General features: G+C 43.3%; 83 protein-coding genes and 1 pseudogene (1 of these 84 only partly in view). 19 read left to right on the top strand and 65 right to left on the bottom strand.

Features of this window, described 5'->3' with window-relative positions; all coding sequences use genetic code 11:
* Positions 1-660: 660 nt before the first annotated feature.
* The 16 genes from DW917_RS00920 to DW917_RS00845 form a co-directional block, all read right to left on the bottom strand.
* On the bottom strand, positions 661-2169 hold the full coding sequence (locus DW917_RS00920) for a zincin-like metallopeptidase domain-containing protein (protein ID WP_199545452.1): 1509 nt from the start codon (positions 2167-2169) through the stop codon (positions 661-663).
* 9 nt (positions 2170-2178) lie between these two features.
* Positions 2179-2793: a hypothetical protein gene (locus tag DW917_RS00915; protein WP_118115587.1), complete on the bottom strand. Its 615-nt coding sequence runs from the start codon at positions 2791-2793 to the stop codon at positions 2179-2181.
* A gap of 28 nt (positions 2794-2821) precedes the next feature.
* Positions 2822-4414, bottom strand: coding sequence for a glucosaminidase domain-containing protein (locus DW917_RS00910; RefSeq protein WP_118115586.1), 1593 nt, complete (start codon positions 4412-4414; stop codon positions 2822-2824).
* Between the two features lie 12 nt (positions 4415-4426).
* On the bottom strand, positions 4427-6874 hold the full coding sequence (locus DW917_RS00905) for a zincin-like metallopeptidase domain-containing protein (RefSeq protein WP_118115585.1): 2448 nt from the start codon (positions 6872-6874) through the stop codon (positions 4427-4429).
* Positions 6875-6893: 19 nt separating this feature from the next.
* On the bottom strand, positions 6894-7334 hold the full coding sequence (locus DW917_RS00900; RefSeq protein ID WP_117695423.1) for a DUF4494 domain-containing protein: 441 nt from the start codon (positions 7332-7334) through the stop codon (positions 6894-6896).
* A 12-nt stretch (positions 7335-7346) separates the two neighbouring features.
* Complete coding sequence (locus tag DW917_RS00895) at positions 7347-8738, bottom strand: hypothetical protein (RefSeq protein ID WP_118115584.1); 1392 nt, start codon at positions 8736-8738, stop codon at positions 7347-7349.
* A gap of 10 nt (positions 8739-8748) precedes the next feature.
* Complete coding sequence (locus DW917_RS00890; protein ID WP_094880505.1) at positions 8749-9030, bottom strand: hypothetical protein; 282 nt, start codon at positions 9028-9030, stop codon at positions 8749-8751.
* A gap of 23 nt (positions 9031-9053) precedes the next feature.
* Positions 9054-9884, bottom strand: coding sequence for a M23 family metallopeptidase (locus DW917_RS00885; protein ID WP_118115583.1), 831 nt, complete (start codon positions 9882-9884; stop codon positions 9054-9056).
* 26 nt (positions 9885-9910) lie between these two features.
* Positions 9911-10588 (bottom strand): hypothetical protein, encoded by a 678-nt coding sequence (locus DW917_RS00880; protein ID WP_118115582.1) that lies wholly within the window; start codon positions 10586-10588, stop codon positions 9911-9913.
* Between the two features lie 63 nt (positions 10589-10651).
* Positions 10652-11350 (bottom strand): hypothetical protein, encoded by a 699-nt coding sequence (locus DW917_RS00875; protein ID WP_118115581.1) that lies wholly within the window; start codon positions 11348-11350, stop codon positions 10652-10654.
* Between the two features lie 25 nt (positions 11351-11375).
* Positions 11376-12029, bottom strand: coding sequence for a hypothetical protein (locus DW917_RS00870; protein ID WP_370453498.1), 654 nt, complete (start codon positions 12027-12029; stop codon positions 11376-11378).
* A gap of 40 nt (positions 12030-12069) precedes the next feature.
* Positions 12070-12561 (bottom strand): PH domain-containing protein, encoded by a 492-nt coding sequence (locus DW917_RS00865; RefSeq protein WP_118115612.1) that lies wholly within the window; start codon positions 12559-12561, stop codon positions 12070-12072.
* Positions 12562-12566: 5 nt separating this feature from the next.
* Positions 12567-14039 carry a toprim domain-containing protein gene (locus tag DW917_RS00860; RefSeq protein WP_118115577.1) on the bottom strand — a complete coding sequence of 491 codons (1473 nt, stop codon included), beginning with the start codon at positions 14037-14039 and terminating at the stop codon, positions 12567-12569.
* A gap of 21 nt (positions 14040-14060) precedes the next feature.
* Positions 14061-15698: a hypothetical protein gene (locus DW917_RS00855; protein ID WP_118115575.1), complete on the bottom strand. Its 1638-nt coding sequence runs from the start codon at positions 15696-15698 to the stop codon at positions 14061-14063.
* A 35-nt stretch (positions 15699-15733) separates the two neighbouring features.
* A complete protein-coding gene (locus DW917_RS00850; RefSeq protein ID WP_117695413.1) occupies positions 15734-15943 on the bottom strand; it encodes a hypothetical protein in 210 nt (69 codons plus the stop codon).
* 31 nt (positions 15944-15974) lie between these two features.
* On the bottom strand, positions 15975-16727 hold the full coding sequence (locus DW917_RS00845; RefSeq protein ID WP_118115573.1) for a DUF4099 domain-containing protein: 753 nt from the start codon (positions 16725-16727) through the stop codon (positions 15975-15977).
* A gap of 271 nt (positions 16728-16998) precedes the next feature.
* Here DW917_RS00845 and DW917_RS00840 point away from each other — a divergent pair, with 271 nt between their 5' ends.
* Complete coding sequence (locus DW917_RS00840) at positions 16999-17610, top strand: M23 family metallopeptidase (protein WP_118115571.1); 612 nt, start codon at positions 16999-17001, stop codon at positions 17608-17610.
* Positions 17611-17623: 13 nt separating this feature from the next.
* Here DW917_RS00840 and DW917_RS00835 read toward each other — a convergent pair whose 3' ends face one another.
* From DW917_RS00835 to DW917_RS00760, 16 genes are all read right to left on the bottom strand, one after another.
* Positions 17624-18019, bottom strand: a complete 396-nt coding sequence (locus DW917_RS00835) for a lipocalin family protein (RefSeq protein ID WP_118115569.1) — start codon at positions 18017-18019, stop codon at positions 17624-17626.
* Positions 18020-18040: 21 nt separating this feature from the next.
* Complete coding sequence (locus tag DW917_RS00830; protein WP_118115567.1) at positions 18041-18724, bottom strand: DUF4468 domain-containing protein; 684 nt, start codon at positions 18722-18724, stop codon at positions 18041-18043.
* A gap of 31 nt (positions 18725-18755) precedes the next feature.
* The gene (locus DW917_RS00825) at positions 18756-19331 is read right to left on the bottom strand and encodes a hypothetical protein (RefSeq protein ID WP_118115565.1); all 576 of its coding nucleotides are present in this window, start codon (positions 19329-19331) and stop codon (positions 18756-18758) included.
* 45 nt (positions 19332-19376) lie between these two features.
* A complete protein-coding gene (locus tag DW917_RS00820; protein WP_118115563.1) occupies positions 19377-19622 on the bottom strand; it encodes a hypothetical protein in 246 nt (81 codons plus the stop codon).
* Positions 19623-19784: 162 nt separating this feature from the next.
* Positions 19785-21122: a group II intron reverse transcriptase/maturase gene (gene ltrA, locus DW917_RS00815; RefSeq protein ID WP_118115561.1), complete on the bottom strand. Its 1338-nt coding sequence runs from the start codon at positions 21120-21122 to the stop codon at positions 19785-19787.
* 567 nt (positions 21123-21689) lie between these two features.
* Positions 21690-23018 (bottom strand): McrC family protein, encoded by a 1329-nt coding sequence (locus tag DW917_RS00810; RefSeq protein WP_118115559.1) that lies wholly within the window; start codon positions 23016-23018, stop codon positions 21690-21692.
* Positions 23008-23151, bottom strand: a complete 144-nt coding sequence (locus DW917_RS17640) for a hypothetical protein (RefSeq protein ID WP_233524584.1) — start codon at positions 23149-23151, stop codon at positions 23008-23010. The genes DW917_RS00810 and DW917_RS17640 overlap by 11 nt, the downstream gene beginning before the upstream one ends.
* Positions 23152-23257: 106 nt before the next feature.
* Positions 23258-27025 (bottom strand): DEAD/DEAH box helicase, encoded by a 3768-nt coding sequence (locus DW917_RS00800; protein ID WP_233524583.1) that lies wholly within the window; start codon positions 27023-27025, stop codon positions 23258-23260.
* A gap of 20 nt (positions 27026-27045) precedes the next feature.
* Positions 27046-29634, bottom strand: a complete 2589-nt coding sequence (locus tag DW917_RS00795) for a hypothetical protein (RefSeq protein ID WP_118115557.1) — start codon at positions 29632-29634, stop codon at positions 27046-27048.
* Positions 29619-30368 (bottom strand): HNH endonuclease, encoded by a 750-nt coding sequence (locus DW917_RS00790; protein ID WP_158570048.1) that lies wholly within the window; start codon positions 30366-30368, stop codon positions 29619-29621. The genes DW917_RS00795 and DW917_RS00790 overlap by 16 nt, the downstream gene beginning before the upstream one ends.
* Before the next feature lie 10 nt (positions 30369-30378).
* Positions 30379-32241: an RNA-binding domain-containing protein gene (locus tag DW917_RS00785; RefSeq protein ID WP_118115553.1), complete on the bottom strand. Its 1863-nt coding sequence runs from the start codon at positions 32239-32241 to the stop codon at positions 30379-30381.
* 173 nt (positions 32242-32414) lie between these two features.
* Positions 32415-32852 carry a DUF6078 family protein gene (locus tag DW917_RS00780; protein WP_199545450.1) on the bottom strand — a complete coding sequence of 146 codons (438 nt, stop codon included), beginning with the start codon at positions 32850-32852 and terminating at the stop codon, positions 32415-32417.
* A gap of 50 nt (positions 32853-32902) precedes the next feature.
* Positions 32903-36844 carry an Eco57I restriction-modification methylase domain-containing protein gene (locus tag DW917_RS00775; RefSeq protein WP_118115551.1) on the bottom strand — a complete coding sequence of 1314 codons (3942 nt, stop codon included), beginning with the start codon at positions 36842-36844 and terminating at the stop codon, positions 32903-32905.
* Positions 36845-36865: 21 nt separating this feature from the next.
* Positions 36866-38050 carry a restriction endonuclease subunit M gene (locus DW917_RS00770; RefSeq protein ID WP_118115549.1) on the bottom strand — a complete coding sequence of 395 codons (1185 nt, stop codon included), beginning with the start codon at positions 38048-38050 and terminating at the stop codon, positions 36866-36868.
* Between the two features lie 25 nt (positions 38051-38075).
* On the bottom strand, positions 38076-39110 hold the full coding sequence (locus DW917_RS00765; RefSeq protein ID WP_118115547.1) for a YafY family protein: 1035 nt from the start codon (positions 39108-39110) through the stop codon (positions 38076-38078).
* A 20-nt stretch (positions 39111-39130) separates the two neighbouring features.
* Entirely contained in the window at positions 39131-39361 is a 231-nt protein-coding gene (locus tag DW917_RS00760; protein WP_118115545.1) for a helix-turn-helix transcriptional regulator, read from the bottom strand.
* A gap of 326 nt (positions 39362-39687) precedes the next feature.
* On the opposite strand from DW917_RS00760, the gene DW917_RS00755 reads away from it, so the two are divergent.
* The 6 genes from DW917_RS00755 (at position 39688) to DW917_RS00730 (ending at position 44266) form a co-directional block, all read left to right on the top strand.
* Positions 39688-40074 carry a hypothetical protein gene (locus DW917_RS00755; protein WP_370453497.1) on the top strand — a complete coding sequence of 129 codons (387 nt, stop codon included), beginning with the start codon at positions 39688-39690 and terminating at the stop codon, positions 40072-40074.
* Positions 40075-40121: 47 nt separating this feature from the next.
* Positions 40122-41114: a hypothetical protein gene (locus DW917_RS00750; RefSeq protein WP_118115543.1), complete on the top strand. Its 993-nt coding sequence runs from the start codon at positions 40122-40124 to the stop codon at positions 41112-41114.
* A gap of 150 nt (positions 41115-41264) precedes the next feature.
* Positions 41265-41603 carry a hypothetical protein gene (locus tag DW917_RS00745; RefSeq protein ID WP_118115540.1) on the top strand — a complete coding sequence of 113 codons (339 nt, stop codon included), beginning with the start codon at positions 41265-41267 and terminating at the stop codon, positions 41601-41603.
* Positions 41604-41663: 60 nt separating this feature from the next.
* Entirely contained in the window at positions 41664-42638 is a 975-nt protein-coding gene (locus tag DW917_RS00740; protein WP_118115538.1) for a DUF6578 domain-containing protein, read from the top strand.
* Between the two features lie 58 nt (positions 42639-42696).
* Positions 42697-43551, top strand: coding sequence for a hypothetical protein (locus tag DW917_RS00735; RefSeq protein WP_158570047.1), 855 nt, complete (start codon positions 42697-42699; stop codon positions 43549-43551).
* 142 nt (positions 43552-43693) lie between these two features.
* Entirely contained in the window at positions 43694-44266 is a 573-nt protein-coding gene (locus tag DW917_RS00730; RefSeq protein WP_147344095.1) for a hypothetical protein, read from the top strand.
* Between the two features lie 270 nt (positions 44267-44536).
* Here the strand turns inward: DW917_RS00730 and DW917_RS00720 are convergent, their stop codons facing one another.
* The 28 genes and pseudogenes from DW917_RS00720 to DW917_RS00585 form a co-directional block, all read right to left on the bottom strand.
* Positions 44537-45058: a hypothetical protein gene (locus DW917_RS00720; protein ID WP_118115530.1), complete on the bottom strand. Its 522-nt coding sequence runs from the start codon at positions 45056-45058 to the stop codon at positions 44537-44539.
* Positions 45055-45588: a lysozyme gene (locus tag DW917_RS00715; protein ID WP_118115528.1), complete on the bottom strand. Its 534-nt coding sequence runs from the start codon at positions 45586-45588 to the stop codon at positions 45055-45057. The genes DW917_RS00720 and DW917_RS00715 overlap by 4 nt, the downstream gene beginning before the upstream one ends.
* Complete coding sequence (locus tag DW917_RS00710; RefSeq protein WP_118115526.1) at positions 45585-47771, bottom strand: type IV secretory system conjugative DNA transfer family protein; 2187 nt, start codon at positions 47769-47771, stop codon at positions 45585-45587. The genes DW917_RS00715 and DW917_RS00710 overlap by 4 nt, the downstream gene beginning before the upstream one ends.
* 36 nt (positions 47772-47807) lie before the next feature.
* The gene (locus DW917_RS00705; protein WP_118115524.1) at positions 47808-48455 is read right to left on the bottom strand and encodes a DUF1566 domain-containing protein; all 648 of its coding nucleotides are present in this window, start codon (positions 48453-48455) and stop codon (positions 47808-47810) included.
* A 5-nt stretch (positions 48456-48460) separates the two neighbouring features.
* Entirely contained in the window at positions 48461-48976 is a 516-nt protein-coding gene (locus tag DW917_RS00700) for a hypothetical protein (RefSeq protein ID WP_118115522.1), read from the bottom strand.
* Between the two features lie 4 nt (positions 48977-48980).
* Positions 48981-49832 carry a conjugative transposon protein TraN gene (gene traN / locus DW917_RS00695; RefSeq protein ID WP_118115520.1) on the bottom strand — a complete coding sequence of 284 codons (852 nt, stop codon included), beginning with the start codon at positions 49830-49832 and terminating at the stop codon, positions 48981-48983.
* A 15-nt stretch (positions 49833-49847) separates the two neighbouring features.
* A complete protein-coding gene (traM, locus tag DW917_RS00690; RefSeq protein ID WP_118115518.1) occupies positions 49848-51047 on the bottom strand; it encodes a conjugative transposon protein TraM in 1200 nt (399 codons plus the stop codon).
* Positions 51025-51447 carry a hypothetical protein gene (locus DW917_RS00685; protein ID WP_118115516.1) on the bottom strand — a complete coding sequence of 141 codons (423 nt, stop codon included), beginning with the start codon at positions 51445-51447 and terminating at the stop codon, positions 51025-51027. Before DW917_RS00685 ends, traM begins: the two co-directional genes overlap by 23 nt.
* 1 nt (position 51448) lies before the next feature.
* Positions 51449-52063 (bottom strand): conjugative transposon protein TraK, encoded by a 615-nt coding sequence (gene traK, locus DW917_RS00680; protein ID WP_118115514.1) that lies wholly within the window; start codon positions 52061-52063, stop codon positions 51449-51451.
* Between the two features lie 28 nt (positions 52064-52091).
* A complete protein-coding gene (locus DW917_RS00675; protein WP_118115512.1) occupies positions 52092-53222 on the bottom strand; it encodes a hypothetical protein in 1131 nt (376 codons plus the stop codon).
* Positions 53223-53225: 3 nt separating this feature from the next.
* Positions 53226-54005 (bottom strand): DUF5045 domain-containing protein, encoded by a 780-nt coding sequence (locus DW917_RS00670; RefSeq protein ID WP_118115605.1) that lies wholly within the window; start codon positions 54003-54005, stop codon positions 53226-53228.
* Between the two features lie 25 nt (positions 54006-54030).
* Positions 54031-54774, bottom strand: coding sequence for a hypothetical protein (locus DW917_RS00665; protein WP_118115510.1), 744 nt, complete (start codon positions 54772-54774; stop codon positions 54031-54033).
* Positions 54752-57313, bottom strand: coding sequence for a hypothetical protein (locus DW917_RS00660; protein ID WP_118115508.1), 2562 nt, complete (start codon positions 57311-57313; stop codon positions 54752-54754). Before DW917_RS00660 ends, DW917_RS00665 begins: the two co-directional genes overlap by 23 nt.
* Positions 57314-57340: 27 nt before the next feature.
* A pseudogene (locus DW917_RS00655) lies at positions 57341-59881 on the bottom strand (TraG family conjugative transposon ATPase); the annotation flags it as partial.
* A gap of 151 nt (positions 59882-60032) precedes the next feature.
* Positions 60033-60335: a DUF4133 domain-containing protein gene (locus DW917_RS00650; RefSeq protein ID WP_233524582.1), complete on the bottom strand. Its 303-nt coding sequence runs from the start codon at positions 60333-60335 to the stop codon at positions 60033-60035.
* 29 nt (positions 60336-60364) lie between these two features.
* Positions 60365-60721: a DUF4134 domain-containing protein gene (locus tag DW917_RS00645; RefSeq protein ID WP_117694246.1), complete on the bottom strand. Its 357-nt coding sequence runs from the start codon at positions 60719-60721 to the stop codon at positions 60365-60367.
* A gap of 86 nt (positions 60722-60807) precedes the next feature.
* Positions 60808-61119, bottom strand: a complete 312-nt coding sequence (locus DW917_RS00640) for a DUF4134 domain-containing protein (RefSeq protein ID WP_118115504.1) — start codon at positions 61117-61119, stop codon at positions 60808-60810.
* A 22-nt stretch (positions 61120-61141) separates the two neighbouring features.
* Positions 61142-61555 (bottom strand): hypothetical protein, encoded by a 414-nt coding sequence (locus DW917_RS00635; RefSeq protein WP_233524581.1) that lies wholly within the window; start codon positions 61553-61555, stop codon positions 61142-61144.
* 344 nt (positions 61556-61899) lie between these two features.
* The gene (locus DW917_RS00630; protein ID WP_118115500.1) at positions 61900-62850 is read right to left on the bottom strand and encodes a toprim domain-containing protein; all 951 of its coding nucleotides are present in this window, start codon (positions 62848-62850) and stop codon (positions 61900-61902) included.
* A 70-nt stretch (positions 62851-62920) separates the two neighbouring features.
* The gene (locus tag DW917_RS00625) at positions 62921-64039 is read right to left on the bottom strand and encodes an AAA family ATPase (protein ID WP_118115498.1); all 1119 of its coding nucleotides are present in this window, start codon (positions 64037-64039) and stop codon (positions 62921-62923) included.
* 130 nt (positions 64040-64169) lie between these two features.
* Positions 64170-64508: a helix-turn-helix domain-containing protein gene (locus DW917_RS00620; RefSeq protein WP_094881200.1), complete on the bottom strand. Its 339-nt coding sequence runs from the start codon at positions 64506-64508 to the stop codon at positions 64170-64172.
* Between the two features lie 173 nt (positions 64509-64681).
* The gene (locus tag DW917_RS00615; protein WP_118115496.1) at positions 64682-65407 is read right to left on the bottom strand and encodes a hypothetical protein; all 726 of its coding nucleotides are present in this window, start codon (positions 65405-65407) and stop codon (positions 64682-64684) included.
* Between the two features lie 287 nt (positions 65408-65694).
* A complete protein-coding gene (locus tag DW917_RS00610; RefSeq protein WP_118115494.1) occupies positions 65695-66072 on the bottom strand; it encodes a helix-turn-helix domain-containing protein in 378 nt (125 codons plus the stop codon).
* A gap of 14 nt (positions 66073-66086) precedes the next feature.
* Positions 66087-66785, bottom strand: coding sequence for a hypothetical protein (locus DW917_RS00605; RefSeq protein ID WP_118115492.1), 699 nt, complete (start codon positions 66783-66785; stop codon positions 66087-66089).
* 166 nt (positions 66786-66951) lie between these two features.
* A complete protein-coding gene (locus tag DW917_RS00600) occupies positions 66952-68133 on the bottom strand; it encodes a site-specific integrase (RefSeq protein ID WP_118115490.1) in 1182 nt (393 codons plus the stop codon).
* Between the two features lie 89 nt (positions 68134-68222).
* Complete coding sequence (locus tag DW917_RS00595) at positions 68223-69731, bottom strand: helix-turn-helix domain-containing protein (RefSeq protein ID WP_118115488.1); 1509 nt, start codon at positions 69729-69731, stop codon at positions 68223-68225.
* A gap of 510 nt (positions 69732-70241) precedes the next feature.
* Positions 70242-71657: a tRNA uridine-5-carboxymethylaminomethyl(34) synthesis GTPase MnmE gene (mnmE, locus tag DW917_RS00590; protein ID WP_118115486.1), complete on the bottom strand. Its 1416-nt coding sequence runs from the start codon at positions 71655-71657 to the stop codon at positions 70242-70244.
* A 97-nt stretch (positions 71658-71754) separates the two neighbouring features.
* On the bottom strand, positions 71755-72627 hold the full coding sequence (locus tag DW917_RS00585; RefSeq protein WP_022110746.1) for a nucleoside phosphorylase: 873 nt from the start codon (positions 72625-72627) through the stop codon (positions 71755-71757).
* Between the two features lie 233 nt (positions 72628-72860).
* On the opposite strand from DW917_RS00585, the gene galE reads away from it, so the two are divergent.
* The 11 genes from galE (at position 72861) to DW917_RS00530 (ending at position 83149) form a co-directional block, all read left to right on the top strand.
* Positions 72861-73898: a UDP-glucose 4-epimerase GalE gene (galE, locus tag DW917_RS00580; protein ID WP_118115484.1), complete on the top strand. Its 1038-nt coding sequence runs from the start codon at positions 72861-72863 to the stop codon at positions 73896-73898.
* A 104-nt stretch (positions 73899-74002) separates the two neighbouring features.
* Entirely contained in the window at positions 74003-74314 is a 312-nt protein-coding gene (locus DW917_RS00575) for a T9SS type A sorting domain-containing protein (RefSeq protein WP_118115482.1), read from the top strand.
* A 115-nt stretch (positions 74315-74429) separates the two neighbouring features.
* Entirely contained in the window at positions 74430-75875 is a 1446-nt protein-coding gene (locus tag DW917_RS00570; protein ID WP_233524579.1) for a L,D-transpeptidase family protein, read from the top strand.
* Positions 75876-76424 (top strand): RNA polymerase sigma factor, encoded by a 549-nt coding sequence (locus tag DW917_RS00565; RefSeq protein ID WP_118115480.1) that lies wholly within the window; start codon positions 75876-75878, stop codon positions 76422-76424.
* Positions 76425-76470: 46 nt separating this feature from the next.
* Positions 76471-76860, top strand: a complete 390-nt coding sequence (locus DW917_RS00560) for a hypothetical protein (protein WP_118115478.1) — start codon at positions 76471-76473, stop codon at positions 76858-76860.
* A 15-nt stretch (positions 76861-76875) separates the two neighbouring features.
* A complete protein-coding gene (locus DW917_RS00555; RefSeq protein ID WP_233524578.1) occupies positions 76876-77337 on the top strand; it encodes a hypothetical protein in 462 nt (153 codons plus the stop codon).
* Positions 77338-77533: 196 nt separating this feature from the next.
* Complete coding sequence (gene aspS / locus DW917_RS00550; RefSeq protein WP_118115476.1) at positions 77534-79291, top strand: aspartate--tRNA ligase; 1758 nt, start codon at positions 77534-77536, stop codon at positions 79289-79291.
* Between the two features lie 228 nt (positions 79292-79519).
* On the top strand, positions 79520-79843 hold the full coding sequence (locus tag DW917_RS00545) for a winged helix-turn-helix domain-containing protein (protein WP_118115474.1): 324 nt from the start codon (positions 79520-79522) through the stop codon (positions 79841-79843).
* A gap of 83 nt (positions 79844-79926) precedes the next feature.
* Positions 79927-80280 carry a hypothetical protein gene (locus DW917_RS00540; RefSeq protein ID WP_118115472.1) on the top strand — a complete coding sequence of 118 codons (354 nt, stop codon included), beginning with the start codon at positions 79927-79929 and terminating at the stop codon, positions 80278-80280.
* Positions 80281-80459: 179 nt separating this feature from the next.
* A complete protein-coding gene (locus DW917_RS00535; RefSeq protein ID WP_118115470.1) occupies positions 80460-81950 on the top strand; it encodes a xylulokinase in 1491 nt (496 codons plus the stop codon).
* Positions 81951-82081: 131 nt separating this feature from the next.
* Complete coding sequence (locus tag DW917_RS00530; RefSeq protein ID WP_118115468.1) at positions 82082-83149, top strand: mannose-1-phosphate guanylyltransferase; 1068 nt, start codon at positions 82082-82084, stop codon at positions 83147-83149.
* Between the two features lie 95 nt (positions 83150-83244).
* Here the strand turns inward: DW917_RS00530 and DW917_RS00525 are convergent, their stop codons facing one another.
* From DW917_RS00525 to mltG, 3 genes are all read right to left on the bottom strand, one after another.
* A complete protein-coding gene (locus DW917_RS00525) occupies positions 83245-83889 on the bottom strand; it encodes a DedA family protein (RefSeq protein WP_118115466.1) in 645 nt (214 codons plus the stop codon).
* Between the two features lie 117 nt (positions 83890-84006).
* Positions 84007-85725 carry a glutamine--tRNA ligase/YqeY domain fusion protein gene (locus DW917_RS00520; protein WP_118115464.1) on the bottom strand — a complete coding sequence of 573 codons (1719 nt, stop codon included), beginning with the start codon at positions 85723-85725 and terminating at the stop codon, positions 84007-84009.
* A 107-nt stretch (positions 85726-85832) separates the two neighbouring features.
* Positions 85833-86879, bottom strand: a complete 1047-nt coding sequence (gene mltG, locus DW917_RS00515) for an endolytic transglycosylase MltG (protein WP_118115462.1) — start codon at positions 86877-86879, stop codon at positions 85833-85835.
* A gap of 307 nt (positions 86880-87186) precedes the next feature.
* Between mltG and DW917_RS00510 the strand changes: the two genes are divergently transcribed.
* Complete coding sequence (locus tag DW917_RS00510; RefSeq protein WP_118115460.1) at positions 87187-87858, top strand: HAD family hydrolase; 672 nt, start codon at positions 87187-87189, stop codon at positions 87856-87858.
* A gap of 393 nt (positions 87859-88251) precedes the next feature.
* Here the strand turns inward: DW917_RS00510 and DW917_RS00505 are convergent, their stop codons facing one another.
* Complete coding sequence (locus tag DW917_RS00505) at positions 88252-88962, bottom strand: LytTR family DNA-binding domain-containing protein (protein ID WP_118115458.1); 711 nt, start codon at positions 88960-88962, stop codon at positions 88252-88254.
* A 148-nt stretch (positions 88963-89110) separates the two neighbouring features.
* A protein-coding gene (locus tag DW917_RS00500; RefSeq protein WP_118115456.1) for an ABC transporter permease crosses the window boundary here: on the bottom strand, positions 89111-89397 show its 3' portion. 952 nt of this gene lie beyond the right edge of the window; the window shows 287 of its 1239 coding nt (coding positions 953-1239); its start codon lies beyond the right edge, outside the window; it ends in the stop codon at positions 89111-89113.

Genomic DNA, 89397 nt, shown 5'->3' with positions numbered 1-89397 from the left:
ACCAATTCGTTTAAACTTGTTTCCAGGTGCAAAGGTAAAAGAATGACAAGCTCAAACGTACCTATTTACGAATAGTCAAAGAACGAATTCAGAGATTCAATCGTAAATCAGAATGAGAAATATTTTGGTAAGGAGAGGTGTCTATCCATGGACAATCTCCCCTGAGCCAAGAAAAGATTTAGGAAGCCCTACAGAGAATTACGTCCGCACTGCGGACGCTATTGAGTCAAGATCATTATATGTTGGTCATATCTGTCTAAAACGTGTTATTGGGTGACATCTTGGGTGACATTTGAGGGACATTTATCTCTGACAGTTGTCTTTTTCTGTTTGCAGATTTTGTTTTAAAAATGAGACTGCAAACAGAAATACAAACGATACTGATAGGATTGTTTTCTTTATTTATCAGAATTTCAGATAGTTAGTACAGTTGTCTTCTGTTTGCAAAAGTGTTTTGATTAAAGCAATTTCTTAATTAAAACCTTGGGGGATATTTGAGGGACATCTTGGGTGACATTGAGTGACATTTTTATAGATTCGGTTAGAGTGCATTCGTTTTTAATGCTGTTCTTACAATACTGCTTGAAAAGTAATTCCCCATATTTATTGCATCAAAAAAAACAGCCAACAAAGTGACTGTCTTTAATTGAATGGGATGAATTATCGTCCTCGATGGTAGTGTTGCTCTTCTTCCTGAGCAACAACTTCTTCTTTTTCCATTTGCTTGGCAACTTCCTTTACGTCGTCCGTTGCATCTTCTGGGAGACCATAGCGGATGATGTTATCCTTGATTTCCTCTGCGCTTACCTTGCGCATCACATCGTATGTGCCTCCAACAGTCGGATTATATACTACAGCATAATGCTCATCCTCAACAAGGAGATCATCGCCACGGTATTTAGTTGGAGAGAGATTGATTTTGGAGAGGTCAGGAGCATCACCTTGGTCGTATTCCTTAGCCTCAGTAAGGAGTGCATCGTAGTTGCCGTCATTTTTGAACTTGTCGAGACGGTCTATAGCATCGGTAGTCTGGAGATACGCCACTGAAGCGTAATACATCGTTGGAGCTATCTCTTGCTTCTGCTCAGCCTCTTGACTTTGCTCCTGGTCTATTTTCAGCTGCATGGCATCGATATGCTGGTTGATCATGTGAGAAGCTTTCTTCACATCGGTAAGCGTAGTCTTGATAAACTCAGGTGATTCCTTCAAACTGTCCAACCAGTTTTTCAGATAGCTGGCACTGTCTTCCTTTAGGTGCTTGGTCATACCGAAACGCTGGGCTACCAGGGCTGCACTCAGTTCAGCAACAAGTTCCTCACGGGCGTATTCTGCGCTTCCGAAAGATGCAGGCTTCAATCTGCCCAAATGGTTTTCTGAACCCGTAGAGTGAGCCATCTCATGTCCGAGATTGGTGTAGAAGGACTCTCCATCCTTGAACTGGCGTTTCTCTGGAATGACAATCTCATTCTTCGAAATGCTGTAGTAGGCATTGTCTCCATAGACAGGCTTGATAGGACAGATCCATCCGTTTTCCTTGATCATCTTATCCATGGCAGGGAAAGAGAAGTCATCACCATGATTCAATGGTCGGTTTACTCCTGCAGCTGCCTCCAGCTTTTTGTAGAGTTCCGGACGAGCTTCCTGCAAGTTGGTCTGCGCCACATTAAACACATTGTAAACCTGCAATTTAGGATATACATTATACTCCTTGCGTCGCTCATCGGACATCAAGCGGTAGTCATCGTATTTGATTTTCTCCCTTGTCTCTTTGTTCACAACGGTGAAAGTCGTGATGAAAACCGGGAAACTCTTCTCGCCTTTGAGGATTGTTACCTGAGGCAAAGCTTCACCATTGTTGTCCTTAACCTGCTGTCTTTTTCCTTGCTTGTCTTTATTGAAGTTCAGACCGGCAACTCTGTCGAAGGTACAGAACACCGGCAACTTATATCCCTGCTTCTCACAGTGCATCATGAGCATCAGGGCATTCATGCCGTTATACTCACGCCCAGATAGGTTCTTAGGCCATGTCAGGGAACCTTCAGTGAACCAAGGCTTCTTCCAGTCGTTCTGCAAGGTGTTGATCTTCTCAATCATCATCTCGGCAAACTTGTCCAAAGCCCGGTCTTCACTGCTACGGCCATCTGTATTATATTTCTTGTAATCAGCCATAATCATTCCTTATTGGTTGGTGGATGCTGCTTTCTTCTCCCATGGAGTAAGCTCGTTGATACGGCAAGTAAGGTCGAGGCGGTCGTTGTAGGCTCCCACCTGCAAATCACCCTTGGCGTTGATGCCTGCCTTAGCCTGTACCCAGTCTGCCTTTGTGGTGTCAAACTGCATGAAACGAATCCAAGTGTAGGCATAGTTATCACCATCCTTCTCGCTGCTGTAGGCAGAGAATAGAGTATAAGGCTTGCCCTTCTTGTCGGTCTTCACTTCAACCTGCTTGCCGATGGTTCCTCGGAACTCGATGGTGCCGGTAATTGCGTCCTGGCTTCCTGCATTAAAGGTATTCACTCCCGAAGCCGAGAGATTGAGGTAAAGCGCATCGCCTTTCTTATGGAATTGGAGAACTCCTGCCACCTCGATACGGGAACCTACGGGATAGTTGACCAGTTCAGCCTGGTTGTCACCATCCTTGGCTACGCTGATTTCTACAGTCTTGTTGATACCGGTCTTGGCTTGAACCACTACGCTGATTCCGAAAGAGATAAACTGCTTACCTTCCTTGTTGGCACGCATCTGTGCCTGGCGACATACCGTGCCGCATACGGTTACATTACATTTAATCATAATAAACTTGGTTTATTGTTTTACTTCATTATTTGATTTGAACAGATTCCTGTCTGTCTTGCTGATTGTCAACGCCTTTCTGGTAGTTCTGTGACATCTGCTGAGATACGGTTGCAGCCTGTATGATAGAGGCAACACCTCTTCGCTTGTCTTCATCGCTCAGATTGGCATTGCCGAGCGTCTGCTGGAGCTTTGTCATTTCTGCCTGGGTCATTTCTCTTGTAAACTGGACGGTTCCGTTATTTACATGGAGATAAGGCTTACCATCCTGAACGTTCACGGAACAGGCTTTATAAGAGGGAAGGAGCGAGGAGAGGTCGATGCTCTTGCTGACAACCGAGTCGGTCACAGTCTGCATTTTCTCTTCTTCGCTCTTGTTGTCTATCTGCAGGGCAAGTGCCATGAGAGAGGTGAACATGGTCATAGCCATCTCAATGACAGGGTCATCGCCTGACATTTTCACTCCGCTGTCCTCTGATGACAGAAGTTTCTTCATCCAGTCTTCAGGACTTTGTGCCGTGTCAGTCACTTCGCCTTGTGAAGAAGGATTGCTAACCTTATACTGAGCGGTGATGTCCTTGCCGTTGTGGAGAGTCTGCAACTGGATGTTTCCCTTTTGTGAGATTTCAGCAAGATATGCAGCAGGGTCTATATCCCGTGCCTTGCCATCCGCAGAGATGCTTTTCACTCCAAAATGCAGATGCTCACCAGTGGTTCTGGTTCCCGTATTGCCAGTCACGCCCAATAGCTGACCGGCATTGACGTTATCTCCAGCCTTGACGGCAATGCTGCTCAGGTGCATGTAGGTACATTGATACTTGCTGCCGTCATTTCTGTTGTATTCTACAGTTACAGACAGTCCACCTGCAGTATTCGGATTGTTATTGACCCGAGTGACCTTGCCCTTATCTTCCGTAGCCAGTACATTGTCATGCTTAGCTTGAATGTCGATGCCCTTGTGCATTTGCGTGTTGGCTGGATTGAGCGGATCTTTCCTCATTCCGAAGGGTGATGTGACGAGCATAAACTCGTTTCTCTTCAAGGGATAGGAATACTTTTCACTCTCCGCAGGCTTTGAAACACTCGTTTTCTGGCTGCTTTGTTCTCCTTGCTGACGAGGATTGGTTTCGGTACCGAAGGATTTGCCTTGCGATTTCATCTCCTTCATGACCATCTGGTCATACTTCTGCAGGTTGTTCTTCTCGATGATGCTCTGAAGACTTGAAGCGTACTTCTTGTTGGAGGCATAGCCGGAGTTCTGCAGTCCGTTTGTCCATCCCTTGTAGTCATCAGGGGATAGCTTGAAGAGCGAGCTGTATCTCTTGTTTCCTTTCAGAAACTGAGAATGATGTTCGTATGAGTCGCCAACAGAAGCATATTGACAGAACTTCTCGTTGGGACGGTCATCGGTATATACGAGGTACTTGCCACCGTTCTGAACCCAACCGGAAGTAGCCTTGATGCCGAAATGATTGTTTCCCTTTCGGGATAACTCGCTCTGTCCGCTTGCACTCTCGCAGATGCCTTGTGCAAGGGTGACAGAAGCAGGTATGCCATATCGTCGCATCTGCTCCATGGCATACTCTGCATATTGTTCTACATATTCTTGATTCCTTGACATGATGATTACATGTTATCTGTGTATTCCTGATGAATTGTTCTGTTCCTGCTGAGGACTCTCTACCTTGGAGGGAGAAATTTCCTCAGTGGCACGTTTGGGGGCTTCCAACTGGTCGCAGATGGCAACCCGTTCTCCTGCACGGATGAGTTTCGGCAGATAGGTGTCGAGAGCATGATATGGGAAACCAGCCATGGCCAGAGGCTTACCGTCAGCATCCTTGGTATGGGAACTCTTGGTGAGTGTGATGCCCAGGATTTTTGAAGCTTTCTCTGCATCCTGGCTATAGGTCTCGTAGAAGTCTCCACAACGGAAAAGTAACACAGCATCAGGATGTTTACCTTTTAGCTCGTAGAATTGCTTTAACATCGGAGTCATTGCTACAACGGCAGCCTTTGTCTCAGCCTTCGTCTTCTCTTCCTTTGCCTTTTCTTCCTTCTGCTTCTGCTCTTTCTTTTCTGGAGTTTCCTCTTTCTGTTCCTCCGTAGCCTTTTCTTCCTCTTGCTGAGCGGTGTTCTGCTTTACCTCATTACTCTGGGCTTCCTGCTCCGATTTTTCAGTGCCTACAGCTACCGCATCGGTCCGGTCTTTGCGTAGTACATCGGCAAAAAGACTGGCAGCAAGGTGTTTCTTGTAATCCTGCATGTTCTCGGCGAGCCACATACGTTGCCACTGGGATGGTGAGATCTCACGAGGTTTGAGCTTTTCACCATTCACTGTAGGCATACAGAGGATGACACTCGGCTGATTGTCCGTCTCTTTGGTCTTGAAGATGTTGACACGTTGGATTTTGTCCACTTCTTCGGCAGGAACGTTGCTCTTGAAGAGGTCAACCTTCATTTCCGGCTTATTGGAAGCTTCCATGTAGTATTTCTGTGCCATGTCCTGACGCATAGTGTCTGAAAGCTCCTCGTCTCCTTGCTTTACTGTGGTGAAGAACAGGTTGACATCGGCCTTGTCTGGATATACGCTGAAAGCCTTTTCATTCTCAGGTTTCAGATAGAGTGCCCACTTTCCTTCATCGTCACGCAGCATCAGGATCTTGTCGAAGTCCACGGCTCCTGAGCGTTTTACGGCATCCGAAACATCGAGCAGGGTGATGGTCTCCAGGCTCCAGTTGTTGAGTCTGGCAACAGAGACTGCCTTACCGTCAAAGAAACTGTCGTCAGGACGGTAGCCCATGGAACCATCAACATTGTAGAAGGTGACAGTTTCATATCCTTCCTTCTGTAGGGCATGCTCGATACGTCCTTTCTTCATGCCAGGGATGTCGTTATCCATACCTAAGGATGCACCTTCCGGAAGGACTACGTCAGCCATCTTACCTTCTGCGTCCTTTACGAGGACAAACTCCTTGGTGGACTTGTTGGGAAGGGTCTTGATCTCGTCAGCCACATAGTAGTGCTTTGGAAGGATGCTCTTGATGGCATCTGCCTGATTTCTGGTTGTCTTGCTGTTCAATTCAACCTTTTCGCCACGTTCTGCCTTGTGGAGCATATCCACGGCATTGTTGACATCCCTCTCCAGTATATCAATGAGACAAGGGTTCTCTTTCAGTTCTCTTGACCAATAGTCAGTTATCGCCATGCTTTCCGGGGAGAGCTTGGCTGAGATTCCCAATTCCTGGAGTTTTACGGCGGTGGCAACCTCTGTGACCAGACGCTCCTGCTTCATGGCATCCTCTGCAGAGACCTTTCCGTTCTTCGTTACCATACCTTCACGAGCCAGTCGCTGCCCATGGCCAGTGGCTGTAACAAGTAGCGATACTGCATCACGGGCATAATCCTCATAGTGTTCGTAGGAAGATGCTTTGGGCAGGAAGACAATGTCTTTCTTGCTGTCGTAATGTGCTACACCGGTAGAGTCACTGCGGATTTCGACCATGTTCTCACGTGCTTTTTCCAGAAGCTCTTCTACACCTTTGCGAATGGCAGTGGAGGCTGACTCTACATCCTTTCGGTCGTTCAACCTGCCATATTCCTGGACTGTAGCTTCAAAGGCGGTCTTGTCAACCATGGGTAGGGTAGTCTGCTCAATATTGAACAGGGCTCTGACTTCACGGCTTCTGATACCTTTATAGTCAGCTTGCTTGTCTGAAGGGAGAGCCTGGTAGTCTGCACGGCTGATTTTGTCCTCAGGGTTGTGCTTGTTGACATACTCGTTCCAGTTGTACCAGAGGAACGGTACTCCTTTCTCTTTTGATTGAACAGACTCACCACGTTTCTTCGCTTCCGAAAAAAGCGTATATTGGTTGGTCTTGTAGCCGTTTTGTGCGGCGTGCATTCCTAAGATGATGGCATTGAAGGCTGATACCTGCAAATGCTTCTGGTAGAGTCCAGGAGCCTTGCGACCGTTGTTGTCCAGCCAAATGCCATTATCTTCCTTGGCTTTCCCGAACGCCTTGGTGAACAGTTCCACCTGACGTTCTGCAGCCATCTTTTCTTGCTGATTCTTTTCTGTCATGGATATGATGTTTTTGTGATCATTGCTTATAGCCAAGAACACCAAGAACCTTGGTCTCGGCTATGGATTTGATTTCCCACTCTGTCACACTGCTGCTCATGTGCTGACGTAGCATGTGGTCTGCTTCCTTTGTCGAAGGAGCATTGACGTAGATGGTCTGTGGTGAGAACTTCTTTACGCCAGTTTCTTCATCCTCAGTGACAAGGGAGACGACGGTCTTGTACCAGTGGTTGCCTTCTTTCTCATCTTCTTTCAGGATCTCCGTGATAGGTTCACGTGAGATGGCTGTGATGTCGAAGTCTCTGGTTCCGATAAGCTCAGTAGCAGCTTTGGTGGCACGTTTCTCTGTCTCGGTGAAGCTCTCGGCATCTACCAGGTATTCTTCACTGACTTTTTTGTTCTTTCCTGTGTCAAGGGCTTTGCCGTATTTGACACGGAATTTATACCAGTATCTTTTCATCTTTGTTCTATGTTATCTTTGAGCAAGTGGTCTCTCGATGACTGTCTGTCGTTCGCCAGCCTCGTATTTCTCGGATGCTATCTGTCGCATCTGGTCATTCTTTGCCAGCACAGCATTGGCAAGGGTGTTGAGAGGCAGCGCTCCTTGACGGTAGGCATCCACAACTTTTTCTGGAAGGGCTATGGTACATGGCACTCTGTCAATGGTTGCGATCAGGCAGTTGGCTCTTATCTCCGGATTCTGGATGCGTGCATTCAGAGGCTCTTCGGGATAGATGCGATAGTTGACTCTGCCACCAGCTTGTTGCGGATGATCCTGTGTCTTGAAGTTGTCCAAGGCTTCATGTCCTGCCTTATTGAGAAGATTCATGCCTCCCATGCCTATGAGCACCATTTTGAGAATCGGGTTCTTGACAAACATACCTGCAACAATGCTTGCAATAGGCATCATGTTATCCTTGATATTGATGGACTTGGTCTTACCGGTGAACATGCCGACGAGCATATCTGGAAGCATGGCCAATACATAACCAAGATTATGGCCTATATCGCTGATACCGTTGAGGCCGAATGACGTGAGAAGCCCTTGCCAACCGTTCATGTTAGTCTGTTCGGGCTGCGTATTGTTGGCTTCACCTTCAGATTGGTTCCCTTCTTCTGATGGTTCAGTCTGCCGTGCTCCTTCCTCAGATTGTGGCTTGTTCTGCGGTTTTTGCTCCGCTTGTTTCTTCTTTTCCTGCTGCGTTCGTCTGTATTCATCCTCCTTTCCCGGTGCAATGATCATGGGAACATCGGAACGGTCATTGAGTTTGTCACCAACATGAGTGACGAGCATGTCGCTTCCTATCCAGGTGGCAGCAGTCTTCAAGCCACCTCCCAATCCTCCCATACAGGCAAGGTCGGTTACAGAGCCAAGGGCTATACCAGCGTTCTTTTCCCAGACCGATGGCTTATACCGCTTCTCTGCCTCTGAGTCTATCTTGTGCTCCAATGGCGATTTTACGACTTCCTGCGGTAGATAGAAGATGGTACTGGTGGCAGCCTTTCGCATGATGTAGTCGATGGATGATTTCGGTATTTTGTCCTTTATCATCTTGTCGATCATCTTCTGTTCCATGGAGGCATTGACCGTGATATGCTGTCGCTTCAACTCTTTCTTGACCATCGAAATATAGTCTTCCGTGGTCTTGGATGTCCATTTGCCTGTGTATTTGAGGGTGTCATTTTGCGCCTGCATGGATGCCATACCACCGTCAGGTCCAGCTGCTGCTGCCATCAGACCTGCAAACGAATTGGAGTTTGACCGCAACTCGTCTGCAAGCTTGTTCTGTAGGTCATTCCGAACTTTATTCATAATCGGTATGACCTTAGTATTGAATATTTTATCCTGTTTTGACTCTACCATAGCTTTATGTTTACAAGTTTAATTGGTTGAGGATTTGCTCCCTGGTCTGTTCGATGGCATTGTGATAGACTTCCATCTGTTTCGGGAAATATTCCTCCAGCCATTCGTCCTTCTCGATGTTGTCGTTGATGAACTTGATGGCCAGATTTCTTTCTATCTCAATGGCAGCTTCGCCTTTCTCGCTGTTGTTGAACCAAGCCTTAGTCCACCATCTGATTCCCGACTTGTCGGGATAGACGCTCACCAGGCGTGGAATGTCAAAGCTTTGAACATCGATGTCCAGTTCTGCCAGTGGGTCAACTATTCCGCTTGTCGCTATTGCCCGGTCTTGTGCTTTTTTTTTTCGATGGCGCTCATGCTTGACAGAAAGATCTGATGGCGCAAGGCGAGATAGTTGAGGAAATCTCCAATGAGGAGGTTCTGTACTCGCTCGGCTATTGGAATGCTTCTTGTTCCCATTCCCAATGGATTCGCCATGGAAGGCAGGGTTTCATAGAAGTAATTCTTCATGGCCGACATGGTGAAGATGTTGCGAAGTGCCAGTTCCGTATGCTCTGGTAGGGCATAGATGCCTTGACTCATGTCGCTCATGTAGTCGGGGAAGAAGCGCATCATGAGGTCTTCAATCTCCTTCTGGTCTTTGTCATACATGGTATGAACATCCATATCAAGAGTGACGAACTGAGGTGCTGCGCCTGGCTTGCCGTTCTGTTCCATCACTTTCAGATTGCTATAGATCATGGTGAGGAACTCCAGTGGATTGAGTTCTTCCCCCTTGTATTTGACTTCTACATGGAGGGAGTCGGCACTGACAGCGATGACTTGCCCTGCCTTTACCTCTTTGCCGTAGTTGGCAAACACGTTGCTCAGGTGGGCATAGGTCACTTCATAGTCACCATATCTCGTAATCTGGTAGATGCCGTGAATAGCATCGTTGCCCAGTCCTGTCACCTTGCCGGTAGCTACTGCAGACAGCAGGTAGTTCTTGACCTTGAAGTCAACTCCATGATGGAAAAATGACTCTCCAGTGTGCGGATGTTTCTGTTTGCCGTAGCCCAGGGACATGGTCACTTCTCCGTTTCTTTCCTCGAATGGCATGCAATAGCCACTGTCGGAATGTAGTATCATTTCTTGTGTATAGTGCATTGTATAATACTTTGTTGTAGTGTTTGTTATCTTCGTCTGCTTACAGTATTGGTTTGCTCTGTTTCTTGCTGCTTTTCTTCTTCCTTGTGGTTGCTTGCCTTACGGTCACTGTTGCCACCAAGTAGGCTGCTTAGATTGGCATTATTGCCTATCATCATCATTCCGAGAACGGCTCCAGCGATCTTGCCTAACCATCCGAAGCGACCGAAGACGAGGAGGGCAGAGACAACAAGTCCTACAAGGTTGAGACCTGAAACGTTACCTTTGCCTATATTGCTGAAGAAGTTTCCGAACATGTCACCGCCATGACCAGAGAACATGGCTCTGAGGAAGCCAGACATACCGCTCCACTTGGAATCCACGCTGCTGATAGCCCCATTTACGTTGTCTGAAAGTCCTGTAACTGAGTCTTTCAAGTCTTTCACGCCATCGCCAATCCCTGATACGGTGTCGCCAATCTTCTTGGTGGTGTCTTCTCCTATGACGGCATCGCTGATTATGCCAACAACGCTTTTGTCCGTGGTGAGTTTCTCCCAACCAATGTAACCAAGACTTCCTCCGACAACTGCGCTTTTAGTGGCAGAACCTACGCCTTTCAAGGTCTGCTGAGGATGAAGCACAGCACTGCCCACTGAGTGTGCAGTTGCACTGGTCATCCTTCCTCCCAATCGGAGAGTTGCTTTCAAAAATGAACCCCAACCCATAATGCTATGTATTTCTAAATTATTGTACTGTTATTTGTTATCTGATTATATTGAACCTTTACTTCAACGTCTTGCATTCCTTCGCCATCGTTCTTTACATCGCTGTACAATGGTAGGTTTGTCCACTTCACTCCTGGCTCCATAGTCTATCTCTGCCCATACGTCTGACAGTCTGGTGTACTTCACTGCCCGTATCAACCGTTTGAGTTTCTGGTTCATCAGTTTGAGTTTCGGTCGTATGCCAAAGACTATCTCCAGTCGCTGCTTCTCTGTCATCTTGTTATTAGAGAGACATACCTGCCTAACGTCATTGACTATCTCGACACTGCTCATGACAAGTTCCCGATAGAGTTTGTTGCGATTGGAGGACAGAGCCACGGCAAGAGCATTGGTTGTCTGATGGCTGAGCTGGTGGCTGTAGGTGCCAAGCTGTCCAACGAGTCGGTCTATCTCGTGATAGAAACCATAGATCTGAGCTGCATAGCTGATGATGCTGTTGAAATGGTCAAGATAGTTATTGAACTCCTTCTGTAGGTTGGTTGTACCTTCCACCTCTTCCTTGATCCATATATGACCTGTAGATACAAGTTGCATCATCTGTTCCTGCTGCTTCAACTCTTTCTTGGCCTTGTCGGTATATTGGAATATCATACCTGCCAGAACAGGGTCATTGCCCTGGGCACGGAGAAAACTCCCATCCTGCCCATCAAAGGGAAGGATGAGAGAAAAGAGAAGTAATATGAGAGCATAGAGACGTTTCATAAATGTTATCCTCAAATAATCTTTCTTATGGTGTTACAACTCTGGCGCATCTGCGCCATCTGCCAAGGGCTTGACTGGCTATTTCGGCATTGCTCCGGTCGAGCATTCCTGCCGTGACATTGTTCCAGACATCGGCCATGGTGTAGTATCTGATGCTTAGACATAGCCTTGACAGCTTCTTGTTGAACTGTGCCAGACGGTCGTTCAGTTCCCAGAGGGTTTTGCTTCGTTCTGCACCAGTGAGCATATTCTCATTGCCACCTTTGGCTATGGCATCCTTTAAAGTGGTATATACCGTGACGAGCTCTGTGGCCGTCTCGATATAGAGATTGTTCATGCTCGCTGTCGCCACAATGCCCTGTGGGTTGCTTGCTATGGCCTTCTTCAGATTGCACAAGTTGATGAAGATTCTCACACCGTCGTCATAGAGCGAGGTGCAGGCTTTCAACGTGGAAGCATAACCCGATGCCGTTTTCAGATAGCTGTTGTACTTCTTTTCCCATTTGTGAATCTGCGAGAACTCGGCTGCGATGGTGTTCTGCAGGAATGCAGTCTTCTGCTGGTCTTCTATCTGGTTCTTGATCTGACCATTGATAAGTTCGTTTCCCTCAGCCAAGGCAACATACTCCAATGGATTGCTGGAGGCAACCTGAGCATGAGCTATAGTAGGCAGCAGCATTAACGCCAAGGCAATGGCTGCAACAACCTTGCTTCTTCTGTTATCTGTTGGTAATTTCATATATGCCTTTTCTCTTTTTGTTGTATTCTACACGTTCACGGATGATTCTCACCACGTCCAACCTTTCTTTCACACCGTAGATGTCCAGTTTGGGATTGGAGCGGTCTCCGCTGAATATCCATACTGTCTTCAAGCCGAACAACTGTTCCAGAATGTCACGGTTCTCGCTGAAATCCACCACTCGGTACAGCTCGATGTAGTCACTGGTTCTGGTCAGTACTCCATGCTGGATGATGAGCTGCTCAGAGGTGATGATGTATCTGAGTTTGTAGAGATATAAGCATCTATAGAGCATGATGCAGGTCATCACACCTCCAAGTACCACGAAAGGCATCTTGTGGGTGATGCTGTCATGACCGGCAACAAGGAAAAGGGCACAGCTGATGATGAACGACATCCCTTGCGAGATGATATACTGCGCCCAATGAGGGCGTAGGGTGATGATGTTGTATCGTCTGATTGGGTCTGCCATATTCATTATCGTTTAAATCCATGATGTTTGGTTTCCTCATTCTCTTCTTGCCGTTCAATGGTTAAGTCCACACCGTTCTCGTCAAATGCGGTCTCTACTACGTCGGTCATAGAGAACTGTTTCTTATCAAGTAGCTCATCGTTGAAGTCCTTGTAGCCTTCCGATGGCTCTTCCCGTATAATCTTCACGGGAACGAGGTCTTGGTCTTCGTGCAGGTTGAGCTTCTGTAGCAGTGCATCCTTGAAGTCCTTGAATGCTTTGTTCATCTTGTTAGCAGCTTCCTGTTTGTCTTCTTTACACAAGAAGGGAGAGTAGTGATACTCCAATGCCTCTTCTTTTGCAGAATCGTAAACCCGGTAGAGCTGTTTGAGCTCATGGGGAAGTAAGCTGTAGTTCTCATCATTGAAACTTAGCAGTTCCTTGATGGTTCTCGGCTGTTTGTCGAAGCTTTCCATGAACTCCCTCATCTCAGCAGGTACATTTCCTGGAGCTACAGGACTCTGTTTGCTTGCTATATCCTCGAAGTTTGCCACAAACTGCTTTCCTGCCACATCCTTGTCAAAGCCAAGGTGGAAGGTGGCTTGGGGTGCAGCTTTCAGCAATCCCTGTATCTGCCCATAGCTTGGGTTACCTCCAGTAGAGACATAGACTCCGGCTTTCAGATCCTGCCGTCCACGCTGGTCCAATCCTGATTTCTTGCGCATCTGCAGCTGGTAAAATGCCATGGCATCGTATGCGCTTTCAAAGACAAGTACGATACGGGCATCCTGGAGTGCCGTATTCTTGGGACTTGCCATCCATAATCCTTCGCTGGCGTTGGTGCCGGTAGCCATGCCTTTTCGGGCAGAACCGTCCTTTCGTGGATACCCTCTTTCCTCTAAGCCTACACATTTGTCATGTTGCCCAGGGATGTGCATGGGGAAGGAGAGATTCTTATAGGTGCTGCCATCTTTTGCTGTTTTCGATGCGAGGAAGAAGCTATGATGGAAGGCACAACGGGTGGCGAAATCAATTCCTCTTGACTTGAAGAAGGCGTAGAACGGCTTCTGTGACTCGAAGTCTTTGGGATTGAAACGGTCAATCTTGTAGTCATTGATATCAAATGGCTTGCTGCTGACAGTTGGATTATGCACGTCCTGACTCCGATGTTCTACCGGGATGTTAAGCAGGCGTTGGCAGACCTTATGGACAAGGGCTGATTCCTTCATGCCATACTTGTACTCCTTGAAAAGGTCTGGATGTTCCCAGATGAAGGAGGTAACAGAGTAGAGCTTGATGGTTGGCGGCTGGAAACAGCAGTTCTTGTTGGGCATGACAATGTACTTGTCTCCACTGATTCTTTTTCCGTCGCTGCCCAGGCGTACATACGCAGGATAGCGCAAGCCATCACGCTTGTAAAACGTGTAGCCTGCGTCCTCCAATACGTCCTTGATGTTAAGACGGCTTCTGTAGTCTGCAAATGTCTGTTCGTCTGTCATCTTTTGAATGTGAATTGTTGTTTATCTGCCATGACCTAAGCCTACACCATGTTCTCCTGCATTGAGTCCTGCATCGAAGGCTCGTGAAGCAAGGTCTTGCGGTGAATCTACGCTGCCCTTGAAATAGACATGTGGCCCATGGGCATGGTCATGATGGTGTTCTACGAATACTGCCGGTGCAGGACGGTCTCTGCCCAGTTCACTCATCACGGCAAGTCCTGCAAGGAGTGCTCCTCCAATCTGAGCCCCGATATTTTTGCCTTCTCCAGGGATGGTTTTCATATCCACCTCCTTGAAGATGTGGGAGAAGAGTTTCATGCGGTGGTAGTCATCGATAGCCATGAACTTGTCATACTGCTTTTGGGTAATCTCATGGCTGATGCTCTCTCCGTTGATGACGGCCGTCATGCGAAACTTGGCGTTGCCTTTCTCATCCTTCTGGATTTCTCCCTGCTCATTACGTACTGGCTCAACCTTGATGTCATCAACCTGAACCTCTCTGCCATGCTTGCCTTCACGGAACCATCCCTTGCTTTCGTTCTGCTCATACAGGCTATTGCCATCTACATGAGCAACACTGCGGTCTTCTGGCTCGATAGTAATCTGGTCGCCATTAGATGGTAGAGACTGGTCAATCACCATCTGCTGGCGGTTGTTGAGTTCTGCCTCTATCTCTGGTCTGAGCTTCAAGCTGATCTGCTCTTTGGAATTGAGCATATCCATCGTCAGTTTGTCCTGGAAATCGTTTCTGATGGCATTGTTGATGATGTCGATGCGGTTCTGGACTGGGACTTGCTTGATGGAATTGTTGGTCAGCTTCTTCACCTCATCCTCAGTGAGATCATAGACAAAGTCCTGCTTGGTGGCTGTGGACTGGATGGTCAGTGTCTTGTTGGCTGCATCTACGATGATGCCGTGAGACGAAAGACACTCCTGCCATTTGTCATTGCTGAAATAGACCTTCGAGGTGATAAGCTCGTTGTATGGTTTGGCTGGTTCCTTGGGACGTGGACGAACCACTACAGGGGTAATGACTGATTGCAGGTCTGCCAACACATCCTGCGATGGTTGCTGTACCATGTTTTGCTGACCACCTTTATAATAGAAGCCATAACCGCCATTCTGCAACTCGCCCGGCTTCATTCTGCCATCAGGACGTTCTGGTACGATTGGAGCACCCTGCATGAACATGGCTCCTCCAACTCTGCGCATGTGGAATCCTTCCTGACAACGTGGAGTCCAACCGAGGAATCTTCCGTGATATGGATCCATCATCATGTGGGCATGTCGTTTGTTCCAGGGGAGTCTGCCGTATTCGCCAACGCCTATGCGGTAGCCGTGGAGTCCCATGGCAACACGGCCATTGGCATTTCTGGCATGAACGAAGTCACGTGGCATGTAGAAATCATTCTTCACGAGTTCTGCCACGGTGTTATAGGCTTGCTTGTTGGCTGAGTTTGCTCCCCAGTCAACCAAGGCTCTGTGCTGTTGTGCGGTGATGGCGTAGGTCAGCAGAGGGGAATCGTGACCTTGAACGGCCAATTGATAACCTTCTCCTTGTCTGATGATATGTGCTTGCATACCATTCTTTCTGAGAATCTCCTGAAGCTCTGGTGCCAGGTCTCTGCCTACTGGTAATGCATTTGATCTGATTGACATATTCTAATGCTGTTTATTGATTCTGTACTGTGTGATTATTCGCCAGCTTCAATCTGCTCGCCCTTCCAATCGACAAATTCCTCTGCCGATTCCTCATTGACAATGAGATCCTTCTCTTTGCAGAAGGCTGTGTATTCCTCTTGCCATTCAGGTGAGTGGTGGTTGATGTAGTCAAGCCAGCCATATTCTCCGCTCTGGACTTTTTCCACGAGCACGTCTTCTGGATAGTACTTTACATTTGCCATGAAATCTTGTTTTATGGGTTAATACTTTGGGTTATCGCTGCATCATGCGCATTCCCAGTTTCTTCTGTTCATTCCACATCTCTTCGGTGTAGTTCTCTTCTGGGATGTAGTCGAGATTACCGTCTTCATCCATAGCCCAACAGCCGAAGATGCCGAAGTTGAACTTATCCCAGTCACGCTTGGCTTCTCGCTTCCAGACAAGTTCGTTGCCTGCTGCGAAACGGATGCCGGTGTTGGAGTTGAGGTCGATACCAATGGACTGTTCCTCGTCATCCTCTACGACGGTAAGGATGTCTCCATTCTGCAACTTCTGCATCTCTGCGCCAGTAAGGTGATAGCGGTCTGCTACATACTGGATGTTTCTGCCTATGACCGGGGTTGGAACACTGAGCACCTGCTTGCTTTCAGGATCAAGTTGGAAGAAACACTTACTGCCGAGTTCCTTACCAACCTCGTTGCTCTCCAAATGACCGATGATAGGCTTTCCTGCAACAAGGTTCTTCTCCTGCTGCTCGTTGAAGAGTTTCAAGTCTAACTCATCGAGCTGTGGATAGAAAAGCACGTCAACGCCACCTTCGGCTGTTCTTACCAGGCTGAACCTGGTTCGTGCTTTGACTTCCTCACCATCATCGGCTGTGATGTGAACTGGCAGGACTGGCGACTTGCGACCATTGTAGATGTTCTGGAGGACATCGGTGGGTAAGTCGTCAATCATTGTCTGGGTGAGTCCGAAACGTTCAAGGATGCCATAAGGCATCTCGTTCTCATCGAAATTGTAATTCATTTGCTTCTGTTTTATTCGTTTTTTATTTGGTGGCTGACCTATGACAGGTCTTATTCAGACTGCGCCTAAAGCCAAACCGACAACAAAGTTACATTGTAGATATAGAAGAAGATAAATATGTATGTTAGTATCATCAAAGTTTTATAGATAGTTATGAAAGTAGTATGATTATTCTTCAATTATCATACTATAAACATAAATAAAGTTAGATATAATAGGGAAGAGGTAACTTCTTTCGTGTTGTTGAGCTGAGTCTGATTACCTTTGCAACATGAAAGCAATAAAGACACTCATATTGATACTGACAATGATGCTTACAAAGATTCCTTCACATGCCCAATTCAATACGATTGGGTATGTGAAGAAGCATAGTATATCTAAAAAGAAGAGTCCACAAGAAACAACTCATGTTGCTTCTGTGGACTCTGTGATGAAGGCTGATTCTCTGCCTCCGGATTCTTCCCGAGATGTTCTTCCTTATCTTCGGGCTTCGTTTCCGTTGAAAAGTATTCAGATCAATTCAAGGTTTGGAATGCGTAATCACCCGGTGAAGCACAAGACCATCATGCACAATGGCGTGGATCTGGCAGCTCATTACGAGAAAGTGTTTTCCATGTTTCCTGGGGAAGTGACTGGCGTTGGCCATGACAATCGCTCAGGTAAGTATGTCACAGTCAGAACAGCTGGCTATACCATCAGCTATTGCCATCTTTCTGCTTTCTGGGTCTCAAAGGGGATGTTTGTCAATGCAGGAGAGGTGCTTGGGGTATCTGGAAGTTCCGGCATGTCAACTGGCCCCCATCTGCACTTGACAACAAAAAAGGATGGCAAGGTGTTTGACCCTGTCATCCTTCTGAAGTATGTTCAATGCATTACAAAGTAGTGCTTGATTGGTATTATTGCTTCTTGCATTTTACCCAAATAGATTCGTCACCAATAGACATTTTCATTTCTGATACTGTAGAAGTCGCAGTAATGATGGTATAAGAAGCAAATAGTTCACCTTCAACATATGTATTCAGTGTGTTTCCTTTCAAAGACCATGTTCCTCGACCTGTTCCGAAATATCCGGAGCCGTAATATGAACCGTCTGCATTGAATGTGGCGTAAGTCTTTCTGAAAGGCCAGTCAACATACGTACCAGACTCCGATGTCTTTACTGCAGTCATCTCCCAGGTTCCCACAATCATAGACTTGTCATAGTCTCCATTGTCATCATCGTCACTGCTGCATGATATGAATGCAAAAGATGCTACCACGAGGGTAAGAAGGAAAAATAAATACTTTTTCATAATGTTCTTGTTATTTTGAATTTACCAATTGTCGTTTTCATTACCAGATAAGCCATTCTTGATGCACTCCTCAATCTTGTCCATTACAACATTAGAGTAGGCATGAGCCATGACAAGTGCTTTGCAGGAAGTCTTCTTGTGAGAGTCCTTCTTGGCAAAAGGATAACATTTATCAAGTGGCCAATTCTGATCAGAACGGGTAGGGATAGTACCTCCCATTGCACCCATCCAACCGCCACCAACGGCAACATTGACAGAATAGAATGGTACTGTGTAGGTAACACGAACCTTATTGTCCTTTATATCACATTTGATAACAGGGCGTAAATTAACGTTGTAAGCGTTAGTACCACCTGCATGTTGTGCAATACTCTCTACAAAACCCTGTGCGATGATTGTTCCCAATTCCTTGTCATTCAATTTGATGACGGAGTTCGCATCATTGAAAGTTGCGGTGAACCAATAGTTAAGCAACACATAAAGCTGATCTTTGGTCTTGCCTTCAGCAGGGATAACCTGAGTATAGGTGATGGCATTGTTCTTATCCAATGTCAACTGGGTACCGAGATTGGTTGCTGCATCAACCCATTTCTCTCCATACTTTTCTTTTGCGTACTTTTCCAACTCTTCTGCTCGCAGAATTTGAGCATCTACCGCACTGCATACAAATAATGCAGCAAGTGTAACTAAAATAAACTTTTTCATCTTCTATATTGTTTTGATAGACATTATTCTTTTAAAAATCAAATCCAAGTTTGACGCTAACTGACTCTGTGTCATATGTCGCAGGCTTGCGAGTATAACTCATATCATATCTGCCATTGAAACGTTCAAATGTTTCAAATTCAAGTTTCTCAGCAGCATATCCTACAGATAAGCTAAGTCCCTGTTTGCTATTCAGAGCATATCTTACACCCAATGAAGCCACCACGTATAGACCACCATTATTGGTAACAAACGTTCCTCCTTTGATGTCAAAGAAAGGCGAAATCTTGCCTTTCGTGAAATTGCTGCGGAAGTTTGCGAAAACCGGAATATCTACTTTACTGTCTCTTACATCAAGTGGTATTTCCATATCACCAGTTTTGTAAGATGACATAAAATGCAAGCCAGTACCAGCACCAAGGAAGATATAAGGATTCACTTGATAGCCATGGGTTGTGTTGACTTCAAAACGACCAAAGTCATAGTCACCGATACCAACAGAATAACCTGCTTCAACATGGCCTTTATAGCCAGATTGCATACTTTGCGCATTGCTATTGATGGCGAAAGCCATTGTAGCTGCTAAAAGAATTGCTATTTTCTTCATAACCTTATAATATAATAATGTGAAAAATCCATTTTCAGAAGGTAACTACCAACCGCAATTATCGTCATAGCACTCATCATTCTCGATGCCTTCATACTCATCACGATCACAATAACTACTATCATGATAGTCTTCATAAGAACAATCATGGTCGCAGCAGCAATCGTCATAACCATCTTCATAGCCACGAGCATAGTTTTCATGGCCTGAGGTATTATTACCAGCGTTGCGATGCGCTTTCTTTTGGCTGTTTGAAACGCCGCTTGAAAATAAGAAATCGAATAGTCCCATACCTTTTCCTATTAATGTTTAACTTCTGCTGCAAAGGTATGAATTGATTGTGCAGTCTATCTGCACAATCAAAAGAATGTGCAAAAATGATAATAGAGTAGATGTGGGGAGTTACCCCCAGCACCTCTCATTGCACCGTACGTACGGGTCTCGTATACGGCGCTACATACATATAGGAGAACGCAAACTCTGATACAAGTCATAAGGGTCGACCAAGCCAGGTCGGCCCTTGCTTTTATCAGTCCTGTTAACTCTCGGTAACCCTAATACTTGGGGGCTGAGGAGGAAGTTTATGGTGGATAGCCCGCACTGTCGGTACCAACCCAACCTTGTCATTGAAGCTTGATAAATTGCATCGTCCGTGATTCTACTCTTGATGATTGACTTTATCTTCAGCAGATTCTTGTGGATAGTACTGCATTTCTTCCATTGCTTTACAATGACCACTCTAACCTTGTGGCGTAACCAAGGACCAAATACATCTCGGAGATAAGTCGCCATACTACCTATGTGGTAATAGTTAACCCATCCTCTTATGACTTGATTTAATTTTGTGAAGATGTAAGACATTGGTTGAGCAGTTGCTCTCTTGCGAACTAAAACTTGCTTCACCTTGGTTTCCAACTTCTCCTTGGCTGCATCTGTAGGTCGGCATTCCCAACCTCTCGTGCTTTTCCAAAATGTAAAACCCAAGAATACACTCTTTGTGGGTCTGACCACCTTGGTCTTCGTTGCACTTACCTTGAGCCTTAGTTTTGATTCGAGCCAACGACTCACTGATGCCATTACCCTATCCGCTGACCTTTCGCTCTTGACAAATATGTCGAAGTCATCCGCATAACGGACAAAACGTAACTCTCGACTTTCGAGTTCCTTGTCGAGCTTGTCAAGGTAAATATTGGACAGAATTGGGGATATGCAACCACCTTGGGGAACTCCCTCTGTGGTTGCACTGACAAAACCTCCCTCCATTACACCCGATTTTAGGAACGAGCGAATTAGATGGAGAGTGGCAGAATCATTGACCTGCTCACGTAGGATTGAAATTAGCTTGTCGTGATTGACCGTGTCAAAGTACTTTTCTATATCAAAGTCCACTACCCACTCATACCCTGCATTCAAGTAGTCCAATGCTTGGTTGATTGCCTGATGGCAACTGCGATTCGGTCTGAAACCATAGCTATGCTCACTAAACAATGGTTCATAGATGCGGTTTAGCACTTGGGCGGTCGCCTGCTGCACCACACGGTCTACTACTGTAGGGATGCCCAAGGGACGTTGCTTTCCATTGGGCTTGGGGATAAATACACGTCTTACGGGGGATGGCTTGTATTGCTTTCGGCATATGGATTGCTTTATCTCATCCATATGCAGAGGCATATACACGTCAAGTACATCTACCGACATATTATCTATGCCGGAAGCACCTTTGTTGCGCCTGACAGACATCCAGGCTTCCCAGAAGTTTCTTGCTTCTACAATCTCGTTTACTAATTCCATTTGCTGCTTTTCGTTCTGCTTGTAAATTTACGTTGAAACATTCTCGTTACTTCCGACCTTGAAAGATTACGGTTCTTTCACATACGTCATACCTCACATCCGAACTATCAACGCATTGCTTACAGCGATTTGCACTATACATACATTAGTCCCTTCGGTACTGGTGAGGCACCTACTATGGACTCAGCTGACTCCCACCCATAAGCTTTTTATCGCACGTGAGCTGACACGCTGGATGGGCCTCTCGGGGTAAGGCACTAACCTGCCGACTTCACAACCTCTCAGTTTACTGTTTTGGGGGATACGTTTACCATTCGGACTTCAACTTGTTTCGCAGTCTTATCCTTTCCCATTTAGCCTTATACCAAGTTCCTGTTCGTAGGCTCGATAGTCTCGCTATTGGCTTCCTTCATCCTTGACATTACTGTCAACGACTTGCCATTCGCTTCGCTTGGCGGTAAATACCTGCGACTGGATTTGAACCAGTTAGGTTAGTGTCATGCCCGACACACGAAAAAAAGCAGAAAGAACTGTTTCTTCCTGCTTTAATATATGTAATTTGACCAATTATAATTGTCTTAATGTATCTACAAAGAATGCTTCTTTTGCTTTCATCTTTTCACAGAAGTCTGCATAAGAAGTGGAGGTGTGACAAATCTCAATACCTAATATATATAGTGATGCAGATGAGTCCTTCAACCGTGATTTTGGAATTTTCTGCTGTCTCTCAGGCAAAGGAGCTATAAAAACTCCTTTCGATGCCTGTAAGTTAGTGATGTATGTGATTAACTGATGAAGGTCATCACGATTAACTTTTGAAACCTTTTCATAACTTTCAAGCTTCTTGTATTTTGCATCGAGAACAATATCATCTTTATAGAAATCTGGATAACGGATTCCACTATGATCTTCAAACAAATAGATGCCACCTTTATGTTTCTTGTTTTCAGGATGCTTGAAGCCCTCTTTTTGTAGAATGGTATTCAGATACTCTTCCCAAAGCCAGGCTCCATCAAACAGAATACCGCAAATCTCCTCATCTGTTTCTCCGTACTTTACTTCTTCCATTCTTAGAATTTGTAAGCAAAGGCATTGCAGGGGCTGGTATTCCGTATAGTAAGGATGACTCTTATGTCTTAGGTTCTTACCAATAATTGCACTTCGCTCATTTTTGTTATATGAAGGAGTTAGTGAAATTATAGATTTTACATTATCTATAGTTTCCTGATCTAAACCTAATACGGATTGACCATATCTCTTTGACTTCATAAACTCAATTGTATGACGGATTAACTCAGTCATGTCATTGTCATAGGTATATTCACGAGTGGAGTATGCCACATTTCCTGCAAACGGAATGTTTTGGGCAATATGGCGTTTCCAGTCAATAGTACCTTTTAATTTTGCGTCATTATGTTTGAAGTTCTGATACTCTCTGTATATGCCCTGACGCATTGCGTTCTTTAGCAAGTGAGGGAACATAAACATAATAAAGTCAAATACATCCTCTTTTTCGTTGTTGTGATTAAGGTCAAAGAGATTGAATGAAAAGACCTTTTGAAGCATGTAATGTAAGAGATAGTCGTCGCGTCCTTCGTCAAAGCGGGATTTAATTTTTATCTGCAGGTTTCCAACACCGATAAACCCCATCACATTTCCTGTGGTAATACGTACCTTTTCAGAGTCACTTGTATTTAGAATGGTCATAACAGAAGCTTCACCGACTTTATCGTCAGAATCCTCTATACTATAGGGAAATATTAGCAGATTCTCATTTTCATGACATAATTGAGCTATTGTCTTGTCGGCAATAGGGAATAAAGCTGAGACATCTTTACGAAGAAATATCCCAGCTTTCACCTGTCCAATATTATTATCTGTTAAGTTAATTCTCATCGACCAATTCGTTATCATTAATATTTGAGTTGCTTTCTTTGGTATCGAAGTAAGCATTTCTCAACTTCTCCATGATTTCTTCTGATTTGCGGAAACCACGGATATATTCTCGAAGCAATGGTTCGATATTCATATTCCACAGCTTTTCAAAGTTTCCACCATTATCACCCAACTTTAAGAAGTATGATGGTCCAACCTGGTAGGCAGGTCCAAGCCCTTCAATCTTGGATATCTCATTATTAATTGTCCTTCACAAACTCAATCTTGCCGTTGATTACCTTCACTTCAAATGGGGTATAATAGTCTGCTACCTTTTGTGTTAGGCGTCCACCATTAGCTCCTTCGGTAAACACACCAAAGGCACGTACAAGGAATGAGTTTACATGACGCTGAATCACCTGAGGACTCTTCAAATCTACAGATGGCACTCTTACTGGTCGGCTGATTATTTTATCTATAGGATTACACAATGTTCTGAGACCTATCACGTCTGAACCACAAAGAGTTATGCATGCACTGCGAACTTTATTGTTACGTCCGCTTCGACCAGCACGCTGCTTATAGTTGGCTGGCAGAGGAGGAACACTCGACAGCAATACTACCTCCAGGTTACCCAAGTCTACACCCATCTCCATAGTTGTAGAACAGGCAAGAATATTGATGGTATGATCCTTGAACTTCGACTGCAATCCACGAGCCACACTCTTATCAACCTGAGCAGTATGCTCCTGCTGTACAAAGAGATTTGGGAAGACATGAATATCCTCCAGACGGTCTGAGAATACACCATCTGTTCCCCAAATGTTATTGTTCCAAAGTAAGGCTCTATGCGTCTTAGCCCAGGATTCTATAGTCTTTTTGTCTCCTTCCTTTGCTGAACCCTTATAGTATGGGAAAGCCTCCCATTGCTCATGCAAATCCTCACGTAATTCTACAGGTGTAGTACCTTCCAAATATGGAGAGAAACGCTTGAAATTGTTTCCGATAGGGCGCAGGCAGACTGCATGGCGATTACCGTCTGCTTTGGTATCGCATAGATAAACGTCATCATAGAGCTTGAAGCAGAGGTCATTCAGATTGAAACGAGGCGCATTGTCTTTTTCATTGACAAAGTGTCCTGTATCATCCAGACGCTGACCCACCTGCAATATCTTATACTCATCGCCAGTCAGAGTTTCCCAAAGAGAATCTATTACAGCAGAAATCTCATGGAAATACTGACGCTGAGCATCGTTCATGGTCAATGTGTTGTCATCACGTGCTATCAGCGCACAGAGATAACGCACAATACGGGCTGTTGAAACCTTACCTTCTTCCAGTTTAGGTTTGTTAAATGGACGACGGCGAGGCTTCTCTGTAGCAAAACGTACCGTTGAGAAGATGTCTATCTTGTCATTTCCAGGAATGCGAAGATAGAAAGACTGGTTGCTTCGTACCGTATAGTCGAGATAAACCTGTATCAGGTTTCTCCAGTCCTCTTCTGTAATCTGGTTAGCTGGGTTGTCCAGTAAATCATTGAAGTCCTCTACGGCCTTTGGCAACTTGATTTTCTTCAGTTGAGGATAACATGTCTCAAACAGGCCCAAAGTTTCTGGAGATGCTGCAGATGCAGGACGATGTGCCAGATACATCACCATAATACTCTGGATATACTTGTCAATGATTTCATCTGATGGAAGTCCGTCTTCCACCTCATCGCTATCACCCGAACGCTTCACGAATACGGATGCAAACACCGGACAGTATGGATCATTTTTCAGAAGTTCTGCTATCTCTGACCAGGTCATATACTTGCACGACATCTCGTCCAGCTGCTTCTGAACCACCTTAGGGTCAGGCGACTGGAGATTAGCCATCATTGGCGTATATTTCATCATAGACATAGGATCTGCTTGAACTGCAGCTAAGATTTGTGCCATAGCAGCCTCCTTGGTCAGTCCATTTGCCTTCCTGCGACACAGTTCATGGTATATGATACTGTTGAACCACATACGTTCCTGTTCCAGATTCTGTTTCAAGGTTGCCTTTGCTGCAGCCTGACGGCTATCCACAAAACTGATATATTGCTGACCGTCATGAAGTACGATGCCGCCTGTCTTTGAATCGCCTTTATCCAACTGGTCAAGGATGCTTGGAGCCATCATGCGTGAGATGAAGTCGGCTGAGAGACGGAACTTCTGCAGGCGGTTGTCTTCCATATTACCGTTTGCATCACCTTCCACATCCTGGTCTGTATTGTGGTTCTTGGTCTGTTTGGCATTGCAGTAAGGACAGCATCCCTGGATGTTGCCAACAACATGCCAACTTCCTGTTTCTTTTTCATCGGCAGGTGTCAATGGTTGAAGTTTGCCTCCTGGAACCAAACGGAATTTCACGTTACCGTCTCCCTTCATGTTCTTTTCATTAGAGAGTCCGAAGATGGCATACTTCTTCGTTGAGTTGTCATTACTTTCTGCCATGTCGAGGTCGAACATATCGCTATCATCAGTTGCGATGGCCTCATAAGTCCAATCCTCAGTATTGACAGAAGCCAGTGCTACATATTCTCCGCAATGCTTGCATCGGCTGAGTTCCAGCAGCGGAGCTTCCTCGATAGGAGTCAATGACAGAGCATCTTCACCTATCTTCTTTCCGATAGCGTTTTCTGTATATATCTTGAAAGAACCATCAGCAAACTCATTCAAGCGGACAAAAAGTCCGTTGTTAGGGACACGATAGAAGTAGTGTACCTTCAATTTGCATACAGGCATCTTAAGACCTTCTGCCTTGCAGCGGTCTTCTTCTCGCTGACACATCTCGTCGAGCCATTGCAGTTTCTGGCTGATAGATGCATTCTCTGGATATAGTTCATCCAGAGAGATATAGTCAGCCTTGAATATCTTTCTCCAACGCTCTTCGTCTTCACCCTTCGGAATTTCTGTTTCTCCGATACGCTTACCTCCAATAGCTTCCACCTGGTCAGCTCTTACGCCAGTGATACCGGCAATAAACTCTTTCAGTTCTCTTTCATCCTTCTCTTCGTCCTCACCATTTCCGAAGGTAGCAGATGATGTTGCAAAACGCACATTCTGTGCATCCACCTTGAAGGCGAGAAGCACTCGGCGAAGAAGCATCGCAAGTTCTGCTGCTCCAGCTCCTGTATAAGAGTGGGTCTCATCGATGGCAACCCAACGAAGACTATGCTTTCCTGCTACAATCAACTTTGCATCGGCTCCTCTCAATAAGATGTATTCCAGCATGGTTGGGTTGGTCAATACGATATGAGGAGGGTTGTTGCGAACAGCTTTACGTGTATAGACCATGTGAGGATATTTCGAGTTCTTCAGCTCGTAATGTCCTTGCCCGTCAGGATCCTCCTTTACCCATTCATATTTGCCTCCAGTCACATGCTCTATGCGATGGCGCATTTTCTCTGCATCATCCGACTTGTCAGTATTCTTTGGTTCCATTTCTGGCAGATCACCATTATATACAGTATAGGTCAGGCGAGTGCCGGTAGAAGATTCGGCAACCGTCAGAAGTTCTTCCAGACGTTCCTTCTGATCTTCCATCAAGGCGTTGAGAGGATAGAGAAAGAGAGCCTGTATCTCATTTGGCAGTGCGTTTTGTGAGAGGTCATAAATCAATGGCATCATAAAGCACTCCGTCTTACCAGAACCAGTACCCGTGGTCACGACTATCGACTTTGGCTTATCGTCTGCCGTTCTTTGTCTGAGCAATACATCCCAGCATTTATACTGATGCTCGTATGGAGAATATTTAAAGTTCCACAGTTTGCCCACCAAAGCCTTGGCTTCCTCAGCTTTCTCAGGCGCAACTGGGATATATGAGTTCATGCATTGAACTACAGGCACGGCATTCTCAGGCGCAAATAGATTGCCGATAAGAGTCTTCATCTGCTTGATGTACGAGCGTTGACTGTCGTTGTTCGACTCACCACACCACATCGCAACGAGGGCTCTTTCCACCGCTGTTCTATTGTTGTTATATAGTTCAGAGAAGTTCATAATCTTGTTATATTTCTTGTCTATATTTCGTTATCTATGTGTATATTAAACTCTTGCCAGTCAAATCCAGACTCTTCGGAAAAGCGGAGCAGTCCTTGTTTGTCTTCTGGCGTTAATGTGCCGTTTCTCTTTTCGAGTAAAGGCTCATATATTTCCGATACGACCTTGTCCCTTTCCATATTTCTCAATGGTTTCATCAGGAAGAAGTATGTGCCATAATGATTTGCCACTTCGAAACATTTCAGGAGGGATTCAGTAACTGATTCATCAATGTCCTCCCATGCCCATGGATCATTGTCGATATCCGTTCCCAGGTTGCATTGCAGATTTTCTGTCGTACTGATGTCTTGAAATATCACACCTGTACTCTTTGAGTCTGCATCTTCATCCGGATTGATAGGCTCAGGTTCAGTCTTCTCGTCATAGTTCCAGTATAGAGCTTGTTCATCTTTCCATGAACTGTGCTCCTGGTCATTGCCGAAACATACTACCAGACTTTCAGGAGTCATGGCATCGAGTAGCTTCCCTACATAGTGATTGTCATTTCGCCAGGCGTTTAAGGCAGCTTCACCTACCGATGGATTACCGGAGATATTGATGAAGTCCTGCGAATAAATACTACTCAGATTTCTGCATTCGTATGCCTGATAACCTTTCTCGCTGAAGTCATTCAGCTGAACCCTGTCTTTGAAGATGTAAGGAAGATTGAGCTTTTCCTCATCATTCAGATACTCGATAATCTTGCCATCAAGCATGACCTCTTTCAATAGGGTTGGTCGATAGACATCTACTTCATAGTAGCTTTCATCTTCTCCGTACCTGACAGGTAGTGTAGGGGAGAGAGGATTTCCATCCATCGGGATTTCATCTTGAAGTTCTGCCTCTGTTCCATCTACATTCTTGTATCTGATGAGCGTTGACTCGAAGTCTCGTTTAATAGGAGAAGCTTTATCCATTCTTGGCAGATAAACTACGGTAAACAATAACGGCTTTCCTTTTATTGTTACCCTTAATGTCACCTCACCATACGGAGGCTCATCCATCTTTGTCCATTCTGCATATCTGCCGTTCTCTTGCTTGAATTCTATCATTTCTGCCTCGGTTTCCTCCTCTGGCTGAGCATGGAGAATATCATCCTTTGTAGCAAAATGGCGAACGATCACATCTTCCCATCCAAATATCAGTGGCAGTTCATCTACCTCATATTCATCGCTGATGTCTGGGTCGTCTATATAGTAATGCTTCACCTTTCCGCCACCCACATATCTAATGGTGTCGGTATAAAGCCTTGTGGTTACCTGGTCATAGCCTATGCGGTTATACAGGTTAATTTCCTTGCCTTGCTCATCCAGGAAGCTGACGCAATCATAGATGTAAATCCAGTTCCATGTATCGGTTGTACCAAACTTCTGGTCACGGAATCGCTTGCGATATACTTCTTCGGAAAAGGTCTCATCCTTCAAGTTGCAGCGGTTTGAAAACAGCACTGCCGTTTCCTTCTGCGTGTTCTGGGTAGAAGTCCATGCCTCCCCATAGTCTCCCTGTCGCCAGAGTTGGATGTATTCTGTTGTATTCTGTGTTTGAGCCAGATATTCATTACCTTCATCATCCTTCACCACGATTTCTATCTTATCAAATCGTGATGTAGGGATGTTTTTGATCTGTACTCCTTTTTCTACGCCAAAGGCAACGAAGTCGTTCACGCTGTGGTTGAGATAGGTGATGATAGGATTATCCATGGTCGATGGTTCTATCACCTCATCGCCTCTTTTGAACCTTATATATATAAATAGGTGTAATTGTTTCTCTGGGTTAGGCACGCCCCAGAGATGCACACGATCGTAACGCAGATACTGGTGCAGACCTCCACCTACTTCCTCTGGTTTCAGCCAAAGGTTGAGTCGGCGTGTCATATAAGTATAGTCTGGCGAGAATATTACTTGCCATTCGAAACGGAATTTTATCTTCAATATTTCATCGTTGGCAGCCTTGATGGTTGCCACGAATCGGTTCACGTCAGATGCTGCATCCTTCAGATCGTCTTCATGGAAGGGCATTTCTCCGTTCAGAATCTCCTTTATGTATTCATAAAGGGAATGCTGGCGCTTGATACTCTCTCTGAATGCTGCAGCTCTTGATGCTTCATCCAGATTTTCTAATGTATAGTTCTCGCCATGATAGATACGGCAAAGTCCTTTCAGGAACTTCATCTTGTCATGACGGTTCAGCTCATGCTGTATGGCAAGACCACCAAGCACATAGATGGAGTAGAGCCATCGCTTCTGTCCGCTATCATCCTGATACAGATAACGTTTCTTGCTGATGCCTGAGTTGGACCAGAGTGTTTCTAAATCCAGATTCTCTATCAGTTGGTTCCTGTTGCCACTTTGGTATTTGCGCTTATACCATTCTGCCATATAGACAATGGTTGTCGTGGCATTTTCAGGCTTTGCCAATGCTGCTACTCCACAATCAGACACAATAGCGCTTAGGCAGACTTCAAGTTCATTGAAATCTGCCTCCGACAATCTCAGCTTCCATACGTATGGATGGCTGGTGTCTAACGATGCTATTTTGTCTGCAAGCTTCTTGCTTAGTCTTGTTTCCATATTTTAATTTCTTTCTTGATGCCTCGGTATGCTTCACGCAAGTCCCTTAACGGTTGTTCCGAATCCTTGATATGATGAATCATACTGTGGCAGTTGCTGCATAGCGGTACCAGATTCTCCAGAAAGTCCTTGGGTACGCCATCGGTCTCGTATGTGGAAATCATCCTTAGATGATGCACTTCCATGAAGTTGGCACCCAGTTCTCTGCCGTATGTTTCCTCAAAATCCATTCCACAGCATTGGCATTGGTAGCCATACTTGTCAAGGCACATCTGGCGGAGCTGAGGATTGCGCCTTATCACATCCATCTCTTTCAGAATATGTTTCCGTTCGCCTTCGGTTTCTTCCCGGAATGATGGAGTAGAAGGTGCTGATGGTTCCGCATCAGATGACAAATCCTCTATGGCAATCTTTGTTTTGAATAGATTGCGGAATGCTTTTGATTCCAGAAACCCTGACCATGTTTTCAGATGTAAGGAATACCTGTTGTCAGCAGCATTGTCTTCTGTTCTCATCTGTCCGTCTATTGCCATGTCATGGCGTACTCGATCATAGTAGTTATGGTCGAGCTGTGTATAGATGCTTTCAAAGTTTGGTGACTCATGCTTTCGTATGAAGTCAGCCAGTTCCGATTCGGTGAATCGGGCGAACTCCTCTGCATCGGGCCTGCGTTTCAGATATTCTTCCACGTAAGCCTTGCGGATGGATGCTGGTGTAGGTATCACTTGTTTCATTGCCCTCATTCTATTTTTCGAAACTCTCACTATTATTTACTACCCAATAACCAAATACTCTACCACCTTTTCTATGGATAAGATTCTTTTGTCTCAGGTGTTTAAGTATTTTGTAAACAGAGGTTTCACCTAAAGCCAATGTTTCACCTATTTCAGCATACGTAATATGAGCATTTTGTTTGATAAGGTTCAATACGTCATTTTCTGAGTTTGCAAGAGTCCTTTTTCCACTCTTAACCTCACATTCCTCATTCTTAACCTCACATTCCTCATTCTTAACCTCACTTTTCCCATTCTTAACCTCACATTCCTCATTCTTAACCTCACTTTTCCCATTCTTAACCTCACTCTTTACCTCACATCCGTTTTCAGGAGTGATTTCTTTATTTATATTATATGTGGTCCAGCGGTTTTTGCTTTCTTGGTTAAGCAGGTTTTTATCAACCATATTGTGCAGTAACTTGCCTATTTCCAAAGAGTTCATTCCAAGCATTTGCTGCAGCTCCATATTGCTTACACTATCACCATTCCAAACGTATGCCATTACTTGTTGCTCATTGGCAGTAAAGCTATTGTATGTTTCTTCGCCATAATAAGCTTTCATTTCTGCTAAAGTTGATGCAGGAAGAAGACTTACCATAGGCAATGTGAGATCTACCTGACGCAATTCTGTTCGATCTATCAAGATCGGTTTGCGCCAGTTTTGTTCCTTCCATGTCTTTAATATAGTTGGATAGCCACTACCGATGTTTTCGCCATAGCCAATCATACGTAGCATATTTTGTATTCGTGGATTTCTTGCTTTAGAATTACCACCATGCATGATGTCCTCCATTGGCAGTTTTAGCGAGCCTGGATTAGAGAAGAGAAATTCTTTCTCGTACTTCTCTATTTTCAGTACTCCAGTGATGAGTAGATCAGCGTGGATAATCATGTTGGTCAGAGCTTCACGTACAGCTTTATGTATAGGCGTGTCATCGATACGCTCCATACCTTCGAGTTTGAATGGACGTTTCAAATCTTGTGTGAGCTTGGCAATAACTCGCATAAAGAAGTTGAAAAGGTTGTTTTCCCATGTACCATCATATGTCAATCGGTCGCTCCAACGGCTATCTGTTTCTAAGTTGGTCTTGTCTATATAATCCATACGTATGTTGTCGAAGCGGTCACGCACAGGAAGTCCTTTGCCGAACATCATGAGTCCGGCAACGGTTAATCCCTCGCGATGCGTGTTTCTATCAAAAACATATCCTCCCATATTTCTCAGAAACTCTTTGTCGTCAAGTTGGTTGAAAGCATGATCCACATTTCTCACTTCAAAGCGGTTACGATAGGCATGTAGGGTAGGCATGTCTATGTCATTTAAGTCATAATTTTCTACCAATGTACCATCGTTGCCATTTTCATTGGCATCACGCAACATTGATTTAACTTCTTCATCTGTGCAATGATAGTCTCCTTCAAAGTTGCGCTTATACGAACCTCCTATCAGGTTCTTATTGATGTAGATAGGACGCATGGTATAGTTTGCCATTGGTACGTGTATGGCTATAATGTTTTTGCCATTATAGTCAATACATTCCACATTGTCCTCCATGAGAATATTACGACTTACCTTATCACTATTAATAGTGTCCCAAAATGATTTTAGGATTTTGTCGGTATCGTTAACTCCTGTCACTTCAAAACGTCCTTGCTCAATTGTATGGTTTCGGCGTTCCTTGATACCAAGTATAATAGTTCCGCCAATAGTGTTGGCAAAGGAAGAATAGGTTTCCCATACCGACTTTGGAAGCTCGTTTGTAGCTTCCTTATATTCTATGTTTATGCGCTCACCATAGAGCATCATATCGTTTATATCGTTTGATGTCATATTGTCTTATTTATGTTATGGTTTAACTTTTTTCCTCTTTCAATTACGCTTAGTACCGTTTTTCGTACCGCTTAACTGGTACTGGAGTTTATCTTAGGTGGTACTGGAGTATCAGGTAACTGACACCGTAGTAACACTTATGTGGTACTGACAAGGTACTTTGAAGGCATGAATCAGGCACTCCAATTGATGTGTTCCTCGTATTTATCGAAGTCCATTTTGGAGTCTGCTCCTACCTTTTCAAGCATCAGTCTTATCACTTCTTGCTCCTCAGGTGGAAGAAGAATGTCACCACGTCTGCGCTTAAAATATTGGTTGCGTCCGAAGTGGAGTATGAGTGTAGTCATGAACTGGTCATACTGCTGTGGGTACATACGCTTTTGGAAGTTGGTGAATCCTTTGGCGAATATCACAGGCTTTTTATCCCGATAGTATGTACATGCCTCGTCCTTGCTGCATCTGGTGGGATTGATCAGACGCACATACTCTTCATTCTGTTCCAGCAACATAGAGTAGGCTACCTGATGCAAGCAGGTAGCTGCCATAGGGCAGTTGCTATGCTCACATACAGGATAGTTTATCGGTAAAGACGTATATTCTTTCTTTGGCATAATCTACTTTTTTTAATACCGTTGTTCTTGAAGAATCACTCGAGAGGGAATTAGTCCATCGGCTTAATCAACGACTCGATGTACTCTCGTTCAAAGAGGTCCAAGCCATATTTCTCGTATAAGTCCTCATCTGTCCAGGTTTTGCTAAAATCTAATAAAGGTACAAATTGGTAAACTGCCGCTGTCGCATGATGTCCTGATTTTGATAGACTTATTAAAAATCTAACAAATTTTGTTTGTAGGTAGCCTATGAGATTTTGACATTCTGTTTTTGTCAAGTTTAAATCGGCTCCTATTACAAGATATGTCTCAGTACAAATACTATTAGGTTCAGAGATAAAAGCATTGAGATTATCATCATTTAACTCAGTTCCTATATTGTTGGCATATGGAGTAATGACCTTATATTTGTCTATCCATCCATTGTTCTTCTTTATTAGTTTTCTTTCAACATATCCTATACAATGTCCTTTTCCATAACACAAGAGAGGATTTGTAAGTTCATCTGAAGACTGTTTATATTGACTGTTTTTGATAAAATCTGTAGGTAAGTCGAATGGTTTACGAGCTGACACAATTGATTTTATACTTGAAAAGTCTTTATTCCTTATTTTTTCTATTATAGAAATAGCTTCATAACTACGAATAAATGTATCAATATTGTCTAATTTAAGAAAGCGCATTTTATCACAGATTACGCCATTATTTCCATGACTAATAACTCGAGTCTTTTTTTCTTGAGAATCATACATAATATCCCATAGAAAATAGCAAATACCTCCTCGTATATTAGTATGAGGAAAAACGTTTTCAGGATTTGTAAAATCATCAAGTCGCTTTATATGCTTATCTTCTAACATACTTACTCTAAACTCATCTAAGCCTTTTCCTCCGCTATACCAACGGGCTGGCATAATTATAGATATATAATTAGGAAGCATTTTTTTTGCTAAATTGACAAATAAATTATAAACAGGCGTTGCACTTGCTTGTGCGCCACCATCCATAATCTGATACGGTGGATTTCCCACCACAGCATTAAATTTCATTTCTTGCTTACTTGAATTGCCCTTCCAGAAACCAACAGACTTCAGTTCTTTTACGAGTCCTTCCTGGTCCTTAGAAGCACGTTCGATTAATTGTACGTTTTTGATATTCGCTTTTTGGTCAACCTGACGGAAACCAAAGAGGGTGCGGCGAGTGATACCCACAGCCATAGGAGTATTGCAGATAACATACATGTTATCCTTTACAATATCATCCCATACCACTTGTTCTTCCTGCACGCTGACCGTCTCTTTGTCGATGCATTCCGCCTTGATGTATTCATCCAAGCGACGACGGAAGAGAGAGTAGGTGACATAAAGAGGGTAGAGACCAGTCTTCGAATTGATTTCCAATATCCTTGTCTGAACTTCTCCTGCAAGGTCAACATTGTCAAACAGTTGACGGGTTACAACGCCCTGGTCAACATAACGAGGTGTGTCGAGTACTCCTGTCTTTTCGTCAAAAGTTTCGTCGTACCAGCACCAACCGCCAATCGTGTCACTCATGTGCATATTTACTACACGCCAAGGAGTAAGCACCGTCTCTTTATCAGGATTGCGAAAATAAGAGAAAATCTCCGTAATCTGACGGATGCGTTCATCGATATGCATGAAGTCTGCCTCACGAGTAAGGGCACGGTATTTCTTACCCGCTTCCTCGAAACGGGTAGCATTGAAGCATTTACGAATTTTGTTGAAATCTTCCTTCGAGATTCCCTTCGGCATGAACTCAGTCCACGACTCATCCTTAATCTTTCGGGTGAAGTTGTCAACAGTCAGTTCGTCCTTAGGGTCTCCTGCATCAGCACCGCCATACATCAGCAACGGAATACGGAGCGCAATACCACGGATATTGGTCATACGCTTTTTAAACTCCTCACGCTCTTCCTTTGCCTTCTCACGTCGGGCAATACGCTCAGCTTCTTCCTTCAGCCACTGCTCACGCTCTTCATCAGACATAGCTTCCCATTTTGCCTTGAACTCCTCGTCCTTCTTCAGCTTTTCTTCAGCTTTTTTCTTGGCTTCTGCTTTCTTCTGGCGAATCTTTTCCTCCCATTCGGCACGCTGTTCATCGGTCATGTGGCTCAGATCAACGGTATCTTTCGCATCCTTGCGCTTTTCGTCAGGAGCCTTGCCTCCATGCTCACCAATATGATTGATGATTTCAGGATTCACCTTGTTCAGTTCGTCCTGGTTGTAGAGGCATGGGTCGTCAAAGCCTTTACGTACCAGTCGGTCGATAAACACATTCTCCAACTGCTTGTAGATGTCATTGACATCCATTGCGCTCATCTTGCCTCCATCCATAGAAAGAACAGGACAAAGCTCGATAAATTCACGAACAGTCTCCTTGTCGCGCATTTCCTGCGTCTTCTCTTCATCGCCTTCCTGCGTCTTCTTCTCCTTAGCTGTAGCCATAGAAGAGAACTTTGCAGTTTCAGCCACAATTTTCAAGGTGCGGTCGGGCGCAAAGTCGAATACATAACATTCTTTCTTAATCTTACCTTCATGAGTCTTGTATGGAGACTGCACACGGAAGATGGTCTGCATGTAAGTGGCAGCACGGTCGCCACCTTTCAGATAGAACACGGCAGTCCAAGGCGCTACAGTAACGCCTGTAGTCAGACGGCCACAGGATATGGTAATGGTAGAAGTCTTCTCTGGATTGTCGCCAATCGCTTTAAGCACTTTGTCGAGCGCATTCTCATTCTGTTCGTCAGTATCGCTTCTACCTGCTACATTCACAACATCGAAGTGACGGAAAATCTTATGCTCTTTCAGAAGTTGCTCCAAAGCTGCCGCTTCGTTGACATGAGATACTACCCAAAGTGTATGACGGAACATCTGGCGATATTCAGGTTTTGAGAACGGAAAATTATTCTCGTCATCCTTTATGCTGAGTAAATTCAAGAACTCAGATACTTCCGGCTCATGCACAAAACGGCCTTTAGCACCCTCTGGCATAGATGCTTTGTCGGCTTTAGGATTACCAGTCCATGTACGGAAGAATTCAGGGAACGAGAATACGCCAGTCTGGTCCAGGATATTATCGATATTCTTGGTAATGTCGTAGGTGAAGATATTCATCTTCGGCAGTTCAGCGTACGGATTCTTCTCCTTGGGATGTTCCAAGTCCCAGTTATGCTTGGCTGTTTGCTCGGCAATATAGTCCCAGGTGTAGATTTCATCCTCTTTGAAATCCTCATAGAGATTGAAAGGAGTTCCAGAGAGATAGAGCATCTTGGTTTTCTCTTTCTTCAGAAAGTCCCGGATGACACCTTTGCCCAATGAGGTAAGAGTTCCCTCGTGAGCCTCGTCAATAATAATTAAATCCCAGTCGGTTTTCAGAATGTCAGCTTTCAGCTTCTCGTTCGATGCGGAAGTTGTGTTGCCAACACCTGCATTTTTTGCCTGAGTCTTACTATTAACAAGTTCCGAGAGACGAATATATTGCATGGAAACGAAGAAGGCATAATGATTGCCTGGAGTCTCGACAAAGCTTTCTAAATCATAGTAGTTACCTACAGTCTCACTCTCATCATCCGAACGCATACCGAAACCATAGGTTTTGTGGATGTCGCTGTTGCCTTTTACCTTAGGCTCAGAACTTTTGCTGCCCACAACCTGTTTGAAGGCTTGGAGCCAACTTTCTCCTACTACAGGGCGGTGGGTGATGATAAGGGTGCGCTTCACATCCAGTTCGCGCATAAGCTGCATGGCACAGATGGTCTTGCCGAAACGCATCTTGGCATTCCAGAGGAACTGTCGATATTCTGGAAGAACTTCATACTGGTATTCACCACGTCTTCCACTTCTTTTACAGAAACGCTCCTTCGCTTGGTCGATTGCGTCCCTTTGCTCAGAACGAAGAGTGATAAGGTCGTCGGCAAACAGGTCATCCTGCATGCCGGTCTTTATTTCTTCAAGGGTTGAGTACGTTGCCATAATTATGTTTGTTATTTGTTATTATTCGTTGTTTACTAACGACTCGAAGGTCTGTTTGATAGCCGACTTGTCGTGAAAGTCTATATTTCTCAGCGTTGACTTCTGAAGGTTGATACCTTTAATGAAGTCTTTTATTCGGCAGAACCGCTCAAAGGATGGATATTCTTTGTGGATTAATCCATCTCTCTCAGCATCCAATTTTTTCTCGGCTTCTGGAGTTCTGAATATTCCCAAATCAGACTTTTTCTTTTCAAAGTCTTGAATAATCCGTATTTTCTCTTCTGAAGACAACTCCTTAGGCGTATGCCCTGGAAGTCCGTATGTCAATCCATCCATCTGCCACACGTTCCAGGAGATAATGTAAGCAGCACCTGGCATCATACGCATCTTATTTTGGTTGAACTTCTTTTCACCAAACCGAGCGATATAATGCTCTTCGAATGTAAAGAAGAGAGCTTCTCTGGCAAGTAGAAGGTTATCGCCTTGCCATTCGAAACCGTAAGTTGCACGGAGAGCGATCTTAGCCCAAAGAATCCAATCCTTGGAGTCCTTCGTATTCTCGGAAACGATTCGGAGTTTACGGTCAAGCATTCCTATGCGATATTTCACATTTTCGTTATACTCACCGGTAACGGCATCATATCTGTTACAGAGGTATGGAGCTTCACCACAGGTAATTTCCAGACGGGTATCTGCCACATAGTCTTTCCAGGTCTTACCTTCAGGAAACTCAATTTTCTCCTCATTGTTAATCCACTTCTGAGGGTTCTCTGGGTCGGGCGAATTGAAGAGTCCTTCTTTTCTGCCGAACCATTCTTCATCTATGAGATTGTTCTGTGCATTGCAAATCCATGCAGGAGTAAATACTTCTGCCTTATCCTTGGCACGTTGCGTCTGTTCTTCTTTCGACTTCACGGCACGTGGTCGGATAATCTCCTGGTAATTGCCTTTCTCTTCAGGATTTTTTTTGACCAACTCATTGTATTGCTCCTTCGTAATCACCTTGCCTTCTTTCGAGGCATAGGATGTAATCTTGTCGAGCGTGATAGGTGCAAAGAAAGTAAAATCCTCTCCGTAGTCAGCATACGAATCTGTTGCCCAGTAGATATTCTGCTGAGTGGTATGATCTTTCAGAAGATTCATACAAACCTTCTCTCCGTAGCTGTGGAGGAGTTGGTTCTCACTTATGTCTGCGTCATTTATCATTGTTTATAATATAATTGCAAAATTATCATTCTATGTTGCAGTCTTTCTGCACTGTTGAATATTTTTTCAATAAATTCTCAATTTTCTCAGCAATTTGCCGCCTCAACCACTCAGGTTTGAGTACTTCAACCTGATTTCCGTATGAAAAGATGCGTGCTTCAAGTTCCTTGTTGGGACGAACCATGAGTTTGATAATGTGCTGTTCTTCGTCTTCAATCTCCTGTGAAGGATGGATTGGCTTATTCACCACGTAAGGGAAACGCGCTTCGTCAAACTTCAACAGTACTTCCTCTGCCACTGGATGGTCTTCGGGTAATGTTACTCCAACGATGTCCTTGAAATACTCATTGAAGTCTATTCCCGTATTGGGAATAAACGGCACATTGGCACGTGAAAACTTCACGATACGGTCAAGGGCTTTATTGGTGATGTAATTGCCATGACTACCTTCCTGCAATCCGATGAGGAACCAGCGGTTATTGAATTGCTTGATATGGTAAGGATGGAGGATGGCTGTTCTTTCATTGCCAGCGAAAGTGCGATAGAGCAAATTCAAAGGCTGATGATTCAATGCGGATTCTATCAGTTCTCCCAAGAATTCTGTTCCCTTCAGCAGATCATTGTGGTCAAATGACACGATATTCTCTGTATTGGGCTTGACACCAAAACGGAATTCGAGATTTGAGATAACATCTTCCAACCATGCGTTACTCGGCACACCACGGAAACGACTTAGTATGTCGATAGTGGAGCGAAGAGACTTTATTTCTTCGGCTGTCAACTCATTATTAAAGATGGAGAAGCTTGGGTCTGAATAACGGTAGTAACTTTTCCTCCCATCGAAGGGATATGTTTCGATAGGGGCATTGTAGGTGACTCTATCTCTCATATACTTGATGTCTTCACGAATCTGACGGATGCTGACCTGGGAGCCATAGAGATCCATGAGGGACTCATTGACCGTGTCAAGGAGGTCCTCAATACTATATGTTCTATGAAAGTCGCTAAAGCATCTGTCCAGTATCCGGTAGCGCAGTTGTGCATTCTTGTTTGTTGGCATAGAGTCTTTCCTTAATTAGTTCATTTATCTGTTTTTATAGTAACGACATTGTCCAGTCTGACAAGGTCGTTCATGTCGCATTTGAGACAGCGAGCTATCTCAATCAAATTCTCTAAAGTTGGTTGTGATGTATTGGTGACCCACTTTGATATTGTAGCAGGATCTTTACCGAGCATCTCAGCCAGTTGCTTGTTGGTTAGCATGCGTTCAGCAAGCATCACCTTAATACGATTTAGAGGTTGTTTCTCCATATTTCTTGTTTTTATATATTATCAATATGCAAAAATAAGGTTTTTTCTTCGAAAAACAGACATTTTTCATAAAAATAACACTCCTAAAGCAAATAAATTGATATTTTCGTCATGTTATTCGAAAAAATATTGTATTTTTGCATTTGAAGGGCGTCTTTTTTCTGAGAGTGCAGATAGATTGCATAATGGCTTTCTACTTTTGCATCCAGATTGTAACAGTTAGACCTTTAGGTCTTAATATTAACAAAATCATAAGAACGATGGAAAAGACGAACATCTACACAGATGAAGAGCGTTATTGGATGACTGGAGGTAATACAGGAACATTGCCTACACGTATCATCCCATCTGTGATTTACAGCTTGGCACCAAACGAGATCTTCGTGTTTGGAAGCAATGCGCTGGGTATGCACCATGCTGGTGCTGCTCGTGTGGCCTACAATGAGTTTGGTGCAGAATGGGGGAATGGTGAAGGATTGCAAGGTCAGTCGTACTCGATTCCCACGATGGAGGGTGAGCATAATACAAAGCTTGCCATCATGAGATTTACGCAATATGCCAGGGAGCATCCAGAACTAAAGTTTCTAGTAACTCCTGTTGGCTGCGGTATCGCTGGATATACTCCAGAAGAGATTGCTCCTATGTTTGTGGATGCAGCTTACTTGGAGAATGTGTATTTACCCATCAGCTTTTGGAAGGTGCTGATGAAATGATATGATGTCATTATCATATAAGTTAAATTTTAAGTTTGGATGGAACAATGGAACTTGTAGTTATTATATATGGAATAGCATGGATCATAGTGCTATTATACCTTCTATATATTCATTTCACGGAGAAAGATAAATTATTTCGCCGCGATAACTGGAAGCTCAGTCTTTTTGTAATTACTTTTGCCCCAATCTTATTTTTGGTTATGCTTTTGTGCATTCCCATTTCTTGCATTTGGGATAGGAAAGGAAAGACAGATGCATTAAAGAAAGAGGAACGAGAACGGGAAATGGAAAAAGAGCAAGTAAAGAAAAAACAGGCTGTTGAAAATTTCAAAGAATGCCATGATTCTTTGGTGGATGCAACTGTAATCGAGCAGATTGGCAGAAATTTGCTGAGTATAAATTTTGACAAGCATAGAATTCCGGAAGAATTGCAAATGATGGTTGTTGGTAAAAGAATCCCTACTGACCAAGAAAAGATATTTGGTGTGTTAGACAAAATAAAATTATTGGAAGGCTATAGTTTGGAACTCGAGTATCCTGATGGTAGCGGAATTGGTGGACGTACTTACATCAATATCAAGGAACCAAATGGAAACTTAAGCAAAAAGTTTTTGGATTTCATGATTGTTGATGACTCACTATTGGGGGCTTTACAGGTGTATTTAATAAGTAAGCTGTGGCACTATCTTCCAATGCATTGGCATGGGTATTATGATCGGAGGTTCTGTGTTTTCTCCAAAGATGATCTTTTAAATATCAAAATCCGAGCGAGAAGAACAAGTCGTGAACGTCCTCCTAAACCGACCAATGAATTTGCTGACGTTAATGGCCTTCCCGAGGAAGCCTTGGCTTGTGATGTGACTCCTAAAGTTACTCGATATGAGGATAAGTATTATGTCAGTTGCTGTTACTGGTCTGAGTTTGGAGGTCTGATCCGTGAACTTGTTGAAATCAAGATTGAAAACAACAAGGTTGCAGAATTTCTGGATGCAAACCGAGAAGCCCTTTATAGATACCATTGTGGTATTAGGTATTAATTGGTTTGGCATAAGTCGAAATGATTATCCATTTAAGAGACAAGGAATAATTCATAGGCATACTTTGAAATTATGGGAGGTTTTAAACAGAAGCTATCCCTGAAGGTATCAGTATTGATAATGTCTTTGTGGAATTAAACGTTGATTACAATGAAGAAGTGTAAATTTGATATAGAAGCGTTTTTTGGAATACCTTTTGATTATGAAAATTGGTATGAAAGTATGATAGTGGAATTAACTGATGAACAGTTTGACCGTTATTGTGAAGCTTTGCGTCGATGGAAGGCAACTGATGAGTGGAAAAACTGGAACGACGAAAATGGTCATGACTACTTCATAAAGAGGGATTTACCTGATATTTGGCAGTTACTTCAGGAGCAGTTAGCTAAAGTAGCACCAGTTATTTGGGATGAACGTATTATTGGTTACTTAGATCAGATTAACGTTTATACAGCAGATGAAATATATGAAAGTATCAGGGATATTTGATGCTTTTTCTATTTCTAATTGAGAAATTTATATGGAATTTTTAAAGAAAGTAATAAAAATATGAGTAAGTTTAAAATACATGTTCAGCATATATCCTATGGTTGGTGTGGCTTGGAATTGGTAATAGGTGACAAGCTTATCAAATGCAATGCTGGATACAGTGGGCCTAATCCGTTGGCCTCTTTGATTGAAATTTGCTTGGATTTTTTAACTTCCCAAAAAGAAGGTTATGAAAACAAGGGTTACATCGAAGAGACAAGAACTACCTGGCAAGAAGAGCCTGGTGATATTATTCTGGAGTTAAAACTATCCAAAAACAATAAGGTTTTGATGGATATAATAAAGCGAGACGATGATGAGAATGTTCTCGAAGAATGGCATGAGATTGTTTCTTTTGAAGATTTCAAAGTTGCTATTGTCTCGGAGGGTTTTCGTGTATTAAATGCTTTTGGACTTTTGGGCTACTATGCTGCATGGGCAAATCATGCAGATTTCCCTTTGGCCGCACTGCTTCGTCTTACAGGTAAACTTAAGTTGGATTGGAATGGAGACTATTGCTCAACAGATTTGTCAAAGGAAATAGAATGTCTCTCCAGTTATATCGAGAACATTCAAATCAAGGAAGAGACCCATTTCGATGAGTGCAAGATATACTACGAATCATGGCAGCTACAATGTTGTGGCGATCCATTTGCGGTAAATGATAAGGTGGATTGGACATGTATTATGCCTACGGAGTATAAAAATGCTCATGGTATAATTCTTGATTTTGAAGAAGAACATCATGGCTTCGCTACACATTCAATTAGCGGAACAGTTACTCAAATCATAGCTGAACGTAGTGAATTTCCTAAAGGAAAACGAGTCGTATATTATTCTCTTGCAGAAACCATTCAAGAGGAAATTTATGAGGCGAATGGTTATGAAAAAGAATTTAGCAGTGACGAAGAAACGGATAGAACATTTTGGGGGTATATTGTTACTCTCAAAGATGCAGTAGTTAAACCTTTATCAGAAACAGAAATCAAAACTTAATTGGTGTATAATTATGAGCAAAAGAACATATATTCGCATATCACCAGATATAGATGTTTTGTGCATAAATAGTGATAGCTGCTGTGCTAGTGCTTATGGCGACGAGATTTGTAACGATAGTCCTTGGCTGGGCCCTCGTTTCAGTATCGTCGTACCAGGAATAGAGGAATGGGTAAAGCGATATGAGTATGCAACAGACTTTGCTGAAACAACAACAGAACCTTCCTTTGACTGGATTTCATGGCATTATGAGGGATTATGTTTCGCTAAAGCAATCTGGGAGCAAATGCCAAGGTGTTACACGTTGTACTATGAACCACCATTCGAAGATCATAGTGGTACCTTAGGCGAAGTGATAATCGACGAGCATGTTGATAGTTTGATTGATCGTCTGCGTCCATTGGCAAAAAGAACAGCTTCGCCACTTTCAAGAAAGGACAATGTTGAATATAAGCTAGAACGAAAAGACCGTTGTATAGAAATTACATTCCGTATCAATAACTTGGTCTTTAACATACCTCTTTCTTTCAAATGTTTGACAGGCATTAAGCAATGGCTGAAAGAAATCATTGATACAAAGGATGGGGTGTGTACTATACAGTTATCTGGATATGATCTCCATTATGCACATCAAACCGTAGGCTCTCATCCAGAGATGGGTAGATTTTGGATATCTAAGAATTACCCGTACAATGACGAGTTTTGTGCTTACGTGGACACTATAGAATTCGTGAGAGGACTCTACCTTTCTTTGATGACAGAACTCGGTTTTGGACTATACGAGAATATTGACAACTATCCGGAAGGGGAAGAACGAAATCTTATATGGAAACCGTACAACGACCTTAAGTCTTACAAAATTGAGACTTATATTAGTGGTAATGAAATTTGCGAGGACGGCATTCAATCCTAAGTGTCCAGATAAAATTATTGATTATTAAGCAGTATTGCCTAGGATAATCGTTCCGCAGGAATAAATTGTTATTATGTTCACATTGAATATTCTTTCTTTGTTGCAAAGCTGTATTTATATAAAACATTAAACAGAATAAATTATGAAACAATTTTTATTGACTTTATTGCTGACATTTGCAGTCGGCATCGGATATGCCCAAACTGAGCATATGAAATTCAAAGGGATTCCTATGGAAGGAACTCTCCAAACATTTACAACAAAGTTGAAAACTAAGGGCTTTACACCAATTGGCATTCAGGATGGAGTATCTATGCTAACTGGTGAATTTGCGGGTTATAAAAATTGTACCATTGGTGCAATCGCTGATAAAAGTGGTATGATTTGCAAAGTGACAGTCATTTTTCCGAGTATGGATCAGTGGGGTGAGTTGGATAAATGTTATTCCGGGTATAAATCCATGCTGACGGAAAAGTATGGTGAACCGATAAAATGCGAGGAGTATTTCGATAAGCTTTATGATCGTGATGCTTCTTCCAAGATGTATGGAATAAAGTTCGATAATTATAAGTACTATTCAGTTTTTACCTGTGAACAAGGAGATATTCAACTTGAAATAGCTCATAATGATGTTTCGTCATGTTATGTGATGTTGAGTTATTTCGATAATGCGAATCAGGAGAAACTTAGAAAACAAATTATGGATGACCTATAATTTGTCGAAATGAAGAGCAGACTATTACATAGAACACTCTTCTTTCAGTCGTTTCACGAAATGCTCACATTGTGGGTCATTAAGGAATATACAATAGCGGCCACCTTCCTGTTTGTGTGGGCAACGACACAAGATAAGGTGGCCGTCTAAAGCTTTGCTATGCCAATCGTAACTCTTAGCACAATCCTTACAATGGTAGATTGTTGCAGTTGCGATTGGCTTTATTTGTTTCTTTCTTGGTTTGGGCATCAATCAATCTTTATAATTGTGTTATCGATGAAGACTTCTGGTTTCTTCTCTTTGTAGAAGAGTGTCGCTCATTGCAAATGAAGCAACAGTTCCACAGCCAAGTGCTCTGACAGCTGCCTTAGCGGTATTGCCTGTATCTACTACATTATCAATGAGATAAGGAGTACGGTTTGAAGGCAAGACTTTATGTCTGTAGAACCCCATATCTTCGGCAGAAAGCGTCTGGCCTCTTTTCTTGGCATCATATTGTGAGCCTCGCTCTATGCCACGGAGGGCTTCAACGATAGGGAGGTGAGTATATGACGAGATAGCCTTTGCCAACTGCATGGTCTGTTCGGCTTTGCCATGATGTCCTGGGATTGGAACGAGAACCGCATTTTGTGGTAACAGCTTTGCTATCTGTCGTGCAGCATAGTCTATGGCATCATTGTCTCCATCTTTCAGTTTATGAGCTACCCACCGGTTGATACCATCATAATATCTACCAGTGGATAGGAATGTAATACCATCTGAAACAGTTTTGATTGGTTCGCTTTCTGTCATGGAGTAAATAATAACATGAGTTCTGCATATCGTCTGCGCTCAATGGAAGGGATTCGTTTCCCTCGCCAATGGCAATGATTCACATAATCGTCTCTGATGTTCCGGTTACCAACTTCGAGTTTCTTTAAAACAGAACTTTTTGGGTATTTGCCCTTATATCCTGTCACCTTGTATGGCCCGATGTTATAGGATAAAGCGGCAAGGAGTAGGGAGTCCCGACCATAGGAACGAAACATAGCACATAGCTCTCTGAGGTCTTTACGAAGAAGCTGCTCTGCTTCACATGTTGACATATTAGCAGAGTAACGCTCTCCAGGTCTGAGCTTATGCCCATAACCAACATAAGGATAGTCCTTAGCTCGGTGCATGCCTTCGTAGAACCTAATGCAGCATACTGCACGCTCGAAAGGTGGCAACTCAAAAATGGAAGCCGACGTTGATGCCGGTCGCTCTGTCGGCATTCGAGCCTGGACATTCACAACCAGGCTCAGTGATATAAGCAGGAATAATATTATCTTTCTGAAAGTCATTTTATCTTGAATTTGTTTATCTCGTCAATCATATTCTTGACATCGAGGTTTACACTCACGAAATTCTGATATAGGATTCGTTCCTTGGCATCCTTGGATGGGAAGGTGTAGAACTTCGGTATCTTATAGTTCGCATAGTCAGCTTCTTCCTCTGCAATCTTCTTCATGTCGAAGTCTGTCTTGCAGTAGAACTTAGAAGTTTGGAACTCTGCTGATTCCTGGATATTCATGCTGTCACCTCGTCCGGTCTTGGTCTTAATGAAGTCACGAGCTGACTGACCGCATATCCAACCTGTAGGCATGTCTGAGATTTTACTGGCAGGAACAAGGCTGTCCATGTTCTCATTGAGATTGATGGAAGTCTTGTCACGGTCGATGGTCACACCTTTCTTTAACTGAACCACCTTTCCGAAGATGTCATTAGAGAGCCATTCCAAAGTCTCTTTTGCTCTTGCTGAACCACTCACCACGTTACCTACAGTTGTGATAACCTTCTGCATACCCACCTTTCCGTAGTCAGATTCAAGCTGTGGCAACTCCTGAAAACCCAGAGCCACGCTAACTTTGTTGCTTCGGGCAGTACCGATAAGTCGGTCAATCTTGTGGAAGTAGAGCGTAGGCAACTCGTCCACGATGATGCTGACAGGGATATTCTTACCCTGGCCAGTGTTGACACGGGTGACGAGGCGGTTCAGAATCAAAGCATTCAACGCACCAATAATACTTTCCATCTCTGGGTCGTTAGCGATGAGTAGATATGACGGATTCTTCGGATCTGACACCTTCAAGTCAAAATCATCACCATCCTTGTGGAATATCCAATAAGACTCCTTGGTAGCCAATCGGGAGGTATAGACACGGAGTGTACCAATCATACCTTCCAACTGTTCCATAGCCTTATTCTTCATGGCAGTCTGGAATGGGCCAAGGAGAGGAGCAACCTCTGGATCTGTTTCCAAAACCTCAAAGATAGTCTGGTAATCGAGATTGAGGAAAGAAAGGATATGTGGCATGTCACTGTACTTCCCAAGCCAATACTCTGGTTCCACCTCTCTGCCGGTATGGTCGAAGACTCTGCCAGTAGGTTTCGGACGATGAGTCTTTGGCTCTGTTGTCATCTCTGCAATAAGAGGATTGCCGTTTTTGTCGTATGGCACCTTCTTGTAGTTGACAAAGAAATAGATGCAAGCTGCCAGGAAGTTGACCGCTGATGTCTGGAAGAACTGGTCGCTACCGCCACCACCTTCCTTCTTACCTTTTTGCAGAGACTCCAAAAGGGTTTCTGCCGTTTCACTGGCTGCAGCAAGATTGCCGATGTATTTCTGCTGAATAGGATTCACACGTCTGGAGTATTCCACATCCACAAAGTTGATGATATTGAACTTGCATCCTTGTGGCACCTTCCCGGCTTTCAGGTTTATCTTGTAGTGATAATACAGCTTCTGCGCAAGAGTCGGGAACTTGTAATCATAGACAACCATAGCAAAGCCCTTTGCACTGTGCTGGCGGATGAACGGCTCAATGATGGAGAAAGTCTTACCGGAACCAGGAGTACCAACTACCCATGTTCCTCGGAAAGGATTCACGATATTCACCCAACCTTTGCGGAACTTGCCCTTGTAGTAATAGCGCATCGGGATGTTTACGCTATACTTGTTCTCCTGCAGTTCCTGGCATTGCTCAAAAGACTCGTTCTCGAAGTTGAAACGGTCTTTGAGCAATCCTTCCTTCAGGAACTTGGAGATATTGTCGAGGGCAACATGGATGCAGATGGTACCAAGAATGGAGACAGCCATGTAGAGCCAGATGTTAAGACTGATGGTATAGAACCTCATGTCCATACGATGACCGAAAAGCCATATAGACAGTATGGTAACGAACAGTCCACCCACCAACGGATAGAACACTTGACGACGAGCATCAAACTCCAAATGTTTCTTGTTTCGGGTGCCAATGCAAGTGATACAGATAAGCACGATGGTAGCAATCTTGCTCCATACGAGGTTGCCATCCATATAGATAAACCACCTCTTTACACGGCTATGAATGTCACAAACAATGCCACCCCAATAGTCAAGCAACGCTGGGTCTATAGCATACTCAAAGAACTCCACTATCAATGATAAGTATATCAGACAGCGGAATATCTTATACATGGTCTGTAATTCTTTTGTTTCCTCCATGAGACCTTATTCTTGTGTTATAGTGAATATTTAATACTAATTATATAAAGTGATGATAGGTCGGACTTTATGTACTTGCGTCTTTGGTGTTTCTTGAAGTGCCCCTGAAGCTAACGAGTATAGCCAGGCTTTGGTAGTTTCCTGGTCTTTAACCTCTGTCGATGTCCAATACCAACACTCATCCGGATTGTCTGGAATCACATCGCCTCCGCACTTGCGAATATACGTATTAACCGCACTGCGTGCTTGATACAAGAGTTTGATCTGAGCAACGGAAGGGATGTAGGCACTCTGACCATATTGCCACAGGTCGAAGACTGCTGAAGCTGCAGGCGAAGTGCCAGTAGAATACATGGCATGCGTATTTCCATTGCCATCGAATGCTGCAATATCAGCTGATGTGTTATGCTTCAATCCGAGAGAGTCTGAGTATGCAAACGGCTCAATGTCCTTTAGATAGACAGCATAGCCTGTGCCTTGGATGTCATCGTTCTGATTCACATAGAATACCACGGCTATAGGAGTCTTATTTTGGGACTTAACTTCCTCAAATCTTACGACTTTGCCATCTGTACAGAGAATGTCGCAGGTCTTCATTGCCGTATCAGGAAAGTCTCGATGCTCATCGCATGAGGCAAATGCTACTGCCATGAGAGTAGCACAAATGATATGTAGTATCTTCATTGTTGCTATTTCTTTAATGTGGGTATCTTGAATCCTATCACGATGCCAGTGCGAAACAAGTCTTCCCGTTTGGGAAGAGTGAGATCACATTTGGCTTGAACAAACAATCCCCACCCATGACGTAGGGCAAAATTATGCTCGTAACCGACATGCAAGCCACCGACAAACTTGTCAGTGTCACTGCCAGCACTTGCGCCAATTCGGAGGTTTCCGTAGTTGTTCCTGCCTCTTGCCACACAGGGTTTGTAGGCAGCGCCTATTCCCCATGTACGGTAGTTATTCCAAAAAGACTCAGGACAGACGTGTCCACATGATGCGCATTCATCCCATTTGATGTAACCGTTGATGAAGTACTCCCAAGCGTTGTGGTAGCGTGTTTCATGTTCCCATGAGATTGTGGCATCCAAGCCTCTCTGATATAAGGCTCCTGCACCAACGGATATTCGGTCGCTATGGCTCTGGGCGAATGATGAGACTGAAACGCACAGTCCCATCATCAATGACAAAATGTATTTCTTCATCGTCTTATTCCTCCATCATTAAGTATGAGTTGAATGAGTCGGCATACAGAACATCTTCATAGTCTATATCCAAACTGATGGTTCTTCCACTAATCTGCTTCTCAGAAATCTCAATAGTTAGCACCTTGTCGTTAGGGAATGTCATCTTTTTTAGGACGAGAACGTTTCTATAACCATATTTGAAGGTCTTGGACTGGTCAAGCACCATAGCTGGCGTAAGTTCAATCATCTGGGCATTAGTTGCCTTGGAAACCTTCTTGTCATTCAGCTTGATACGCATCTCGTCGATGTCAAAGCGGATATTGGTGCGGTTCTCGATGCTGAAATCAATGAAGAAGTATTCTCCTACAGAGTAGATGTTGTTCAACCTCATGGTCATTCTGTGTTGCTTGGTGCTCACATTTCGTATTCTTGCCGGTGAGTTCCATATCTTTCGGGCATATCTGGTCATATCCTCAGTACTCATAGATACAGAAGGATTATGGTATGGAATCTTCTCCGAAGCAAGAATCTGTTTGTCTGTGACTGCTTCCTGCATTCGTGTAGTGTATATCAGAGCGTACTGGGTTCTGTAACGCTCTGTAACTATCGTCACAATAGCAAGGATGTCACCATCTGCATGAACAGTAGCACCTTCCTTGGGTTTCAGACGGATGGTATTGTTGATTGGCTGGTCACCGACCACGGCATCCGTAGAAATGTCAACGAAACGGACTGGCTCTGAGGCGGTAATGACTGTTGTGACATTCTCATTAATGGTAAGCTGCTCCATTTCCAGATACGTCTGTTGTGCCATGGATGGGAGGGAGGCTAATGCGCATACTGCCAATGCGCAGATTTTCTTGATAGTCTTCATATTCGTATATGTTTATTATTTATCTTTCTGGTTTGAACGTGAATTGATGAGATACACAAAGGTTCCATATTTCAGCTTGGCAGAGTTCTTCTTGATGGCCTTACTGATGGCGTTGCTTGTCTTCTGAACGGCATTGGTAACGGCTTGTGCTCCCCAGGATGCCAGATTGCCACCTCCAGTAGATGTGCTGTTGGTAAGGGTTGAAGTGTTGCTCAAAGCACCGCTACCAACATCTTTTGTGGTCTCTCTGAACTGGCTGCTTGGTACATATAATCCTTCAAGTCCGTCGGTATCATAGAGCGAAAGGTTTACCTTGACGATGTCATCATCTACCATGATACTCTTGACTGTGCCCTTGACACGCTGTGAACCGAAGCCGCTCATGGTGGCATAGATGTAGGAACCTTTATGAATGACCGTTTCATTGATGACAATATCATCGAGCAGACGAAGTCGTACTCTTGATCCATCCACCGCCTTGATGTTCTCGTCTATGATAGCCTTGATAAGTCCAGCTTCCTTGTCATTGTCACACAGGGTGTTGAAGTAGTCGGAAGTAACCTTGACCTTCTTGACGACCTCATGCGGTTCATCATCGGTCTTCTTCTTTTCCGGAATTTCAACCTTTCCTTCCTTGGCATCGCCCGTTTTGGCAGTTACTTCGGCCTGCATGGATGGGGTAGAGACCTGCTGAGCCTGCATCCTTGCCTGGGCAATGGCTCGATTGAGTTCTTCCATCGCCTCCTGCTCACGCTGTTTGCCACGAGCTAAGCGATCATTTTCTGCAGAATTGTTGCCTTTGGCGATTTCCTGGCCTTTCTGTGCGCTCTCCTGTAGCTGCCTTTGCATCTCAGAGAGTTTCTCGGCTTCCTGGGCTTCCACCTGTTTACGTTCTTCATCTGAGTACTTTGTATCATACTCTTCCTTGGTATCTTCTTCATTGCGTTCAATGTTTCCTACTGCTGAATAATCGTCTATCTTACCGTATGATTTGAGCATACTCTCATACTTGTTACCAATACCGTCTCCCTTCATTTTGGCATCAGGCAGGTCTGGATTAAGATACTCGGTCGTAGTGAGACCATCAGGAACCTCTGCCTTCTCCGTATGAAAGAGGTCAATGACGAAGTAGCCGACAAACAACAGAGGAAAGTAAATGATAAGCGGTATCATATACTTGGGCTGTTTCCAGTTAATCTTTTTCAATGCGTCCATCGTTTTCTATCTTTTCGTTATTATTCTTTTGATTATCTCTATTCATGGCAGGATGCGTGGTGTAGGCATTTTCAACAGCTTTCCAGACTTTGCTGTGTCGCAGACGCAACATCTGCTCTTGCCTTTCCGTAGCACTTTGTCTTGACTGTTGATGACTATACACCACTACCAACCTGTAGATGTTCAGACCAAAACAGAAGATTATGAAACCAAATACAAGGTAGAGGAACAACCGTTTATGGTCATTAGCAAACAGTTGTACCTTGGCTGCAAGCACATCAAGCTTCATAGTCTTGGCAAACTTGCGTCCTGCCTGCACCTCAGTCTCATATCTCTGACGATATTGAGGATCATCTTTGTCTGGCATCTTTTCACCGATAAACATTTTCTTCCATCCCATATCAATATGTCAGTTTGGTCTTTTGTTCTATATCCTTATTGAGAAGGGTTCTCCAGTTGGTGATGAGCAAACCATGTGGGTTATTGTCAGTTCGGGGAACTCGCTTCAAATGACCTGCCGTCACAAGTTCTCTGGTAAGAATGCTTGTGCGTCGCTCAATACGCTGTCTGCCATAGTAGGTGAACTCCATCTTCTCCTTGTCGAACTTTATACTGTCACAGAAGATGCTGAACACGGCACTCGTACCCATGATGTTTGAGTAGAAGCCTTTCTCCTTCAACGTATTGTACTGCGCAAGACCCGTTTCATCGACCAGATACATGGCTTTATTCATTGTATATTTGATGTACTTGTCATCTGGCGCAAGAGTGAAGAAGTAATGGTGGAACATCTCCACATGGCTCTTTGCTTCCACATCGAGTGTTTCTTCCATGGTGCTGCGCTGAACGAGAATAGGAACATTGCCATCCAGCACATACACTTTCTGATGAGCATCCGAAACCATTTGCTTGGCTGTCCAAATGCTGGAGATACAGATGATGATGCAGCCCACAAGGAAGAGTGAGCAGATGATCATCACCAACTTGATTTTATTTTCGAGATTCTTTATTACCATACCTTATTATATATGTATTATTTGCTGTTTACATCACTTTGCTAATCATGCCTTGGGTTGAAATCTTGGCTTGCTGTGCCACACCTTCACCGAAGTTTCGGGTAGAGAAAGCTGTATCTCCTTCTGGAATCATCCATGCTGCAAGGTCTGCAACGAGGTTCAGACATTTCAATGCCACAATGCTTGCTGCCATCAGATAACCGGCAGAGAAGAACGAGTTCTGCAGGTATGCTGCCATCGTCTGCTCACTTTCGGTAATGGCAGTAAGGTTCTCCACCTGAATACAGAGCACTATATCAAATAGTAACAGAACATAAAAGCCCACGAAGTATAGCATTGCTCCATAGAAATGTACCGTGAGATAACGTATCAGCCACTTTGACCAGACTCCTTCCCATTTCGGCAAGAGAGAAAATGCCCATTGTATCGGACCGAATATCGTCAGCATACCCAGGAGTATCTGTTGGCAATAGATGGTTGCCCACCAGCCTATGCGGAAGACTATCAATGCGATGAGCATGATTACCTTGTCTATGCCTACCACTGCACCAGCTGTGAGTGACGTGAACCAGAGCTTTGAAGCATCAGTTTCCATGTTCGTCACTTCATCCACACCTGCCTGTTCCATGGTGGACTCTATCAGGTTTGGATCCGATGTGCCGGAATGGGCTACGTCTGCCTGAGCCTGTAATGAGTTATAAAGAGTGTCTCGTGTATAGATGAGTTCCTGGACTTCTTCAAACTTATCCTCAATCTGTGCAGACTCTGCTTCATACAAGTCGTGGGTGTATGAACCTATGCAGTTAGGGATATAGGAGAGAAAGTCAAGTACACACCAGCTGCTGCCGCTGTTTGTTATGCCGGTATCTGCAGGTGGGTACCACCAACAGAGAATGACACTGACCACAAGAGGCTTGAACAGCTTCATGATGTCTATCGGCTCATGCTTTACCATCATCTTGTAGGCCATACTGCCAGCTACGACTATCGAGAACAGCGCAGCCAGAGCCATACACATCTGCAATATCCACCAAAATGGACCTTGGGAGCCTGTGAACGTGGCATCACAAAGGAACTCGTTGGTCTGGAATATCACATCATCAATCTCCTGTTCGAGGATCTTGATACCGAAATCGGAAAGGATGTTTGAATCTGCCATGTTTTATTGTCTTACTATGTTATTGTCTTGGGAGTCATCAGTTCCTGAGCCTCCAGAGTTATTTCCTATATTCTTTTTGCCTGCTTCACGCCATCTGCTGATTGCTGATGATGCGTGGCTGGCTACATTGTTTCTTCTTTCAAGTCGTGCAGCAAGCAAGGAGGAGGTCTTTCTCTTGTTGCTTAGTTGGACTAAAAAGGAGATAAGTGTCTCATTCTGCTTGGTAATGTCATCATAGATGGCAAGAAACTGCTGTTTGCGCTGGGCATTGGGCATATAGGCTTCCTGCATCTCCTTGATGGCAGTCTTGTACATCTTGTAGTATTCTGTCCATCGTGTCTTGTCTGAAACAGAACCACCAGCGCTTACTATTCGGTCAATATTCGCCTGAAAGTCCGAGAGCTTGGAGTTGATCTTGGTTCCTTCTGCAAGCCAGGCAATGTCAATCTGCCGGTCTGCAATGTTGAGTGCTTCTATTTCTGCTCGTTGGGTAAGAGATGCTTTGATACTGTCAGCAACATCCACCTGCTGATATGCAGAGACTCCTGCCATGGTTCTGAAAAACTGCTTGTTCTTTTTTGCTGAAGTCTTCTGATAGCTGTTGTGTAAGGCATCATAATAGAATGCAGGAGTGAGACCACCAGAACCAATCTCCTGAACCGTAATCTGATTCATCTTGGCTGCATCATGGTTGTAACTCACATATCCTTGGGCTGATGCGTTAAAGCATAACGTCAAGCCACATAAGCAAAGTGCTGTCCGTGAAGATATTAAATGTTTCATATTCATTGATTTTTTATTTATTATCCTAATAGCCTAAATATCCAGCGCCTCTCCATCTTCCAAAGGCATCACTTATGATTTCCTCTTTGCTCTTGGCACGGTACACGTGCTTTTTCCAATAGCCGATTCTCACTTGGATATATCTCCATGTTTCGAAGTATGCCTTGTTGAGATGCTTGTTGATGTTGTCGAGCGAGTTGTTGATGCTCGTAATGATGAGAAGCAAATCTGACGTTGAACATGCCGCAGCTCCAGTAGCATATAGCAGCAAATCACTGACTGACCTATAGAGATTGTCGCCTTCATCTGCAATCTTAGCCAAAGCCTTGGTGTTGATGGTGATAATCAGCGTATCGGTACTCATGATGTTTCCTCTTTCCAGGCATTTCTTCCTGAAATCATTGAGCATCTTTCTATAGTCACCGACTTTGTCACTCACATTCTCATAGGTGCTGTACACATTGAGACTGGTACGGAGTGACTGATACAGAATGTCAATCACATCAAATGCCCTGGTGTACTTATCCAGTTCCTTGTTGATGTCCCTGAATCCAATGTTGGCATCGCCGCTGTAGTCATGCAGCAGTTTATTGCTTGCCTCCAAGGTGGAACGCACAAGCAGCAGACTGCGCTGTTGCTTGTGGTCTTTGATATAGGCCTCGATAGAAACTGCATCAAAGCCTACCTGAGCCTTTGCTGCTGAAGGCAAAAGAGTCAACAGACAAATGAGTATTGTCAGTATCTTGCTATTCACTGTTGTCTTCTTCATCGTCATCATATTTTCCGTTATAACTATCTGAATGTCCACTATCGGCTGCATGTCGCAACCATCGTTTCCTGCATTGTTCAATGAGAGTCTGTCTTCTGCCTTGCTCGTCATTCAGTGGGGGAGCGACACTTCTTAAAATGTCTATGATGGAATGCTTGTAGTGCATCATCTTCTCCAATGACACCAAATCGGCAAATATCTTGGTGAGACGGCTGTCTATCTGGCGTGCAATCTCCAGACGGTCACTTGACCAGAGCAAATGATAGGTATCATCCGTATTGTCTGATTCTACAGGGCTACTCTTGGCATATTCAACCGTTGGATCACAGTCTGGATATTCACGGGCAATTTCTGCAAGTTTGGCATTCACTTCGGCTGCTTTCTCTTCATCGGTCTTAGCCGGGTCGAGGTTTACTACAGCCACAACTTGCGTATCGCTATATTCCGTGGTCAGAGTCCATGAAATCTGCACAATGGCACGGTGTATCTTGATGCCCATGAAGTACTTAGGCTTTCTTGCTATAGAGACTGCTGCCTTGAAGGTGATGACACCATTGATATTAGGCATGGAAGCAGTACGAACGAAAGTATTACCTTCCCAAGCCCCCGACCCATTCCAACTGAGATTATAGGCAGTCTTGCAATCCTGCATGATGGCCGGTATGCGGTAATAATCATCTGTCACTGCATTTTCTCCATCAATGGCCTCTTGCTTTGCCTTTTGGTACTGGGCAAGTTCTGATTCGGCAGTGCTTTTATCAGACTTCAATGCTGTGATGCGGTCTTTGTTGGCATTGTACTGTTGACGATACCTCGCAGCATCATTCACATTTGAATTCTTGATTTTTCTCAGAAGTTCCGAATTTTCTACCTCCAAGTTTGTGATTTCTGACTGAAGAGAAGCTATTTTCCTCTCTGTCTCCGCAATCTTGGAATCAATCTCTGAGGTGTTGACACTTTCATGAGTGACACTTGTGACCATAGCACACTGCTTGGTGTGACCATTTACGCTACTTCCACAACTCGAACACTTGTATTGGGTTGACGCTTCACCAAGTTTGGTACCGCCATGGCAGGTAACACTGATGGTTGCTGTTTCACATCCTGCAATCTTCTTGGCATCGGTTGTCTGATAGTATCTCTTTGCATCACTTGAAAGATAGTAGGTGTAACCTTCCTCGTTATCATTGAGTTCTTTCAGTCGTGCATTCAATCCGGCTTTGAACGTGTTCATGTCCATTGTGTAGGAATCAAAGACATCCTCATAGGCAACTTCCTTTTTATACCAGCTCTTTGAAACATGAATCTCGTAAGCATAGGCTTTAGCATATTGACCACTTTTCTTCTTGCTGAGAATATAGCCTGACATATAGTAGGTTATGCTATAATTGTAGCCGTCATTCGAGTTGTTATGCTGCTGAACATCACTTCGACTCCATCCTGCATGGCTTTCAGAGTTTCTCAATGCAGCTTCTCTTTCTGCCGATGTTGGAGTATAGTTTTTGTCCTTTGTGCTGATACGATACCAGTGATCACCTTTGATGATGGCATCATTGTCTGTAGGTGGATAGTAATCGCACAGCTTCACATTACCGGCATCAACTCTATAGATATACCATCGCTGGGTGTAGTATTGTCCCATTCCTTCACGGGCATAGTCTGTTACCCAAGAGGTCAGATTGTAGTTCGATAAAGAGAAGAGATTTGCAATGCTGTCCCTTCCTCCAACAAACTGCAAGAGCGTATTGCCTGCATTTGCAGACAGACTGTTGTAGAGTCCATACACATTTTCTGCAATCTCAATGACGCTGCTTGTCTTATCCATCATCGTACCACTGAAACTACTGTTGCCAAGGATTGAGCCTACAGCATTACCAGCTCCAGCAGAGGCAAGGTTGACTCCCATGGCATACAGGTTGTCTATGTCTTCCTTCAGATTCTCCTTCGTAAAGTTGGAACCGAACCCGGAAAAGTTGTCAAACATCGCTTCCCAATCTACGTTACCCAACTCCGAGAGTTTCAGAATAGCCGCCAATTCCTGGTTGATCTCCAGAAATGCAATATCCTTGAACGAGAGGGTGCTGTTGGTGACGATTGACTCAAACTGATAGCAGAGAGTCTTGGTCTCTTCACATACCTTATATAAATAGCTTCCCCAGTAGAGAGCATTCTGTGGACTTTTGAGCATCATTCCAGCTACAGTCCATATCTTCGGCATGATCTTGGCCGACACCATGTTGTAGATACGGCGGTAATAGTAGTTCTCCGTCGAACTTGTCCATAGTCCCAGATGGGTGAGGGCTTTACGGTCAAGGAACTTTGAAGTAAAGATTCCTGCCGCAGCCACCTCTGCCGCCTGATAGTGTTCACGTATCTTAGCTACCTGTTCGGCATAATACGCCTCAGTAGCTGCCTCTGTTGCAAAAGCGGCTGTCATTGCTTCTACAGTGCGTTTGTCATAGTTTACACTGTAGTACTGTGCCATCGTCGGTACTACGGCACAGAGATAGAGAGTAAGTATTATCAGATAGCGTTTCATTGTTTGAATATTATCGTTTATGACTTGTTACATATACTCATCAAATTTCCTCTTGGGTTTGAGGTTCAGCACATGGCCAGTCTGGTTCACCTTCTGGGCAAATGGTAGGGATTTGGTGATTCCTGACAGTTCCCAGTCTCGGCAATAGGCTTCGATGGCATGTTGATGGTCGCATTGCAACTCTTTCTTGTAGAGTTTCAGCGCTTCCTTTTCTGCTCGCTCGGTGGTATAGGTCATATAGCACTCGTGAGGTTCCTCAACTCCAAACACGCCTCCGACACTTCCTCTTCGGATAAAGACTTCTCGGAAGAAGCTTCTGCCTTCCTTATTTTCAAGTCGGTTGATGGTGAAGATCTTCTTGCAGTCCACATCTGTCAAGCCAAGGATTGCCTTGATCTCGTCGAAACGTTCACGGAACTTGCTTTGGTCAAGCAGCATCACCACATCAGAGTTGTTGATGATGGCTTCCTTCACGATAGGACTTCCCACAATGTCCTGGATCTCCTGAGTAACCACACCCACCGATGCCCAGAACTTACGGGCTGTCTTGTAGAGGTACTTGATATATTCTGCCATCATTGGCGAAGCTATGGCTTTCCATGCCTCTTCAATGACAAGCACCTTGCGGTTCTTTTTGATACGCATCTTCTGGATGAAAACGTCCATGATGATAAGTGTAACAAGAGGGAAGAGGAGAGGGTCATCCTTGATGGAGTCAATCTCAAAGACGATGAAGGTCTCATCAAACAGCTTTGTGTCGAGGTTCTCATTGAGTGTAAGCTCATGACTACCGCCCTTGTAGAAGTCCTTCAGCAGATAGTTGTAGGATGCCAAGTCAATTCCTGCCAGGTTGTTCTCCTTTATAATCTGAGGAATACGGACTTTACTGTACTCGTAGAAAGTGTTGAACGACAGGTTCTCTATTTGTTTCTTCATGAAGTATTCATCGAAGTATTCCGTGATAACCTGCTCTATGAGACGGTCTTCCGTCTTGGTGACTTCACCTTGGGTTCCTTTCCAGATGAGCATGACCAGATTTTTCAGGAAGCCTATCTTCTCGATGTTCAACTCCTCACGCTTGATGGCAAAAGGATTCATCGTGATAGGATGCTCGTCTGTGTAGCTGATATACTTGCCACCAACATATTCGCAGAGTCCTTCATATGAATTACCGGTATCAACCATCACAACGTCGGTGTTCTGTTCCCACATCTGACGGACTACACTATTCATGTGGAAGGACTTACCACTTCCAGACGGACCGAGGCAGAAGAAATTGGAGTTGTCCGTTATCTTGTTCTTTCCTTCCTTTCCGCTGATGTCGATGGCCACAGGCACACCTTGGCGGTCTGTATAGTAAATCTTCAAAGGCGTTTCCTCACTATGCTGAATGCGCTCTTTGTACATGAGGCAGGCTGCTGCATCACTGAGAGTCAGGAATCGGTCATACTCTGGGTTGGTGGAGTAGCAATTACCAGGGAATGAGTTGACAAATAGTTCCAACTGGTTGTAGGCTCTTTTGCTGATATGAATGCCCAATCGACCAAAGGAGTTCTCCAGATGGTTGGTACATTTCTGAATATCAGCATCTATAGGTACTCCAACGACAAGGTTGAAGTGGGCATATACCAACTGCTTGTTTTCTCTTGCTATCACATCCTGCACCTTCTTGATGTCCTCCACGGCTATCTGGTTGCTTGGATTTGGCATACTGGCATGACGATTTTTCTTCTTGTCGAGTAGGGAGAGTTCTCTTTTCTGGTTAGGAATGAAGAACATCTGGTTATACACAACTACATCGGCAGAAGGAATGCTGTCAACCAATGATACCATATCCACTGGCATGGAAACATTGTTCACCTCAATGTTGGTGAAAGGACGGACTATAGATGGTGTGCTGACACAATCAACATCAACAAGACTATACACCTTGCATCGTTTGTTGCCCATGCTGATAGACTCTTCATCGACTTTGAAGTTGGTCATAGACACAACCTTGTCGTTGAAGTTCATGGAGAAATAGCGGTCAACATATTCACGAGCTGTATTTCCGTCCAGGTAGGAGGCTTCCACGCCAGAGTCCTTCAACTGGTCTTTGACTTTTCGGATCTTCACCACAAAGTCACGCCATTTCTTGCTGTCAAAAGAGAAGATACGGCTTTTCTTATTCTCCTGGGTGATAATCAGATAAGTCTGGCTGTCGGTATAGGAACGTCCATTGAAATACTTGAAGTAAGACTCTGACAAGAACTCATGGTTGTCGTTACTCTCATCCTGGAACTGCTTACGCACGAAGACATCCTGCTTATGAATGGCATAGCCTTCACCGAGGGTCTGGGCAAGTGCGGTGACAAGATGATTGAACTCATAGTAGCTGTCTATGTTTGCAGAATACTTCTGCACTGGGTTCTCCATCTTCAAAATGGCTGAGTATTCGCCAGTCTTGGTATAGAGCACGCCAATGCCATCCACATCTTCAACAGAGAAGTAGATGTCCTGAAAGATCTTCTTGCGCTTTCCTCCGGTTCCAAAGGCAGAGACTGAGATAGCCATGCCTATGAGTATTGCTACAAATGCTATGATTACATATATGATCATTGTTATTTGCTCTTTTATCAAATGAAGATAGGCTCATCCTTGCGAGAGGGTGAGCCTACCGATTTACACTATTCAGATTTCAACACACTTGCTCATTTGTTTACGTTTGAATTTTGTTTGATTACATTCTATGCGAACAAGCATAGATGAACACACCATGCTCTTCCTTCTTGGTATGCAACCCTTTCTTCTGTTTGAAGAAGATGAGAGCAGCTCCCGAACAGAGGGAAACAGCAAGAACCACAAGACCAACCACAAAGCCAAGGATGCAATATGCTATGATAAAGCCGAGGATGGCTCCACCAATGGCACAGGCTGCCCAGGTGATGTAGCGTCCCTGGAACCCCATAAATTCAAGGGGCTTCTGGAGACCCTTGAACATGGGATAGCTTACGTACTGATTTTCGTTTACTTCTCCTGACATGATGTATTCTTTAATGCTTGAACGATAGATTAGAGGCCGAAGAACAAAGGCAGAGCCTGGGCTGCAGCAACGAGGAAGATACATGCGCCAACAACCATCATGATCTTCTTCTTGACATCCTGCTCCTCATTGTTCATAGCGATGTAAACGCTGATAGCACCTACAACGGCAACTACACCGGCAATGGCATAGCAGAGCTTAACCACAAAAGGTACATACTTGGCAATCTCCTCCGTCACAGTAGCGAGGGCATCTGTTCCGGCTGTGTAATCACCAGCTGCGTTCTGTGCATAGGTCGCCAATGTTCCACAGAAAAGGAGCATGGCGAGCGTCTTCATACGCTTGGCACTGAAAAGTTTTTTTGCGAAATTCTTGATTTTCTTCATTTGATTTCTTTTGATGTTACTTAAAAAAATTACACTCATTTATCTCTCCTGCAGGTTGAGATGTTTTGTTATCCTATCTTTTTACCTTATACTATATTATAACCGAAGAATGCAGGGAACAGGATAGTTGCACCTATCATGAAAAGGCAGGCTCCAATCAGCATCATGATGGATTTGGTTACGTCACCTTCGCCCGTATTCATCTTTATATAGATTTGCAAAGCTCCTATGATGGCTACGATGGCAGCTATGGCATACACCAGATAGACTACATAGAGCATCATTGTTACCGTAAAGTCATGAGCATTGCTCAGTGCGTCTGCTCCCCAGCTATAATCGACACCTCCGCATTTGGCTGATGCCAACATTGGCTGGAAGAGCATGACACCTATTAACATTATGGCAAACAAAAGATTGTGTTTACAGCTTATCTCTGGCATTCTTCTTTTCTATTTTTCGGGTGTTGTGCTTATTGTTGAGATTCTGCATAAACTCATCTGAGAGGTAACTGCATTGTGGCACTGGATCTATGTGCTCCAAAATCTCATGGTTCTTCTCGTTGAGTTCGTCACTGGTCACGGTATGTGACTGTGGCTGCTGCGATTGCTCTTCATCTGAAGGAGGTTGCGGATATGGCACGTTTCCTGTCGGGTTGACAACTCTGAGTCCATCATCCATGATTTGCTCCGTGAAGGTCATGTCACCCTCGTCAGGACCCTCGTTGCGTTCTTCGATTGCAACTGGCTGTTCCTCATTGGTCAAATCACCTACATCATAGGTCTCTTCTTCTGTTTTCTTTTCATCCTTCTTTCCATGTAGGTCTAATGTGATCATTACTGCAAAGTACACTACATACACAAAAGTGAGGACGAGCGCAAAAATTACGAATCCTGACATTTTCAATCTGAATTTTATTTGTTATTTTTATTGTTATCATACTCGGAACTTACATCCGACGAGTCGGCGTATTTCCCAAAAACAGTGCAAAGGAACATATATTTGTGCGATAAATGAAAAAACAAAGCTAAAACTGTTTCAGTCTTAACACAGATTATAAAAGAAGTATGATAATATTTTAATAATCATACTATAGAATAACGAAAGGGCGTATAAAACAAAAAAAGGAGACCCTCTCGAAAGAGAACCTCCTGATTGGTTAGTGTCATGGCAGTTTCACACTATTTGGGTGGTTTGATGATACCATTGATTACATCATTAACATCTTTGTAGTTGACATATCGATGGGATTCATCTACCACCTTATCCTGATAAGCAGCTTTTATCTTCTCTACAGTCTTTGCACCTGCATCATCGTTATCAAAATAACAATGTATCACGGAGTATTCCTGCAGGTATGGCATCAGAACCTTGATGTTACTGACAGAGTTGAGAACGAGATAGTCGCATTCATGTGGCAAGCAAAGCTCATTTCCTGTTATCCATTTCTTGATACTGGCGTATGTCAGCATATCAAAGAAACCTTCAAAGATGCAGCATTCTTTATGTGGCTCGTTGTTTGGTCTGATGATTGAAATCGACTTTTTGCCGATGCTTCGTTTGCTGTATTTGTTTCTGGCTTCCATTCCGCCCTCGATATTCTCGAAGGCTATGCCATAGTAACTCTTGTCATAGATACGATAATGTACTTCCTTGCAATACTCCTTGGCTATGTCATAGTCTATTCGTCTCTGCAAAATGTAGTCTCTGAGATAAGGGTGACTGAGCCCAACAATACGCTCAATGATGGTGCTGGCTTCTTTTGCCTTCTCTCGCTGGGCAGCTTGGTCTTGCTTCCAGGCTTCCTTTCTCTCATCTTCCTTCCTTTGGGCTTCATAATCCTCTGAATACTGAAGATGGTGTTCCTTTATCTTCTGTTCCAGATAGGTCAGAACTTCATGGTTGTTCCAGGAAGGATTCATTTTCTGAACCAGATTGATGAGGTTGCCACCTTCGCCTGCTCCAAAGTCATTCCATAGATTCTTCTTGGGACTGACATTGAATGAAGGCGATGCCTCAGTCCTAAAAGGAGACAGATACCAATAGTTCTCCTTTAATATATAGACATGATGATAGCCCTGTGATTCCAGGAACTGCACAATGCTGACTGATTTGATTTCTTCTATAGTCATGCTGTTACATATTTTATGGGCACATATTAGTTTAATATATATATACCCGGTTAAACTTAAACTCGTAAACTCACTTGGACGGAAACAGGGTAGGGTGATAATGGTAGCCGTCTTTTTCTTTTGTTATCAGCTTTCGTTCATTGAAAATCTTTAGCATCTCCTTCACTGCATTATCACCACGCTTGTAGCCTTCTTCGGCGTAAGCTTCACCCAGAGCCTTTACCAGATCGACGTATCTCTGTGGAGTACTCTTGGAGAATATCTTTTGAAGTACCATCGTATGAACATCGTCTGGCAGAGAAGTGAGCGGCTTGTCTTTGGGCTTGACAACAGTGACGTGATAACCGACATCAAGTACAGGCAGAGAGTTGTCGTCAATGTGGAAAGCCCAGCTCGAAAACTCTTTGTCTCGCATGTGCATGGGTCTTACCTCACTGATATTGGCATCCTGCTTGTTCTTGCTGATAATCAACACCGTTTCTGCCTTATTCTCCAGCTCTGTACCAATATGACCACGAGTATTGTTGTCATTCTTGTTAAGGTGGAGCACGCAATGGATATGCAGATCATACTTGCTCGTCCATGCCATTAGCATCGTCATTACGTCTGTGGACTCCTTGGCATTGTTGATGTCATACATGAGATCTCGCAAGCCATCGATAACGACAAGTCCCACACCATCAAATGTTCTTAGCGCATAATCTATGAGGGCAATGCGGAGAGTAGGAGTGAACTCCCTTAAACCATAGAATTTGATGCGCTTGTCTTCCTTGTTAAGGCTGAGTCCTGCCAGTCGGTAGATTCGCTCAACAACGTTGTGGCAATGATAGCGACTCTGCTCGGTATCGAAATAGAGAATTTGTCTCTTTCCTTCTGGAAAACTTGCCCGGTAGTTGAGTACCGTGGAATTGGTTAACGCAGCTGCTACCATCGCCGTGATGTTGAACGTCTTTTTGCTCTTTGCCTTACCTGTTGATGCACTGAAATTTCCGAAAGTGGCAATGGTACAGTCACCGACCCATAACACCTGGGGTGGTACGGGCGGTTTTTCTGAAGCTTTTATCTCTCCTTGTCTGAGATAGCTTTCCAGTTCACTGTCGTTGAAAGCACTCTTGCACAGCATGCCTACTTCCAGGGAACCTGCTGCAGACTCTTCTTTTTCACTTTTACTGTTTCTTCCTCTTGCCATTGCTTCTTTCATTTTGATTTCTACACTTTGAGGGGTCAATCACTATCTCAGACTTTTCCAAGAGAGCCGTCAGTTGGACATCAGAATAAACTCTGGTCTTGTTTTTCTTTCTGTCTTTCATAACGCTTCTCTATTTATTGGCACTGTCCTTTCGTGCCGGGGTGATATGGTTGTTGCGCATCCATTTCAAAAGCTCCTTCTTGTCGAAATAGATGGTTTTCCCCTGTGGCTTGTAGTGAGGAATCTCCATGTTCATGGTGAGCTTGTATATCTGAGACTGAGAAACGCCAAGATATTCCGCAACCTCGGTGGTGGTGAGCATCTCTTTATTTGAGAAATATCTTTCCTCAATCTTTGAAAGTCGCTCGTTAAGTGCCTCAGGTTCTACCGAAGTGAGTTCCTTTACTCTCATCTCCAAAAGTTCAACTCTCTTGGCAAGTATGTTCATGTCAATTTTACTATTTCCCATTTTCTTAATACATTTAATGTTAGACAATAAGGGGGCTACCCCCGAAACTGAATCGATTCGGGGGCAAAATTACCCCAATAAAATCTAATACAACTGACCTTACTCCTGACACTCGGAAGTGTCAGGGGGGATGTAAGGAGATTTTTCTTTTCAGTTGTTTAACTTACTTTACTTCATCGCATTTCTTTCAGTTGTTTTGCAAAATCCAGAAACTCCCCACTTGGGAACTTTGCAGATGAAGCCTTCAGTTCACTGAGTCGGCTGCTGATAGCACCTCGCTTGGATGCCTTTCCCGTACTCTTAGGGGTGAGCAGCTGATTGTCCGCAATAAGTGATACCCAGTTGTGGGGAATCATCTTCTCGATAGACAAAGCATACAGCAATTGAAGTACCTGTCGCATGTTGACTACAACCAGAGATTCATCCAACGCACATTTGAAGAATCCGTCCATCGTTTCTTCATCGATACCATCTACAAAGAAATTCGACTCATTGGCGAATTTCGTAATGAGTCGAATCTGTTCTGGAGTGAATGAAGCCAGAATGCGAGGGCTTTCAACCACAACTTCAATGTGGTTGAATTCATAAACCATAGTCTCAAAGTCTCCTTTCTCAAATGAGGACTTGGTGAAGTACTTGATGACAAGGTCTTTTCTGGTGGTAAGCAACTCATACAAGCTGAATACATGCTTGAAATGGTTGCGGATGATCAGCTCCTCGGAAGAGAAGACCGGCAGGTGATAGCTAACAAAGTCGTTGACATATCTGTCATACAACTTGCCATCGTTAAGGATTTCCAACTTGTACTGCTCGTAAGCAGCACGATAGAGTGTCCAAAGCTCATCTTTGGAAAGCTCAATCTCTTGTTTTGGACAATGATCTGAGCATTGTAAACACAAAAAGAGAGAGCACAGAGGAATTGTTCTTCTGACTCATATTACTTTTTGTTAATGAATAAATTTGAAATACGCCTACTTAATGAAGCAGGCGGAAATGTGTATTTAACTTGACGTTTATTTGCTATGTAAGTCATCATTTCAGTGCAAAGATACACCAAAATTGTGCAGTCTATCTGCATTCAGTATAAAAAATAACATCAGTATGATTATTTAGACTATTATCAAAAGAAAAGCCTACATTAGGGAATATCCAATGTAGGCTTCTGAATTTTAGGCACTTATCTGTCCTATAAAGTTCTTTGTCTTGGCCTTTTGCTGAGTATCTGATTAATCTCCATAGTGCTGATTGGAGCCTCTATCTTGCAGCCAGATTCTAACCATTTGATAAGGTCATCCCTAAAGAAGGTGTATTTCTTACCCTTCTGATTGACAGGGATTTCTCCGTTCTGTATGTAAGTGTACATAGTGGATTTCTTGATTTTAAGAAATTCACAAGCTTCCTTCACATCCATTGGAATATGATCTGACACGGAAGGTCTTTTAGTCCTGCGTACTTCTTCTCGAATCAGTTCCATAGACTGGTCAAGAAGATCGAATCTTTTCAGTATCTCTGACAATACTTCTGGTATGTCATTGAATGTTATTTGTCTTTCTTCGTTCTGCATATTACAAACTTTCTTTATTTCTGATGATGAAATTGATAATCATTGTAATCGGGTACATCTATCTCAATTACGCATTTGCCCTTCTGTCTCAATGTACGTCTCATGCTTTCCACTTCAACATCCTGGAGTTCGGTAGGAAAACATAGCTTTATGAAGGTAGCTCGTTTCTGACCGCTCCAGCCAAGGCGTTCTCCAATATTCCAGGAGTAATGCCTGATGTCGAGAGTATTCAAGGTTCCATTTGTTTTCACAGGAACAATACATGATTCAGGGATGTCGTACAGTTTGATGTTCTGACACAGTATCTCCAAGTACTCATCTGTCATATATGGAGAAAGAATTGAGTAAGTGTAGTCTTTGACCGCATCATATTTAGAACTTTCAAGACTATACTGCCTGTTGCGATAGCGTTCACGCATTTCTTCCGCTTTCTCTACATCCGATATGGATGATTCGCTTGAAGAAACAGTATTGTTTATCACGATGTCTCTCACCGCTTGCGGCTTACGTAAGCAAATGAAGGCGCAGACGATGATGGCAAATGATATATAGTAGAATATCATCGGCAAAGAGAAACCGAAATCAGAGTCCGGAACCGTCACCATCAGGTTAGCAATCGCTCCATGTATTCTTGGAGCGACCACTACCATAATGATGGTGAGCATATTTGAAATGAGGAGAATCAAGAAGTTCTCTTTTAACTTTTTAATCATTGCAATTGTTACTTTTTGGAGTTTTTGTGACTGCAAAGATATAGAGAATCTTGCTATTTTCTACTATTTCGTATCAACAAAATGCGTCTCTTAAACACTATTTATTATTCTGTGTTTCAATGCTTTAAACGATATTTTATTTTCTCTTATTTGCCGTATTATAATCTTATTTTCTCTTATTTGCTTTTGGGCACATCTTGCTTTCTGTTGGCTTCGCATCGTCTTTCACGTTCGTTAACGTAATTCTGCCTGCTGCCTCACGTGTTTTTGGATTTGCGTGAGAAGCGTAGATCTGCGTTGTGCTGACATTCTTATGGTTGAGCAGATGCTGAACGGTATAGATGTCTGTACCAAGTTCGAGCTGCAACGAGGCATACGTATGACGGAAGCAATGGAAGGTGATATGCTTTTCGATACCGCATTCTTTTAGCCAGTTCTGCATCACACCATACGTCATAGTACGTTTGAAACCTTGGAAGATATATGTTCTGTTGGTTTTTGGATGGATTAGAGCATATGCATCATCACCAATTGGAACCTGGGTTTGGCATTTTGTCTTCACGCAAATGAAATCCAGATAATATCCACCATCAGCATAGCTACGGATGTTTTCCCATTTCAATCTCAGGATGTCGCTGATACGGAGACCAGTCAGACAAGAGAACAAAGCTGCCTTTCGAACCACCGGAATAGAACATTCTGTGTTGTACATTCTTCTAACTTCCTCCAATGTAAGACTTTGCTTTACTGGCGTTGTACATGAAATGTTTTCCAAAAGGCTGGCAAGATCATCTGTCAGCCTTCGCTCACGGTATGCCTTTGTCAAAACCTGCTTGAACACATTCCAATAGGCTGATGCCGTATTTCTGGAAATAGACTTCTTGATAACATGTCCACCTCTTGATGAAACTTTGGTGTCAAGGAGATATTCCATGTACTTGTTGCAATAAAGTACATCAAGCATCTCAAATGTACATTTACCTTTACTGAACTTCTCGAAATGCTTGTAGGCTGCATCACACTTCACATAGTTGCGATTGACCATATTTCTGAAATATTCGAGAAAGTCCTCCTTCAATCTGTCACGGTTGAAGAAATCGTATTTCTCATCGAGAACATCAATGTACACCTTACAACGAATAGCTTCTGCCTTGGCGAGAATCTTCTCATTGTAGAGCTTCTCCTGCTTGTTGGCAGGATCGGCATAAATGTACATGCCAAGTGAGCGACGGCGTATCAACTCCATCGTCTCCGGGTCTCTATATCCTGGCCAGAAGTCCAGGAAAAGTGACTTTGTTCCGTTGCGTCTGTCACGCATACGGAGCTTAACGGTTTTACATACTTGCATAATATATCTGATTTTTGTATTAATAAAATTCGGTTGCAAAATTCTTAAATGATACTACATTGACAGCAGTAAAGAGAAAGTAAATCATACTATTCAGTATAATCTGTTTTCAAATCATCATTTTTGAAACGTTTTTCCATGAGTCTGTCGAATTCTTCTTTTCTAAAGAACATGAATTGCCCCTTCTTTACTTTAGTGACTTTGTAATGCTTGACGTAATAATGAACAATATCCTTTGTCATTCCATACTTCTTCATTGCTTCTTCTACGGAATAGTAGCGTTCTCTTCCTTCGAAATATCCAGTCTTCAGCGCCTGGATGTGCTGCTTTGAATAGTAGGTTACTCCATATTCAACTTTTGAAGGTATCTTATGCCTGTGGATGAATGAACGTACTGCATCATGCGTCATCTTGTAGGTATCTCTCATCTCTTCAGGAGTGATCCAGTCATTTATATCCGCATACTTATGCTTCTGATTATACAGGATGTCAATGGCCTTCTTCTCATAGAAGTTGAAATTTTTAAGAGCTATTTTAGGAGTTTTGTTCTCTCTTGTCATCACACCGACATGCTTGATGGTAATCTTGAACATTTCTGCCACTTCCTCAGTAGAGTAATATCCTTCTGGAGTAGGAGGACATGCTCTCTCCTGTGCCTTTGCTTGGAAGATGACACGTTCTGTTCCATCCAGGTTCTCCACTTTCTTGGTGTTGCCCATTCGCTGTTGAGTAATCTTGTCGAAGTCGGTTCTATAGATCATCGTGAACTTACCTCGCTTCTCTGTCCTTACATCATAATTCTTAAGAGTGTAGCTAATTTGATCCTTTGTTAAGCCATACTTTTCTGAAATCTCTTCGTAAGTGTACCAGTCCGGATCTACCTCATTACCTTTTTGCTTGATACTATCGATATGTATCTTTGAGTAATAGGCTTTACCATTTCTGTTTACCCTTGGTACCTTGTGATAGGTTACAAAACTCATAGCGTTAGTTCGAGTCATACCATACATCTCCATCACCTGATCCATTGTATAGTAGTTGTCGAGATCGATTTCTTCAAGAAGGTCTGCAAACTTTGCATCAACTGCCTTTTTACTGAAGAAGGTGTTACGTCCTACATAGACTTTTGGAATACCCAAACGGTCACAGCGTCCCCATACGGCCTTGCGACCGATATTATATTTCTCCATGATTTCACGCAAAGTATAATACTCCTGGTCATCTTTGCGTTTATAGCTTTTCTTCTTGTATGCACCAGCTTCCTCAAAGTACTTATCAAGATCTTCACGACGAACATATGTCTTACGTCGTAGTCTGACAGCTTTGAGTGTTCCAGAGTAAAAGCATCGATACACAGTAGTAACACTAACACCAAGAAGAAATGCAACATCTGAAGGTGTCAAGAAAGGTCGAGAAGCGATTTCCAGACTTTGCAAATTCTGAGCATCGTCCTTCTTACTTTCTCTTGCTTTTTTCTTTTTCTCAGCTTCTTTCTTCCGATGTACAACACGAGCACATCTCTTGGAGCAATACTTATTTGTGATTTTGGTAGCAATGAACTCTTCACCGCATACCTCACATTTTCTTAAAATTCTCATTTTTGCTTGCTATTTAGTACCCTATGAGACCCCCTAATTCTTTTGCAGCAATTTTCACGTTTTTGCAGCAATTTTCATGATGGTGTCCAACATGAGAAATGTCGGTCACTGGAAAGGTTTGCAGATTTTGCAATTAGTGTCCAAAAATAGAATTTTGGCTTTCCATTTGATCACAGAATTGAGGGCCACGAATGAAATTTGAGCCAAAAATACACCAAAATATTGGTTTCTACAAATTACAAATGGAATGTGTTAAGACGAAAAAAGCCACCTAAATAGGTGGCTTGCAAGCAGTTATAAAAATGTTCGTTTTAGAGCTGTCCAGGGGGTTACTTTCCCACGCACCATACGTAACCAACTGAATATCAGTTACTTAATGTATATTTGGGCCACATGAAAGCCGGGCTAAAATATAAGGTTTTTTATCTCCTTAATTATCTGATATTCAGTGCTTTTTAGTCCTACTTTCCTACTTTTTTCAAGTATCTTTTTAAGCCCTTTTCTACGCCTTCACTTTCCGATGCAAAAGTGCTTGAAGATATTATTCAGCGTTTCCTGACTGCTTATCTGTCCACCGGTGATTTCTCCCAATTCTTCCAGCACCATCTTGAGGTCTTCGGCTATGATGTCGCCACTCATGCCCATATCCATCGATTCCAATACTCGGGAGAGGGATTCGTCGGCACGGAGCAATGCTTCATAATGGCGGGCACTCGTCACAATTACATCGTTCTCCGTAATCTCCGGAATGTCGGCTGCCCTGACGAGAGCCTGCTCCAAATCAGAAACGTTTTCGCCTGTACGGGCACTTATATTCAAGATAGAAACATTCTCATCTGACAATGAAACGGAAGATGAAGTCTGGCTATTCTCATCTGATGAAAGCATAGCCTTATCAAATGAAATCTCATCGATTTTATTGAAAACCATCAGCAGTTTCTTGCCCTGATTCTTCTCCTTCATATCCTCTATTTCCGCTTCCGTAGGCAGCGCATCAAGGAGCCAGATCACTATCTTGGCCTCTTCCATCTTCTGGTAGGTGCGCTCGATTCCGATGTTCTCCACCACATCGTCCGTCTTGCGGATTCCAGCAGTATCGATAAAGCGGAAGGTGATTCCGTCGATGAGGGTCGTATCTTCTATGACGTCTCGGGTAGTGCCGTGGATATTGCTCACGATGGCCTTTTCTTCATGCAGCAGGCGGTTGAGCAGGGTGCTCTTGCCTACATTCGTCTTGCCCACGATGGCCACAGGAACGCCCTGTTTCAGCGCATTTCCGGTCTCAAAGGAATGGGCGAGGGTGGTAATCTTCTTTTCTATTTCCGCAGCCAAGGCACGCAGTTCGCTGCGGTCGGCAAACTCCAGTTCCTCATGATCGCTGAAGTCTAATTCCAGTTCGAGCAGGGAGGTCATCTTCAGGAGTTTTTCGCGCAAAACGGTCAATTCACTGCTGAAATGTCCCTTCAACTGACTGAGTGCCATCTGATGGGTCGCCTTGTTGGTAGAAGCTATCAGGTCTGCCACTGCCTCAGCCTGCGAGAGGTCCATCTTGCCGTTCATATAGGCACGACGGGTATATTCGCCCGGTTCTGCCTGACGACAACCAACTTCTATGAGGCGCTGAAGAACTTGCTGAAGAATGTATCGGCTACCATGGCAGGAAATCTCCGTGGAATCCTCGCCCGTATAACTGTGGGGCGCTCTGAACACGCTCACTAAGACATCATCTATCGTATGACCATCCTTGTCTTTGATTTCTCCATAGTGAAGGGTGTTGGGGTTAGCGGCAGACAGTTGCTTTCCGCTAACAGAGACGAACACCTTGTCTGTAAGACGGATGGCTTCACTACCACTGAGTCGGATGATTCCGATGGCGCCTCCAGCTGGAGTGGCAAGGGCGCAAATACATTCTTCTGAGTTTGTCATTTATCTATCCTTTTATATATTTCCCTTTTAAATTTGTACTTTTTTAATTTGTACTTTTTTACCTTTTTACTTTTTTACCTTTAAAAAAGCCTTTCAACTAAATTCTGTCGAGCACCACCTTGATCAGATTGTCGATCGTACTCTTATATCCTGTATTAGCACGCTTGGCGCGACGGTTGGCTATTACCATGCAGCAGGTTAAAGCCTTATGGCCGAGCAGCAGGGAAAGACCAGCAAGCGCTGAGCTTTCCATCTCGAAGTTGTTAACACGCAATCCTTTATACTCAAATGCCTCAATCTTTGCATTAAGTTCCGGATCGGCGAGCGGAGCACGGAGTTCTCTGCCCTGAGGGCCATAGAATCCGCCACAGGCAATGGTAATTCCTCTCACCATATCATCGGCAGCAATCTGTTCCAGCAACTCCTTATTATTATCTACGCAATATGGATTTCCTATCTGGTCTATCCACTTCACCTGGCGCTTGAATTCAGCCTCTGTCTCGAGGTCACAGATCTCATTGCGGCGGGCATAGAAATTGATGAGTCCGTCGAAACCGATACTCTTCTGTGAAGCCACAAAGGTGCCTTCCGGACATTCTGGCTGCAAACCGCCGCAGGTGCCGATGCGCACGAGGGTGAGGGTGGTGTGCTCAGGTTTCTCGGTGCGGGTCTTGAAGTCGATGTTCTTCAAAGCATCCAACTCATTGACCACAATATCTATATTATCGCATCCGATACCCGTACTCTGCACGGTGATGCGTTTTCCCTTATAAGTACCTGTAATGGCATGGAACTCACGGCTTGAGACCTCGCATTCCTTCTCCTCAAAGTGGGAGGCAACGAGAGCCACTCTGCCAGGGTCGCCTACTAATATAACCTTATCAGCCACTTGTTCTGGGCGCAAATGAAGATGGAAGCAACTGCCGTCTTCATTGATAATCAATTCTGATTCTGCGAAATACTTTGCCATATTTTTCTCGTGTTTAATGAATGATATTAAAATTTTTAAATACAAAGATAGAAAAAAATTCTGATACTTGGTTCTTTCTTTAAGAATTATTATAGAAATCCGTCACAATCCATGTGATAAAAAGAAAATTGTTGGCTTACACGAAAAAATTTCGCATTTATTTTGTCGTTTCAAAAAAAAAGAGTACTTTTGCCCACAGAAATCAATTATTCAACAAAACAAAACTCTAATAAATGAAACAGACAATTTTGGTAACAGGTGGTACTGGTTTCATAGGAAGCCATACTACAGTAGAGTTGCAACAGGCAGGCTATAACGTAGTGATCGTAGATGATCTTTCAAATTCTAAGATTGAAGTATTGGACGGCATTGAGAAGATTACAGGTATTCGCCCAGCTTTCGAGCAGGTGGATTTGCGTGACAAGGCTGCCACAGAGGCTGTATTCCAGAAATACCCAGCTATCGAGGGTATTATCCATTTCGCTGCCAGCAAGGCAGTAGGCGAGAGCGTGCAGAAGCCATTGCTCTATTACCGCAACAATATCGTATCGCTCATCAACCTTTTGGAACTGATGCCTAAGTACGATGTCAAGGGAATCATCTTCTCTTCCAGCTGCACCGTTTATGGTCAGCCAAAGCCTGAAAACCTTCCTGTTACCGAAGAGGCTCCTCATCAGAAGGCCACCTCTCCTTACGGAAACACCAAGGAAATCAACGAGCAGATTATCGCTGACTACATCCACAGCGGTGCTAACATCAAGAGCATCGTGCTGAGATATTTCAACCCAATCGGCGCACACCCATCTGCAGAAATCGGCGAGTTGCCAAACGGCGTTCCAAACAACCTCATCCCTTACGTTACTCAGACTGCGATGGGCATTCGCAAGGAACTCACCATCTTCGGCAATGACTACGATACTCCTGACGGAACCTGCATCCGCGACTACATCTATGTAGTGGATCTGGCCAAGGCTCACGTAGCTGCCATGGCTCGCGTACTGGACAAGGAGACTGAGCCTATCGAGTACTTCAACATCGGTACTGGCAACGGTAACTCTACTCTGGAAATCGTTGAGACATTCGAGAAGGCTACCGGCGTGAAACTGAACTGGAAATATGGTCCTCGTCGCGAGGGTGATATTGAGAAGATCTGGGGCGACTGCACCAAGGCCAACGAGGTGTTAGGCTGGAAGGCTGAGGCTAAGTTGGAGGATGTTTTGGCTTCTGCATGGAAATGGCAGGAGAAGCTTCGCGCTGATGGAATTATGTAATTCAATATATTAAATAATATTAAAAGTAGAACTTGAATCATATCAGGTTCTACTTTTTTTATTACTTTTGCAATATCATCTTAATCCATAAATAATAAGCGCTTATGACAAGAAAATTACTTTATATACTATTCGCTTCAGCTATGCTGATGGGCGGCAATTTCAAGGCAGCAGCTGACCCTATCATCGAAGTCAATGCTACCGACTTCAATCAGGTAGGAATCAGTTTTAATAATGGCGTGTTGCATATTACCGGTGCAGCAGGTCTCAGCGTTACTGTCTATAACATCGTAGGCCAGAAGGTTTATGAGGGAAGAATTGACAGCAGCGACAAGAGAATAGAGTTGAACCTTCCAGCCAATTGCTACATTGTGAAGGTGGGTTCTGTGGCTCGTAAAATCAGTGTGAAACGATAGTATTAATGTGAAAATCAAGAGGATTTTATATAATTTGTCCTTGTTGCTTTTCATCTTTTCCTCATGTGAACTCTTTTCTTCATGTGAGGAAAAAGTGGTTTGTACTACCAGAAATGTGACACTTGAAGACTACCGGAAATTCGGAGACGACTGTATGTCTATCCGTTCGATGGAGGTGAGAAATGTCATAGACAGTCTGATAAAAAACGATAAGGACGAACTGGTGGCAGACATTCGCACAAGAAAGTATTATCGACAGGAGGGCAACTTCTTGTGGATTAATCGTCATGGCCTTACCTCTCAGGCCGACACGCTGCTCAGATATCTTCAGACCGTAGGAGAAATGGGATTTTCACCCAACAGATTCTGCGTAAAGGACATCCAGAACGACATCCAAATCACACGCGAGATGGGGTTTGACGAAGCTCATCCCATCAACCACGTCTTCGGCAGATTGGAATACAAATTGACCAAGGCTTATCTGAGATACGCTACAGGACAGAGATTTGGCTACACGAATCCTTCTTTTCTGCTCAACAGGCTCGACACACTCAAGCCGCACAGACCAGACACCATCCGCAGACCGGTAAGATACAGAGGTCTTTTCGACATCAAGATGGATTTGCCAGATGATGGTTTTTATCAAATGGCCCTGCGCAAGATAGAAAAAGATTCCGTTCCGGTTTTCCTCAGCGAAATTCAACCTGAAGGCACTTTCTATCGCGAACTGGCCAAGGAAGTTGCCGCTAAACAGGGTTCGAAAGACTGGCAAGCCAAGCTGCTCTGCAACATGGAGCGGGCAAGATGGCGACTGAAAGACTATCCGCAGAAGCACAAAAAATACATCATGGTGAACATCCCTTCCTTCCATCTGATGGCCGTTGACGATAAAGACACGCTCACCATGCGCATCGGTTGCGGAACCACAGAGACCAAAACCCCTTTGCTCACCAGCACCATCAAGCGCATGGACGTGAATCCTGTGTGGATTGTACCGAGAAGCATCATCGAAAAAGACATGATTCATTACTTCAGCCGTTCCTATTGCGAGCGCCGCGGTTTTTACGTCATGGACAGACGAACAGGCAAGGAACTGAATATGAGCCAAGTACACGCAGGATTACTTCGCGATCCGATGTACGCAGTGGTGCAAAGAGGAGGAAAGGGCAACAGTCTGGGCAGACTGATTTTCAGATTTGACAACAATTTCTCCGTCTATCTGCACGACACCTCCAACCGCGATTTCTTCAAGCAGCAGAATAGGGGAGTTTCTCATGGCTGCGTAAGAGTGGAAAAGCCTTTCGAACTGGCCAAGTTCATTCTGAAGGACAAGAGCGAAAAGTTTTTAGATAATCTCAACTACTGCATGACGGCTGATTCGCTGAACGACAAGAAGAGAATCATCCACTCCATCAAAGTGGAACCCGCAGTACCCTTGTATCTGGCTTATTACACCATCTATCCAACGAAAGGAAACACTCCTGCAGGATGGTCGGAATATCCTGACGTATATGGATTTGACAAGGCCATTTACCAATATCTCATAAAAAATTACCGTTAAATGAAGAGTATTTCTGATAATGAACTGGTTTACATGCTTCGGGAACCTGCCACCAGAAGGGAAGGGTTCTCGGCCATGGTGCAACAATATAGCGAGCAACTGTATTGGAAGGTTCGCCATATCGTACTCACTCATGAAGACGCCAATGATGTTTTGCAGAATGTTTTTCTAAAAGCCTGGAAAAATTTGGAAACTTTCCAGGGCAAATCTTCCCTCAGCACCTGGCTTTACAGGATTGCGGTCAATGAATCGCTCGACTTTCTCAGGAAAAGAAAGCAGGAGGGAATGGCCAGCGAGATAGAAAATGCTGGAGTAGCCAACCAGCTATTGGCAGACAACTATTTTGATGGCGATGAAACACAGGCCCAACTGCAGGAAGTCGTCTCTAAACTGCCCGAAGTTCAGCGCACCGTTTTCACGATGAAATACTTCGAGGACATGAAATACTCAGAAATCAGTAAGATACTGAACACCAGTGAAGGAGCCCTGAAAGCATCGTATCATCTGGCCGTGAAAAAAATTACGGAATATTTTGAGAATAAAGATTAAACTTTTTCTAATCAGTTACGTCAGATATAATAAAAGGAGAAGATGTATGAAGAAAGAAGAAAAAATATTGATTGATAAGTTTGGTAAAGCCAATCATTTTTCTGTTCCGGAAGGTTATTTTGAATCCTTTACGGATCAGATGATGGATTTGTTGCCAGAATCAGAAGCTCGCGTTATAGAGATGCGCCCTGCCACATGGTGGAACCGTCTGCCTATCAAAAAGGTGGCTGCAGCCGTTGGAGCTGTACTGATCATAGGAGCCGGCAGCCTTTGGATGAGCAATCATACTCATTCAGACAAGGGGAACACAGTATCCTCCTGCCCATTACATCAAGCTACCACTGGTTCTGAATATGGCACTTTCGACCAGATGGCTGATTACACCATGATGGACAATCAGACGATTTATGCTTCGCTGGTGGGAGAAAACTTTTAAAAGCAGTAAAGAACAATGATGAAGAAAAATATTTTAAAATGCAGTATGGGACAGATTTTGAGAACAACCGTGCTCATGATTCTGATGTTGTGCACTTTTGGTGTGGCTAACGGTCAGCACAGAAAGCACCCTCCATTCAATCCTGCAAAATTTGAGGCAGATCTGGAGCAGTTCATCACAGTCAATGCCTGTCTGTCCCCATCCCAGGCAGCTTCATTCTTCCCGGTTTACCGCCAGATGATGAAGAAGCAAAGAGCGCTTTTTGATGAAATGCGCCGACTCCGCATGATCAATCCGAAAGACAATGAAGCTTGTGAAGAGGCTATCAGAAAACAGGATGAACTGGATATTCAAATCAAACAGTTACAGCAGGAATATCATGGAAGATTTCTCATGATGCTACCTGCCAACAAGGTATTATCCATCATCAAAGCCGAAGAAAAATTCCACAGGCAGATTTTCAAGAAGATGAAATAGTTCTTCTGTCATCGAGAATTGTTTTCTTACAAGAAGGAATCCCTTTTTCCAGCAAGATAAAACTGCTAAAAGAATAGATAAACCCCACAAATTGAATCGCAAAAGTATTTATATGGAATATTTTTGCGATTTTTTTTTGTTCTTTCCAGTAAATATTGTAATTTTGCAGTTCAGAAACAATTTACATAATAAGATAATGTATAGAACGAATACTTGTGGAGAGCTCAGACTCTCTGATGCAGGCAAGGAAGTAACGCTTGCCGGTTGGGTTCAGCGCTCTCGTAAGATGGGCGGTATGACCTTCGTTGACGTGCGTGACCGATACGGAATCACACAGATCGTTTTCAACGAAGCTGATGACATGAACTTATGTGAGGCGGCCAACAAACTTGGTCGTGAATTCTGTATCCAGGTAAAGGGTATCGTAAGCGAACGTCAGAGCAAAAATCCAAAGATGGATACTGGTGACATTGAAATCCTTGCCAAGGAACTCAATGTTCTTTCTAAGAGCCAGACTCCTCCTTTTACAATAGAAGACAATACTGATGGCGGTGATGATATTCGTATGAAATACCGCTATCTGGACTTGCGCCGCCCTGCAGTGCGTAAGAATCTGGAATTGCGCCACCGCATGACCATCCTCATCCGTAACTTCCTCGACAATTATAATTTCATGGAAGTGGAGACTCCTATCCTTATCGGAAGTACTCCAGAGGGTGCTCGCGACTTCGTGGTTCCTTCACGTATGAACCCTGGTCAATTCTACGCTCTGCCACAGAGTCCTCAGACATTGAAGCAGCTCTTGATGGTGGCTGGTTTCGACCGCTACTTCCAGATTGCAAAGTGCTTCCGTGATGAAGACTTGCGTGCTGACCGTCAGCCTGAGTTCACTCAGATTGACTGCGAGATGAGTTTTGTTGATCAGGACGACGTCATCAATCTGTTTGAGGAAATGGCTCGCCACCTGTTCAAGGAAATCCGTGGCGTGGAATTGCCAAAGTTGGAACAAATGACTTGGCACGAGGCTATGCGCAGATTTGGTAGTGACAAACCAGACTTGCGTTTCGGCATGGAATTCGTAGAACTGAAGGATGCTTTTGCTGGCAAGGGTGAATTCTCTGTCTTTGATGAAGCTAAATATATCGGCGGTATTTGTGTTCCTGGTTGTGCAGACTATAGTCGCAAGCAACTCAATGAACTCACAGACTTCGTTAAGCGACCACAGGTTGGCGCCAAGGGTCTCGTCTTCATCAAGTACAATGCTGACGGTACTGTGAAGAGCAGCATCGACAAGTTCTACTCTCCAGAAGTATTGGCTGAGATCAAGGAAGTGATGGGCGCTAAAGACGGTGACCTGGTTCTTATCCTCAGCGGCGACAACGCAAACAAGACTCGTGTTCAGCTCTGCTCTCTCCGTTTGGAAATGGGCGACCGCTTGGGCTTGCGCGACAAGAACGTGTTCAAGTGTCTCTGGATTATTGACTTCCCATTGTTTGAGTGGAGCGATGAAGAGCAGCGCCTGATGGCTACTCACCATCCTTTCACTATGCCAAATCCTGATGATATTCCTCTCTTGGATGAGCATCCTGAGCAGGTACGTGCCAAGGCTTACGACTTCGTATGTAATGGTATTGAAGTGGGTGGAGGTTCCCTCCGTATCCACGACACTGCTCTTCAGGAGAAGATGTTTGAGGTTCTCGGCTTCACACCAGAGCGTGCAGAGGCTCAGTTTGGCTTCCTGATGAACGCATTCAAATATGGAGCACCACCTCATGCAGGACTTGCTTTCGGTCTCGACCGTTTCGTAAGCATCATGGCTGGTCTCGACAGTATCCGTGACTGCATTGCATTCCCTAAGAACAACTCGGGTCGTGACGTGATGCTGGACGCTCCTTCTGAGCTGGATCCTAAGCAGTTGGACGAGTTGGAAATTAAATTAGACTTAAAGGCGTAAATGCTTCAAAAATAACACATTAAGAGTTTCATTTCTTGATTTACATCAAAAAATGAAACTCTTTTTTGCATTTCAAGGCACTTTCTTTCAAAGAAACACTAAAAAATCAATAAAAAGTCGTATATTTGCCGATGAAAACGATGAGTTTTTATAAAAGGGAATTAAAAAACTAAGAAAAGCCTTAATAGGTGTCAAACTTCCTAATATAACAATTATTTATAATAAAACATGGTAGAAAAGAAAGCAACAGCAAAAACAGCAGCAGCTAAGAAAACCGCTACTGCTACAAAGAAGGCTCCAGTAGCTAAGAAAACTACTGCAACCAAGAAAACAACAGCAGGCAAGAAGGAAACAATCTTCTTGAATGCAGAGAACGCTGGTTTCAGAGCTGGTGATGTTTATCAGGCTTTGGCAGCAGCAGATCACGCTCTTTCTCTTACAGAAGTTGCAGAGATGGCTAAGATTTCAACAGAAGATGCAATTCTTGGAATTGGTTGGCTTCTCAAAGAGGGTAAGATTAAAGATGAGGACAACAAGGTTGCTCTCGCATAAATAAAATGATTCCAAGTTGCCGCGACATTTCTAAATGCCGCGGTTTCTTTTATGCACGCTTTTTAAAAAAGAACTCGCGTTAAATGAATTTTGATCAGGAAATTTTGAGAATTCTAACTTTGGCAGGCGATAATGGTCTCAAAACCGAAAAAATTGCCCGTCATGTGTTTAATTCTTGTAATTCTATGTTTACACCATTGAATTACAAGGACGTTCATTCTTATGTTTCCCAATTTCTCATCAAAAATGCGAAAAACCCTTCTTCTATCATAGAAAAGGGGAGTGGTCATGGAGTTTACAAACTCAACTTTAAAGATAAATTGGCTGAGCAGTTGATCTTGAAATTTTCTCCACAGAAAGAGCAGACGGATTTTGATGAAACTACTAAAGCTAATAATTCTTCAGATTCTCAGTTATCCCTGACTCTATTTGATTAGAGTCTTCATTCCCAATTTGACTAAATTTCTATCATCCCTTGTTACTGCGACCGCTTTTTATCATACTAAAACAGCTCTTACTCTTAAAAAATCTTGAGTTTCTCAAGAAAAAAAAATAGGGGTTTCAGTTTTTTATTCGTATTATCTAAAAATAAACAACTTAAATAAATTGATGAAATATGGCAAGAAGATACTTATTAGGTTTTGACGTAGGTTCAAGTTCTGTAAAAGCTTCTCTTACAGATGTTGACAATGGTGAAATCGTTGCTTCAGCGTTTTTCCCTGAACACGAAGCTCCTATCATGGCGGTAAAAGCAGGTTGGGCTGAACAGGATCCAAATATGTGGTGGGAAAATGCGAAACGCTCACTTCAGAAAATCATGGCTGAAACGGGCGCCAAAGGCGAAGATATATTAGCTATCGGTATATCTTATCAGATGCACGGACTGGTGTGCGTGGACAAGCAGCAACAGGTTTTGCGACCAAGCATTATCTGGTGCGATTCGCGTGCAGTACCTTATGGCGAAGATGCTTTCCACAATATAGGTGAGGACACCTGTTTGTCAAAACTCCTTAACTCACCTGGTAATTTCACGGCTTCTAAATTAGCTTGGGTGAAAGAAAATGAGCCTGAAATATATGATAAGATAGACAAGATCATGCTTCCTGGAGATTATATTGCCATGAAACTTTCCGGCGAAGTGAAGACAACTATCAGCGGTCTGTCTGAAGGAATAATGTGGGATTTCGCAGCCAAGAGACCAGCTAAATTCCTCTTGGACTATTTCGGATTCAGCGAGGATATTCTCCCAGAAATCGCTCCAACATTCTCTGTTCAGAGCTACGTATCCAAAGCAGCTGCTGATGAACTCGGACTCAAAGAGGGAACTCCTATTTCATATCGTGCAGGAGATCAGCCTAACAATGCTGTTAGCCTGAATGTTTTCAACCCTGGTGAAATTGCAAGTACTGCTGGAACATCTGGTGTGGTCTATGGCGTTTTGGGAGATGTCAATTATGACCCAAAAAGTCGCGTGAATACTTTTGCTCATGCCAACTACACCACAGACTTAGACCGTCTGGGCGTCTTACTCTGCATCAACGGAACCGGTATTCTCAATGCTTGGGTTCACAGAAACATCACTCCAGACATCAGTTACGCAGATATGAACGAGCTGGCTTCTCAAGTAGCCATCGGTAGTGAAGGAGTCAAGATTATTCCATTTGGAAATGGAGCTGAAAGAGTGCTTGAAAATCAGGAAGTGGGCTGTTCTATCCGTGGCTTGAACTTCAACAAGCACAATCGTGCCCACATCGTACGCGCTTCACAGGAAGGCATTGTTTTCAGTTTCTGCTATGGTATGGAAATCATACAGGAGATGGGTATGGACATCAAGAAAATCCATGCAGGAAAGGCTAATATGTTCCTGAGCCCTATCTTCAGAGATACATTGGCTGGAGTAAGTGGAGCAACCATAGAACTCTACGAAACCGACGGTAGTGCAGGTGCTGCAAAGGGTGCTGGTATTGGTGCTGGAATTTACAAGGATCATGACGAGGCTTTCTCTACATTGAAGAAATTGGCAGTTATCGAACCGGACGAAAGTAACCGTGCTGCATATCTGGAGGCTTACGCTGAATGGAAAAAGGAATTGAAAACGCTGATTTAAAAGGTTTTCCCAGTAAAATTTACGTTTTTTAAAATAAAATTTAGGGGCAAGAGGTTTTTCTTTCCCCCAAATTTGTTTGTTTAAAACATTTTTGCTACCTTTGCAACATTATATTATGTAAAATTATAGGTATGGCTAACAACAATAATCATCTCGTCATTATGGCTGGCGGAGTAGGCAGTAGATTCTGGCCTATGAGTACAGAGGATAAACCCAAGCAGTTTATCGATGTTTTAGGAACAGGTCGCTCTCTATTGCAACTCACATTTGATAGATTTGAAGGTGTTTGTAAACCTGAAAATGTTTGGGTAGTTACAAACAAGAAATATGCAGCTCTGGTTCACGAACAGTTGCCAGAGATTCCTGAAGGTAATATTCTGCAGGAACCTTGCAGAAGAAATACGGCTCCTTGTGTTGCCTATATCAGTTGGCGCATTAAGGAAAAAGATGCTCGCGCCAATATTGTAGTGACTCCTTCTGATCACATCGTTAACAATTGTAACGAGTTCAGACGCGTCATTACTTCCGCATTGAAGTTTACCGGTGAAACTGACAGTATCGTAACTTTGGGTATGAAGCCAACCCGTCCTGAGACAGGTTACGGTTACATACAGGGTGATTTGAGTACTCCTTCTGCAAGAAACAGAGAAATCTTCCGTGTTGACCAGTTCAAGGAAAAACCAGATTTGGCAACTGCTGAGAAGTATGTAAAAGACCATAACTTCTTCTGGAACGCTGGTATTTTCATCATGAGTGCAGCCACTATCGTAAACGCATTCCGTGTTTACCAGCCAGGAATTGCCAAGATTTTTGAAAGCATGCGCAGTATCTATGGCACAGAAAAGGAACAGGAGCAGATAGATTTACGTTATCCTGAATGTGAGAACATATCCATAGACTACGCTATCATGGAAAAAGCAGAGGAAATTTTCGTATTCCCTGCTGATTTCGGATGGAGTGACTTGGGAACATGGGGTAGCCTGCTGGTTCAATCAAAAAAAGATGCAAACGGAAATGCAACCATCGGAAACAATATACAGATGATAGACTCCAAGAATAATATCGTTCACACGCTCAATGAAAAGAAGGTGGTTATTCAGGGTCTTGAAGGTTACATTATAGCCGAAGAAAATGGTACGCTGCTGATTTGTAAAATGTCAGAAGAGCAGAATATCAAATTCTTCTCAGGAATGAATTAACATGTCATCATGCCGACAAGTTATTTTTTACCCCCATTATGGTTATTGATAAAACCATAATGGGGGTAAATCATTTTAGAAAGTCTTCAAAAATTTTACTTACTCTTCTTTAATCCCTTATAGGCAAGAAAAGCAACAACCACAACTGCAAGTGCCAAAATTACATATCCGATTTCATGACTGTATTTCACTGCCTGCTGATAAACATCCTGTGTGGTTTTATAATCAGTATAATTATAAATTCCCCAACCGATAAAGGCGAGAACAGTATTCCAAATACCTGCACCAATAGTAGTATAAAGCAAGAATTTTCCCACGTGCATTCCTGCCAAGCCCGCAGGAATACTGATGAGTTGTCTTACTGCTGGAACCAATCTTCCGAAAATCGTAGAAGTAGCACCATGTTTGCGGAAAAACTCTTCTGCTTTCTCAACTTTCTCACGATCTATCAGGCACATATGACCAATTCGGCTATCAGCAAAACGATAAACAATAGGTCTTCCCACCCATTTGGCAAGGTAATAATTGACAAGAGCACCTAAATTTGCACCCAAAGTAGCAAATACAACTACCAAAACAAAGTTCATACCACTGGAAGGATCCATCGCTTTCCATGCAGCTGGTGGAACAACAACCTCGGATGGGAAAGGAATGAAGGAACTCTCAATAGCCATAAAGAGGAGAACTACCCAATAATTTAAGTTATCGAGAATCCAAAGAAACAAATCTGCTGTATTCATATTGATTTTTCTTGATTTTCTATTAAAATATAAATTCAAAAAAATATCAAACACATCTTCCAAAATCATTTGAAAGACGTATTTGATATTTTATTTCATCTAATTAAATGTGTCATATTAATTCTTTTTCTGCTTAGCCCAAGCATCCTTCAGACCAACAGTCTTATTGAATACAGGTTTTGCCTCTGTTGAATCCAAATCTGCCATGAAGTAACCAATACGCTGGAACTGGAGATATTCACCAGGTTTCTTGGTTGCAGCATATTCCTCAATATAGCAATTATTGTCAACATGCAAACTATTAGGATTGAGCAATTCACGGAAGTCTCTATCATCAGCAGAAGGATTTTCTACACAGAAGAGACGGTCGTACTCACGAACTTCTGCTTTCACGCAATGATCAGCAGAAACCCAGTGAAGCGTACCCTTCACCTTACGGTTAGCACCTTCCATTCCGCTCTTGCTAATTGGGTCGTACTCTGCCTGAATTTCAATCACATTACCATTCTCATCCTTCGTGCATCCTGTACATTTAACGATGTAAGCATTCTTCAAGCGAACCTCTTTACCAGGAGTCATGCGGAAGAACTTCTTAGGAGCATCCTCCATAAAATCATCGCGCTCTATCCACAAATTCTTAGAGAAAGTAATGGTGTGTGAACCATCAGCCTCATTCTCAGGATTATTGATGGCTTCCATTTCCTCACTCTGTCCGTCAGGATAATTGGTAATAACCAACTTCACAGGATTCAAGACTGCACTTACACGACAAGCCTTCTTGTTCAAATCCTCACGAACAGAAGCTTCCAAGAGAGCCATATCGTTCAAAGCATCAAACTTAGTATAGCCAATGCTGTCAATAAACATGCGAATACTTTCAGGAGAATAACCGCGACGTCTCATACCGCAAAGAGTAGGCATACGAGGATCATCCCATCCATTAACCAAGTGCTCATCTACCAAAGTGTGAAGCTTACGCTTGCTCATTACTGTATAAGTAAGATTCAAGCGATTGAACTCAATCTGGCGTGGGCGATTGTCTTTGAGATTATCAGCAGTTCCATCCATCTCTTTCAAGTAGTCCACAAACTTGTCGTACAAAGGACGGTGAGGAACAAATTCCAAAGTACAGATAGAGTGGGTTACACCCTCGAAATAGTCGCTCTGTCCATGGGCAAAATCATACATTGGATAAGCGTGCCATTTGGTACCAGTGCGATGATGAGGAGTCTGGATAATACGATAGATGATAGGATCACGGAAATGCATATTAGGATTAGCCATGTCCAACTTAGCACGAAGAACCATACTACCTTCCACAGCCTCAGGTGTGTTCATCTGATTGAAGAGTTTGAGATTTTCTTCTACCGGACGATCACGGTATGGGCTGGCAGTTCCAGGAGTTGTAGGAGTTCCCTTCTGAGCAGCAATTTCCTCAGCAGTCTGCTCATCAACATATGCATGACCCTTCTTGATCATCCAGATCGCAAAGTCCCATAATTTCTCAAAATAGTCGGAAGCGTAGTAAATATTTCCCCACTTGAAACCTAACCACTGGATATCCTGGAGGATATTTTCTACATATTCATTATTCTCCTTGCTTGGATTTGTATCATCAAAGCGGAGATTACAGATTCCGTTGTATTTATCGGCAACACCAAAGTCCATACAGATGGCCTTAGCATGACCTATATGAAGATAGCCATTTGGTTCAGGTGGGAAACGAGTCTGTATGCGTCCACCATTTTTACCTTCTTGTAGATCTTCTTCTACAAACTGTTCTACAAACGAGATACTCTTTTTTTCCTCGTTCAAGTTGTCTTCATTTAATGCCATATTATCTATTATATGTTTTATTTTGTTATTGATGGTGCAAAGATACAAAGATTTTTGCTTTTATTGCACTATTTTTCATCAAAATCGAGTTTCACTTAGTTATTTTTCTATTTAATACCTCTTTCATTCAGCGCTTTACTGTATTTTGCTGCATTTTGCATATGCTCCTGATAGGTTTTTGCAAAATTATGAGTACCGCTGAAATCTTCTTTTGCACACATATATAAATAGTCGTGGTGCACATGATTCAGCACGGCATCAATGCCGGCAATAGAAGGAATACGGATTGGACCTGGAGGTAAACCTGTATTCACATAAGTATTATACGGGCTCTTAATGTGCAGCAGATTGTTGTAAATTCTCTTCAGTTCAAATTTCTTCCAAGCAAACTTGATGGTTGGGTCAGCCTGCAAAGGCATTCCTTCTGGATATTCTGCATTGCGCAAAGTAAGACGGTTATAATACATTCCCGCAACCATCGGCTTCTCAGCATTATTGGCAGTTTCCTCATCCACAATGCTGGCAAGTGTAATCACCTGATTAGGGGTAAGTTTCATTCCTTTCGCCTTTTCCGTACGCTCAAAATTCCAGAAAGTTTTGCTTTCCTTCTGCATACGGTCTAAAAGTTTGTCCAAAGACACATTCCAATAAATATCATAGGTATTTGGAATAAACATACATGCGATTGTAGCAGTATCGTAACCGTATTTCTCGCAGACAGACTCATCATAAAGAGCCTTCGCAATGGTTGCACTGTCAAGCATCAGTCGCTTACTGATTTCGCCAGCCAGTCTGTCCATCGTTCTTACAGAAGGTATGGTAAGATTGACAGGTTCCTGCAAGCCGTTCTTGAGATGTCTCCAGGTGATAAGGGCACCATTACCTGGTTTGATAGCATATCTACCCGTTCTGATATGATCTGCATAACTGGAATGGAGAGTAAGTGTATGAAAAGCCTGGAATGGTAAAGAATTGGCTATCGGCTTCAACTTGGTATAGACGGAATCGATATTATCATCATCATCTATATAAATATATACGGTTTTGCTTTCCTTCGAGAAGGAAGAAAAACAGTAAAGATAAGCAATTCCTGCTATTAACAGCAAGCATGCTATTGCTCCATAAACATACAACTTTGATGTTTTCTTTTTCATACGAATTGTGTTTTGAATCTATAATGATTTGTGTTTAATATCAACAATTTAAATTGACGTTTTCCCTAAATCGAACCTGAAGTACTATCATTTGGGAGTAACTGTCCTGAATTGATGATGCAAAAGTACACTAAATATGGGAAACGACCAAATTATAGCATTAAAAATAGGTTAATTATAATTTCAAATAGACGAAGCTAACAAGATTTTGTTTAACTTTGCAGGCAAAAAGTAGTATTATATACTCAAACTCAAAAAGATTGTTATGGAAAGATTATCAACAAATGGAATTCAAGATGGTAATAGAATGAACCATACTGTCCAAACGAATCATGATGTCAGGTTCAATTTCGAAACCTACATTTTTGACTTAGACGGAACATTACTATCAACATTAGAAGATCTTGCAGCAAGTTGCAACTACGCTTTGCGCACTCACGGAATGCCAGAGCGAACACTGGAGGAAGTAAGACTTTTTGTAGGAAATGGGGTAAAGAAACTGATGGAACGTGCGATTCCTGAAGGCTTGCAAAATCCAAAATTCGAAGATACTTATCAAACCTTCCGCAAGCATTATATGGCTCACAACCTGGATTCTACCAAACCATACGAGGGGGTAATGGAAATGCTTGAAAGTCTGAAAGCTAAGGGTAAGAAAATTGCCGTAGTCAGCAACAAGTTCTACGATGCAACACAAGCCCTGTGCAAGCATTTCTTTGGAGATTTGGTAGATGTGGCAATCGGTGAAAGAGAAGATATTCGCAAAAAACCTGCACCCGACACGGTAATGGCTGCACTGAAACAACTTCAGGCGAGTAGGGAAGGAGCGGTCTATATCGGAGATAGTGATGTGGATATTATGACTGCCAGAAATTGCGAAATGCCTTGCATCAGCGTTCTCTGGGGATTCCGCGATTACAATTTTCTGATAGAGCACGGAGCCAGCATTTTAATCACGAATCCGCTACAATTGCGATAAATCTCATTTGCAACAAAAATTATGTACGACAAAAGTTTCTATCAAACTATAAAGCATTAATAAAAAGAGCAAAAAAAATAATTATTCTCTCAAACAGGCATTGCTAATGATTAAAAAAAATATGGAATTTAGCTTTGCCTGTTTGGGTTTCATTTAATACTTTTCAATATTTCGCTTTTTGTATTTTTTTAATCTTACTCTTACAATAAAACTTACTCTAAGAAATATATCTATAGGACTCCATATATAAAACAAACTTTTTTATAAAATTACCTTTATAATACTTCCCTTATAGCACTATTTCAAAATCCTAATTTATTTTATAAGCCTTCTTATAAGTTCTTCTTCTGAAGACTTCATTCATAAGATCTGCAGCTCTTGTAAACCAATATCTTAATCCAAAGTATGCCTGTCGATAAAATCAACTACAATATTCTTATATGTTTCAGAAATCGGGATACAAATTTCTCCATAATAGAGTTTCGTTTTGTCTGTATAATCAAACAAATCAAAATTTGCAATATAAGAGCGGTGAATTCTCTTGAATTTTCGTTTGGGGAGATGATCTTCCAGTTGGCGCAAATTCATCAAAGTAATGATGTTTCTTTTATTTTTCATATGGAATTTCACATAATCCTTCACACCTTCCACAAAAAGAATATCATCAAAATTGACCCGGATAGCTTTATAATCACTCTTCACGAACATATAGCCATCTCTCCTTATCGGGTCAGCTTCATCCACATTTCTCATGTAATTTCTTACTCTCTCAACACAAGCCTGAAAATTCTGATAATTTACCGGTTTGAGAAGATAGTCGAAACCGCCAGACTTATAACCATCTATCGCATATTCACTAAATGCAGTAACAAAAACGATACGAGTCTTCTTAGGTAGCAATTTCGCAAGTTCCAAGCCACTCAACTGCTGCATACGAATACCCATGAAAAGCAAATCAATAGAATGTTCTCTAAAGCCTTTCATTGCCTCAACTGCATTCGTATAGCCACCTATTAAATTCAAATAGGGGACTTTAGCTACATGGCTCTTTAGAATTTTTACAGATTCTATATTGTCATCTACTATTGCGCAACTAATTTTCATAATAGTAATCTTTAAATAGTTAAATCTCCAAGTTATTAAATGTGAGCTAATAAAAGCCTCCACTTGTTATAAAAAAATAACGTAGTGGAGGCCATAATATTGTCTTTTTGGCTACAAAAAATCTCTTAAAAAACTTTTATTGCCTGTTTTATTCGTAACGAATGGCTTCTATCGGATCGAGCCTTGCTGCTTTTTTGGCAGGATACCATCCAAAGAATACACCAGTAAACGTACATACTGCAAAACTCATGATAATACTCCATGGCTCTATCTGAGTAGCTACGTGGGCAAACTGTTGCAAGGAAACCGAAATACTTACTCCAAGAATCACACCGATTATACCACCAGTAACACTCAGCAGAATAGCCTCGATAAGGAATTGGTTGAGGATGTCTATTCCCCTGGCTCCAACACTCATTCTCAAGCCGATCTCTC

Source organism: Prevotella sp. AM42-24 (assembly GCF_003461825.1).
Classification (GTDB): Bacteria; Bacteroidota; Bacteroidia; order Bacteroidales; family Bacteroidaceae; genus Prevotella; species Prevotella hominis.
Note: the sequence above shows the minus strand (reverse complement) of the source record. Positions and strands in the feature narration are given on the sequence as shown.

Coding starts and splice junctions, on each gene's coding strand:
- DW917_RS00760 (WP_118115545.1), bottom strand. CDS start 39,361: ATGGAGAAACAACCTCTAAATCGTATTAAGGTGATGCTTGCTGAACGC.
- DW917_RS00510 (WP_118115460.1), top strand. CDS start 87,187: ATGAACCATACTGTCCAAACGAATCATGATGTCAGGTTCAATTTCGAA.
- DW917_RS00745 (WP_118115540.1), top strand. CDS start 41,265: ATGAAGAAGTGTAAATTTGATATAGAAGCGTTTTTTGGAATACCTTTT.
- DW917_RS00790 (WP_158570048.1), bottom strand. CDS start 30,368: ATGAAACAAGTGATACCTACACCAGCATCCATCCGCAAGGCTTACGTG.
- DW917_RS00610 (WP_118115494.1), bottom strand. CDS start 66,072: ATGCAGAACGAAGAAAGACAAATAACATTCAATGACATACCAGAAGTA.
- DW917_RS00775 (WP_118115551.1), bottom strand. CDS start 36,844: ATGGCAACGTACTCAACCCTTGAAGAAATAAAGACCGGCATGCAGGAT.
- DW917_RS00785 (WP_118115553.1), bottom strand. CDS start 32,241: ATGACATCAAACGATATAAACGATATGATGCTCTATGGTGAGCGCATA.
- DW917_RS00765 (WP_118115547.1), bottom strand. CDS start 39,110: ATGCCAACAAACAAGAATGCACAACTGCGCTACCGGATACTGGACAGA.
- DW917_RS00675 (WP_118115512.1), bottom strand. CDS start 53,222: ATGGCAGATTCAAACATCCTTTCCGATTTCGGTATCAAGATCCTCGAA.
- DW917_RS00605 (WP_118115492.1), bottom strand. CDS start 66,785: ATGATTAAAAAGTTAAAAGAGAACTTCTTGATTCTCCTCATTTCAAAT.
- ltrA (WP_118115561.1), bottom strand. CDS start 21,122: ATGGAATTAGTAAACGAGATTGTAGAAGCAAGAAACTTCTGGGAAGCC.
- traK (WP_118115514.1), bottom strand. CDS start 52,063: ATGGTAATAAAGAATCTCGAAAATAAAATCAAGTTGGTGATGATCATC.
- DW917_RS00870 (WP_370453498.1), bottom strand. CDS start 12,029: ATGCTGCTGCCTACTATAGCTCATGCTCAGGTTGCCTCCAGCAATCCA.
- DW917_RS00600 (WP_118115490.1), bottom strand. CDS start 68,133: ATGCAAGTATGTAAAACCGTTAAGCTCCGTATGCGTGACAGACGCAAC.
- DW917_RS00860 (WP_118115577.1), bottom strand. CDS start 14,039: ATGACAGACGAACAGACATTTGCAGACTACAGAAGCCGTCTTAACATC.
- DW917_RS00525 (WP_118115466.1), bottom strand. CDS start 83,889: ATGAATACAGCAGATTTGTTTCTTTGGATTCTCGATAACTTAAATTAT.
- DW917_RS00730 (WP_147344095.1), top strand. CDS start 43,694: ATGAAACAATTTTTATTGACTTTATTGCTGACATTTGCAGTCGGCATC.
- mltG (WP_118115462.1), bottom strand. CDS start 86,879: ATGAAAAAGAAAACATCAAAGTTGTATGTTTATGGAGCAATAGCATGC.
- DW917_RS00820 (WP_118115563.1), bottom strand. CDS start 19,622: ATGGGACTATTCGATTTCTTATTTTCAAGCGGCGTTTCAAACAGCCAA.
- DW917_RS00800 (WP_233524583.1), bottom strand. CDS start 27,025: ATGAACTTCTCTGAACTATATAACAACAATAGAACAGCGGTGGAAAGA.
- DW917_RS00530 (WP_118115468.1), top strand. CDS start 82,082: ATGGCTAACAACAATAATCATCTCGTCATTATGGCTGGCGGAGTAGGC.
- DW917_RS00855 (WP_118115575.1), bottom strand. CDS start 15,698: ATGTCAATCAGATCAAATGCATTACCAGTAGGCAGAGACCTGGCACCA.
- DW917_RS00705 (WP_118115524.1), bottom strand. CDS start 48,455: ATGAAGATACTACATATCATTTGTGCTACTCTCATGGCAGTAGCATTT.
- DW917_RS00620 (WP_094881200.1), bottom strand. CDS start 64,508: ATGGGAAATAGTAAAATTGACATGAACATACTTGCCAAGAGAGTTGAA.
- DW917_RS00810 (WP_118115559.1), bottom strand. CDS start 23,018: ATGAGAATTAACTTAACAGATAATAATATTGGACAGGTGAAAGCTGGG.
- DW917_RS00875 (WP_118115581.1), bottom strand. CDS start 11,350: ATGAAACGTCTCTATGCTCTCATATTACTTCTCTTTTCTCTCATCCTT.
- DW917_RS00795 (WP_118115557.1), bottom strand. CDS start 29,634: ATGGAAACAAGACTAAGCAAGAAGCTTGCAGACAAAATAGCATCGTTA.
- DW917_RS00565 (WP_118115480.1), top strand. CDS start 75,876: ATGAAGAGTATTTCTGATAATGAACTGGTTTACATGCTTCGGGAACCT.
- DW917_RS00630 (WP_118115500.1), bottom strand. CDS start 62,850: ATGACTATAGAAGAAATCAAATCAGTCAGCATTGTGCAGTTCCTGGAA.
- DW917_RS00900 (WP_117695423.1), bottom strand. CDS start 7,334: ATGAAAAGATACTGGTATAAATTCCGTGTCAAATACGGCAAAGCCCTT.
- DW917_RS00640 (WP_118115504.1), bottom strand. CDS start 61,119: ATGTTAATAGGTGTCATGCTCTTCCAGCCAATGTTGGCATCAGCCAAA.
- DW917_RS00825 (WP_118115565.1), bottom strand. CDS start 19,331: ATGAAGAAAATAGCAATTCTTTTAGCAGCTACAATGGCTTTCGCCATC.
- DW917_RS00920 (WP_199545452.1), bottom strand. CDS start 2,169: ATGGCTGATTACAAGAAATATAATACAGATGGCCGTAGCAGTGAAGAC.
- DW917_RS00720 (WP_118115530.1), bottom strand. CDS start 45,058: ATGACAGAAAGCGAACCAATCAAAACTGTTTCAGATGGTATTACATTC.
- DW917_RS00835 (WP_118115569.1), bottom strand. CDS start 18,019: ATGAAAAAGTATTTATTTTTCCTTCTTACCCTCGTGGTAGCATCTTTT.
- DW917_RS00750 (WP_118115543.1), top strand. CDS start 40,122: ATGGAACTTGTAGTTATTATATATGGAATAGCATGGATCATAGTGCTA.
- DW917_RS00665 (WP_118115510.1), bottom strand. CDS start 54,774: ATGAAGAAGACAACAGTGAATAGCAAGATACTGACAATACTCATTTGT.
- DW917_RS00650 (WP_233524582.1), bottom strand. CDS start 60,335: ATGTCAGGAGAAGTAAACGAAAATCAGTACGTAAGCTATCCCATGTTC.
- DW917_RS00540 (WP_118115472.1), top strand. CDS start 79,927: ATGAATTTTGATCAGGAAATTTTGAGAATTCTAACTTTGGCAGGCGAT.
- DW917_RS00660 (WP_118115508.1), bottom strand. CDS start 57,313: ATGAAACGCTATCTGATAATACTTACTCTCTATCTCTGTGCCGTAGTA.
- DW917_RS00575 (WP_118115482.1), top strand. CDS start 74,003: ATGACAAGAAAATTACTTTATATACTATTCGCTTCAGCTATGCTGATG.
- DW917_RS00595 (WP_118115488.1), bottom strand. CDS start 69,731: ATGAGAATTTTAAGAAAATGTGAGGTATGCGGTGAAGAGTTCATTGCT.
- DW917_RS00850 (WP_117695413.1), bottom strand. CDS start 15,943: ATGGCAAATGTAAAGTACTATCCAGAAGACGTGCTCGTGGAAAAAGTC.
- DW917_RS00895 (WP_118115584.1), bottom strand. CDS start 8,738: ATGGTAGAGTCAAAACAGGATAAAATATTCAATACTAAGGTCATACCG.
- DW917_RS00645 (WP_117694246.1), bottom strand. CDS start 60,721: ATGAAGAAAATCAAGAATTTCGCAAAAAAACTTTTCAGTGCCAAGCGT.
- DW917_RS00700 (WP_118115522.1), bottom strand. CDS start 48,976: ATGAAGAAATACATTTTGTCATTGATGATGGGACTGTGCGTTTCAGTC.
- DW917_RS00880 (WP_118115582.1), bottom strand. CDS start 10,588: ATGGGTTGGGGTTCATTTTTGAAAGCAACTCTCCGATTGGGAGGAAGG.
- DW917_RS17640 (WP_233524584.1), bottom strand. CDS start 23,151: ATGAATATCGAACCATTGCTTCGAGAATATATCCGTGGTTTCCGCAAA.
- DW917_RS00780 (WP_199545450.1), bottom strand. CDS start 32,852: ATGCCAAAGAAAGAATATACGTCTTTACCGATAAACTATCCTGTATGT.
- DW917_RS00555 (WP_233524578.1), top strand. CDS start 76,876: ATGATGAAGAAAAATATTTTAAAATGCAGTATGGGACAGATTTTGAGA.
- DW917_RS00740 (WP_118115538.1), top strand. CDS start 41,664: ATGAGTAAGTTTAAAATACATGTTCAGCATATATCCTATGGTTGGTGT.
- DW917_RS00635 (WP_233524581.1), bottom strand. CDS start 61,555: ATGATCACATTAGACCTACATGGAAAGAAGGATGAAAAGAAAACAGAA.
- DW917_RS00625 (WP_118115498.1), bottom strand. CDS start 64,039: ATGGCAAGAGGAAGAAACAGTAAAAGTGAAAAAGAAGAGTCTGCAGCA.
- DW917_RS00710 (WP_118115526.1), bottom strand. CDS start 47,771: ATGGAGGAAACAAAAGAATTACAGACCATGTATAAGATATTCCGCTGT.
- aspS (WP_118115476.1), top strand. CDS start 77,534: ATGTATAGAACGAATACTTGTGGAGAGCTCAGACTCTCTGATGCAGGC.
- DW917_RS00505 (WP_118115458.1), bottom strand. CDS start 88,962: ATGAAAATTAGTTGCGCAATAGTAGATGACAATATAGAATCTGTAAAA.
- DW917_RS00865 (WP_118115612.1), bottom strand. CDS start 12,561: ATGGCAGACCCAATCAGACGATACAACATCATCACCCTACGCCCTCAT.
- DW917_RS00885 (WP_118115583.1), bottom strand. CDS start 9,884: ATGCACTATACACAAGAAATGATACTACATTCCGACAGTGGCTATTGC.
- traM (WP_118115518.1), bottom strand. CDS start 51,047: ATGGACGCATTGAAAAAGATTAACTGGAAACAGCCCAAGTATATGATA.
- DW917_RS00915 (WP_118115587.1), bottom strand. CDS start 2,793: ATGATTAAATGTAATGTAACCGTATGCGGCACGGTATGTCGCCAGGCA.
- DW917_RS00685 (WP_118115516.1), bottom strand. CDS start 51,447: ATGGGATGGAAGAAAATGTTTATCGGTGAAAAGATGCCAGACAAAGAT.
- mnmE (WP_118115486.1), bottom strand. CDS start 71,657: ATGACAAACTCAGAAGAATGTATTTGCGCCCTTGCCACTCCAGCTGGA.
- DW917_RS00535 (WP_118115470.1), top strand. CDS start 80,460: ATGGCAAGAAGATACTTATTAGGTTTTGACGTAGGTTCAAGTTCTGTA.
- DW917_RS00545 (WP_118115474.1), top strand. CDS start 79,520: ATGGTAGAAAAGAAAGCAACAGCAAAAACAGCAGCAGCTAAGAAAACC.
- DW917_RS00770 (WP_118115549.1), bottom strand. CDS start 38,050: ATGATAAATGACGCAGACATAAGTGAGAACCAACTCCTCCACAGCTAC.
- DW917_RS00670 (WP_118115605.1), bottom strand. CDS start 54,005: ATGAAACATTTAATATCTTCACGGACAGCACTTTGCTTATGTGGCTTG.
- DW917_RS00905 (WP_118115585.1), bottom strand. CDS start 6,874: ATGACAGAAAAGAATCAGCAAGAAAAGATGGCTGCAGAACGTCAGGTG.
- DW917_RS00715 (WP_118115528.1), bottom strand. CDS start 45,588: ATGACTTTCAGAAAGATAATATTATTCCTGCTTATATCACTGAGCCTG.
- DW917_RS00585 (WP_022110746.1), bottom strand. CDS start 72,627: ATGGCAAAGTATTTCGCAGAATCAGAATTGATTATCAATGAAGACGGC.
- DW917_RS00910 (WP_118115586.1), bottom strand. CDS start 4,414: ATGTCAAGGAATCAAGAATATGTAGAACAATATGCAGAGTATGCCATG.
- DW917_RS00520 (WP_118115464.1), bottom strand. CDS start 85,725: ATGGCATTAAATGAAGACAACTTGAACGAGGAAAAAAAGAGTATCTCG.
- DW917_RS00830 (WP_118115567.1), bottom strand. CDS start 18,724: ATGAAAAAGTTTATTTTAGTTACACTTGCTGCATTATTTGTATGCAGT.
- galE (WP_118115484.1), top strand. CDS start 72,861: ATGAAACAGACAATTTTGGTAACAGGTGGTACTGGTTTCATAGGAAGC.
- traN (WP_118115520.1), bottom strand. CDS start 49,832: ATGAAGACTATCAAGAAAATCTGCGCATTGGCAGTATGCGCATTAGCC.
- DW917_RS00840 (WP_118115571.1), top strand. CDS start 16,999: ATGAAAGCAATAAAGACACTCATATTGATACTGACAATGATGCTTACA.
- DW917_RS00845 (WP_118115573.1), bottom strand. CDS start 16,727: ATGAATTACAATTTCGATGAGAACGAGATGCCTTATGGCATCCTTGAA.
- DW917_RS00560 (WP_118115478.1), top strand. CDS start 76,471: ATGAAGAAAGAAGAAAAAATATTGATTGATAAGTTTGGTAAAGCCAAT.